The organism is Micromonospora matsumotoense (assembly GCF_050951065.1).
In the GTDB taxonomy this organism is placed as follows: domain Bacteria; phylum Actinomycetota; class Actinomycetes; order Mycobacteriales; family Micromonosporaceae; genus Micromonospora; species Micromonospora matsumotoensis.
In genome coordinates this window covers 7,034,261-7,149,603 of the sequence record NZ_CP192025.1, presented here as the reverse complement: position 1 = coordinate 7,149,603, position 115,343 = coordinate 7,034,261, and the positions used below count along the sequence as shown (strand labels likewise).

Below are 115,343 nucleotides of genomic sequence, written 5' to 3'. Positions count from 1 at the left end.
ATGCGGTCGTGCTGGAATGGCTCAGATCGCCGCAGCACGGGGGCAACCGCGCTGGCAACGGTGAGCACGGGAGCATCGCAGTGCCGGCACCGCGCCAGTTTCGGCAGCCGTGGGTGCCGCATCGCCGGGCCAGCGCCACGACGACGGGCAGGTGTCCCGCCGTACGTGTCACTGCCACGCCTTCCCGCGACAGCCGGGACCGCTGCACCTCTGACCACCGGAGGCGTTCGACGCGCCACGTCGATGCGCCCGGGATGAGGTCGGCAGCGCTCGCGCCGGCCGGGATTTCCTGCTGAGCCCTGCCTGAGCGGCGGGGCCAGCCGTCATGGAGGATGACCATGCGCAGTTTCCTCGCGGTGTTCACCGCCGCCCTGATCCTCGGCACCGCCGCCGGCAGCGTCCCGGCCGGCCCGTCGGAGGCATCTGAGCGCTCGTGCCCCCGTGGCCTGCTGTTCTGTGAGGACTTCGAGCGACTGCCCCTGGGGGGTCCCCGCACGGTGAACTGGGGCGTCGACACCCGCCACGGCACGCTCACCGTCGAGCGCGCCCGGCGTGGCAACCAGGTGCTGCGCCTCCACACGGTCGACAACGGACGGGCCTTCCTGCGGGTCGACGACTTCGCCGCGCCGGGCAACCGCTTCTATGGTCGGATGCGCCTGCGTGTCGACGCCTTCCCCACCGCCCCGGACTGGGCGCACTTCACGCTGGTCGAGGCGACCGGCTCCGGCAGCTCCGAGGTCGTCCGCCCGATCGGCGGCCAGTACGCCCCGACCGTCCCCGGCACCTTCTGGGGGGTGGGTGCCGACGGCGGCCCGACCGGCGACTGGACCAACTGGCGGGAGTCCGCCCCGGTCGCCGAGGACACCTGGCAGTGCTTCGAGTGGCAGCTCGACCAGACGGACAACCGGGTCACCGTCTGGATCGACGGGAAGGCGAATCCGGAACTGACCGCCTCCACGACCGAACACGGTGGCAACGACGTCCCCTTCGTCCTGCCCAAGGTCGACACGGTGAAGATCGGTTGGCAGCTCTACCAGGGCGGCACGACGCCGGGCGAGTTCGACCTGTGGATCGACGACATCGCCCTCTCCGCCAAGCGGCTCGGCTGCTGACACACGGGCTGGGTCGATCGCCGACGTCGGCGGCGCGGCGGCCGACGCGGTCGCTGCTGTTGGCAGCGCTGCTGCTGGCGTGTGGCCGGTCGGCCGCTGCTGCCGGCGGCGCGGCTGCTGACGTCTGGCTGGTCGGTCGCCGATGTCGGGCGACGTGGCTGCCGACGGCACGTCCGGGTGGGGCCGACCCGCTGACCTGGCCGGAAGGGCAGGACGGCGACGCATCGCCGTCCTGTCCGGACGGAGGTCGAACCGGTCCGGGACCGGCGGGTCGCCGAGACGGAGAGCAGGTGCCTGGGCAGGCGCGGGTTTCCCGACCGGGCGGTGTGGGGTAGAGACCGCACCGCCCGTCAACCAGCCTCCCGAGGGGACTGTCATGTCGATCCAGGCGTTTCTCTATATCGTCGCGGTCATCCTGCTCGTGCTCGCCGCGCTGCCCATCCCCAGCCGTGGGTTCTCCCTCGCCCTGCTCGGCGCGGCGTGCGCCCTGCTGGCCTACGCCTGGCCGGTGATCACCGGCTAGGCGCCGCCGGTCGACCCGGAGTCGGGTGGTGTGGGCCGAGGTGGCTGCGCTCACCCTCGTGGTCGAGGATGCAGAGGATCTCGGCCGGGCCGTCGTGCGCGCCGAACGCGTGCGGGACCAGGGTGGAGAACTCTGCGGCCTCGTTCGTGCCGACGAGGATCGTCCGTTCACCGAGACGTAGCGCGATGGTGCCGGCGAGCACGGTGAACCAGTCCCGTCCGGGGTGCACCCGTAGCTCGGCCGGCACCTCCCGGGTGATCCGCATCTTGGCGACGGTCTGGTTGCTGTCCCGGGAGAGCAGCCAGGTCGTGACCCCCCGGTCCTCGTCGCAGTGCGGACGGATCACGACGTCGTCGTCGTCGTCGGATTCGACCAGCCGGTCGAGCGTGATGCCCAGCACCCGGGCGATCGTGGCGACCTGGTCCAGGGCGACCCGCCGGTGCCCGGTCTCGATCCGGCTGAGCGTGGAGGGACTGATCAGGCAGCGCTGGGCCAACTCGTCCAGCGACCAGCCGCGCGCCACCCGGAGGCTGCGGATGCGCTGGCGGACCAGGGTCTCCAGATCCTTGTCTTGCTTCATGGGCAAGATGCTATGCCGCTGAGGCATGGCAGGTCTACCGTTTCCCCATGGCACACGACCACCTGATCGAGCTGCTCGACCTGGACGCGGAGGTGCTCCACGAGTACTTCCGTGACGTGATCGGCTGGGTCGGCCGCGAGGCCGCCGAGCGACCCCACGTCGTCGACCTCGGGGCCGGCAGCGGCACCGGTTCCCTCGCCCTCGCCCGGGAGTTGCCCGACTCCACGATCACCGCGGTCGACCTCTCCCCGGAGATGCTGGCCCACCTGCGGGGCCGGGCCGACGCCGCCGGGTTGGGCGACCGGATCCGCACCGTCGAGGCCGACCTCGACCAGCCCTGGCCCGACCTCGGGCCGGTCGAGGTGGTCTGGGCGGCCGCATCGATGCACCACATGGCCGATCCGGCGACCGCGGTCGCCTCGGCGTTCGGCGCGCTGCGGCCAGGCGGGCTGCTGGTGATCGCCGAGCTGGACTCGTTCCCCCACTTTCTCACCGGCACCGCCGACGAGGAGGTGGAGCGGCGTGGTCACGCCGAGGCGGCGAAGCGCCGGCGCGAGGCGGGCCTGCACATGCACGAGAACTGGGGCGAGCGGATGAGGCAGGCCGGCTTCACCTCGGTCACCGAGCGGCACTTCGACATCGACCTGCGTCCCCCGCTGCCGGCCGCCACCACCCGCTACGCGCACGCCTCGCTGAGCCGGATGCGCCACGGACTGGAGGAGCGGCTCTCCGCCCGGGACCTCGCCGCCCTGGAGCAGGTCGTGGCGGGTCTGGCGACCCGTGCCGACCTCAGCGTCCGCACCGGTCGGACGGTCTGGTTGGCCCGCCGCTGAGCGTCCGCCATCCGCCGACGGTGTTGCCGGTCGGGCCGGTGACGACCTGCCCGTAGCGGCCGGGTGCCGTGCAGCGTCGACTCGTTGGGCGCGGTGTACATGCCCGCGTAGTCCCAGACGACGGTGAAGCTGCTCGTCGTGCAGGCCGCCTGCGCCGCTGCGACCGGCGTCACGACCGTCAGCACCGTCGCCGCGAGGCAACCCGCCACCGCACGCAGTAGCAGTCGTCGAGCGGTCATCGTGTCTCCACTGATCGTCGGGGATGGATCTGTCATCGGAAGGCCAGGCCACGACAACCGTAATTGCGTCCGGAGTCGCGCCTCCCGCGATACGTGCGCGAGCGGCGGTCGCTTCGGGGTGCCGTTACCGTTTCCCGAAGCGGTGTCCGTGTCATCATGGCGTCGAGACCGACCCTTCAGGAGAACCTGTGAAATCCGCCGTAACCCAGACCGAAGACGCCGGTGCCTCAGCCGCTCCCACCGCCGAGGTGCTCGGGACGTCCGCCGCGCAGGCCCGCAGCGCCGTGCTGGAGGAGTTGATCCGGAAGGACCCGGGGCAGTTCCGGGTGCTGACCGGTGACCGTCCCACCGGTCGCCTGCACCTCGGTCACTTCTTCGGCACACTGCACAACCGGGTCCGGCTCCAGGATCTCGGGGTGGAGTTGTTCGTGGTCATCGCGGACTACCAGGTGCTGACCGACCGCGACGTGGCGGACGATCTGATCCGGCACGTCGAGGAGTTGGTCCTGGACTACCTGGCGATCGGGGTGGACCCGGCACGCAGCACGATTTTCACGCATGGGGCGGTCCCGGCGCTCAACCAGTTGATGCTGCCGTTCCTCAGCCTCGTTTCGGTATCCGAACTCAACCGCAATCCCACGGTCAAGGACGAGATCTCGCACTCCCGGCAGTCCGCCGTCAGCGGGTTGATGTTCACCTATCCCGTTCACCAGGCGGCCGACATCCTGTTCTGCAAGGCAAATCTGGTGCCGGTCGGTCAGGACCAGCTTCCGCATCTCGAACTCACCCGGACGATCGCTCGTCGGTTCCGCGACCGGTACGGGTCCGCAACGGTGGTGTTCCCCCAGCCCGAGGCCCTGTTGTCGAGCGCTCCGCTGCTTCTCGGCACGGACGGCACCAAGATGAGCAAGAGTCGGAACAACGCGATCACGCTGGCCGCCGACGTCGACGAGACCGCCCGGCTGATCAAGGGAGCCAAGACCGACTCCGAGCGGCACATCGCCTACGACCCGGCGACCCGCCCCGAGGTGTCCTCGCTGCTGCTGCTGGCGGCCCTGTGCCAGGGCCGTACCCCGGAGCAGGTGGCGGCGGACATCGGCTCGGCGGGCGCGGCCGCGCTCAAGAAGGTGGTGACCGAGTCGGTCAACGAGTACCTGGCCCCGATCAGGGCCCGCCGGGCCGAGTACGGGCAGGACCGCGCCCACCTGCGCGACGTGCTGCGCGCGGGAAACGAGCGCGCGCGGGCGGTCGCCGACGCCACCCTGGCCGAGGTACGGGCTGCCATGAACACCTGTTACTGACCCCGGACGCCCCGGCGGCTCGCGGACCCCGCCGCCGGCCACGCCGGGTCTGGGGCATCGAGGGGCACCAGCGGCGACCCGGGCCGGGCGGCAGCGCCCGGACCCGGGGCCGGCTGGCGGGAGCGCCCGCGAGGGCTCAGGCCTTGCGGGCCACCCCGCCGACGATGGTGTGGTAGGTCGCGGTCTGCCGGGTGTCCTCCTCGCCGTCCGGGTGCCACTCGGCCAGCGGGACCAACCCGGGCGGGAGCAACTCCAGGTCGCCGAAGAAGCTCAGGATCTCGTCACGGGTACGCCACCGGCCGGTGCCCAGCGTCTCGTTGAAGACCTTCTCCACCGCCCGCGCCTTCTCGGACAACTCCGGCTGGGCCGCGCCCGGGTCATAGAAGTGCGAGATGGCCAGGTAGCTGCCGGAGGGGAGGGCGTCGATCAGCCGCCGGGCGACGGCGGTGGGGTCGTCGTCGTCGTGCAGGTGGTGCAGGATCGCCAGGAGCAGCAGCCCGACCGGCTGGTCGAAGTCGATCAGCTTGCGCTCGCGCAGTTCGGCCAGCAACTCCTCCGGCTGCCGGACGTCGGCGCCGACCACGGTGGTGGTCCGGGCGTCCGCGAGCAGGGCCCGGCCGTGCGCGAGGGCCATCGGGTCGTTGTCCACGTAGACGACCCGGGCGTCCGGGTCGACCTGGTGGGCGATCTCGTGCACGTTGCCCCGGGTGGGCAGCCCGGAGCCGAGGTCGAGGAACTGGCGGATGCCGGCTTCGGCGGCCAGGTAGCGGACCGATCGGCGCAGGAAGGCCCGGCAGGCCCGCCCCGCCTCCGGACCGTCCGGGGTGACCTGCATCGCCATCTGGGCGGCGTGCCGGTCGACCGCGAAGTTGTCCTTGCCGCCGAGGTAGTAGTCGTACACCCGGGCGATGCTGGGCCGGGTGGTGTCGACGCCCGGCGGCGCCACCTTGTCGCTCGTCAACGCTTCGATCCCTCCGAACAGGGCCATGGTCGGTCACATTCGGCGGGGAGACCGCGACACTCATGGCTGCCGAACCGATACCGGCCCACGACAGTGGGACGGATGTGTCCTGAGGGTAGATGAGCGCGCTCCCAAACGTCGATTCCGTGGGTGTCGGCTACGCGGCAGGGCGGGTGCGAACCGGGACCGTCGGTGCGTTTCGTGGCCCGGCCGGCCTCCACAATCGAGTCTTTCACGGTGGCCCGGGGAGAAGCGTCGACACTGCGGCGACGACGGGTGATGCCGGAGCGGCCGGATGGACGTGCGGGTTCCATCGACCGACTCCGATCAGCATGTGGACCGTTCCGGCGGTGGGTGTCCGGGGCTGGCCGGCAATCCGACCACATTGACCAGCATCTTAGTGAGAAATCCGGATCATTGCCGGGATCGGTGGATCGCCACCCATGCGGTGCGGTGGTTCCTAAATTATGCTGCCCATGATGCATCGATACCGGTAGATCAGTGCCGGTGCCACCCCGCGACCGCCGACGACGGCGGGTCCGCTCGCCGATCGGAGTTCCCGATGGTCCTGCAACCGGCCGCCACCGTGCTGGCCAGCCTCCTGCTCGCCCTGCCCGCCGCCGTCCCGGCGGGCCCCGACACCGCACCCGCACCGTCCCTGCGGGCCGCGCAGTCGTCCCCCGGGCAGCCCATCGCCCTGGCCGGCCCGCCCGGTGCCCCGCCCGGCGTCTGCCCCACCGGCACCGGGTACGGCCCGCCGCTGCCGTCGACCTCGGTCGTGGCCACGAAGCTCCGCGGCGGGTTCTCGTTCCTGGAGGGGCCCGTCTGGGTCGCCGACCGGGGCGTCCTGCTCTTCTCCGACATGGGCGCGGCCACCGGGTCGGAGTACGTCCAGCCGTCGACGATCCGGCGGTTCACGCCGCCGGCCACCTTCGACACGTTCCTCCCCAACGCGGGCAGCAACGGGCTCGCGCTCACCCCCGACGGGCAGCAACTCGTCGCCGCGACGCACGACCAGCGCAGCGTCTCGACCTACCGGCTCGACAACCTGGCCCGGGGCGTCGTCGCCGGCAACTACCAGGGGCGGGCGTTCAACTCGCCGAACGACGTCGCGGTCCGCTCGGACGGCGTCGTCTACTTCACCGACCCCAACTTCCAGCGCGGCAACCGCCCCGACCAGATGAGCGGGCGGACCAGCGTGTTCCGGGTCTCCGGCGGCCAGGTGTCGCTGGTCGACGACGCGCTGCGCCAGCCCAACGGCATCGCGCTCTCCCCGGACGGCGGCACCCTCTACGTGGGCGCCTACGGCGAGAACAAGATCTACAAGTACGCCGTCCAGCCCGACGGCAGCACCGGCCCCCGCAGCGTGTTCGTCAACTACGTCGGCGGCCCGGACGGCGGCACGATCGACTGCGCCGGAAACGTGTACTGGACGTCGGGCGGCGACGGGCTGGTGCACGTCTATTCGCCGGCGGGCAACCAGCTCGGCACGATCCGGTCCGGCTCCAGCGGCACCACCAACGTGGCGTTCGGCGGGTCCGACCGGCGGACCCTCTTCGTCACCTCGGGCCGCACGAACGACTCCGGCCTGTACAGCGTGCGGCTCAACGTGCCCGGCTACCCGTACTGATCTCCAGGTTTCCCAGAAAGGGACGCACCGCGTGCGAATCAGTCCTCGTCATGCCACCCTCGCCCTGCTGACCAGCGCCTGCACGGTCCTGGCCGGCGCACCGGTCAGCGCCGGACCGCCGACGACGCCGGCCACCACGGTCACCACCGGCCGGGCCACGTTCGCCGCCGACACCCGGCCGCCCACCGCGCCGAGCTACCTGCGCAGCAGCAGGCTCACCTGTCAGTCCGTCACGCTGACCTGGGCCGCGTCCCGGGACGACGTCGGCGTCGCCTACTACGACATCTACCATGACGGCCAGCTGGTCACCTCGGTCGCCGGCAGCACCCTGACCGCCACGCTCACCGTCGCGCAGGGCGTCACCTGGGGGTGGTACGTCAACGCCCGGGACGCCGCCGGCAACGTGTCGCAGGCCAGTGCCACGCTCTCCGTGACGCCGCCGTTCTGCCAGTCCGACACCCAGCGGCCCACCACCCCGACCAACCTCGCCGGCACCGCCAACGGCACCGACGTCACCCTGACCTGGACGGCGTCCACCGACAACGTCGCGGTCACCCGGTACGACATCCTGCGCGGCGGGGTGACGGTCGGCTCCGTCACCGGCACGGCCGGCAACCCGCCCGCGACCTCGTTCACCGACACCGGGCTGGCCGCTACCACCGACTACCGCTACACGGTCGTCGCCCGGGACGCGCAGGGCAACGTCTCGACGGCGAGCAGCGCGGTGACCGTCCGCACCGGGTCGGCCTGCACCAGCGCCGTCTGCGGCACGACGGTGGTCACCACCGAGCGGGACCTGCCGTGGGGGTTGGTGCAACTGCCCGACGGCACCGTGCTCTACGGCCGGCGTGACCTGTTCGACGTCGTCGCCATGAACCCGGACGGCACCAACAAGCGCAGCATCGGCACGGTGCCCAACGTCGCCGGCACCAACGGCGAGGGCGGGGTGCTCGGCCTGGCCGTGTCGTCGAGCTTCGCCACCGACCGGTGGCTGTACATCTACCACACCACCACGACCGACAACCGGATCATCCGCATCCGGTACGACGGGACGTTGCAGACCGGCAGCGTGCAGGTGCTGGTGACCGGCATCCCGCGTAACAAGTACCACAACGGCGGGCGGCTGCGCTTCGGCCCGGACGGGATGCTCTACGCAGCCACCGGTGACGGGCAGAGCCCGGACCGCGCCCAAGACGTCAACGACCTGGGCGGCAAGGTGCTGCGGGTACGCCCCGACGGCACCGTGCCGTCCGACAACCCGTTCGGCAACGCGGTCTGGAGCTACGGGCACCGCAACCCGCAGGGGCTGGCGTTCGACTCCCGGGGCCGGCTCTTCGCGCAGGAGTTCGGCAACAACGTCATGGACGAAACCAACATCATCGTCCGGGGTGGCAACTACGGGTGGCCGGCCTGCGAGGGCACTGTGGGTTCCTGCACCAACCCGAGCTTCGTCGCCCCCATCCGCACCTATCCGGTGGCCGAGGCCTCGTGCAGTGGCCTGGCCATCGTCCGGGACGTGCTGTATCTCGGCTGCCTGCGGGGCAACCGGATGTACCGGGCGGTGATCAGTGGAAACACCCTCACCGACGTGCAGCAGTTCTTCGTCGGCACGTACTCCCGGCTGCGGACCGTCGAGCCGACCCTCGACGGGAACCTCTGGCTGACCACGAGCACCGGTGGCGACAAGGACAGCGTCCCGAACAACAGCAACGAGCGGATCCTCAAGGTGACCCTGGGCAGGTAGCCCGGGTCGACGTCGTACCGGCGCGGTGTCCCGGCTGCCGGGATGACACGCCACCGGGCCGCCACCGCCCACCACCTGCGGTGCGGTCGCCGACCATCCGGTCGGCGACCGCACCGCACCCGTCCCGACCGAAGACGGCCCGTGAGAGCGGCCAACTGGGCGCGGTGGCGGCCGGTACGGACCCGAATCCGACCGTGGTCGTGTCCACAATGGCGACAGCGGGCGGCGTAGCCTGAATCGGACGTGGTTTCCGTCCCACGTGACGAGATCGTCGCGTGCCGTCGATCTGTGGTGAAAGAGGCGAACCCGGCTGTGTCGACCCACCAGACCTCGCAGGACAATCCGCTCGCGGATTTCGGTCCCAACGAGTGGATCGTCGACGACATGTACCAGCGCTATCTGGCCGATCCGACGAGCGTCGACCATGCCTGGCACGACTTCTTCGCCGACTACCGACCGGGGGCGGGCCCGACCGTCCCGCCGGACGACGTCACCGCCCCGGGCGTGGTGAAGACCGCAGGCACCCGCGAGGAGGCGGCGACCGTGGCCGGCACGCCGACCCCGCCGGCCGTCCAGGCGGGGAAGCCCACCGCGACCGGCGGCACCGCACCCGCCGCGAAGTCGGCGGTCCCGGCAGCCACGACGCCCGCCCCGAAGGCGGCGTCGTCCCCGTCCGCCGGGAAGTCCTCCGCGTCCGGCGCGAAGGCTCCGGTGGCGGCCACGACGACTCCCGCGTCCGGCGTCGAGGTGTCCGGTGGGCGAGCCGGCGGGACCGGGGCGGCCGGTAGGGCGACGTCCGGCAGCGGTGCAGCGGGTGGCCCGGCCACCGCCGCGCGTACGGTCCCGCTGCGGGGCGTCGCGGCCCGCATCGTGCAGAACATGAACAGCTCGCTCGACGTGCCGACCGCCACCAGTGTCCGCGCCGTGCCGGCCAAGCTGCTGGTCGACAACCGCATCGTGATCAACAACCATCTCGCCCGGGGGCGGGGTGGCAAGGTCAGCTTCACCCACCTGATCGGCTGGGCGTTGGTCCGCGCGGTCGTCGCACACCCCGAGATGAACAACTCGTACGCCGAGGTGGACGGCCGGCCGGCACTGGTGCAGCCGGAGCACGTCAATCTCGGTATCGCCATCGACCTGGCCCGGCCGGACGGCACCCGCACCCTGGTCGTGCCGTCGGTCAAGAAGTGCGAAAGTATGGACTTCCGGCAGTTCTGGCAGGCGTACGAGGACCTGGTGCGGCGGGCCCGTCGGGGCGAGCTGACCATGGAGGACCACGCCGGCACCACCCTGTCGCTGACCAACCCGGGTGGCATCGGCACCGTGCACTCGGTGCCCCGGCTGATGCCCGGCCAGAGCGCGATCATCGGCGTCGGCGCGATGGAGTACCCGGCGCCGTACTCGGGCATGTCCGACGAGACCCTGGCCGACCACGGCATCAGCAAGGTCGCCACGTTGACCAGCACCTACGACCACCGGGTGATCCAGGGTGCGCAGTCCGGCGAGTTCCTCAAGACGGTGCACGAGCTGCTGCTCGGCGAGCACGGCCTGTACGACGACATCTTCACCTCGCTGCGGATCCCGTACGAGCCGGTGCGCTGGATGCGGGACGTGGCCCGGACCTCCGAGGGGCAGATCGACAAGGCCGCCCGGGTGGTCGAGCTGATCCACGCCTACCGGGTGCGTGGGCACCTGATGGCCGACACCGACCCGCTCGAATTCGAGATCCGTCGGCACCCCGACCTGGACGTCCTGCAACACGGCCTGACCCTGTGGGACCTGGACCGGACGTTTCCGGTCGGCGGCTTCGCCGGCCGGCAGAAGATGCGGCTGCGCGACGTGCTGGGCGTCCTGCGGGACACCTACTGCCGCCGGGTCGGCATCGAGTACATGCACATCCAGGAGCCGGAGGAGCGCCGCTGGATCCAGGAGCGCATCGAGATCAGATACACCAAACCGGACCCGGTGGAGCAGCAGCACCTGCTCAACCGGCTCAACGCCGCCGAGGCGTTCGAGACCTTCCTGCAGACCAAGTACGTCGGTCAGCGGCGCTTCTCGCTGGAGGGCGGCGAGTCGCTGATCCCGCTGCTCGACGAGGTGCTCCGGGCCTGCGCCGAGGGCGGCTTCCCCGAGCTGGTCATCGGGATGGCCCACCGGGGGCGCCTCAACGTGCTCGCCAACATCGTCGGCAAGCCGTACGAGAAGATCTTCAACGAGTTCGAGGGTCAGATGGACCCGGATTCGGCGCACGGCTCCGGCGACGTCAAGTACCACCTCGGGCAGACCGGTAAATACACCACCCCGGACGGTCAGCACTCCACCACCGTGAGCGTGGTCGCCAACCCGTCGCACCTGGAGGCCGTCGACCCGGTGCTGGAGGGGATCGTCCGGGCCAAGCAGGATCGGCTCGACCTGGGGCTGGAGGGCTACACCGTGCTGCCGGTGCTGGTCCACGGCGACGCCGCGTTCGCCGGGCAGGGGGTGGTCGCCGAGACGCTCAACCTGTCCCAGCTGCGCGGTTACCGCACCGGTGGCACCGTGCACGTGGTGGTCAACAACCAGGTCGGTTTCACCACCGCCCCGGAGTACAGCCGCTCGTCGCTCTACTCCACCGACGTGGCCCGGATGATCCAGGCGCCGATCTTCCACGTCAACGGCGACGACCCGGAGGCGGTCATCCGGGTCGCCCGGCTGGCCTTCGAGTACCGCCAGGCGTTCCACAAGGACGTGGTGATCGACCTGGTCTGCTACCGCCGCCGAGGACACAACGAGGGCGACGACCCGTCGATGACCAACCCCCGGATGTACGAGATCATCGACGCCAAGCGCAGCGTCCGGAAGCTCTACACCGAGGAGCTGATCGGCCGGGGCGACATCACCGTCGACGCCGCCCAGCAGCAGCTCCGCGAATACCAGGCGGAGCTGGAGCGGGTCTTCGCGGCCAGCCGGGACGCGGCCGTCGCGCCGCCCCGCACGCGGCGCCCCGGGGGCGCGCAGCCCGACCCGCAGGTCGAGACCGCCGTCGACGCCGCCGTGGTACGCGCGGTCGGGGAGGCTCACCTGCAGCTCCCGGCGGGCTTCACCCCGCACAAGCGGGTCCAGCAGGTGTTGCAGCGGCGGGCCCGGATGGGCGTCGAGGGCGGCATCGACTGGGGCTTCGGCGAGCTGGTCGCGTTCGGGTCGCTGCTGGCCCAGGGCGTCACCGTCCGGCTGGCCGGCCAGGACTCCCGGCGCGGCACGTTCACCTCGCGGCACGCCGCGATCGTCGACTCGAAGACCGGCCAGGACGACGTGCCGCTGTCCCGCCTGGCCACCGGCGACGCTCGGTTCTTCGTGCACGACTCACTGCTGTCCGAGTACGCCGCCATGGGCTTCGAGTACGGCTACTCGGTGGAGAACCCCGAGGCGTTGGTGCTCTGGGAAGCACAGTTCGGTGACTTCGCCAACGGCGCGCAGTCCATCATCGACGAGTTCCTGTCCTCCGGTGAACTCAAGTGGGGTCAGCGGTCGGCACTGGTGTTGCTGCTGCCACACGGTCAGGAGGGGCAGGGCCCCGACCACTCGTCCGGGCGGCCGGAGCGCTTCCTGCAACTGTGCGCGCAGGACAACATGCGGGTCGCCATCCCCAGCACCCCGGCCAACTACTTCCACCTGCTGCGCCGGCAGGCCCTGTCGACCAGGCGAAAGCCGCTGGTGGTCCTCTCGCCGAAGTCGTTGCTGCGGCACAAGCTCTGCGTCTCGGACGTGGCCGACTTCACCACGGGCGGGTTCCAGCCGGTGCTGGCCGACGGCGGGCCGGGTGCGGCGTCGCTGCCCGCCGAGGCGGTCAAGCGGGTGCTGCTCTGCTCCGGCAAGGTCTACTACGACCTGGTGCAGGCGCGCGCCGATCGCGGCATCGGGGACACCGCTGTCATCCGGGTGGAGCAGCTCTATCCACTGCCGGTCGAGGAGCTCCGGGCGGCGCTGGACCGGTATCCCCACGCGGAGGACTTCGCCTGGGTGCAGGAGGAGCCGGCCAACCAGGGCGCCTGGTCGTTCGTGGCGCTCAACCTGTTGGAGCACCTGGACGGGGTGCGGCTGCGCCGTATCTCCCGCCCGGCCGCCGCCGCCCCGGCGGTCGGCTCCGCCAAGCAGCACGAGATCGAGCAGGCCGCGATCATCGACGCGGCGCTGCCGCAGCCGTGAGAACGGACGGGACAGCCCGCCGGTGTGGCGCAGCCGCCCCGTCCGTCAGGGGTGCCGGGTGGGCCGGTCAGCTGGTGGCTTCGGTTGCGGCGTGCATCTCGCGGATGGTGCGGTAGGCCCGCTCCCGCGACTCGGCAGCCAACGGCTTGAACTGCGCGAGCTTTCGGCATCGGCTCGGCCAACGTCATCTCGGCGGGCAGCTAGGTGATGTCGGTGAGCCCGACCTGGCCCGGTGCGGCGGTGATCCGGGGCCCCTCAGCACCGCCGACCTGATCGACGGCATCCACCCCACCGCTGGCGGCTACGACAAGATCGCCGCCCACGGCACCTCCCCACCGGGGAGAAAAGTACGCTTTTGCGGCCATGATGACGTTTGAAACCTTATTGTCCGTGTGTGTCGGTCGCATGCCTGCGCCAGCACCACAGTGATCCGAGAGACGTGAGGTGGAATTCGTGCGTACTACCAGAATCTCCCTGGTCGGGGCAGCTGCTGTTGCCGCGATGGTGGGCTTCGCCGCCGCGCCCGCCGCAGCTGCCCCGACGGACACCACGACGGTCACCTTCGAGGTGCTCGCCGGCACCCTGGACATCGATGCCCCCGCCACGGCGGACCTTGGCACCGGCTCGCCGGGGGGCACGATCACCGGCCAGCTGGGTTCGGTCACCGTCACCGACGGCCGGGCCTCCGCCGACGCCTCATGGGTGGCGACGGTGGTCTCGACGGACTTCCAGACCGGCGGTGGCACCGCGTCCGAAACCGTCCTCGCCAGTGAGATCAACTACTGGTCCGGTGCGGCCACCGCCACCACGGGCACGGGCACCTTCACCCCGGAGCAGCCGACCACCGGCGACCAGGAACCGCTGGACACCACGACCCCGCTGACCGCCTTCTCCCACGTCGGTGGCACGGGTAACAACACGGCGGTCTGGAACCCGACCCTGGTGGTCAACGTTCCGCTGGACTCCCAGGCCGGCATCTACACCGGAACGGTGACGCATTCGGTGGCGTGAGCGGTGGGTCCGATCGGCCGTACGGGTCGTGCCGGTGCTGCTGTGCCTCGTTGGTCTGGGCCCGGTCGCCCAGGCCAGCGAGGCCGTGCCCGACCCGGACGAGGGCAGCATCGGGATCCAACTGTTGGAAGCGCCCGTCAGCCGGCGGGCGGACCCCCGAGCCCTCCGGTACATCGTCGACCACCTGCCCCCCGGCTCCGTGATCAAGCGGCAGATGCGGGTGAGGAACACCTCCGACGAGCAGCAGCGGATCGACCTGTATCCGTCCGCTGCGACGGTCGAGGGACAAAAATTCACCTTCGGCGAGGGCCGTACGGCCAACGAGCTGACCTCCTGGATCTCGCTCGATCGCCACCAGCTCACCCTCGATCCGGGCGATTCGGCCCGGTTCACCGGCACGATCGCGGTCCCGGCGAACGCGTCGTCCGGTGAGCGGTATGCCGTCGTCTGGGCGTCAGCGACCTCGAAGCCGACGGCTTCCGGCAACGTCACCCAGGTCCACCGGGTTGGTGTCCGGGTCTACCTGAGCGTCGGCGCGGGCGGCGAACCGCCATCCGACTTCCGCATCGGTGAGTTCGTCCCGGCCCGGGACCCGGACGGCGTGCCCTCGGTCGCCATCGGGGTCGACAACACCGGCCAGCGGGCGTTGGACCTGACCGGGAAGGTCAACCTCACCGAGGGCCCCGGCGGCATGGAGGCGGGGCCGTTCGACATCGTCGAGGGAACCACCCTGTCACCTGGCGACTCGGGTGGGGTCGTGGTCCGGCTGCCCAAGGAACTGCCGAACGGGCCGTGGAAGATCGTGGCCGACCTGGAAAGCGGGATGGTGAAGCGAAGCGTGACGAGGAGCATCGAGTTCCCGGACCGCGGGAAGGTGGGTAAGCCCGGCACGATCCTGTCCGGCTGGATGCCGCTCTGGTCGATCGCTGGTGCGCTGGTGGTCGTGCTGCTGATCCTCGCGGCACTGATCATGAAGCGTCGGTCCCGGCAACCGGCGGCTGTGGGATGAGCCCGCCGAGTCGGCGGGGATCGCCGGTCGGCGCGGCCGGTCCTTTCTTCCGGGTCCGGTCCTTCTCCCAGGTCAATGACGTCTGGCGGTCGGCCGAACTGCCGCATCATTCCGGTCGGCGGTTCCGCATCAAGAGGTAACCACCGAGCAGTAGGGCGGAACCGCCCAAGGCGAGGAAGAGGCCGATGGTGTCCGGGCTGGTCTGCGGAAGCTCCCCGCCGGGCGGCGGGGAAGCCGGTTGGTCGGGCCCACCAGCCGGTTGGCTCGGGCTCGCCGTGGGCTGGGTCGGGCCAGGCGTCGGCTGGGTCGGGCTCGCCGTGGGCTGGGCCGGTACCACTTCGAACATTACCCCGGTGCTTGCCGCCGGCTCCGCTAAGGCCGCGGCATCCGACCGCTCGGGCTGGGCCGCCACGGCCGGGACGGTGAGCAGGGCGGAGAACACGAGGACCGCGATCCGCACCGACCAGGGCGCGGACCTGCCGGGCCGAACTTCATGGCGGATCATTGCCCCACCCCCGTCTTGACGTCGTCCCGAACAGCAACGTACCGCCATTTTGAGAACATTGCTCAAAGATTGGCGCATCGCCTGATTCGCCCAGATCGGCGTAGCTGATCGGTCTGGTGTCAGCGACGGTGAGCCTGAGTTTCGGAGGAGGACCTGTGACAAGGCTCAGGCTGGCGGTCGCCCGCCGCTGGCGCACCGCCGTGGGGCGGGCGGCTCTGGCGCTGCTCCTGACCTGCGCGACCACGCTGCTGGTCGATGTGATCGCACCGGTGAGCGCGAGAGCGGAGACCGTACCGGTGCCGCTCGGCTCCGCCGCCGACTTCGCGGTCCTCGCCGGGACGACCGTGACGAACACCGGGGCCTCCGCAGTCACCGGTGACCTCGGAGTGAGCCCGGGTACTGCCGTGACCGGCTTTCCACCCGGCCAGATCAACGGTGCGATTCACTCCAACGACGGTCCCGCCGTGCAGGCGCAGGCCGACCTGGCTGTCGCGTACGACAACGCCCTGACGCGGACCACCACGGACACCATCTCGGACGGCCTCGGCGGAACCACCAGGACCACCGGCGTCTACAACTCTGCCGGCGGCACCTTCGGGATCGCCGGCACGCTGACCCTCGATGCCGAGGGCGACCCGAACGCGGTCTTCATCTTCAAGGCCACTTCCACGCTCATCACCGCCGCCGACAGCGCGGTTGAGCTGATCAACGGCGCTCAGGCGTGCAATGTCTTCTGGCAGGTCGGCAGTTCGGCCACCCTCGGCGCCAATTCCACCCTGCGGGGCGACATCCTCGCCTTTACGTCGATCACCGTCGGTGCCGGGCTGGTGGTCGACGGCCGGACGATGGCGATCAACGGCGCGGTCACCCTGGACACCAGCACGATCACCCGGTCGAGCTGCGCCGTGCCGGGTGAGCTGTCGATCACTGCGCCGGAGACGGCCGACCTGGGTGGCGGTGCTCCCGGCAGTGCCGTCTCCGCCAACCTGGGGTCGGTGACGGTGACCGACGATCGTCTGCTCTCGGTCGCTGCCTGGACGGCGACGGTCGTCGCGACGGACTTCGTCACCACCGGCAGCCCGGTGCAGACCATCGCGAACGTCAACGTGTTTTACTGGTCGGGGCCGGCCACGTCGACCACCGGTATCGGTACCTTCACCTCGGGTCAACCCACCCCGCAGGACGCGCAGACCCTCGATGTGGAACGCACCGCCTTCACCCTCACCGGCGGGCGGGGATCCAACTCCGCCACCTGGGATCCCGTCGTCTCCGTCCAGCTACCTCTCGCGGCCGTGGTCGGCAGCTACACCGGCACCGTGACCTTCTCTGTGGCCTGAGACGCCTTCCGGCAGGTGAGTGGTCGGCTCGGCTGCCACGGCCTACCGGCCGGTCGGCCATGCCACCGCGCCGACCACCCGCCGGTGAGGGTTGACGGGTGCTGAATCAGCGACAAAAATTTACAAGTATCGTTGTTATCGTTAACACTCGGGGCGTTGCCGGCATCGGTTCGACCATTCATGGGAGAAAGCTATGCGAACAAGGGCAAGATGGCTCGCGGCGATCGCCGCACTCGGCGTCATGATCGCCGGGGTGGTGACACCGACCGGCCCCGCTCAGGCCGAGTCCAACGGCGGGGTACGCGTGATGCCCCTCGGCGACTCCATCACCGAGGGCACCCAGGTGCCGGGCGGATACCGCATCGGGCTCTGGCAGCGTCTCGCCAGCGGCCGCTACACGATCGACTTCGTCGGCTCGCAGTTCAACGGGCCGGCCAGCCTGGGTGACCACGACCACCAGGGGCATCCCGGCTGGCGCATCGACCAGATCGACGCGAACATCGTCGGCTGGCTGAACACCCAACGGCCGCAGACCGTGCTGCTGCACATCGGCACCAACGACATCCTGCAGAACTACAACGTGAGCACCGCGCCGAACCGGCTCTCCACCCTGATCGACCGGATCACCGCCACCGCACCCACCGCCGAGGTGTTCGTGGCGCAGCTCATCCCGCTGTCCAACAGCAACCAGGAAGCGGCCGTCCGCACCTTCAACGCGGCGATCCCCGGCATCGTGTCGAGCAAGGTGAGCGCCGGCAAGCGGGTGCGCCTGGTCGACATGCACAGCGCCATCACCACCGCCGACCTGATCGACGGCATCCACCCCACCGCCGGCGGCTACGACAAGATGGCCGCCCGCTGGTACAGCGCGTTGCAGTCGGTGCCCGGCAGCATCGGCAACCCGGGGAACAGCGGCGGGCAGACCGCCGCGATCGTGGGCACCCCGTCGGGCCGGTGCGTCGACGTGCCTGGCTCCGCCGCCACCAACGGGCTCCAGGTGCAGCTCTGGGACTGCCACGGCGGCACCAACCAGCAGTGGACCTACACCTCCGGCCGGGCGCTGACCGTCCTGGGCACCAAGTGCCTGGACGCGGCGGGCTACGGCACCACCCCGGGCACGCAGGTCACCACCTACGACTGCCACGGCGGCACCAACCAGCAGTGGAACGTCAACGCCAACGGCACCATCACCGGCGTGCAGTCCGGCCTCTGCCTGGACGCCGCCAGCCAGGGCACCGCCAACGGCACGAAGCTCGTCCTCTGGACCTGCTCCGGGCAGGCCAACCAGCAGTGGAGCCGACGGTGACCCACGCCGGCCCGCCCGAGGCAAGGAGGAACCAGAAGTGAAGCTGCCAACAGCGCAGAACCCGCCCCGGGGGGCCGGACGCCGTACACCGTCCGTACGCCGGAGCCGGGCCGTCCGCTGGCTGACCGCCGGGCTCGCGGTGGTCCTCGGCCTGGCGGTGTCAGCCACGCCCCGGGACGCGGTGGCGGCGGACAACCCGTACCAGCGGGGTCCCGACCCGACCCCGGCGAGCGTCGCCGCCACCCGGGGACCGTTCGCCACGACGCAGGCGACCGTGCCGGCGGGCAACGGCTTCAACGGCGGGTTCGTCTACTATCCCACCGACACCAGCCTGGGCACCTGGGGCGCGGTGGCGATCGTCCCCGGTTACTCCGCGCTGTTCGCCAACGAGGAGGCCTGGATGGGCCCCTGGCTGGCGTCCTTCGGATTCGTGGTGCTCGGGATCGAGACCAACAGCCGTACCGACGGTGCCGACGCCCGCGCCACCCAGTTGCTCGCGGCGCTGGACTACCTCACCCGGACCAGCCCGGTGCGCAACCGGGTGGACGCCAACCGGCTCAGCGTGATGGGCCACTCCGCGGGCGGGGCCGGGACCCTGCTGGCGGCGCTGCGGCGGCCGTCGTTGAAGACCGCGGTCGGCCTCGCCCCCGGTACGCCCGGAAACAACCTGAACATGTCCACCACCCAGGTCCCCACCCTGCTCCTGTCGGGCCAGAACGACGGCACCGTCACGCCCTCGTACGTGCAGGGCATCTACAACACGCTGCCGGCCGGGGTGGAGCACGCCTGGGCGGAGTTGGCCGGTAACGACCACCTGTCGTTCACCCGGTCCAATCCGACCGAGATGCGGCTCCTGATTCCCTGGCTCAAGATCTTCCTGGACAACGACACCCGCTACACCCAGTTCCTCTGCCCGCTGGCGGACAGCACCGGCGTCTCCCGGTACAGCTCCACCTGCCCCCTGGTGCCGCCGGGCGGACCGACGACCCCGCCCCCCACCACTCCGCCTCCCACGACGCCGCCTCCCACGACGCCGCCGCCCACGACGCCGCCGCCCACGACGCCGCCCCCCACGACGCCGCCCCCCACGACGCCGCCACCGACCACTCCGCCGCCCACGACCACCCCGCCGCCCGCCGGCACCGCCTGCACCGCGACCTACCGCACCGTCAACTCGTGGGCCGGTGGCTTCCAGGCCGAGGTCACGGTGACCGCCGGCAGCACCGCCGTCAACGGCTGGACCGCCCGCTGGGAGCTGGGGGGCGGCCAGGGCATCAGCCAGGTCTGGAACGGCACCCTGAGCACCAGCGGCGCGACCGCGACCGTCCGCGACGCCTCCTACAACGGCGCGCTCGCACCGGGCACCTCGACGACCTTCGGCTTCCTCGGCACCGGGACGCCGACCAGCCCGTCGCCGACCTGCACCAGCCCCTGAGCGCGGAGGCCGCCTACCCACCGGCACGACGGGTGGGCGGCCTCGGCACGTCTGATGGGTGGCACCCGCCGACAAGCCGGGACCGACCGAGGTGAACAATCGATGAAATTCGACGCCATATTGATCGATGCGTGCTCTCTGTCCGTGTAGGTCCAGGTGGGCAGTTCCGCCTACCTGGACGGAGGAATCGGATGCTCAGCACGCCTCGCTCCCGGGTCCGCGCGCTCGCGGCCGTCGGCATGGCCGGCGTCGTGGCGGTGATCGGCGCGGTGACCCATCAGGCGTCCGCCGCCGAGGTGGCCGCGCCGGCCGCCGTGGGTGCCGACGCCCGCCGGGTCGACATCCCGCGCATCACTCCGGCGATCGCCCCGCCGGCCGGCTCCCGCCCCGTCGGCGCGTACGTCGTGACCCGTGGCACCCAGACCTACACCTGTGCCGGCGGCGTGTTCACCGGTGCGTCCGTGCCGGAGGCGCAGCTGGTCGGCACAGGTGGTCGGGTCCACCACTTCAAGGGCCCGAGTTGGCAGTCCGAGCGCGACGGTTCCCTGGTCACGGCGAAGAAGACCGCAGAGAGCGCCCGTCCGGGAACGATCCCCGAACTGCTGCTGACGGTGGACTCCCACTCGGGTGTCGGCAGTCTCAGCAACGTCGCGTACATCAGCCGCCTGCTGACCTCCGGCGGTGCGGCCCCGGCCGGCGCCTGCACCGACGGTACGACGAGGGCGGTGCCGTACGGCGCGGTCTACGTCCTCTGGGCTGCGAAGCGGTAGCGCCGCCGGTCCCGTGGCCGGCCCGCCCCACCGACTGCGGGGCGGCCACGGGTGACCGGCCGGTCGTCGGCGACAGGGTGTTCACAGCTGAACCACAGCTGACGGCGAGGTCACTTTCCACAATGTCCCGTACGAACGGCGCGTGACCTCACCGATGCCCAGGGTGCTCGTCGTGGACGATGATCCCCATCTCCGAGTGCTGCTCTCGGCGACGCTGGGAATGCACGACTTCGAGGTCCGGGTGGCCTGCGGTGGCCGGGAGGCGCTGGTCCTGGCGGCGGACTTCGACCCGCACCTGGTGGTGCTCGACGTGATGCTGCCGGACCTGGACGGTTTCCAGGTCGCGCGGAGCCTGCGCGCCGGTCCCGGCCCGGCCGTGCCGGTGCTGTTCCTCACCGCCCGCGACGATCTGGCGGACCGCATCGCCGGGCTCACCGCCGGGGCCGACGACTACGTCACCAAGCCGTTCAGCCTGGAGGAGCTGGTGCTCCGGGTGCGGGCGGTCCTGCGGCGCTGCCAGGTGGATCAGGGCGTGCAGGACGGCGGGCGGCTGCGCTACGCCGACCTGGAACTGGACGAGGAGGCCCACGAGGTACGCCGGGGCGGGCACCTGGTGCCGCTGTCGCCCACCGAGTTCAACCTGCTGCGGTTCCTGCTCGCCAACGCGGGCCGGGTGGTCAGCAAGGCGCAGATCCTCGACGGGGTGTGGAACTACCGGTTCGGTGGCGACGGCCGGATCGTCGAGTCGTACGTCTACTGCCTGCGGAGGAAGGTCGACCGCTGGGACCCGCCCCTGATTCACACCGTCCGGGGCGTCGGGTACGCGTTACGGCTGCCCCCGCAGCCGCCGGAGGTGACCCGGGGGTCACCTCCGGCACCGCCTCGGTGAGACGGCCCCGGTTCCGCGTCCCGGCCAGCGTGGGATGTGGGGTGGAAGTGCCGTCTCAGGGTGCGTCGCCAGCGCCCGGCGGGCAGTTCGGGGTCGAGCGCGGCCAGCCCGGTCGCGTACTTGGAGATGGCCACCGGGCGGTGACCCTGCCGCCAGAGCAGTCGGTCGACGTGTGAGGCGGTGGAACCGGTCTTCGTCTCGATGATGGCCAGTTCCGGCAGCGCCAACCGACGACCCCGGTGGTCCTCCCAGCGCAGCGCGACGTCGATGGTCGCCCGGCTCGCGGTAGCCGGTAGATAGAGCGTGCTGCGCAGGTAGCTGGTGGTGAGGGTCGGCGAGAAGGTCAGGGCGGGGCCGCTGCTGAGCGCCGCGAGCACCCCGTCGACGAACGGCCGCCCGGGGGTGAGGGTGCCGCTGTCGTCGAGGCGGTAGGGCAGCCGCTCCTTGACCGTGCCGCCACGGGTGCCCTCCGTCTTCACCTCCAGCCAGCAGAGGCCCGAGTCGAGGTAGGTCCGCGTCCTGATCTTGAACCGGCGGCGGCGTCGGCGGGCGGTGAGTCGGAAGCTGACGAGATCGGCGGTGTCGAAATAGATCGACTCGTAGCGGAAGGCCCGCCTGCCGTCGATCTCCAGCACCTGGTCGGTGCGGTCGAGCCCGGCGAGCAGGTGCGGTATCTCGGCGACCGGCAGGAGGTACTTGCGGTCGAACCGGGTCTGCAGCGCGGCGCGTTCGGTCAGCTCCGTGAGCCCGATCGGCGTGAGCGGGGCCAGCGCCGTGGTGGGCGGGTCGAGGGTGGTCATCGTGCGGCACCCGCGTCCACCGGCCGTCGTCCGCCGGTGGCGGGCACCCGGGGCCGCGAGTAGCGGACGTCGACGACCGTCGTGTCGTTGACCAGGTCGACCCGCTCGACGTTGACGTTGTGCACCCGTGCGCCGAGCAACTGTTCCAGGTGCGCGGTGAGGGCGACCGAGTCGGTGACCGCGCTGTCCAGCACGATGACGTGCCGTCGGTAGCGGCGGAGCAGCCGGGGGTGGTCCCCGACGAACATCACCGCGAGGATCAGCGCGGTCAGGGCGCCGACCATCCAGACCGAGGTGCCGGAGAGCGGGCCGAGGATGCCGAGCGCGAGCGCCGAGAAGTAGTACGCCACCTCGTGCTGGTCGAGTTCCGTGGAGCGGAGCCGAATGATCGACAGCACCCCGAAGAGCCCCAGTCCGAGCCCGGCGCCGACGGTGCTGCTGCTGAGTGAGCTGGCCACGGCGAAGACGCCGACGTTGACGCCGAGGTAGGCCACCACCAGATCCCGCCGTCGGTGGCGCGGGAAGTACAGCGCGAAGACCAGCAGGACCACGGCGACCAGGTCCATTCCGGCCAGGACCAAGCGCGACATATTTGCTCCTTGGGGTGTCCGCCAGCCGTCTTCCAGTGCACGGCGTCCGGCGGATGGGCATCAGATCTGGCAGTGGTGCACCCGCGAGCCCGGCGTCGACGGTGGACGCCGTCGAACCGGGGGTTCGCAGCGTCCGCACCGCACCTGGGCGGGCCGGCGGATCCCGGCGGACGGCGTGAGCCGCGCCCCCGGGGCCCGGTTCCGGCCCGACGGGCCGGAACCGGGGAATCCGAGGACTCAGAACCGCCCGTACCGGCCGGCGGTGACGCCGGTCAGCACCCGGGTGGCGCCGGTGATGCTGCCGCCGGTGTAGAGACCGCCGACGTTGGTGCCGGTCACGCTGCCGCCGGTGTAGATGTCGTACCGCTGGCCGTTGGTGATCCGGTTGGACGAGAAGACGACCTCCCGGACGGTGGCCGAGGTCCGGTACGAGCCCAGCACCGTGCTGCCGGAGACGACGTGCACGATGGTGTTGGTGGCCAGGTTGGCGTTGAACCGGGGGGCCACCCAGCCCTGGCCGGTGTTCGGCACCGCCTGGAACACGGCCAGCGAGGTCAGCGCGGCGCCCACCACCGTGCCGCCGGTGAAGGCGATCGTCCCGTCGGCGTCGATCGCGCCCTCGCCGCCGCCCCGGGTGCTGGAGCCCCGGGCCACCACGGTGCCACCGGCGAAGGTGAGCGACCCGTTGGAGTCGAAGCCGTCCGTGCCGCCGGTGGCCACCACCGTGCCGCCGGTGACCTTGATGAACGCGATCGCGGACGGCTCCATGTGACCGAGGCCCTCCTCGGCGGCGTTGATCGCGTCGTCGCTGGCCACGACGGTGATGTTGCCGCCGCTGATGGTGGTCCGGAGCCCCTCCAACGCCTCGTAGGACCGGGTGACGTTGATGGTGCCGCCGGAGATGTTGAGCACGTTCTCACCCTTGATGGCGTCGTCGGCGACCGAGGCCGTGATCGTGCCGTTGGTGATGGTGAGCACGCCCTTGCCGGCCTCGGTGTCGTTGGACTTGAGCCCGTCGCCGCCGGACGACGTCACGCTGATCTTGCCGCCGTTGACGGTGAGCGAGTCCTTGCCCCGGATCGCGTCGTCCACCGCGTTCACGGTGATGGTGCCGGACTGGATGACCAGATCGTCCTTGCTGACGATGCCGTCGGCGTAGTTGGCGCGCACGGTCAACGAGCCGGTGCCGCCGATGGTCAGGTCCGCGGCGCTGAACAGGGCCGAGTCCGGCTCGCCGGTGTTGGTGTACGTCGCCGCGTCGGTGAGGTTGTTGCTCGTGCCCGCGGCCAGCGTGACGGTGACCGCGCTGGCGTTGGTCACGTACAGCGGTGAGGAGGTGGAGTTGGTGATCGAGGCGCCGGCGAGGATGAGTTCCACGGTGCCGGTGACGGCGGTGTCGACCTTGACGGAGCCGTTGTTCAGCGTGCCCCTGATCTCGTAGGAGCCCGGCGCGGTGATGGTGACGGCGCTGCCGGCGACGGTGACGTTGCTGCCGGTGACGCTCGCGCTGGAGCCGTTGAGGGTGATCGTGGCGGTCGCGGCGGCGGCGACGGCGGCCACGGCGAGCGGGCCGGCCAGCAGGGTGGCGGTGAGTCCGGCCAGGACGGTGGTGCGGCGTGCGGTGGCTTTCATGGGGGTCCTGTTCCTCGGTGCGGGCAGGGTGGGGGTGCGCTGGGCCCGGGCGCGGTGCGGGTGCCTCGAAGCTTGGCCGTCGGCAAGGTGAACGGCGGATGAACGAGGCTTAGCATCGACGATGGTAAATGAGATTCACCTCTCGCCGACAGTGCTGAGGCAGGAAATCGAAGCGCTTCCACCATTGCCAGCTGATTGACAGGTGATATTGACGAAACTCTGAGCCGGGGGCGCTTGACCGAGGAATCGGGAGTCCGGCGGGATCGGCCGGGCCGTTCACGGGGATGCCGGGCCGGTCAGACGGTGATGACCACCTTCGCGCGGGCGTGTTCGCCTTCGAGATAGCCGATGGCCCGGGGCACCTCGGACAACGGATAGGTCCGGTCGATGACCGGCGTGAGGCGGCCGGCCTCGGCGTGGGCGCGGAGCGTGTCGAGGTGCTCCCGGCCTGGGGTCGCCGTCAGGCTGACGATGCGCTGCCGGACGAAGGGGGCCAGCAGCCGCCCCCGGGCGAGGAGCCGGACCGGCCCGAGGAGGCTGCCGCCCCGGTACACGCCGCCGCCGGAGAGCACCAGCGTCCCGGTCGGGGTCAGGGCCCGTCGCAGCGCGGTGAGGGAACGGTTGCCGACCAGGTCGAACAGCACGTCGTGGCGGACGCCGTGGGTGAAGTCCTCCCGGGTGTAGTCGACCACGTGATCGGCGCCGAGCGAGCGGACCAGGTCGACGTTGCGGGTGCTGCACACCCCGGTCACGGTCGCGCCGAGCGCCCTGGCGAGTTGGACGGCCAGGGTGCCGACGCCGCCGGAGGCGCCGTTGACGAGCACGCGCTGGCCCGGTCCGACCCGTCCCGCGTCGCGCAGCCCCTGGAGCGCGGTCACGCCGGCCAACGGCAGGGCTGCCGCCTGCGGTGCGGTCAGGTTCACCGGCATTGGCGCGACCAGGCCGGCGGGGACGCACACATATTCGGCGAACGCGCCGTTGGCGTCTCCGAGGTCGCCGAACACGCTGTCACCAGGACGTGGTTGCCGCACGTCGACGCCGACGGCCTCGACCCGGCCGGCGAAGTCGCGACCCCGGATGCGGGCCCGGGGCCGCGTCGGGCCCAGGGCCAACCGCGCCATCCGGGGATCGCCCCGCATCACGTGCCAGTCGTACGCGTTGAGCGCGGCGGCCTCGACCCGCACGAGCACCTCGTCGGCGGTGGGCACGTCCACGTCCGTGAGGGTCAACGTCTCCGGTGGGCCGTCCGCGCCGCAACCGTCCGCGCCGCTACCGCCGGAGGTCGCGCTCCGGTTCCCGCACGTCGCCGAGATCGCCGCGGCGGCCTCGCACGACGACGGCTCCGTGGTGGGGCAGGGCTGGGACGACCAGTTCGAGTTCGCCCTGGACCTGCTGCTGGACGGTATCGAACGACTGCGTGAGCAGGGCTGGACGGCACCGCGCTGATCGGCTGAGGCCGTCGCGCCGGTCACGGCGTATCGCGTCGCACCGCGCCCGGATCGACCCGACAGGTGACCCGACAAAGGCGTTCTCGCGGGTCGCCTTCGCTATTTCCGGCGCGCACTATTTCTTGCCTCCCTCAACATATAGCGGACGGGGGGACTTGCCGCAAGACCCGGGTCACCCCGCAGAATCGTCAGCCGAGGTCGCCACCTGCGGAAATGCATCGCGATGGTGCGCCGGCGACCGAATCACCAGCGGAAGGCGAAACGATGTCCACGTACCCGACGACATATTCGAGGCCGCTTGCCCGCCCGGTCGCCGCGATCCGACGATGCCCGCCTGCCCGGGCGGTGTCCTGATGAGCGGGCGGTACGTGCGGGGACTGCGTGAGGTGGACCCGACGCAGCGGACGGTGGTCGGCGGCAAGGGCGCACACCTCGCGGGCCTCACCCGGATCGACGGTGTCCGGGTGCCGGAGGGCTTCTGCGTGACGACGGACGCCTTCCGGCGGGTCACCGCGCTGGCGCCGGCACTCGACGGGCAACTCGACCGACTGGCCCGCCTGACGCCCACCGACCGGGAGACGATCGGCACCCTCAGCGCACAGGTCCGCCGGACCATCGAAGAGGTCACCGTCCCCGACGACGTGGCGACGGAGATCACCCGCGCCCTGGCCCTGCTCGGCGGGCACGTCGGGTACGCCGTCCGGTCCAGCGCGACGGCGGAGGACCTGCCGACCGCCTCGTTCGCGGGGCAGCAGGACAGCTACCTCAACGTGCTCGGTCCGACCGCGATCCTCCGGCAGATCAGCCGGTGCTGGGCCTCCCTGTTCACCGAGCGGGCCGTCACCTACCGCCAGCGCAACGGCATCGACCACCGCCGGGTCGCGATGGCGGTGGTCGTCCAGCGGATGGTCCCCGCCGGATCGGCGGGCGTCCTGTTCACCGCCGACCCCGTCACCGGCAACCGCCGGGTCGCCTTCGTGGAGGCCGGCTTCGGCCTCGGCGAGGCCCTGGTCTCCGGGCTGGTCGACGCGGACGTCTTCCGGATACGCGACGACCGCGTCGTCGCCCGGACCATCGCCGCCAAGCACCACGCCGTGCGGGCCTCGACGACCGGTGGGACGCGGGTGGTGGCGATCGACCCGCAGCGGCAGCGCCAACCGGCGCTGACCGACCCGCAGGTCGTCCGGCTGGTGCGGCTGGGCCGGCGGATCGAGGCGCACTTCGGCCGCCCGCAGGACATCGAGTGGTGTCTCGTCGACGACGACTTCCAGATCGTCCAGAGTCGACCGGTCACCACGCTGTTCCCCGTGCCGGTGGCCGACGACACCGACAACCGCGTCTACGTCTCCGTGGGCCACCAGCAGATGATGACCGACCCGATGAAGCCCCTCGGGTTCTCGATGTTCCAGCTGATCGCGGCCCGGCCCATGTACGAGGCCGCCGGCAGGTTGTTCGCCGACGTGACCCCCGAGCTGGCGTCGCCGGCCGGCCGCGCCGGTCTGCTGGCGGCCCTGGGCAGATCCGATCCGCTGATCGGGGACGCGTTGCGGACCGTCGTCGAGCGCGGCGACTTCGTCAGGGAGGTGCCGGACCAGGCCCCCGCCGGGCCGCCGCCCGGGCCGGCGGCACCTCCCGTCGAGACCGATCCCGCGCTGGTCGCCGAGCTGATCAGGCAGATCGACGACACCAACGCCGCCCTCCACCGCGACATCCGGACGAAGTCCGGGCCGGCACTGCTCGACTTCATCCGGACCGACTTCCCCCGGCTGACCCGGATGATGATCGATCCGAGGAGCATCCCGGTCATCATGGCCGGGATGGAGGCGGTCTGGTGGCTCAACGAGCATCTTCAGGAGTGGCTCGGCGAGCGGAACGCCGCCGACGCGCTCACCCAGTCCGTCCCGCACAACATCACCTCGGAGATGGGACTGGCGCTGCTGGACGTCGCGGACGCGATCCGGCCGTACCCGGAGGTGGTGGCCTTCCTGCACCGCGTGGCGGACGACGGCGGGACCAACGGGGCCCGTGAAGAGCGCGATGGGCCTGGCGGACCGGCCGACCTCCTGGCCGGGATGGACCCGCTCGCCGGGGGCCGGGAAGCCCGGGCGGCCATCGAGTCCTGGCTCGACAGATACGGCATGCGGGGGGTCGGCGAGATCGACATCACCCGGCCCCGGTGGCGAGAACGCCCCGCCATGCTGGTCCCGGTGATCCTGGGCAACATCAGGAACTTCGCCCCGGGGGCCGCCGAGCGGCACTTCGCGCAGGGCCTGCGGACGGCGCGGAACAGGGAGCGCGAACTGCTGGAGCGCCTGCGGGCACTGCCTGACGACGGCGCGGGGAAGGCCGAGCAGACCAAACGGATGATCGACCGGGCCCGGACGTTCGTCGGCTACCGCGAATATCCGAAGTACGGCATGGTCAACCGCACCTTCGCGTACAAGCAGGCGCTGCTGCCCGAGGCCGACCGTCTGGTGGCGAACGGCGTGCTCCGGGACCGGGAGGACATCTGGTACCTCACCTTCCCCGAACTCGACGAGGTCGTCCGCACCGGGCACGTCGATGACCGGCTCATCCGTCGACGGATGGAGGAGCACCGGTCCTACCACGCGCTCACCCCGCCCCGGGTGCTCACCTCCGAGGGCGAGATCGTCGCCGGGGCGTACCGGCGCGACGACGTGCCGGTGGGTGCGCTGATCGGCCTGGCGGTCTCCGCCGGGACCGTCGAAGGCCGGGCCCGCGTCGTGCGGGACGTGGCGCGGGCCGATCTCGAACCGGGTGACATCCTCGTCACGCCGTACACCGATCCCAGCTGGACGCCCCTGTTCGTCGCCGTCGCCGGCCTGGTGACGGAGGTCGGCGGCCTGATGACCCACGGCGCGGTGATCGCCCGGGAGTACGGTCTGCCAGCCGTCGTCGGTGTGGTGGACGCCACCCGGCTGATCCCGGACGGGCAGCAGATCCGCGTGCACGGCACCGACGGATACATCGAACTCCTGCCCTGATCGACCGCCGGCCGGGTGCCCGGGTCACGGGGCTGGGCACCCGGCCCGCGCGGTCGGATGGACGGGGCAGACGTCCATCCGCCCACCGCGTCCGCCGCACCGGATCGCGTCAGTCGCACCGGATCGCGTTCGTCGGGCAGAGCTCGACGGCCCGCTGGACGCGATCCCGCAGCGCGGCACGCGGTGCGGGATCGCGCAGCAGCACCAGGCCGTCGGCCTCGTCCTGGTCGAAGACCTCCGGTGCGGTCAGGACGCAGTTGCCCGCACCGCAGCAGCGGTCCCGGTCGACGGCCACCCGCGGCGTCGTCTCCCCGCGCAACTGCCGTGGTGCGGGCGTCACCAGGTCACCGGGAGGGTGTCGAGGCCGAACACGATCGAGTCGTCCCGGGTGGTCAGCTCCTGCGGGTCCGCCGTCACCCGCAGGTCGGGGAAGCGACGGGCCAACTCCACCAGCGTGACGCGCAGTTCGGCGCGGGCGAGGGGCTGCCCGATGCACTGGTGCACCCCGAACCCGAAGGCGAGGTGCTGCTGGGCCTCCCGGTACGGGTCGAACCCGTCGGGGTCGTCGAAGACCTCGGCGTCCCGGTTGGCCAGGGAGATCAGGGCGATCACCCCCTCGCCGGCCCGGATCGACCGGCCACCGATCTCGACGTCCTCGGTGGCCACCCGGAACAGTCCGGTCCGGACGATGCTGAGGTAGCGCAGCAACTCGTCGACCATCCCCGGCGCGAGCTCGGGCCGGTCGCGCAGGAGCGCGTACCGCCCGGGGTGGCGGGTCAGCAGCAGGACGCTCAGGCCGAGCATGTTGGCGGTGGTCTCGTGCCCGGCGATGAGCAACAGCAGGGCCATCCCGACCAACTCGTCGACGTCGAGCTCACCCGGCTCGACCCGCTCCCGGACCAGCCGGCTGAGCAGGTCCTCCCCGTCGTCGGGACGGGTCCGCTTGGCGTCGATCAGCGAGCGGAGGTATGCCCGTAGCTCCTGGGCCGCCTGCTGGAGCTGCTCCGGGGGCACCCGACGGTCGAGCAGGCGGCGGCTGCGGGACTGGAAGAAGTCGTGATCGGCGTAGGGGACGCCGAGTAGGTGGCAGATCACCTTGGACGGCACGGGCAGCGCGACCGTCGACACCAGGTCGGCCGGGGGGCCGGCGGCGGCCAGGTCGGTCAGGGCCTCGTCGATGGTCCGGTGGATCAGCGGCTCGATCCGGCGGACATTCTTGATCATGAACTCGGCGGTGAGCATCCGCCGCAGCCGGGTGTGCGCCGCACCGTCCATCTGGAGGAACGCGCCCCGGAGGTCCCTCGTCGCCTCGGGCGGCAGCGGGCGGAGCAGCGGAAAACCGGGCCGGTGGAGATCGGAGCTGAACGCCGGGTGGCGCAGCAGTTGACGTACCTCGGTGTGCCGGCTGACCAGCCAGGCGGTAATGCCGGTGGGCAGCAGCACCCGGGTCACCGGGCCGACGTACCGCTGCCGTTCGGCGTCGTCGAGGGGGGTGAGCGGGTTGCGGGTGGAGTTGACCGGCGGCCAGTGGGGCAGTTCGGTCTCCGTGGACTGAGTCATGTGGAACATCTCCTGCCATGACGCTGAGTAGTCACATCAGTGCGTGACGTTACTCATCGATCAAGGTCGACACAACCCTCCGCCAGCCGACGGTCGCCCGGTCGTGCGGGTACGGACGCCGCCGGCCCCGCGGTCCCGCGCCGATTCGTCGGCACGGGTCGCGGGGCCGGTGGGAGGTGGTCGACGCGACGGCTGACCGCTCAGGTCGCGCAGACGGCGTACGCGCGCACCTTCCAGTTCCCGCTGAAGCCGTTCTCGTCCTCGGCGGCGCGGACGGTCGCCGTGGTCGACGAGGTGGGCCGCATCTCGGTCAGCCGCACCTGGCCCTCACCGCCGACGATCTCGCCGCCGACCCCGTGCAGGCGCGTGCCGGCCGGGCAGGTGGCGGTGACCGTGCGGCTGGCCGTCGAGTTGTCGGCGCTGTCCACGGTCACCCGCTGCTCACCGGCGAGCGGGTTGACGCAGATCACCGAGGCGTCCACCGACCAGTTGCCCGCGAAGGCGTTGCCGGCCTCGACCCCCGCCACCGTCACGCTGCTCTGGTGGATCCGCAGATCCTCCAGCAGCACGTCACTCGCTCCCGAGCCGAGGGCCAGGGCAGCGCCACCGCCGCCGATCGCCCGCTTGCCCACCGGGCAGAACAACTCCAGGAACTTCGGGTTGACCGAGTTGGACGCCGAGTGGCCGGTCACCACCTCCAGCCCCAAGGGCGCCGGGGCGCAGATCGCGCTGGCGGTGACCGCCCAGTTCCCGGCGACACCGTTCGGGTCCTCCCGGCCGGTCACCGAGTAGAGGCCGGCACCGGCCAGCGGCTGCATGATGTCCATGCCCACCTGGCCGAGACCCGACCCGGTGATCGCGCCGCCACCGCCGATGACCGTGGTGCCGGTCGGGCAGACCGCGTTCTGCGACTTGGCGACGCTGTTGCTCGGCCCGACCGTCGTGCGGATCAGCAGGCCGGGCACCGCCGCCACCGGCCCGCTGAGGGCGACCTGACCGAGCACCACCGCGCTCAGCAGGGCACCACCCAGGGCGACCGTCCGCCGCGTCCACTCTTGTCTGCGCATGATGTGCTCTCCTCGTGTCGTGCGGTCCCGGAACCGGTCGGTCCCGGGCGGCGTTCGGATGGGGAAACGGACCGTCAGGGGGTGACCCGCCGGATCCGGACCGGCACGGAGTCCGTGCCGACCAGACCCGTCGCGTCGAAGACCTCCAGCCACACCGACCAGGTGGTGGTGTCGGTCCCGCTGGTCAGCTGGGCCAGCGCCGCGGTGAAGGACGCACAGTTCTTCGGCGTGCCCTTGTCGTCGACCGGCTCGCCGGTGGGCACCCCGCTGCCCTGGCACAGCACCTGCTTGACGCCGCCGTCGCCGTACGCGGTCCACCGGAACCGGGTCCCGGCGACCACGCCGTCCTCGGCGTCGAACCCGGTCCCGACGAACGCGACCGACTTCGGCCCGGACTCGATCGTGGTCAGCTCCAGGGCCGGCGCCGGCAGGGTGATCGTGGCGATCGGCCGGGACTGCCCGGCCGGTGCCGAGGTGACCGAGAAGGCACGCTGCACGCTGGCGCCACCCGCCGCGAACGTCACGGTGTACGCCCCCGGCGTGACCGCGTTCGCCGGCAGCAGCGCCTGGTGGCCGGTCTTCTCCAGGACCACCGTGTTGCCGCGCCGGACCGTCCAGGACACCTTCGCGTCCGGGAGCTGCCCGAAGAGGTCCGGATCGTTCGAGGTGCCGAGCAGCCCGACCGACTGCCCCGCCGGGAGGGTCGACCCCGCCGGTGGCGAGATGATCCCCATCGTCGTCGGGCTGTCCACCACCGTGACGGTCACCGCCGCCGAGCCGGTACGCCCGAGGCTGTCGGTGGCGCTGGCGGTGATCACGTGGCTGCCGGCGGAGAGCGACGGCACGAACGTCTGCGACCCGGTGGCCAGTGCACCGTCGACGCTGCTGGTCCAGCTGAGCGGGATCTCCTTGCCCAGGAAGTCGGTGGCCGTGCCCCACAGGTCCACCGACTGGTTCACCCCGAACTTCTGCTTGGTCTTCGGGGTGCTGATGTTCACCGTGGGCTTGCCGACGGTGACGCCCAACGCCTCGGCGACGGCGGCCAGCGCGTCGATCCGGCGCTGGCTGCCGGTCACCTTGTCGCCCAGCCCGCCGACGTGGGCGGTGTCGTTGAGGATGGTCCGGACCTGCTCGGAGGTCAGCGTCGGGTCGGCGGCCATCACCAGGGCGGCGACCCCGCCCACGAACGGCGAGGCGACACTGGTGCCGCAGGTGGTCTTCGTGGTGTTGACCGCCGGCGTGCCCGGATCGGTCAGGCCCGCCACACACATCGGACCGTAGATCTCCACCGACGTGGTGAGGTTCTTGGTGCCCCAGTTCGACCCGCCGGACACGGTCGCGTTCGTGTTCATCCCGCCGACGCACATGACGTGGGTGCTCTCGCAGGGCACCCAGAGGGTGTCGCCGTCGACGTTCGTGCCGTTGTTGCCGGCGGCGGCGACGATCAGCGCACCGGTGTCCCGGACGTGCTTCATCCGCCGGTCGGTCCAGGTACGGGCATGGCTGACGCCGAGGTTCACGTCCCGGGTGAAGCTGAGGTTGACCACGTCCGGGTGGGTCGCCTCGGCGGCCTTCTCCAGCCGGCGCAGGACCGTCCAGTAGTCGATGCCGTTGCGGACGCCCACCAGTTCCTTGACCACCGGCCCGGCGGGACCGGCGGTGCCGTAGTCGTTGTCGACCCGGCCCATCCCGGCGAGCACCACGTCGGTGGCGTGCCACGGGCAGGCCGAGCCGCCGGTGCAGTCGTTGGTGTTGGTCTCGCCCCACTCCGCGGTGTGCAGGGAGACCTTGCTCGGGAAGTCGGCGTTGGACTGGAACCCGCCGTCCTGCACCAGGTACTTCACCTGCTTGGTCAGCCGGCCCTTGCTCTCCAGCAGTTGCCAGGCCGGCGCCACCCCGATGTCCAGCGCGCCACCGGCCCGCATGAACGTCCAGTCGAAGACGTTCTTGCCGATGTCGGGGGCCTCGAACACCTGACCGTCGGCGATGCCGGACGGCTCCACCAGCCAGTCGAGGACCAGCTCGGTGCCCGTGCGCCACTCGGCGGCGGCCAGCGCGAGCAGCCGCAGCGCCCGCTCGTCGCCGACCCGGTACCCGCCGGCCTGACGCGGCTCGGCGGCGAGCAGGTCGGCGACCAGCCCTGCCGGGTCGGCCCGGTCGGCGTCCACCCGGACCAGATGGTCCTGCCCCTGGTCGTCGGGCGCGAACGAGTCGAGCACCTGGCCACCCCAACGGGCCAGGAAGGCGTCCAGTTCGGCCTGGTCGGCGACCCGCACCATGACCTCGTCGAGCACCAGGCCGGCGGGCTTTCCGTCCGGCCCGGCCACCACCCCGATCTCCCGACCGGTGCCGAGCCGGCCGACCGGGTCGAGCGACAGTCGGGGTGCGGACAGGCCCGGGTCGACCCGGAAGGCCAGCGGCTCGGCGCTGGTGGCGCCCGGCACCCCGGTCGGGCCGCCCGGGGCGGTGGCCGCGGTGGCGTCCACCGAGGTGGTCGCGACGAGTCCGGCGGCGAGTGTCGCCACCACTACGGTGGCCAGATAACGACGTCTGCCGACGCCCGGTCGGTGGGTCGCGGAACGTGTCGTGCTCATGGGTGTCTCCCGGTGTCGGCGGTGCGATGACACCGGTGGGAGCACCGGGGGGTCGGCATGCCAACAGAAAGTTCCCGGGATTTCTTTTCTTCGTTCTACTGGACGGGTGGACGAGCGGTGGGGGCACGGATGGATGTGACGGCGCAGGACGACCGGGCGCTGGTCGAGGCGCTGCGACGGGGCGACCGGGTCGGCCTGGAGGGCATCTACCGGCGGTACGCCGACCGGCTCTACACGTACGCCCGGATGATGCTGCGTGAGCCGGAGGCGGCGGCGGACGCCGTCCACGACGCGTTCCTCCTCGCCGGTCAGCGCATCGACCAGCTGCGTGACCCGGACCGGCTGCGGTCCTGGCTGTACGCGATCGTGCGGACCGAATGCCTGCGGCAGTTGCGGGAGCGGTCGCGTTCCGCGCCCCTGACGGAGGCGGCCGAGCCGGTGGCCGACACCGCCGACCCGGCCGCCGCCGTCAACGCCGACCAGGTACGCGACCTCGTGCACCTGGCGGTCGCCGCGCTCAACCCCGGTGACCGCGAGGTGGTGCACCTGGCGATCCGCCACGACCTGTCCTCCGTGGACATCGGTGCGGCGCTCGGGGTGCCCGCCAACCATGCGCACGCCCGGCTGTCCCGGGCCCGGTCACAGCTCGAACGGGCGCTCGGCGCGCTGCTCGTCGCCCGGGGCGGGGCCCGGGACTGCCCGGCCCTGGCCGACCTGCTCGACGACTGGCAGGGCCGGCTCACCCCGACCCTGCGCAAGCGGGTCGCCCGGCACATCGACGACTGCGCCCGGTGCGGGCTGCTCCGGCGCGAGCAGTGCAACCCGGCGGCGCTGCTGACCGCGTACACGGCACCGGGGTTCCTCGTGGTCGCCGACACGGTGTGGCCGCGACTCGCCGACACGGACCCCACCGCCCCCCAGGCCGCCGCCACCGATCCGGCCGCCACCGATCCGGCCGGCGACGACCAGGCCGACGCGGGCCCCGATGCCACCGCCCCGGGTGAGGGCACCGCTCCGGCCGATGCGGGCGGGGTCTCCCACGGCCGCGCCGAGGTGTCGTCGTCCGACACCGCGGCGTCCGCCGACCCGCCGCCGGCCGCCGATGCCGTCGTCGTGGGGAACGCCCCGGACGCCGCCGGCCCCGGGAGGGTCGTCCACGCGGTGTCGGCCGCCGCGCCCGCAGCGGCGGCGACCTCGGGTGACGCGGCGGCGGGCACCGCCTCCCGCCCGGTCCGGACGACCGCGACGTCCGCCGCCACGTCGGCCCGGGACCGGAAGCGGCGGCGTCAGCTCGCCGGCCTGCTGCTGTTGCTGCTCGTCGCGGCGGGCACCTGGGCGCTCTCGCCCGGCGGGCCGGCCGGCGAGCAGGCGGCGGTGACCACCGGCGACCTGTCCGGTGGGGTGGCGTCGGCGGCCGGCCCGACGACCGGGGGTTCCCCGGAGCGGACGGCGTCGACCTCGGACCCGGCCGGTGCGGGGGTGCCGGCCACGACCGTCACGCCGGCACCGACCGCTGTGCCGCCGACCGCCGTGCCGCCGACCGGCGTCGCGCCGCCGGTCCCCGCGCCGACCGGATCACCGGCCGTGCCCCGTCCACCGGCGGCGTTGCCGCTGGCCGCGCCCTTCACAGTGGCGGCGGACGCGCACGTACGCTGCGGCGCGGACACCTGGAGCCTGGTCGTCCGGGCCACCGGCAGTGCCACCCTCGGGGCTGCGCAGGTGCGGTGGACACCCGTCGGGGGGAGCTCGGCGAGCCGGGCGATGACCGTGGACGGGTCGTCCGCCCGGGTGACCGTGGGCCAGCTCCGCGCCTCCGCCGTGACCTGGACGGTGCGGGTCACCGCCACCGACGGCCGTACGGCGGACAGCCCGTCGTCCACGACCGTCGACCCGTGTGTCCGGCCCGGCTAGTCGGCCGGCCGTGCCGCCCCGGTGGGGTCCGGTGCGCGGAGGCCGGCGAGCAGCACGGTCAGGTACAGCTCGACGCGTCGGTCCGGCGCGTCGGCGAGCCGGGCGGCGAACGCGGTGCCGCAGACCAGGTGTTGCAGGTCGTCCAGCGTGAGCCCGGGGCGCAACCGGCCGGCCCGGGTCGCCCGCGCCAGCACGATCGCAGCCAGCGCGCCCAACTCCTCGCGGCCGGCGGTGGTCTGCGCGGTGGCGTCCTCCTCCGCACTGGTCGAGAGCACCTCGGCGAGGGTCGGATCGTCGAGTTGACCGCGCAGGAAGGCCCGTAGCAGCAGCTCCACGCCGTCCCAGGGGTCGTCCCCGCGGGTCGCCGCCCGCGCCTGGTCGAGCAGTGTGGCGAAGGCGTCGGCGGCGAGCGCCTCCAGCAGCGCCCGCCGGGTCGGGAAGTGCCGGTAGACCGTGCCGACGCCGACGCCGGCCCGCCGCGCGATCTCGTTGAGCGGTAACGACAGGTCACCTTCCGCCGCCACGGCGCGGGCGGTGGCCAGCACCCGTTCGCGGTTGCGGGCGGCGTCCGCGCGCAGTGTCGTCGTCACCGCGCCAGCCTAACCCGGCGGATGACCCATCCGATCGGATTGACAATCCGTTTAGCGGGAGGTTCAATCGGATACGTAATCCACTTCATTCGTCCGTCGGAAGGCACCCCATGGACAGCGCACCCGGTTGGACCGTCGCCGATCTCACCGACCAGTCCGGCCGGACGTTCGTCGTCACCGGGGCCAGCAGCGGGCTCGGGGTGGCGATCACCCGCCACCTGGCCGCCCGCCACGGCCGGGTGGTGATGGCCGTCCGGGACACCGCCAAGGGCGCCAGGGTCCGGGCCGAACTCCTGCGCGACCAGCCCCGGGCCGATCTCGTCGTGCGTCGACTGGACCTGCTCGACCTGGACTCGGTCCACGCGTTCGCCGACGACCTGGGGCGCGAGGTCGACCTCGTGGACGTGCTGGTCAACAACGCCGGCATCGGCACCGTCCCCCGGCGGCTGAGCCCGCAGGGGGTGGAGAGTCAACTCGCCACCAACCACCTGGGCCACTTCGCCCTCACCGGGCGACTGCTGCCCGCGCTGACCGTCGGCCGGGAGCCGGTCGTGGTCACCGTCGCCTCGGGTCTCTACCCGCTCGGCCGGCTCGACCTGACCGATCTGGCCGCCGAACGCCGCTACTCCGCCGCCGGTGCGTACGCCACCTCGAAGCTGGCCAACGTGCTGTTCGGGTGGGAACTCGACCGCCGGCTGCGGGCCGTGGGCTCGCCGGTGCGCAGTCTGCTCACCCACCCCGGGATGACCAGGACCGACCTCTCCCGGGACCTCTCCTCCTTCGCCCGCCGGGTCGAGACCGTCGTCATGGGGCCGCTGCGCCGTCCCCTCGACGAGGCCGCGGCACCCATGCTCTTCGCGGCCACCGTCCCGACCGCGCCTACCGGCCGGCACATCGGCCCCGGCCGGCTGTTCCGCCGTGCGGAGCCCACCTTCGCGCCGCTGCGCGGCACCGCCACCGACCGGCAGCTCGCGGCCGACCTCTGGGCCCGCTCCGAAGAACTCACCGGGGTACGCCCACTGCCGGCCCCGCTGCGCTGACGGGGCACGCCGACAAACCCGTCTCCTGGTGGCCGCCGGCCCCGACGCCCCGGTGGCCGCCGGCCCCGACGCCCCGGTGGCCGCCGGCCCCGACGCCCCGGTGGCCGCCGGCCCCGAGCCGAAGGCCGAGTTCGGGGACTACTACCCGGCGATGAAGCCGTACTTCGAGGAGCTGCGCGGTCGGCGGTGGGGGTCCGCTCACATCCGTTCGACCGTACGGATGCCGAGCAGGTGTAGCCCCTGCCGCAGGGTCCGGCCGGTCAGGTCGGTCAGCAGCAGCCGGCTGGCCCGCAGTTCCCCGTCCGCCCGCAGCACCGGGCAGCGCTCGTAGAACGCGCTGAACCGGGTGGCCAGCCGGTGCAGGTAGCCGGCGAGCTGGTGGAACTCCGCCGTCCGGGCCACCTCGTGGACGACGGTGGCGAACCCGAGCAACTCGAACGCCAAGGCCCGCTCGGCCGGCGCGGTGAGCACGATCCGGGCGTCCGGCCCGACCTGCGTGCCGGCCCGCCGCGACACCGACCTGGTCCGGGCGTACGCGTACTGCAGGTAGGGGGCGGTGTTGCCATCGAGGGCGAGCATCCGTTCCCAGTCCAGCACGTAGTCGCGGGTCCGGTCGGTGGCCAGGTCGGCGTACTTGATCGCGCCGATGCCGACGGCCCGGCCGATCTCGGCCGCGTCCGCCTCGTCCAGCGCGGGGTTCTTGGTCCGGGCCAGCGTGGTCGCCCGGGCGACCGCCTCCGTCAGCAGGTCGACCAGCTTCACCGACCCACCGGCCCGACTGCGCAGCATCCGCCCGTCCGGGCCGAGCACCGAGCCGAAACCGAGGTGCTCGGCGCGGGCCGGCGGACGCAACCAGCCGGCCTGCCCGGCCACCGCGAACACCATCGCGAAGTGCTGCCGCTGCGGCAGGCCGACCACGTAGAGCAGCCGGGTCGCGCCCAGCTCGCCGGTGCGCAGCCGCAGCGCGGCCAGGTCCGTCGCCGGATAGCCGTACCCGCCGTCGCCCTTGCGCACGATCAACGGCAGTGGTGCGCCGTCCCGTCCGGTGAACCCGGGTGGGAAGGCACAGGTCGCCCCGGCGCTGTCGGTCAGCAGCCCGAGCCGGTCGAGGTCGCCCACCACCGCGCCGAGCCGGTCGTTGTACGCGCTCTCACCCCGGAAGTCGTCCTCGGTCAGGGTCACGTCGAGCAGTCGGTACACGGTCAGGAAGTACCGCTGGGACTGCTCGACCAGCAGCCGCCACAGCCGCCGGGTCTCCGGGTCGCCGCCCTGCAACGCGACCACCCGCTGCCGCGCGCGGACCTGGAAGGCCGGGTCGGCGTCGAACTTCGACCGGGCGGCCCGGTAGAACCCGTCGAGGTCGCCGATGGACAGCTCCTGCGCCGCCTCCGCCTCACCGAGGTCCACCAGGTGCGCGATCAGCATTCCGAACGGGGTGCCCCAGTCGCCGAGGTGGTTGACCCGGACGACCCGATGCCCGAGCCAGCCCAGCAGCCGTACCGCCGCGTCGCCGATGACCGTGGAGCGCAGGTGCCCGACGTGCATCTCCTTCGCCACGTTGGGCCCCGAGTAGTCGACCACCACGGTCTCCGGGTCGGCGGTCACCGGCACCCCGAGCCGGTCGTCGGCGGCCAGCGCGGCGACCATGCCGGCCAGCGCCCCGTCGTCGATCGTCAGGTTGACGAAGCCCGGCCCGGAGACCTCCGCCGCCGCGCAGACGTCGTCGAGGACCGCGCGGTCCAGCACCGCCTGGGCGATCTCGCGCGGCGGCCGGCCGAGCCGCCGGGCCAGCGCCAACGCCGCGTCGGACTGGAAGTCCGCGCGCGGCGAGCGCCGCACCACGGGGTCGACCGGGCCACCGGCCACGGCGGTGAACGCCGGCGTCAGCCGGTCGGTGAGCAACCTTTCAAGATCCATGGGTACGCCGATCTGCTCGGATCCGTCAACGCAACGGATCTCCGGGGACGGGAGAGCCTGCGGACGGACGAGGACAGCGGCGGTGACCGGCGGCTCGATCCGCCGGTCGCAGGGAATGGGTCAGCGCGGGCGGGCGACAGATCGCCGGCGTCGCTCCGCACCGACCTGGACGTCGAACGACGTTCCGGGGTGCTGGGCGGGCGCGCTGGTCATACCCGCCACGGTAGCGGGCCGACCGACGGTGGGTACATCCGGTTCCCCGCCCGTCCCGGCTGTCCGGCTCAGGCCAGCCGGGACCTGGCTGGCGCGGACCGGTTGGCCCGGACGACGGACCTTGCGGGTGGGTCGGGTCGTCGCCGTGCTCCGCAGGATCGGGAAGGAACCCGAGCGTCCGCGTCGGTCCCGACGGCGAACCTTGCGGAAACGCGACCGCCGGGAGGCTGTCTGGGTGAGCGCATCTCCGCCCTGCCGGGCGGGGCCGGGGGCGCTGGAATACTTGACGACCATGGTGCTGTCGCGGGGCTGGTCGTTGTTCCTCATCGGGGTCGGGGTGTGGACCTGGGCGATCTGGCCGAGGTTCGGGCTCGCCATCTGGAACGACGCGCGGGCCTGGGCCGGTGGGGTGGTCGGCGAGGGCGCACCGACCGGCTTCTTCTGGATCCACCTGCTGCTGATCGCCGCCTCGCTGGTCATCGGCACCACCGTGGGAGTGCTCGGCGTCCGGGGATGGCGGGCAGCGCGCCGGGCTGTACGGCGATGACCTGCGGATTTGACGATCAAACCCGAAACCGCGTAACTTTCTCTCTGCCAGCGCGGAACGGGCAAACGGGACGAAAGCCCCGGGAGTCAGCTTCCAGGTTTGGCACCGGGTTGTGGGGGGCACTAGTCCACTACGGCACGGACCGGGTGGTGCTCACCGAAACGCCGCAGGGCGGATTTGGGCGGGCGGAACCGACCGGGTAGTGTTGTCGATCGGCGGAGCACCGGGCGAGCCTGCGGGAGACCGTAGCGGCCGGTTCTGCCAAATCCGATGATCAACCGCAGCGCTGGCCGCTGCGTGCGCTCAGCGGGCGATGCCGTACGAAGCGTGACACACCGGGACACACCGGTTGACACAGCGAAGACGGTGAGGTAACGTAGTAAAAGTGCCCGGCGCGGAAGCGCGGGGCGCAGCAGACGAGATACCCCAGGTCGGGGGTCCTGTTGGTCGGGGCTTTCGGGTGGTGTGTGGTTGTTCTTTGAGAACTCAACAGGGTGCTTGATAAGCCAGTGCCAATGATGATTTATACCCCGCACTGGGCGAACTTTCGGGTTTGTTTGGTGGGGATTCCTTTGGCAACATTTGTTTGTTGCCGGGATGGATTGTTCAACAGGTTTTTGTTGGAGAGTTTGATCCTGGCTCAGGACGAACGCTGGCGGCGTGCTTAACACATGCAAGTCGAGCGGAAAGGCCCTTCGGGGTACTCGAGCGGCGAACGGGTGAGTAACACGTGAGCAACCTGCCCTAGGCTTTGGGATAACCCTCGGAAACGGGGGCTAATACCGAATATTACTTGACCTCGCATGGGGTTGGGTGGAAAGTTTTTCGGCCTGGGATGGGCTCGCGGCCTATCAGCTTGTTGGTGGGGTGATGGCCTACCAAGGCGACGACGGGTAGCCGGCCTGAGAGGGCGACCGGCCACACTGGGACTGAGACACGGCCCAGACTCCTACGGGAGGCAGCAGTGGGGAATATTGCACAATGGGCGGAAGCCTGATGCAGCGACGCCGCGTGAGGGATGACGGCCTTCGGGTTGTAAACCTCTTTCAGCAGGGACGAAGCGTAAGTGACGGTACCTGCAGAAGAAGCACCGGCCAACTACGTGCCAGCAGCCGCGGTAAGACGTAGGGTGCGAGCGTTGTCCGGATTTATTGGGCGTAAAGAGCTCGTAGGCGGCTTGTCGCGTCGACCGTGAAAACTTGGGGCTCAACCCCAAGCCTGCGGTCGATACGGGCAGGCTAGAGTTCGGTAGGGGAGACTGGAATTCCTGGTGTAGCGGTGAAATGCGCAGATATCAGGAGGAACACCGGTGGCGAAGGCGGGTCTCTGGGCCGATACTGACGCTGAGGAGCGAAAGCGTGGGGAGCGAACAGGATTAGATACCCTGGTAGTCCACGCTGTAAACGTTGGGCGCTAGGTGTGGGGGGCCTCTCCGGTTTCCTGTGCCGCAGCTAACGCATTAAGCGCCCCGCCTGGGGAGTACGGCCGCAAGGCTAAAACTCAAAGGAATTGACGGGGGCCCGCACAAGCGGCGGAGCATGCGGATTAATTCGATGCAACGCGAAGAACCTTACCTGGGTTTGACATGGCCGCAAAACTTGCAGAGATGTAAGGTCCTTCGGGGGCGGTCACAGGTGGTGCATGGCTGTCGTCAGCTCGTGTCGTGAGATGTTGGGTTAAGTCCCGCAACGAGCGCAACCCTCGTTCGATGTTGCCAGCGCGTTATGGCGGGGACTCATCGAAGACTGCCGGGGTCAACTCGGAGGAAGGTGGGGATGACGTCAAGTCATCATGCCCCTTATGTCCAGGGCTTCACGCATGCTACAATGGCCGGTACAATGGGTTGCGATACCGTGAGGTGGAGCGAATCCCAAAAAGCCGGTCTCAGTTCGGATCGGGGTCTGCAACTCGACCCCGTGAAGTCGGAGTCGCTAGTAATCGCAGATCAGCAACGCTGCGGTGAATACGTTCCCGGGCCTTGTACACACCGCCCGTCACGTCACGAAAGTCGGCAACACCCGAAGCCGGTGGCCCAACCCTTGTGGAGGGAGCCGTCGAAGGTGGGGCTGGCGATTGGGACGAAGTCGTAACAAGGTAGCCGTACCGGAAGGTGCGGCTGGATCACCTCCTTTCTAAGGAGCACCATCCAGCGAAGGCTGGTATGGAGCCCGCGGTCCGCGTCTGTCGGGTCGGGGTGCTCAGATGGCGGAGACACTGGTTAGTCTTTTCCTGGCAACGGCCATGATGATCTAGTACAGCTGCTCTTTGGGGTGGTGGGAACGGTCGGGTTGGTGCGGCTGGGGGAAGGCGGTGAGCACCCTGTTGGGTCCTGAAGGAACAACCCTGTGGGGTTGTTGTTTCAGAGACTTGCCTGAGGCGTGTGCCTCGGTGGGTTTTCCAGGCACGGCCTGGTCTTGCATACCGGATTCTGTTCCTGCCGTGTGGTGGGGGTGGGGTTGCTGGTGTGGGGTCGAGGGTTGTGGGTTGGTCGTTTGTTGAGAATTGCACAGTGGACGCGAGCATCTTTGTGGTCAAGTTGTCAAGGGCGAACGGTGGATGCCTTGGCACCAGGAGCCGATGAAGGACGTGGGAGGCCGCGATAGGCCTGGGGGAGCTGTCAACCAAGCTGTGATCCCAGGGTGTCCGAATGGGGAAACCTGGCACCAGTCATGTGGTGTCACCTGCACCTGAACACATAGGGTGTATGGGGGGAACGCGGGGAAGTGAAACATCTCAGTACCCGTAGGAAGAGAAAACAATTTAGTGATTCCGTGAGTAGTGGCGAGCGAAAGCGGATTGAGGCTAAACCGGTTGCGTGTGATACCTGTCAGGGGTTGCGTGGTCGGGGTTGTGGGACCCTGCTGAACAAGCTGACACTTGTTCGAGAAGTTATCAAGTTAGTGGCTAGTCGAACAGTCTGGAATGGCTGACCGTAGACGGTGAGAGTCCGGTAGGTGAAAGTTGCTGACCTTCTGTGGGTGTTCCCGAGTAGCGGCGGACCCCTGAAATCTGCCGTGAATCTGCCAGGACCACCTGGTAAGCCTAAATACTTCCTGGTGACCGATAGCGGACGAGTACCGTGAGGGAATGGTGAAAAGTACCCCGGGAGGGGAGTGAAATAGTACCTGAAACCGTTCGCCTACAATCCGTCGGAGCCTTGCGGGGTGACGGCGTGCCTTTTGAAGAATGAGCCTGCGAGTTAGTGGCATGTGGCGAGGTTAACCCGTGTGGGGGAGCCGTAGCGAAAGCGAGTCTGAATAGGGCGTCGTAGTCGCATGTTCTAGACCCGAAGCGGAGTGATCTAGCCATGGGCAGGCTGAAGCGCGGGTAAGACCGCGTGGAGGGCCGAACCCACCAACGTTGAAAAGTTGGGGGATGACCTGTGGTTAGGGGTGAAAGGCCAATCAAACTCCGTGATAGCTGGTTCTCCCCGAAATGCATTTAGGTGCAGCGTCGCGTGTTTCTTGCCGGAGGTAGAGCACTGGATGGTCTAGGGGGCCCACAAGCTTACCGAAATCAGCCAAACTCCGAATGCCGGTAAGTGAGAGCGCGGCAGTGAGACTGCGGGGGATAAGCTTCGTAGTCGAGAGGGAAACAGCCCAGATCACCAGCTAAGGCCCCTAAGCGTGTGCTAAGTGGAAAAGGATGTGGGGTCGCATAGACAACCAGGAGGTTGGCTTAGAAGCAGCCACCCTTTAAAGAGTGCGTAATAGCTCACTGGTCAAGTGGTTCCGCGCCGACAATGTAGCGGGGCTCAAGCACACCGCCGAAGCTGTGGCACTCACATTTTACTTCGCATCTCCTTGATGGGGTGTGCAGGTGTGTGGGTGGGTAGGGGAGCGTCGTGCCGGGGGTGAAGCAGCGGGGTGACCCAGTTGTGGACGCGGCACGAGTGAGAATGCAGGCATGAGTAGCGAAAGAAGGGTGAGAAACCCTTCCGCCGGATGACCAAGGGTTCCAGGGCCAGGCTAATCCGCCCTGGGTGAGTCGGGACCTAAGGCGAGGCCGAGAGGCGTAGTCGATGGACAACGGGTTGATATTCCCGTACCCGCGAAAGAGCGCCCGTGATGAACCTTATTGTGCTAACTGCCCGATCTGTTGGCGGTCTTCGGACCAAGAACGGGGAGCGCAGGAACCTGGTGGGTAGTAGTCAAGCGATGGGGTGACGCAGGAAGGTAGCTGAGCCCGGCCGGTGGTTGTGCCGGGGTAAGCGTGTAGGCCGTGTTGTAGGCAAATCCGCAACACATGGGGCTGAGACGTGATGCCGAGCCGATTCAGGTGAAGTCAGTGATCCTATGCTGCCGAGAAAAGCCTCTAGCGAGTTCTTAGCGGCCCGTACCCCAAACCGACACAGGTGGTCAGGTAGAGAATACCGAGGCGATCGGGCGAACTGTGGTTAAGGAACTCGGCAAATTGCCCCCGTAACTTAGGGAGAAGGGGGGCCGGAGACGTGAAGCCCCATGCGGGTGGAGCGTTGTATGGCCGCAGAGAGCAGGGGGAAGCGACTGTTTACTAAAAACACAGGTCCATGCGAAGAAGTAATTCGATGTATATGGACTGACGCCTGCCCGGTGCTGGAACGTTAAGGGGACCTGTTAGCTCTTCGGGGCGAAGCGGAGAACTTAAGCGCCAGTAAACGGCGGTGGTAACTATAACCATCCTAAGGTAGCGAAATTCCTTGTCGGGTAAGTTCCGACCTGCACGAATGGCGTAACGACTTCCCCACTGTCTCAACCACAGGCCCGGCGAAATTGCATTACGAGTAAAGATGCTCGTTACGCGCGGCAGGACGGAAAGACCCCGGGACCTTTACTATAGCTTGACATTGGTATCTGAATGGGCTTGTGTAGGATAGGTGGGAGCCGGTGAAACCTGTACGCCAGTATAGGTGGAGGCAATCTTGAAATACCACTCTGGTTGATTTGGGTATCTAACTTCGGACCGTTATCCGGTTCAGGGACAGTGTCTGGTGGGTAGTTTAACTGGGGCGGTTGCCTCCTAAAAGGTAACGGAGGCGCCCAAAGGTTCCCTCAGCCTGGTTGGCAATCAGGTGTTGAGTGCAAGTACACAAGGGAGCTTGACTGTGAGACTGACAGGTCGAGCAGGGACGAAAGTCGGGACTAGTGATCCGGCACTTGCGAGTGGAAGCGGTGTCGCTCAACGGATAAAAGGTACCCCGGGGATAACAGGCTGATCTTCCCCAAGAGTCCATATCGACGGGATGGTTTGGCACCTCGATGTCGGCTCGTCGCATCCTGGGGCTGTAGCAGGTCCCAAGGGTTGGGCTGTTCGCCCATTAAAGCGGTACGCGAGCTGGGTTTAGAACGTCGTGAGACAGTTCGGTCCCTATCCGCCGTGCGCGTAGGATACTTGAGAAGGGCTGTCCCTAGTACGAGAGGACCGGGACGGACGAACCTCTGGTGTGCCAGTTGTCCCGCCAGGGGCACGGCTGGTTAGCTACGTTCGGAAGGGATAACCGCTGAAAGCATCTAAGCGGGAAGCCTGCTTCAAGATGAGGTATCCCACCCCACTTTGTGGGGGTAAGGCCCCCAGCTAGACGACTGGGTTGATAGGCCGGAAATGTAAGCCCGGTAACGGGTTCAGTTGACCGGTACTAATAGGCCGAGGACTTGACTACAAAGCTGCTACGCGTCCACTGTGCAACTCTGAACAACCGAACAACCCCCCACACGTGTGTGGGTGCGTGTGTTGTTTGATATGTTCATAGTGTTACGGCGGTCATGGCGGAGGGGAAACGCCCGGTCACATTCCGAACCCGGAAGCTAAGCCCTCCAGCGCCGATGGTACTGCACTCGGGAGGGTGTGGGAGAGTAGGACACCGCCGGACAACCTTTAGTTGAGGCCGACCCCTGACGGGGCCGGCCTCAACTGCATTCCCACCCCCACCGATCTCCGACCTGAACTGCCCTCCAACCCACACTGCTTTCCAGCCTCAACTGTCCTCCCGACCCCGACTGCCCTCCAGCCTTAGCTGTTCTGCGCCCTCAACCGCATTCCAGCTCTCCACCGCACGCCAGCAGCATCCAGGCGAACAGATTCGCCGGCCACCGACCACGGTGGAGAGCATGGGCTCATGTAGCGATGTTGCGCCATTCCAGCGCTGGGGACACCGCTCTATCGCGGACATTGAGTCGATCGCAGCCCAGCCCGTCCCGCTGACCGCACGACCAGCCGCACACTGACCGGCCCGTGCAACGTGCGGTCGGAAGCCCGTGCCCGGCTCCCGACCGCAGTGGGGAAGTTCGGGCACTGCCCGGCACAGCCCCGGCGGCGGGACGACCACGACGGCGAAACATGTGGCCAGCAGGCCAGCAGGCCAGCAGGCCAGCACGGCAGCAGGCCAGCACGGCAGCAGGCCAGCAGGGCAGCAGGGCAGCACGGCAGCACGGCAGCACGGCGTTCGGGGAATCGCCCCGGACGGCGGGCTTCACCTCGTACCGTCGATGCGGGACCCGGCTCCGGAGGGTCGCACCAGCGCAGCGGAAAACGTGACGTGGAGTACGCCTCGTCCGCAATCGGAGCGGACCGGTCGGGGTACCTGCTGACCGTACGACCGGAACTGACCGTCGGGACCGGCGGAGGCAGGAGTGGTCATGAAGATCGGAATCATTGGTTCGGGGCACATCGGTGGCACCCTCACCCGGCGGCTGAGTTCGCTCGGGCACGACGTGACCGTCGCGAATTCGCGGGGCCCGGAGAGTCTCACCGACCTGGCCCAGGAGACCGGGGCCAGCGCCGGCACGCTGGAGCAGGCCGTCCAGGACGCCGAACTGGTCGTGTTGGCGATCCCGCTGCTCGCGGTGCCGGGGCTCCCGGCTCAGCCGTTCGACGGCAAGATCGTCGTCGACGCCAACAACTACTACCCGCAGCGTGACGGCGACATCGCCGAGCTGCTCGACCGCAGCCTCAGCTCCAGCCGGTGGACCGCCGACCATCTGAAGGGCGCCCGGGTGGTGAAGACCTTCAACAACATCCAGGCCGCGCACCTGATGGACAACGGCAGGCCCGCCGGGGCGGGTGACCGGATCGCCCTGCCGGTGGCCGGCGACGACGCCGACGCCAAGCAGCTGGTGATGCAGCTCGTCGACGCGCTCGGCTTCGATCCGGTGGACGCGGGGACCCTCGACGAGAGCTGGCGACAGCAGCCCGACACCCCCGTCTACGGGACCGACCGCGACGCCGAGGGCGTCCGCCAGGGACTCGCCGAGGCCCGCCCCTGACCCCGGGCGTACCCGGAAAGCACCGAGCCCCGCCGGCTGATCGCCGGCGGGGCTCGTTCGTGCGTGGCCCCGGAGCGCATGGCCCCGGGGTGCGCTGCTCCGGGGTGCGTGAACCAGAAGCGCGTGAGTCGGGGTGCGTGGGCTCGGGGCTAGCTGGGGAGCGCGGGGCTCAGGGCTTGGGACCGCAGACGAAGTTCGGCTCGGGGTCGTAGGTCCAGCTGAACTTCTCCCGCTTGACGACCTTGCCGTCCTTCTTGATGACCCGGAAGGCGTCCTGGCTGAAGCCGGTGCTGCCAGCGGCGGCGATGCACGTCGGGCCGGGGGTCAGGTGGACGGTCTTCGGCGAGGTGATGTTGCGGCGCGGGCCGTACTCGGTCTTCACGCTGTCGTAGATCTTGGTGCTCCACATCGACACGGTGATCGTGTTCGAGGTGTAGGCGGTGTCGATCAGCACCCCGTGCGGGGTGTTGTTACGGAACTTGAAGTCCAGGTCCGGCCAGAAGATCGTCGACTCGATCACCGCCGGGTAGCGGCTGAAGTAGTACGAGTGCGGCTTGTGCTCGACGTCCTGGAGGCCGGCGTAGTAGCTGGCGTTGAAGAGGGTGGTGGTGAACTGGGAGACACCCCCGCCGACCCCGGGGACCAGCTTGCCGCCGAGGATCACCGGGGCGTCCTTGTAGCCCTGGGCGTAGCCACGCTCGCCGGTGTGCGCGTTCAGCGAGAACGTCTCGCCCGGCTGCACGATCGTGCCGTCGACGTCCTTGGCCGCCTGGATGATGTTCTGGCTACGTGGCGAGGAGAGCCCGCCGGGAAACTTCGTGGAGAAGGTGGAGACCCGCTCCTTGATACCCAGCTCGGCGAGCTTCGCCTCGGTCAGCTCGGGCTCGGCCTTCTTGAGCTGCCCGGTCACCGTCCGGCCGTCCGTCTTCGGCAACACCGCCAGCAGGTCCCGGCCCAGGGCCGCCGATTCGAGCTGCTGCCCGGCCCGCCCCGGCACCACCTTCGGCTTGCCGGCCGAAATGGTCAGGCCGGCGTCCTTCGGCGTCGACTCGATCGCGGTCAGCTTGCTGCCGAGCGCCGACCGCAGCCGCTTGACGTCGACCTTCGGCGTCAGCTTTCCCTCGTCGTCGGCCGAGAAACGCAGCGCGCGGGCGATCGCCGCCGGCGGGACACTGACCGACCCCTTGTCGGAGGTGATGGTGACCGGAGCGGCGACGGCCGGCTTCGCCAGCTCGGCGACCAGCCGGTCCACCTCCTCCCGGGTGGTGACCGGGTTCTTCTCCACCACCGGCACCGTCACCGGCTGCCCGGCCAGCCAACCCGTACGGACCACCCGGGCGGACTGCTCCGCGTCGAGGGTCAGGCTCGGCTTGGGGTAGACCGGCTTCGGGGTGGTGCCGGTGAAGATGATCGCCGGCATCGTCATGTCCCGGCCCTGCTTGCCGAGGATCTGGCGCAACGCCGCATCCAGCTTGGCGGCGTCCACGCTCACCACCGGCTCGACCGTACGGGAGCCGAACAGCCGGCCCACCGGGTGCGCCTGCGCGTCGGTGGCGGCGGCGACGGTGGCGTCCACGTCCACCGTCAGGCCGACGTCGGCGGGGACGATCTCCGCCCGGTTCTCGCCCACCACCACGGTCAGCGGCGCGTTGAGCGTGCCGGCGCGCTTCTCCAACTCGGCCCGCAGTTCCTTGGCCGCGTCGGCGCGGCTGCGGCCACCCAGCTCGGTGCCGAGCACGCTGGTGCCGCGCGGGACGTCCCCGGCGTACGCATAGGCGCCCGCGCCGACCACCCCGGCCAGCACCGCAGCGGTCACCCCGCCCGCGAGCAGCACCCGCCTGCGTCGCCACCACGGCCCGCCGCCGGGGCCCGAGCCCGCGGCCCCGCCGGCCGTCGGGGGCTCGTCCTCGCCCGGCCAGCTCACCGCGGTGACCTGCACCGTGGGGCGGTCGTCGGAGACCTGATTGTCGCCGTACAGGGTCACAGCCACCTCGATCGGACGTACCACGTGGGGGGTTGCGGCCCCCAGGGACACCTACGGTAGCCAACCGGACGGCCAGCCGACAGCGTGCGTCCGGCCATCCTCGCCACCGCGTGTCGTAGCCGGTCACGCGGTGTATGGCCGTTCGTGGCACGGTGTCCGGATGGGTGAGCTGATACTGCCGTACGGGGCGGACGAATCGACCGGGCGGGGGCGTCGCGCGGCGACCCGGAGCGGGCCTGCCTCGGGCCGGACTGCGCGCGGCTGCACTTTCCTCGGCGCGAACCGGCGGTCATCGTGCTGGTCGAGGCGGCACCGGACCGCTGCCTGCTGGCCCGGCACGCCGGGGCGGGCCCTGACGGGTACGCGCTGCTGGCCGGGTTCGTCGAGGTGGGCGAGAGCCTGGCTGACCGAGGGCGACTGACCGGTGCTCAGCGGATCCGGACGCCGACCGGCGGGCCCGGCGGCCCGTCGTCCCGTCCGTCGGTCACGGCGACCCGGAACTGGTAGTCGTGCCCCCGGGTCAACAGCACCGCCGTGTGCCGGCTCTCCCGCACCGGGTACGGGGCGGCCCGCCACCGCTCCCCGGCGGTGGCATCGCGCCACTGCACCCGGTAGGCGAACCCCGGACCGGCCGACCGCCAGGTCAACAGGGCCTCGCCACTGCCGGTGGCCGTCACGTCGACTCCGGTCGGGGTGGGCAACTGCGGGGTGACCCGGACCGGTGCGCTGGGTGGGCCCGCACCCGCCTGGTTCATCGCGGACACCGTGAACTCGTACTCGTGCCCGTTGCGTAGCCCCGGCACGACGGCCCGGATGCCCCGGGTGGGGATCTCCTCGGCGGTGAAGTCGCGTTCCCCGGCGCTGACGTCCCGCCGGTACACCCGGTGCCAGCCGCCGAGCACCGCCGAACGCCAGGTCAGCTCCACGCTGCCGACGCCGGCCTCGGCGCGCAGGTCCGTCGGGACCTCGGTGGGGGCGGTGAACCGGGCGCGGGCCCGCACCGGCGCGGACCGGGCCCCCGCCCCGCCGTCGTTGACGGCGTCGACCGTGAACTCGTACTCGTGGCCGTGCGCCAGGTGCCGGGCCAGGTGCCCGGCGGTGGCCTCCACCGCCGGCGGGCCGTCCTGCGGGGTGCCGGCGGTCAGGTCGCGCCGGTACACCCGGTAGGAGACACCCGGGCCGAGCGTCCGCCAGGACAACCGGACGGTGCCGTCGGGCTGCCCGACGGCGACCAGCCCCGGCGGTGGGGCGGGCGGGGTGACCAGGGCGGTCGCCCGGACCGGCGCGGACGGCGGGCTGTCCCCGCCGCCACCGACCGCGACCACGGTGAACTCGTACGCGTGGGCGTGCCGCAGGGACGCGACGGTGGCGGTGGTGCCGGTGAAGGTGCCGACCGTGCTCCGCTCCCCGGTGCCCAGGTCGTGCTGAGTCACCCGGAAGAGCTGGACGAAGGGCACCGGTTCCCAGCTCAGCGCGACGTCACCGGCCCGACCGGGCACCGCCCGCAGGCCCTGCGGTGGTGGCGGTGGTGGCACCGTGGCGGTCATCCGGCCGACCGGTGAGGGCGGGCTCTCGCCGCGCCGGCCCAGCGTGCTCACCCGGAACTCGTAGTCGTGCCCGTTGATCAGGAAGTCGGCCGAGAAACGGGGTGCGGTGGTCGGCTCGCCGATCCGGACGAAGTGGGTCTGGCCGGCGGTGACGTCCCGCCGGTGCACCTGGTAGCGCAGCTCGTCGTCGGCGCGTACCGGCGGCCAGTCCAGCTCTGCGGTGCCGGCGCCGCCCGGTCGGGCGGTGAGCGTCGACGGCGTCGGGGGCAGGTCGGCCCGGTCCGGTCGCTGGCGGGGCCAGGCCACCTCGACGAAACGCGGCCGGTAGAGGCCCGCGTCGGCGTAGGTGACCGCGTCGTCGACGTCGTTGACGTTGTAGGAGAGGAGCAGCCGGCCGGGGCGGGCCAGCTCCGGGTGCAGGTCGACGTCGTAGACCAGGTGGCCGGCGGCGGTCTCCGGGGCCCGGTGCAGGTAGTCCGGGCCGGTGAACGGGCCGGTCGGGGCATCGGCCGAGTAGGCCACCAGATCGCCGCTGAACACCAGGTTGTTCTCCTGGGTGACCAGCACGTACCGACCGCCGATCCGCTGTACGCCGTAGGCGGTGCCGACGCCGCTGAGCAGCCGGGTCGAGGCGCGGTCGTCGGTGGACCAGCCGTCGCCGGTCCAGAACTCCCACCGGCCGGTCAGGTCGTCGCCGACCACCCGGGCCAGGTGGGCGAACTTCGCCCCGCCGGCCGCCTCGGTGCCGTACACGTAGGTGTGGTCGCCGTCGCGGAGCAGCTCGGAGCCCCAGGAGACCCGGGAGTCGAGCGGTAACGGGCGGACCCCGGTGGGGGTGAGCGCGGGCAGCGCGAAGCTGGCCAGTGCGGTGCCGACCAGGGTGTGGTCCAGCGGGCTGACGCCGGTGCGCCGGTAGCGGTGGACCAGCACCTGGAGGGTCGCGCCGGAGACGGTGGCGTCGCCGACCCAGGAGAACTCGCCGGGTGCCGTCGGGGGCACCAGGTCACGCGGGTCCTCGGTGGTGCCGCCGTGCACCGTCTCGGCGAGCTGGTCGCCCCGCTGCACGATGGCCGAGTTGTGGATGAAGGGCGCGGTGCGGGGCCGGGAACCGTCGGGGTGCACCGGGCCGAGGAAGGTGTCGGAGAAGAGCCAGAGCAGCCGGCCGTCGGGCAGCCGTACCGAGGCCGTCCGGTCCGCGCCGTTCCAACGGCCGGAGGTGTCGCCGTAGTCGGCGAAGGCGGCGGTCAGCCGGGCGGCGGTCGGCCCCCTGTCCGGCAGGGCCCGGTGCGGCGGGGCGACGGGTACGGCGGCGAGCAGGCCGAGCACCCAGGCGACGAGCAGCCAGCGCGCCGGCCGGCGGACACCGGTCACCTCCTGGCGGACATCGGCCACCTGCCGGCCCGGGTCGACCAACGCCACCAGAAACCCCCGTCTACCGGTCACCGACCCGCAGGGTGTCACGACCCGGGACGGGGGCGGTAGCCGTCGGAAGGGTGGAGCGCGGCGGCGCATCCGTTCTGCGGTGGATTGTCGACACTGCGGTGCCGACGGCGGTGACCGTCGCGGTGACCAGGGCGGCCCCGGCGATCCCGGCGACGGTGTGCGGCACGACCGTGGCGGTCGCGGCCACGAAGCCGACCGTGGAGATCCACAGTGGTGCCGAGGGCCACCGGGCCGACGCCGCGACCCGGGCGTTGATCAGGACGAAGACCAGCGCGTACAGGGCCCCGGTGGCGGCGAAGAGCGGCGCGAGGCCGCCGTGCCGGGCGTACTCCGGGCCACCGGCCAGCCCGAAGGCCAGCCCGCCGGCCAGCGCCGAGGCGAGCACCAGCGCCGCCCCGGCCGCACCGACCAGGAGCAGCGCCATCCGCAGCGTCCCCCGGTCGCCCCGGGCCAGCCGGGGCAGCGCGATGACCGTCACCACCTGGGGGGCCCACAACGCGCCCTTGGTCAGCACCGTGCCGACCGCGTACGTGCCGGCGGCGCCGGGGGGCAGGAACCGGCGGGCCAGCAGCAGGTCCGCGTACGACACGACGAGCATCGCCAGGGTCGCCCCGCTGGCGGTGAGCACCGTGCGGGTGGTCAGGGTCGGGGCGACCGGGTCGAGACCGGCCCCCCGGTTGAGCCGGACCAGCAGCGCCAGCACCAGCACGGAGGTGACCGCCCCGGCCAGCAACGCCCCGGTCAACCCGCCGCCCAGTGCCAGCCCGGCGATCATCCCGCCGTAGCGGCCGGCGGCGAGCAGCGCCATCCCCCCGGCCAGCCGCAGGAACCGCTGGTCGCCCTGAAGCTCACCCAACCACCGGCCGGCGGCCACCACCGCCACGGTCAGCACCCCGAGCAGCAGCACCGCCGGGCCGGTCAGCCGCAGCCCGACGGCGGCCACCGGCAGCAGCACGGCCAGCAGCGCGGCGGTCACCGCCACGGTCAACAGGGTGGGGCGGGCGGTCGGGGCCCGACCGTGCCGGGCCCGGTGCACGGCCACCGCGATCTGCAAGCCGGTGCTGGCCACGCCGCCGATCGCACCGAGCGCCAGCAGGGTGGCCAGCGCGCTCAACTCCGCCGGGGAGAGGTGCCGGGCACCGAGGACCGGCACCACGTAGGCGAGCCCGTTGACGAAGACCCCGGCCAGGGTGACGGCCACCCCGGCGACGCCGATCCCTGGTCGCCGACCGTGCCCGTCGTCCGATGTTGTGCCCATCACCGCTCCGTGTCGCCGGCCCCGCCGGTCGTCCGCCGCCTGCCGTGACCGTCCCGTGTCGCCGGCTCCGCCCGTCACCAGCGGCGCAAGTACAGTGTCGCCACGCCGGCGCCGATCGCCGGGTCAGCCTAGTGAGGAGGTCAACCCTGCGGGAGAGGTCGATCCTCGTCGCCACCGGGCTGGCCGTCACCGCACTGGTGCTGGCCCCGCTGGCCGCGCCCGGCTATGCGCTCAGCTACGACATGGTCTTCGTGCCCCACCAGCCGTGGCGGGCCGAGCTGGTCGCCCCGGTCGACTCGCTGCCCCGGGCGGTGCCGCTGGACGCCCTGATGTCGCTGGCCAGCCAGGCGGTGCCGGGTTGGCTGCTGCAACGGGTGGTGCTGGCCGGGGTGCTGCTGCTCGCCGCGATCGGGGCCGGTCGGCTGGTGCCCGCCCGGCGGCCGGTCGTCCGGGTGGCCGCCGCGGTCGGGTACGCCTGGACGCCGTACCTGGCGGAGCGGCTGCTGATCGGGCACTGGGGGCTGCTGCTGGCGTACGGGGCGTTGCCGTGGCTGGTCGACGCCGCGATCCGGGTGCACCGGCCGGGCGGGCTGCGCCGGCTGGTGCTGGTCGCGCTGCCCGCCGTGGTCACCCCGACGGGCGGCCTGATCGCCCTGGTCACGGTCGCCGTGCTGGTCACCCGCCGGGGTGCCGCCCGGACGACCGCGCTGGCCGTCGGCGCGCTGCTGGTGCTGAACCTGCCGTGGCTGGTGGTCGCCGGGTTCAGCGCGGCGGACGCCCGGACCGACCCGGCCGGGGTGGCCGCCTTCGCGGCGCGGGCCGAGAACTGGAGCGGGGTGTTCGGCGCGTTGGCCGGCACCGGGGGGATCTGGAACGGGCAGACCACCCCGCTGAGCCGCACCTCGCCGTTGACGCCGGTGGCGACGGGGCTGCTGCTGGCGCTGGCGGTGTACGGCTTCCGGACGTTGCGCGGGCGCTGGCCGACCGGGGCGGCGGACCGGCTCGCCGGGTTGGCCGCCGCCGGGTTCCTGACCGCCCTGCTGGGGGCGCTGCCGGGCGGTGCCACCGTGCTGGGGTGGGCGGTGGCGTCGGTGCCGGGGGCCGGGGTGCTCCGCGACGGGCAGAAGTTCCTCGTCCCGTACGCGCTGCTGCTGGTGGTGGCCGGGGCGCTCGGTGCGGAGCGGCTGGCCGACCGGGTCGCCGCCCGGGGGGCGGCCGGTGGTGCCACCGCGTTGCTCGTCGCCGCGCTGCTGCTGCCCGTGGTGGTGCTGCCCGATCTGGCGTTCGGCGCGGCGGGCCGGCTGCGCCCGGTGACGTACCCGGCGGACTGGGACACGGTGGCCCGCCGGCTCGACGGCCGACCCGGGGAGGTGCTGTCGCTGCCGTTCGGGGCCTACCGGGCGTACCCCTGGAACGACGGTCGGACGGTGCTGGACCCGCTGCCCCGCTATGTCGACGCCGACGTGCTGGTGGACGACACCCTCTGGGTGGGCTCGACCGGGGTGCGGGGGGAGAACCCGCGCGCCGCCGCGGTCGGCCGGGTGCTGGCCGCCGGGGGCCCGGTCACCGCGACCGGGGTGCGCTGGGTGGTGGTGCAGCGGACGGCCGACGGTCAGCGGGTCGACCCGGCGGCGCTGGCCGGGTTGCGCGAGGTGTACGCCGGTGTGGACCTCACCCTGTACGAGAACCCGGAAGGGCGCTGACCGGCGCGGTCTCCGCCCGGGGCGAGCGCCCGGCCCCCGCCTTCCGGGCCGCCCGCCGGGCCGGTGGTGGTCGCCCGCGCGGCTCTCCCGGTGTTGGCTACTTGGTGGTAACGTGCCGCGCACGCAGCTCACGAGGAGGAAAACAGCACCATGCGCAGTGCTCTCTCGTTGGTTCTGGTCGCGGTAGCCGCGATCGCTCTGGGTGCCTTCGGCACGGTGGCGTTGGCCACCACGCTGACCGGTACGTCGGCGGCCGAGGCGGCGAAGGCCGAGCAGGCCGCCCGCACCGAGTCCGGCGGCAGCGGTGGTGCCAACCAGCCGCTGGTCTACGGCACCAAGTAGGACTGTTCCACCTGCGCGGCCGGTGACCCTGCCGGACCCGCCTGCCCGACCGGCGGCACCGCCGGACCCGACCGCCCGACCGGTGATCCTGCCGGACCTGACTGCCCTGCCGGCGATCCTGCCGGACCCTTCTGCTCGACCGGCGATCCTGCCGGAGTCGGTGCGACCGGTGATCCTGCCGGACCGTTCGCGGCCCTCGTCACGAGGGCCGCGAATTTTTCGCCCGAGACCGGCCAGGTGAACCGGGCGGCGTGGGCGCGGGCCGCCGCGCCCATGGTGGTCCGGTAGCCGTCGTCGGTCAGCAGTAGCCGCACCTTGGCCACGAAGTCGTCGACGTCCTCGGCGAGCAGGCCGGTCTCCCCGTCGACCAGGGACTCCTCGACCCCACCCGCGCCCCGGAACGCCACCGTCGGGGTGCCGACCGCGCCGGCCTCGACGATGGTGAGCCCCCAGCCCTCCTTGAGCGACGGGGTGAGCGCCACCCAGGCCGAGGCGAGCAACCGCCGCTTGTCGGCGTCGGCGACGAAGCCGGTGAACCGGACCCGGTCGGTGAGGCCCAGCTCGGCGGCGGTGTGCCGGAGCTGCGCCTCCCACCAGCCCTGACCGGCCACGGTCAGGGTCAGGCCGGGCAGCTCGTCGGCGAGCGCGGCGAGGGACCAGAGCGCCACCTCGACCTGCTTGTGCGGGACCAGCCGACCCAGCACCACCAGCGACGGCTGCGGTGAGCGGGGCACCGGGCCGACGGTCATGTCCGGGGTGCCGTTGTGCACGATGTCGACCCGGGCCGGGTCGATGCCGAGGGTGGCCAGCTCGTCGCGGGTGGCGGCGGAGACGGTGACGTACCGGCAGCGGCGGTAGACCCGGGGCGCCAGCCAGGACTCCACCCACCAGCCGAACCGGGCCAGTCCGGGGCCGAGCACCACCGGCCACTGCTCGCGGTGCACGTGGTGCACCAGCGCGATGACCGGCCGGCGGGCGTAGAGCGCGGAGAGGAACGGCAGGCCGTTGCCGACGTCGACGATCAGGTCGGGTCGGCCGCCGTGGCGGCGGCTCAGCGGGCCGAAGCCGAGAGCGCCGGCCAGGTACGCCAGGGCGGCCCGGAGGTAGACGGTGTGCCGCCCGCCGCGCCGCAGCACCCGTACGCCGTCGGGGGTGGTCTCCTCGGCGGTGCCGGCCGGGTGGGTGGCGCAGAACAGGGTGGCCCGGTGGCCGCGCCGGACCAGTTCGCCGGCGATCCGTTCGACGTAGACCTCGGATCCGCCGCCCTCCGGATTCCGGGTGTCCCGCCAGTTGAGGAACAGTATGTGCCTGGTGGTGGCGGCAGCCGGTGCGTCCAACACTCAACTCCTACTGCCGAGTAGTCTTCGCGGTCGCGTCACACTATGGGCTGCGTCACGCAAGTCGCAATGCCCGATCGGAGGCGAGATGCAGCAGTCGCCGGGCCGTCCGGGACCGGCCGAAGGGCCGGACGACACATCGAGAACGGTGTGGCGTGTGCGCTTGGTCGCGGTCTGTCTCGCTTTGTCGGCACTGGCGTTCCTCCAGGACCCCGGGCTGATCGTCATCGACACCAAGGTCGACCTGGCGATCGATCCGGCCGGATGGCTGACCCGGGCCCTGCACGTCTGGGACCCGGACGGCACCTTCGGGCAGTTGCAGAATCAGGCGTACGGTTACCTGTGGCCGATGGGGCCGTTCTTCCTCCTCGGCAAGCTGCTCGCCGTACCGGCCTGGGTGGTGCAGCGGCTGTGGTGGGCGTTGCTGCTGACGGTGGCCTGCGTCGGCGTCGTCCGGCTCGCCGAGCGGCTGCACATCGGCACCCCGTGGGCCCGGTTGCTCGCCGGGGCAGCCTTCGCGCTCTCCCCCCGGCTGCTCACCGAACTCGGCCCGATCTCGGTGGAGGCGTGGCCCAGCGCGCTCGCGCCGTGGGTGCTCGTGCCGCTGGTCGGGTTGGCCGACGGGGTGCCGGTGCGGCGGGCGGTCACCCGGTCGGCCCTGGTGGTGGCCTGTGCCGGCGGGGTCAACGCCACCGCCGTGCTGGCCGTCGTGCCGCTGGCCGCGCTCTGGCTGCTCGGCCTGCACCCGTTCCGGCACCGCATCAAGGCGCTCGTCGGCTGGGGGCTGGCGGTGGGCGCGGCGACCGCCTGGTGGCTGGTGCCGCTGCTGCTGCTCGGCCGGTACAGCCCACCCTTCCTCGACTACATCGAGACCGCGCCGGTGACCACCACCCCCACCGACAGCACCACCGTGCTGCGCGGCGCCTCGCACTGGCACGCCTACCTCAACGGCGCGTACGGGCCGCCGTGGACGGCGGGTTGGCGGCTCGCCACCGAGCAACCCCTGGTGATCGCCACTCTGGTGGTCGCCGGGCTGGGCATCGCCGGGCTGGCCCGTCGGGGCATGCCGTACCGGCGGTTCCTGGTCACCGGGCTGCTGGTCGGGCTGGCCCTGGTCGGGCTCGGGCACCTCGGCCAGCTCGACGGGTTCGGCGCGCAGACCCAGCGCACCTTCCTCGACGCGGCCGGCGCACCACTGCGCAACGTGCACAAGTTCGACGTGGTGCTCCGGCTGCCGCTGATCCTCGGCCTGGCCCACCTGGTCGGGCTGGTGCTGCGGGCCGCCCGCACCGGCCACCGGCCGGAACTGGCCGCTCTGCTGCCCCGGCCGCTCCAGCCGGTCCGGCTGCGCGCCGGCCTGGTCACCGGCACCGCCCTGGTCGCGGTCGCCGCGGTCGCCGCGCCCGCGCTGGGCGGCGGGCTGGCCGCTCCGGGCAGCTTCCAGGGCGTACCCGGTTACTGGCAGCAGGCGTCGAACTGGCTGGACCGGGCGGTCGGCGACGACCGGGTGCTGGTGGTGCCGGCCGCCCGGTTCCCCCGCTACCTCTGGGGCAGCCCCAGCGACGAGATCACCCAACCGCTGTCGCACCGGCCGTGGGCGGTCCGCAGCTCGGTGCCGCTCACCCCGCCCGGCACCATCCGGCTGCTGGACACCGTCGAATCGGCGCTGGCCGACGGGCAGGGCTCCGCCGGTCTCGCCGACCTGCTCGCCCGCTCCGGAGTGAAGTACCTGCTGCTGCGCTCCGACCTCGACTACGGCCACAGCGGCGCCACCCAGCCGGTGGTGGTCCGGCAGGCGTTGCTGCGTTCACCCGGCATCCACCCGGTGCGCGGATTCGGCCCCGAGGTCGGCGGGGGCCAACTCCCCGGCAACTTCGTCGACCGGGGCCTGGACGTCAAGGTCCGGGCGCTGGAGGTGTACGAGGTCCGCCGCGCCGTCGACCAGGTCGTCGCGTACGACGCCGCCGACCTGACCACGGTGGTCGGCGGTCCCGAGTCGCTGCTGCCGCTGGCCGCCGCCGGCCGGCTGTCCGCCGCGCCCACCGTGCTCGCCGGGGACCGCCCGGCCGGGCTGGGTGAGCCGTCGGTGACGCTCACCGACGGGCTGCGCCGCCGGGAGGTCGCCTTCGGCCAGCAGCACGACAACGCCTCGGCGACCCTGACCGCCCGGGACCGACCCCGGCTCGACGCCCCGGCCCGCGACTACCTGCCGGAGTGGGCCGACGGGGAGTCCACAGTGGTGCGCTACCTCGGCATCGGCGGGGTGTCCGCGTCCAGCTCCTGGTCGCAGGCGCAGCCGCTGGGCGGTGGACGCCCCGAACACCAGCCGTACGCGGCGGTCGACGGCGACCTGAGCACCTCCTGGCGGTCCGCGCCGGGGACCCTCACGCCGGGGCAGTGGTTCGAGGTGGAGCTGGCCCGGCCGCAGGTCGTCCGGCAACTGCGGATCACCTTCGACACCGGGGCCGACTCGCTGCCCACGAAGATCACCGTGACCGCCGGCCGGCAGCAGACCACCGTGCAGACCGGCGGGCAGACCGTCGACGTGGCCCTGCCCGACGGCTACCCCACCCGGTTCGTCCGGGTCACCGTCGAACAGGTCTTCGACGTCCGGGCCGGTTTCGGCGGGGTGGGCATCGCCGAACTCGTCATCCCCGGTGTCGAGGCCGCCCGGACCCTGGTGGTGCCGACCCCACCGGCCACCGACCGGCCCGCCGCGATGGTGTTCGGTGCGGCCCCGGCCACCCCGTCGTGCGTCTTCGACGAGGGCCGGCCGATCTGCGCCGGAGCGATGGCCCGCGCCTCCGAGGACAGCGACAAGATCGACCGCACCGTGCAGCTGCCGGTCGGCGCCGACTACCAGGTCGGACTCTGGGCCCGGCCCCGGCCCGGCGCGGCGCTCAACGCCCTGCTCGACGCCGGTGGGGCGGCGGCGGTCACCACCGGGGTCACCCCGACCGTGACCGCCTCGACCGTCGGTGTGTTCCACCCGACCGCCCGGCCCGGGGCGGTGGTGGACGGGGACGCCGCGACCACCTGGTACGCCGCCGACGCCGACCGGCAACCGTGGCTGCGGCTGACCTGGCCGAAGGCGCGCACCATCAGCGGCCTGCGGATCACCCTGCCGCCCACCGCGGCGGCGGCCCGCCCCTGGCGGGTCACCGTGATCGGCGACGAGGGGATGCGCGGCGGGGTGCTGGACGAGGGCGGCACGCTGCTGTTCGACCGGCCGATGCGCAGCGACGACATCACCGTGCTGATCTCCGACCTGGTGCCGGCGGCGTCGTACGACCCGTACCGGCGGGTGACGCAGAGCCTGCCGGTGGGGGTGGGCGAGCTGGCCGTGCTGCCGACCACGCCGGTCACCCGAGCCGACACCGCGAAACGGGTCACCCTGCCCTGCGGCACCGGCCCCACCGTCACCGTGGCCGGCGGGCAACGCCGGACCGCGCTGGTCGCCAGCCGGCGGGACCTGCTCGAACTGCGCGAGGTGCCGGTCGTGCTGTGCGGCCCGGCCGCGAAGGTGCCGGTGCGGCTGGCCGGCGGGGAGAACCGGGTGGTGGCGGCGGGGACGGGGCTGACCGTACCGACCCGGCTCGCCCTCACCCCGACCAGCGCCGCGCCCGGCGGGACCACCGCTGGCCCGACCGCGCCCGGCGGCACCACGGCCGGCACCGGTGCGGCGGCACCCGGGGCCGGCGGCGCGACGACCGACGCCACGGCACCCGGGGCGACCCGGACGGCGCTGCGGGTCGACGAGTGGTCGGCCACCCGTCGGGTGCTGCGCCTGGGGAACCACCCCGGCGAGCGGGTGCTGGCGTTGCGGGAGAACGCCAACGCCGGGTGGGTGGCCACCGCCGCCGGCCGGACCCTCACCCCGTTCGTGGTGGACGGCTGGCAGCAGGGCTGGCTGGTGCCGGCCGACGTCGCCGGCGAGGTGACGCTCCGCTTCGCCCCCGACCGCGGGTACGTGCTGGCGCTCGGGGCCGGGGCGGTGCTGCTGGCCGGGGTCGTGCTGCTGGCGGTGTTGCCGTGGCGGCGTACCCCGGCACCGGTGGTGGTGATGCGGCGGCGGCGCGGGCGGTTCCTGGCCGCGCTCGTCGGCGGTGGGGCGTTGCTGCTGTTCGGCGGCCCGGCGGCGGTCGGGGTGGCGTTGGCGGTGGTGGTCGTGGTGCTGGCCGGGCGGGCGCTGGAGCCGCACCTGCACCCGCCGGACCGGCGCGGCATGCACCGGCTGCGCCGGGCCACCGTGCGCTGGCTGCCGGTGGCGTGCTTCGCGCTGGCCGGCTGGTGGGCGGCGACCCGGGGCGGGCACACCGCCTGGCTGCCTCAGTTGGCCGCGGTCGCCACCGCCACCCTGCTCTGGCTCTCGCTGGTGCTGCGCCGACGCGGCCACCGACCACCCCAGCGTTGGAAGGGACGTTCGACCGCGTAGTAGCTGACCGCCGCGAGGACCAGCCCACCGACCACGGTGAGCGCGAAGGTGCCGAGCGGGTCGCCGGTGAACTCCGGCCGACCGTCCACCAGGTAGATCCCCTCCAGCACGAACGGGTGCCAGAGGAACAGCCCGTAGGACACCCGGCCCAGCCACCGGCCGACGACGCTGTCGAAGACGCCCTTGGTGCGGGTCTGCGGGCCGAACGCCACCGGCACCAGCAGCAGCACCGCGACGACCAGGTAGAGCACCAGCTTGGTGGCGAACTGGCCGGCGGTCGGCTCGGCCAGGTCGCGGGGGCCGGTGACCGGGGTGGTGGCGACGGCCAGCGTGCCCAGGGCGATCGTCCAGCAGGCCAGCGGGGCCCGGCCCAGGTCGTCCAGCCAGCGCCAGCGCTCACCCCGGCCGGTGCGCAGCGCGACGTGCGCGCCGGCCAGGGCCATTCCCGCGCCGAACCACCCGGCGTACGAGGGCAGCCACATGGTGTGCAGGCCGAGGCTGAGCACGCCCGAGCCCATCAACGCCACCCAGCCACCGGTCACCACCGTCGCGGCCAGCGCGATCCGCAGCACCCCGTCCGGGTGGGCCGACGTCGGCGTGGTCGGTGCCGGCCGTCGCCGGCCGAGCAGGAGGATCGCCAGCACCGGCAGCAGCAGATAGAACGTGACCTCGGTGGCCAGGCTCCAGGTCTGGCTGAGCCCGTGCCGGAGTTGACCGTGCTGGTAGATCTGGGTCAGCGTGAGGTGCCGCAGCCAGTCACCGGTCGACGCCGGCCGGTTCTGCGGCAGTACCAGCAGGCAGACCACCACGGCGACCCAGTAGGCGGGCAGGATCCGGGCGGCCCGCCGCCACAGGTACCGACCGGTGGCGGGGGGCCGCTGGCCCGTCGCCCGTGCGTGCGCGTACGGCCGGAACAGCAGGAACCCGGAGAGGACGAAGAACACGGCGACACCCACGTCGAGCCGGGACAGCCACGCGCCGACGGCCGCGTCGCCGGTGTTGCGCCCGGTGGCGAAACCGACGTGGTGCCCCACCACGGCGAGCGCCCCGATCACCCGGACGGCGTCGAGCGCGGGCAGCCGCCGCAGGACCTGATCGGGAATCGGGGCAGACATCAACCGTCCAGAGGGTCGCGGGGCTATGTGACTCGGGAGTAACGTGCGGCCAAGTTTTACATCCTCGATCTTCTGCCGGTAACCGGCTGACTGTCTTTGTTAGGGAGGACCAGTGAAGGCTCGCCTGGGTGCCGCGCTGTTCGGCATCGGCGTTCTGTCCCTCGCGGTCGCTGCGGGAACGGCGTACTACGTGGCGCCGTCGGTGACGAAGCTGCCGTACGACCTGACGTTCTGCAACGCGGACGGCAAGCCGGACGGTTGCCTGCGGGCGAGCGTCGCGGTCGCCGAGAACGCCACCTACATGCAGGTGCTCAACGGTAAGCCGACGATCCAGACCGGTCAGCTCAAGGCCACCACCGAGGTGGTGCCGCAGGCGTCGACGACCGAGAAGGAGATGACCGGCGACCTCAAGGGCGAGGCGGTCGTCTGGGACGTCTACGGCACCGTCGTGCGGACCGACAACGGCTCGGACGTCAGCAAGTACGCGGCCGAGTTCGCCCTGGACCGGGTGAGCGCCGCCGCCCGGGACTGGGACAAGCAGTACCTGGACACCGACGGCCCGGGCGGCACCGACGACTCGGTGACCTTTGCCGGGCAGACCTACAAGTTCCCGTTCCGCGCGGAGCGGCGGGACCACACCTTCTTCGACCGGGACCTGCGCAAGGGGCTGCCGATCGCGTTCGACGGCACCGAGCAGATCAACGGCACCGAGGCGTACCGGTACGTGCAGCAGATCCCGGAGACCGACCTGGTCACCCCGGCGGGCTCGCTGACCGCGCTGGCCGGTGCGCTGGCACCGGGCGCGACCACCGGCAAGGTCACCTACAGCAACACCCGGACGATCTGGATCGAGCCGGTCAGCGGCAACTTCGTCAAGGTGCGTGAGCAGCAGCGGAAGACCTTCGTGCCGAACCAGGGCGCGACGGTGGCCCTGCTGGACGCGGACTTCGTCTATGACGAGGCCACCATCGCCAACAGCGTGAAGTCGGCCGGCGTGACCCGGGACAAGCTCCAGCTGATCGGTCGTACCCTGCCGATCGGGTTGGCCGTCCTCGGTGCCGTACTGCTGCTGCTGGGGATCTGGCTGATCGCCTCCGGGCGACGTGCGTCGACGGCCGGGGCGCGCCCTCGACCGGACGGGGCCCCGACCGGCGGGCCGGCGCGGGACGCGTCGACCCGGGTCGAGCAGCCGGCCGCGGCGCGGCAGGGCGGCCCGCTCAGTGACGAGATCCCGCCCGCGTCGACGAACTGGCGGGCCGGGGACGGGGCCGGAAAGCGCTGACGTTCTTCACCGGTACGGAGGGCGGGTCGGGTTTCCGGCCCGCCCTCCGTGTCGCTCCGATAGCGGCCAGTGCACGTTATGAAATCGTAACTCGTCAATGGTTTGCCACCCTGGGTCACGGGTGGTGCCGGATTCGGTGGCATTCGCCGCATTGACGTCGGTCGCTCGGGGTGGGCTGGCGGCACTCAGCGTGAAGGGTGGACGCCTTCCCTGGTCGCCGGGGGTTACCGGCCGGTAGGCGAGGTCTTGTGAGCCACGCCTCAGTGGGTGCACCATCAGGCGCACCCTCGTTACCCGTCGGTAACAGATCTTCCGGCCCGCGCTGCGGCGCGGGCCGGCTCCCGCGACCGGGCACCAGCCTGAGGAGGAAGCCGTGCAGAATCGGATCGACGACCCGGGGCGTACCCGGTGGCGGCGCTTCGCCGCGATGATCGTGCCCGCGTCGGCCGCCGTGGGCGCCATCCTGTTCGGGATGCAGAGCGGAGCCATCGCCTCCGACATCACCGTCTCCGGCCAGACCTTCAAGATCGGTGCCGAGCGCCTGGAGGGCGACGGCTTCACGCAGTACGGCGGCATCGTCAAGGAGAAGAACGGGAAGGTCCACCCGGTCGCCCTCTCCGAGATCGGCAGCGCCCAGCTCTACAAGCTCTGCCAGTCCGTCCGCGCCGACCTGCCCGGCCTGCCGGTGGTGTTGACCATCAACGCCGGTGACGACAAGCCGGCCACCGCCAAGAACATGATGATCGCGATGGACAGCCTGGCCGGCGAAGCGACCTTCACCAACATCCGGATCGGCCGGGACGCCACCGACCTGAACCCGTCGGCGCAGGCCGGCTCGTTCGGCCAGGACGCCCAGCACGTCACCATCACCAACCTCCAGCAGGTGTCCCGCTACACCACGGCCGCCACCTTCAACCTGACCGGCCTGCGGCTCAAGGTGAACGTCGGCGACGCCGCCAAGGGCAAGGAGTGCTTCGCGGACAACTGAGCCGCGCCCGACGACGGGAAGGGCCCCTTCCACCACCAGCGCCGGACAGCACGGGCCCGGCCCATCCCTCCCACCGCCACCTGCCCGCTCACCAGGAGGAGTACGTGACAAGCGCGCAACCGCAACACGTGCGGGCCGGTGGCGGCCCCGGTCGTGGGTGGCGGAGCTTCCGCCGGTGGCGACGCAGCCGACCGTTCTGGGGTGGGCTGCTCACCGTGCTCGCCGGGGTGGAGATGTTCGCCTCCACCCGGATGACCCTCAACGGGCTGAGCTTCTCCTCCGGGGCGACCGGGCTCTACTCGCTGCTCATTCCGAGCATCCTGGTCACCTGCGGTCTGCTGCTCTGGTGGAGCCCCGGCCAGCGGCTGTTCTACTCGATCGTCGCGGCGGTCACCACGATCTACTCCCTGATCGGCCTCAACCTCGGCGGGTTCTTCGTCGGTCTGCTGCTCGGCCTCGTCGGCAGCGCCCTCGGTTTCGCCTGGACACCCGTCCGACCCGGCGCCCGGCCCGGTGCCGACGCCGGGCCGGGCGTCGGTGCCCCTGCCGGCTCCGGTCCGGACCCTCGTGCCGCGTCGGACGACGATGCCGGCCGGGACAGCGGCGTCGACATTCTCGACAGTCCCGAGGCGGACGGTGGTTCCGGTGCGGACCGTGGTTCCGGTGTCGGGGTTGGTCCCGGCGCGGACGGCGGTTCCGGTGCGGACCGTGGTTCGCGTGAGGGTGCGGACCGTGGTTCGCGTGAGGGTGCGGACGGGGAGTTCGGCCCGGTCGGGCGGCGGTCGCGCGACGTGGCGTACCCGGAAGATCCGACCGGTGGTCGCGACCCGCGCTACTTCGCGGTCGCGCTGCTGGCGCTCGGCCTCACCGCCGGAGGGCTGGTCGCCGCCGCGCCGCAGCCGGTACGGGCCGCCGCGCCGAGGCCCACCCCCACCGCCTGCCCGACGGCGGCACCCACGAAGACCGCCGCCCCCCGGCCCTCGGCCAGCCGGACGGCACCCCCGACGGTCACCCCCGACGCCAGCCCGGCACCCTCGTCGACGCCGGACGGCAATCTCCTCACCGACCTCCTGCACGGACTCGGTGACCTGTTCACCGGCGGTGGCGGGACGGCCCCGCCGAGCGCCGGCCCGTCGTCGGGCACCGGTGTCACCCCGAAGGCCACCCCCACCACCCGGCCGAAACCCACCACCACCCGGCCCGGCACCCGCTGCGCCCCCGGGAAACCCGGCCGACCCGGTGCCGTGCAGCCGGGCCGGCCGTTGCCGAGGATCGCCCCGGAGGCAGGACAGCCGAGGGTGGCCCGGCAGCCGTCCACCCTGACCGGTACCAAGGTCACCATGACCGGGCTGCGGTTCGAGGGGATCGTCGACCTGCCCACCACGGACGGCACGCTGACGGTGCTGAAGTTCAGCATGAGCAAGGCGGTCACCGCCGACTTCATGCTGGTCGCGGACGGTCCGGCGGGCCGCCACCAGCGGTACGTCACCGACGAGCTGACGGTACGGGGTGACGTCGCGTTCTATGCCACCCGGTTCGTCGGCCGGCTGCTCGGCATCAAGATCACGCTGACCCCGGACCTGCCGTTCCCCGACGGCATCCCGATCACCTCACCGATCCCGATCACCTTCACCGACCCGGTGATCAACCTGGCATTCGTGGACTCCGACACGCTGACCGCCCGGCCCGCGCTGGCGCTCAGCCTCTCCTGAGCTTTCCTCCACCCCCAGGTGCGTCGGGGGCGGGCACCCGCCCGCCCCCGACCACTGACCTGGGCCTGCGGCCTACCCGTCCCGCCGCCTATCCCCGTCTGCGGCCGGACCGCGTGCCCTGTGCCGGACCACCCGGCACCCGGCCCGACCGCACTCCTGCATCAGGCCGACCAGGCCGGCCCGCTGCACCTGGCCGGACCGCCCGGCCCGTTGCGTGCGCTTCGGCCGGTGCGGCGGGCGGGTGGCCGGTGAGGGCTCAGAGGCGGGCCAGCGCCCGGCGCAGCGGATCGAGCCCGAGCGCGCCCAGGTCGAGCGCCTGCCGGTGGAACTCCTTCAGGTCGAAGTCGGCACCCTTGCGGGCCTTCGCGTCCTCCCGGGCCTGGAGCCAGATCCGCTCGCCCACCTTGTACGACGGCGCCTGCCCCGGCCACCCCAGGTAACGGTTCAGCTCGAAACGGAGGTTCTCCTCCGGCACCCGGCAGTGCGAACGCATGAACTCCCAGCCCAGCTCCGGCGTCCACCGTTCGCCCGGGCGGAAACCGAACGGGTTGTCCCTCGGGATCTCCAGTTCCAGATGCATGCCGATGTCGACGATCACCCGGGCCGCCCGGAACGCCTGCCCGTCCAGCATGCCGAGCTTGTCGCCCGGGTCCTCCAGGTAACCCAGCTCGTCCATCAGCCGCTCCGAGTAGAGCGCCCACCCCTCGCCGTGGCCCGAGACCCAGCACAGCAGCCGCTGCCAGCGGTTGAGCAACTCCGCCCGGACGGCGGTCTGCGCGACCTGGAGGTGGTGCCCGGGGACGCCCTCGTGGTAGACCGTGGTCACCTCGCGCCAGGTGGAGAAGTCGGTGATGCCCGGCGGCACCGCCCACCACATCCGCCCCGGGCGGGAGAAGTCCTCGCTCGGCCCGGTGTAGTAGATCGCCCCGTCGCTGGTCGGGGCGAGGCAGCACTCGATCCGGCGGACCTGCTCGGGGATGTCGAAGTGGGTGCCGTGCAGCTCACCGATCGCCTTGTCGGCCAGCGCCTGCATCCAGTCCCGGAACGCCTCCTTGCCCTGGATGGTCCGGGCCGGGTCGGCGTCCAGCACGGCCACCGCCTCGTCGATGGTGGCGCCGGACCCGGCGATCCGGCCCGCCACCGTCCGCATCTCGGCCTCCAACCGGGCCAGCTCCGCGAAACCCCAGGCGTACGTCTCGTCCAGGTCGATCTTCGCGCCGAGGAAGTACTGCGAGGCCAACTCGTAGCGCTCCCGGCCGGCGGCCTGCTTGTCCCGCCCGTGCGGGACCAACTCGGTGCGCAGGAAGTGGCCGAACTCGACGGTCGCCGCGGTCGCCGCCGCCGCACCCCGGCGCAGCTCGGCACCGAGCGTGCCGTCGGTGTCCAGCCGCTGCACCAGACCGTGGAAGAAGTTGTCACCGTGCGGGTCGGTCCAGGTGTCGCACTGCTTGGCCACCTCGCTGAGCTGCACCTTGGAGCTGACCCGACCGGCGGCGGCGGCCTCGCGCAGGGTGGTCTTGTAACCCTCCAACGTGCCGGCGAAGCGGTTGAGCCGCGCGGCGACCGCCGCCCGGCCCTGCTCGCCCTCGGTGGGCATCAGGTCGAACACCATCCGGATCTCGTGCAGCCCGCTGGCGATGACGTTCACCTCGCTGGTGATCTCGCCCGCGTCGTGGCGGGCCAACTCCAGCCCGAGGCGTTCCTGCATCGCCTCCTTGGCGGTCCGCTCCGCCTCGGACTCCGGCTCGGTCACGTCCAGGTCGGCGAGAGTGCGCCGGGTCAACTCGGCCCGGGCCTCGTAGCCTGCGGGCGAGAGGTCGTCGAGTTGGTCGTCGTAGCCGGCGATGCCGACATAGGTGGCGCCGGTCGGGCTCAGTGGCGCCCAGTCAGCCACGTACCGGTTCGCGAGGTCATCGATTCGTCCCACGCTGCGACCCTACGTGACCAGCGGGTCCGGTTGTCGAGCGCGTTTGTCGGGTTCGAGGCAGCGTCCGGAACCTGCGGGCCCAGGGGGAGGGGCGGGGCCATCGGCTGCCGGCCTGGTTCCGAGGATCTGGTGGCGACCGGGACCATCGGTGCGGCGGAGCCGGCCGGTCAGGTCGGGGGCAGCAGGCGGGCCGGGGCGAAGTCGATCGGGAACGGCAACCGGGAACGCAGTCGCTGGTGACCGACCGCCCGACCCACGACCGGGTAGCCGCCGTCGTCCCGGCCGAGCAGGGTCGCGGTCATCCGCTGGGGCCGCCGGTCCAACTCCACCCGGAGGAACCACGGCACCCCCGCCGCCGCGCAGCGGCGCAGCCGGTCGACCGGGTTGCGCCGGGCACCGTGCCGGACGAACTCCACCGCCATCGTGCACAGGGTCGCCGGCACCCAGCGCTCCTGCTCGTCGCCGGCTGGCAGGGTGTGCAGGACGGTGACGTCCGGCTGGATCCAGCAGGACGCGGTGAAGGTCAGGTTGACCCGGCCGAGCACGTGTCGTCCCGCCGCCTCGGCCGCCGGGACGAATGCGCTGGCCAGGGTTGCCGTCGCGACACTCTCCACCGCCGGTGGGAACGGGGTCACCACCAGCCGGCCGTCGACGCACTCGTGCCGGGTGCCGGCCAGCGCGCCGACCGGCAGGTGCCGCTCCGCCCGGCGTACGGTCCAACCACCGGCCAGCTCGGGCACCGGTCCCGTACCGCTCGTCGACGACCTCAACCACCACACCTCCGGTCGCTCAACGAGGCGGAGCCGTCCGGGTTCCTGGCACGGAGCCCAGGGCGGCAGGTCGCCCGGATCGACGTCGACCGGGAAGGACGGGTGGAGCCGAAGCCGCTGCCCGCTCAACGGCTGCACGGCGGCCCGGAGTCACCGCCCGCCGACCGGCCGCGTGGCGAGGCGGTAACGCACCTGCTCGCCGAGGGCGGACAGGATCGGGTCCGCGAGCTGTGGCCGACGACACGGCGACCGAAATACGCGGGACATCGTCCTGCCGCTCGGGCAGAGTGCAAGGGGTGACAGGCCATACCACTCCTGACCGTGCCGCACTGCGCGGCTGGTTGCCGGGCTTCCTCGCCCTCGCCGCGATCTGGGGCTCCAGCTTCCTGTTCATCAAGGTCGGCATCGCCGAGCTGCACCCGCTGCACCTCACCCTCTACCGGGTGGCGACCGGCGCGGCGACGCTGCTGGTGGTGTTGCTCCTGCTCCGTGACCGGCTGCCCCGGGAGCCCCGGATCTGGGCGCACCTGGTGGTGGTCGCCGCGTTCGGGGTGGCGATCCCGTTCACCCTGTTCGGCTACGGCGAACAGCGGGTCGAGTCGATGCTCGCCGGCATCTGGAACGCCACCACACCGCTGTTCGTGCTGCCGCTGGCGGTGCTGGTCTTCCGTACCGAGCGGTTGACCGTGCGGGCCGCCGTCGGGCTCGGGCTGGGCTTTCTCGGCGTGCTGGTGGTGCTCGGCGTCTGGGAGGGGGTGGGCGGGGCGCACTTCACCGGGCAGTTGATGTGCTTCGGCGCGGCGGCCTGTTACGGGGTGGCCATCCCGTACCAGAAGCGGTTCATCGCCGGCAGCGCCCACTCCGGGCTGTCGCTCTCGGCGGCGCAACTGCTGGTGGCCACCGCCCAGCTGGCGGTCGTCGGGCTGCTGGTGGCCGGGTCGCCACCGGCACCGACCGGCCTGTCGTTGCCGGTGGTCGGGAGTGTGCTGGCGCTCGGCGCGCTCGGCACCGGGCTGGCCTTCGTGATCAACCTGCGCAACATCCGGCTGGCCGGGGCGAGTACCGCCGCCACGGTCACCTACCTGGTGCCGATCTTCGCGGTGCTGATCGGCGCGTTGGTGCTCGGCGAGCGGCTGAACTGGCACCAGCCGGTCGGTGCGCTGGTCGTGCTGCTCGGCGTCGCCGTGGCCCAAGGCCTGCTCGGCCCCCGCCGACCCCGCCGAACGTCCGTCGCCGCCGACGGGTCGGTTGCCGAACTGCCCGTCGTCGCCGACGCGTCCGTTGCCGCACCGCCTGCCGACGGGTCGGTTGCCGCACCGCCTGCCGACGGTGACACGCCCGTGGCGACAACCCCCGTCGGTGTCGGCGCGTCCGTTACTGCCCGGCCTGCCGGCGCCGACGCGGCGGCGGTGCCGGAGCCGGAGGCCACGGTCTGCTGACCCCCGCCGGCCCGGCTCATCAGCATGATCGACTCATCGGAGCCGTAGTTGCGGTATCCGAGGCGGTGGGACACCACAATTACGGCCCACAGGAGTGGATCATCGCGTGGCCGGCCCACCCCGGCCGCCGGCCCACCCCGGCCGCCGGCCCACCCCGGCCCGGCCGTCGGGCTTGTCGGCCTGCGGCGGCGGGTAACGGGGGCGGGGCGGCGGATCAGGCGTGGGTGCGGGTCCAGTCGATGAGGCGGTCCGCCGGCCAGGTGTTGACCACCCGGTCGGCGGGGACGCCGCACAGGGCCGCCCGGACGCAGCCGAACTGCTGCCAGTCGAGCTGCCCGGGGGCGTGCGCGTCGGTGTCGATGGCGAACCGGCAGCCGGCCTCCAGCGCACGGCGGATCAGCCGCTTCGGCGGGTCCTGCCGCTCCGGCCGGGAATTGATCTCCACGGCCACGTCGTGTTCGGCGCAGGCGGCGAAGACCGCGTCCGCGTCGAACTCGCTCTCGGCGCGGGTCCGCGCCCGGTGCCCCTTGTCACCCGGGCCGGTCACCCCCGCGGGCCGGGACGACACCATCCGTCCGGTGCAGTGGCCGAGGATGTCCAGGTGCGGGTTGGCGATCGCGGTGAGCATCCGGCGGGTCATCCTGGCCCGCTCGTCGCGTAGGCCGCTGTGCACCGAGCCGACCACCACGTCGAGCCGGGCCAGTAGCTCCTCGTCCTGGTCGAGGGTCCCGTCGGCGAGGATGTCCACCTCGATCCCGGTGAGGATGCGGAACCCCTCGGGCAGGGCCGCGTTGACCGCCGCCACGTGGTCGAGTTGCCGGCGCAGCCGGTCGGCGGTGAGGCCCCGGGCCACCGTCAGCCGGGGCGAGTGGTCGGTCAGCACCACGTACTCGTGGCCGAGTTCGACCGCGGCGAGCGCCATCTCCTCGATCGGTGATCCGCCGTCGGACCAGTCCGAGTGGGTGTGGCAGTCGCCGCGCAGCGCGGCCCGTAGCGCGCCGGCCGCCTCGTCCAGGTCGGTGCCCTCGGTGGCGGCCAGCCGACGCAGGTAGACCGGCTCCTCGCCGGCCAGCGACTCGGCGACGCAGCGGGCGGTGACGTCGCCGACCCCGGACAGTTCGGTGAGCGTCCCGGTCCGGGCCCGCTCGGTCAGCTCCGCCGCCGGCAACGCGGCAAGGGTGGTCGCCGCCGAGCGGAACGCGCGTACCCGGTAGGTGGCCTCGTTGGCCCGCTCCAGCAGGAACGCGATCCGACGCAGGTCGGCGACGGGGTCTCTGGCGCTCATGGATGGCAACCTACGCGCCCGCGCCGCCGGTCGGGGGACGACCGGCGGCGCGGGGTGTGGACAGCGGGGACCGGATCAGGAGTACGGCAGCTTCACCACCGACTGGTTGCCGATGCCGAGGGTGGACGAGCTGACGCCGATCGCCGACCAGACCTCCACCTTGACCGTGCCGCCGGAGAGGTTGCCCAGCGTGCCGGTGGCGGAGTGCAGGCCGGCGTTCTGCGTGTAGTGCTCGTAGCCGGGGACCGGATCGGTGGCGAAGTAGCGGTAGGTCTCCACCCGGTCGAAGGAGCCGTCACCGGTCAGGTCGTAGGAGACCCGGGCCTGCACCCCGTTGCCGACCGACTGGCCGGCGTCGAGGAACAGGTCGAACCCGGTCTGCCCCCCGGCGTAGGTCAGGTTGAGCCGGGTCGCGGTGAAGACCACCGGGTTGCTCGGGGTGCCGTCGTGGTTGGCGCCCCCGGTGCCGGCCACCGTGGTCGTCGTCGCGCTGCCGGCCGCCCCGAGCCCGCCCCCGGGCAGCAGGAACCTGGTCGGCGAGCCGGCCGGCGGGGTGGTCGGCGGCGGGGTCGGGCTGGTCGGGGTCGGGGTCGGCGACGGCCCGGTCGGGGACGGGGTGGGCGACGTGGTCGGGGACGTGGTCGGCGTGGGGCTCGGGTTGGTGCCGCCGGCCGCGTTGCCGCCACTCCAGGTGTACGCCCCGGTGGTGGCGGTCTTCCCGGCGGCCACCGTGAGGTTGGTCCCGTCGGAGAAACGCACCGTCAACGGCGCGGCGGTGATGTTGCTGGCCACGTAGGTGCGGGCACCGTTGCGACTGAACACGGCGGCCAGCGGATGGCTGGCGGTGACCGTGGTGTCGACCTGGCCGAGCGCGGCGAGGTTGCGGATCCAGTGGAAGGTGTGCGCTCGGCTCTCGCCCTCCTCCGGGGTGTAGCCGGGATTGGCCCGCAGCTTGGCCAGCGCCGCGTCCGGATCACCGAGGGCCAGGAACTGCCAGTGGATGTCCTGCCACACGGTGGGTTCACCGCCGTTGTTGCGGACCAGTTCGGCGTAGTTGGCCTTGTTGTAGGCCGGCCGGTAGCCGAGGTAGAGGTGACCGCCGGTGACGGGGAGCATGTTGATGCCCTGGATCATCTCCGGTTCGGCGCTGAACCAGGTCGCGTACGCGCCACCGTCGCCCCAGACCATGCCGACGGTGGAGTGCCCGAACGTCTCCGGGTAGTTCTCGTTGTCGACGTCGAACCAGTACTCCTGGATGGCGGCGGCCTGGGTGGTGTAGATGAACACGCCGGCGTCGCGGACGGCGGTGTTGCCGGTGGCCTGCCCCCACTGGATCAGGGCGTTGGCGAAGTTCATCCCCTCGGACGAGGACTCCTGGTTGTTGCCGGCGTTGAACGACCCGTGCCCGGCGGCCCAGTCGTGCCCGGCGTAGATGTCGAAGTCCCGCAGGTAGGGGAAGCGGGTGTCGGCCCGCTGGTAGTTGTTGGCGTCCCGGATGAGCAGGTCGACCATGCCGCCGTACTGGCTCTGCGTGGCCCACGTCGGGTCGAACTTGGCAAGCGTCGCCGCCGCCGCGACGAAGTACCCGTAGTGGAAGTGGTGGTCGTTGAGTTCCTGGTCGGACCCGTACGACGCCGGGTAGCCGATCAGGGTGCCCCAGTTGCGGTCGTAGTAGAAGACCTTGGCGGTCTTGCCGGGGGTGGCGGTGAACCAGTCGGTCAGGGTGCTGCGGATGGCGTTGAGCGCCGCGTTGCGGGTCTCGGTGTCACCGACCTGGTCGGCGATCTCGGCGATCCGGGAGGCCCGACCGAGGCCCTTGCCGGTCCAGTAGGTGTCCCCGCCGCGCTGGTCCATCGGGTTGCCCCGGACGGCGGCGAGCTGCTCCTTGAGCTGGGCCAGGTCGGTGCCGGACCCGGTGGCCACGGCGGGCACCTCGGGCAGGACGCCGTGGAACTTCATCGTGGTGCGGTAGGAGGCGACCCCGGTCAGCACCTTCATCCGGCCGCGCGCCGACGGATAGGTCTGGGTGAGCGGGGTGCTGCCGGCGAGCGACTTCCACTGGTGCGGGTAGAGGCTGACCACGGTCTGGGTGGCGGTGCCCTCCCGGGCGGTGGTGGTGAACGAGTACGTGGTGTTCACCGCGCTGGTCGCCGGGTCGTAGGTGTAGTCGACCCGGGTGCCGGTGACGTGCGCGTGGGCGTACCGGCCGTAGCTGCTGGCCAGGGTGGCGCGGGCGGTGGCGTCGGCGGTGGGCGGCAGCAGGGCGATCGAGAAGTAGCCCTTGCCGGCCAGGGTGGAGGTGATCCGTCCGTTGACGACGGTCCAGCTCGCCCCGGTCGGGGCGTACCCGACGTAGTCGTGGCCCCGGACGGTGAAGCCGATGGTGCCGCCGCTGTGGGACCAGACGGTGGCCGCGCCACCGGTCGGGTTGATCTGGGCGTCCCCGCCGCTGGCCTGGAAGTAGGCGAACGGCAGTCCGTGGCCGATGGTGGCGCGCAGGGTCCGCGCCCCGTCACTCCAGTACGGGGTGACCGTCCAGTCGGTCCAGTCGTCGACCTTGACCACCGGTGCGCCGAGCGCGGCCACCCCGACCCGGATGTCCTCGGTGTAGGTGTACTTGAACTCGCCCACCCCGGTCGAGGTGCCGGTGACGGTGGCGGTGGACGGCGCCGAGAAGCCGAGCCCGTCGCTGAACGGCTGGTAGGACACCGGGTGGGCGTGCAGCGGTTCGCTGTAGGAGCAGTTCGTCTTCTTCCACAGCAGCGACGACCACCAGTCGTTGGTGGGCACCGGCCCGGCGGGGGCGTTGGCGGTGGCGAACTGGCGGGGGTTGGTGGACAGCGCGCCGCAGCCGCTGGGCAGCGGGCCGACCGGGTCGGTGGTGTAGCTGCCGGCGCCGACGGTGGCCGCCTCGGCGGGGGTGCCGGCGGTGGTGAGGGTGAGGCCGCCGACGAGGACGGCCAGCGCGGTGGTGGCGGCGAGCACCCAGGGGGCGCGGCGCCGGGGGACGGGAGGTGTCATCGTGCCTCCTCCGCGCGGGACCGTCGGGACGGCCAACTGCACGCGGTACGTCGGAATTCGGGAGGTTAGTTATTCCAGAGAGCGCTCTCTCATTCGGGACGTTAACCGACGGGTAATACCTACGTCAATGCGTACGACCGATGACGCGGCCGTCGTGCGGTCGGTCAGCCCGTGCCCGAGGAGCCACGCGGGGCGCGGGGGCAGCCGTGCTCGCGTTCCCACGCGGTCACCGCCGCGACCGGGGACCGGTTGCCCTTGCCCCGCCACGAGTCCAGATACTTCGCCGGCCACACCACGCCCCGCCGGATCCACCAGTCGTCGTGCCCGGTGCACTTCGGCGAGAGCCCGAAGTGCAGGTGGCAGACGTTGTTCGCGTTGCCCGTGCGGCCCACCTCGCCGAGCTTCCGGCCGGCGGACACCCGGACCCCCGCGTCGATCCCCGCGCTGATCGCGCTCAGGTGCGACCCGTAGTACCGCACCCCGTCGTCGCCCAGCAACGACACCGACAGACCACCGTTGTACGGCCCCAGCGGCCCCTTCTTGTCGAACCGGTCCACCCGGCTCACCTCCAGGACCGTCCCGTCGGTGACCGCCACCACCGGCTCCCCGCAGTCGGCGAAGATGTCCGTGCCCGGGTAACCCGAGTGCGTCGGGTGGTAGGCGACGTTGCCCGCGCGTACCGGAAAGACCCGGCGCAGGGCGGCCGGGTCCGGCGTGGTCGACGGCGTCCCGGCCCCCGGGGTGGCCGACGGCGTGCCCGTCGGGGTCGTCGGCACCGCCGGCTGGTCGCCGGTCGCGACCGCCGTCGGAGCGTCCCAGACCGGGGGCGCGGCCGGCTGGTCCGCCCCGCAGCCGCCGAGCAACGCCGCCACGACCAGCAGCGCGGGGTACGCCGGACGGGTGCGACGTCGGTCGGGTCGCAGCAGGGACATTCGGACATCCTGACAGACGGCTACGGTGGAGGTCGCACCGACAGCAGCACCCGGCCGACAGGTGGCCACCCGACGGCTCCGTGGCGCGGGTCGGCCGGTCCGTTTCGACCAGTCGCCCCCGGTGGGGTGCCGCGGGGTCCGTCCCGGCCGGAGGGGGAGCAGTGACGACGAACTACCAGCCCGGACCCGTTGCGGGCCACGTCCCGTACGCCGCCTCGGGTCTCTTTCCCTCCGGGCCGCCCCGGCGGCCGACCTGGCGGGAACCGCATCCGGTCACCGGCGCCGCCGTGGCCTCGGGCGGCGCGCTCGCCGCCGCCTGGCTGGTGCTCTTCGGCCTGCTCGGCCGGGACGTCGCCGGCTACGCCTGGTGGACGGTGATCGCCGGTGCGCTCGCCTGGCTCGCCGCGCTGGCCCTGGTCCGTTACGGCGACCGGGGGGTCGGCACCGGCGTCGCGATCGTCACCGCCGGCGGCTGGAGCATCGCGTTCGGGATCGTCGTGGTGCGGTGGGCGGTCAGCGCGGACTGGCCGATGTGGTGACTCTGCGTCGTTGCGTGGCTTCGTTTGCCGCACCATCTTGACGTACCCGCTGTGACTGGGGACGCTCTTCGGTATGGCCTGGAACACCCCGCGGCTCGACTCCGAGCGGAGCCGTCGCCGCCTCCAGATTCTCGCCGAGCTGGCGGGAGCCCGTGCGGTACACCAGCGGGTACGGCCGCAGCGGGAACGTACCGAGCGGCTGCGCCAACTGATCGCCACCCGTCGTCGCGTCGCCGGCTGACGAACTTTTCCCGGATCGGCCCGCCCTTCGGGGCGTTGACCGGTCTGCTGCCGATCCGACCGGTTAACGTGCACGCGTAACGGTCGGCTGTGCCGAGTTCTTTTTGGGGGGAACCATGTCGTACTTCGCTGCTGCCGTGGTGCGCGACGAGGGGGGCTGGAACGCCGCCGAGGTGAACCTGCGAGGTGCCACCGACATCGACGAGGTCGCCGACCGGCTGCGCGATGTCGAACCGGACGCCGAGGTGTCGCTGCTCTTCGTCGAGGCCGACGATGCGTACCTGGTGCTGCTGCGCCTCGACGAGGGGGAGGACCTGCGGGTCTTCGGCTCCGACTCGGCGTTCGCGGAGGAGTCCCGGCTGGGCGCGCTGCTCGTCGGTGACCTCAAGACCTCCGTCACCGGCCTCGACGACGTCGACGAACCGCCGTCGGCCACCGCCGGCGGTGGCGACGAGGAGAGCGAACAACCGGTCGTGGACCCGGAGGCGGACCCGGTGGGCGACGCCGACATCCTCGCCGACCTGGGCATCTCCGCCCAACGTCTGCTCACGCTCTGCGCCCACGAGGGCATGCTCCCCGCCGACGTGACCGCCGGGGTGTGCCAGGTGCTCGGCTGCGCCGACGAGGTCGAGGAGCTGCGTGAGGTCTGACCGACCTTCGGCCCCACCCGACGCCGGCGATCCGGCGCCGCTGATCGACCCCGGTCCCACCGGCCGCCGGCAACGGCACGAGCGGTGGATGCGCCGCGCGCTGGAGATCGCCGCCACCGGCCCGGCACCGCTCTCCGCCAGCGGCTCCGGCGAGCCCGGTTCTGGCCAGCCTGGTTCTGTTGGGCCTGGTTCCGGCGGGCCCGGTTCCGGGGAGCCCGGTTCCGCCGGGCCTGGTCTTGGTGGGCCTGGCTCCGGGGAGTCGACCGGGGTGGGCCGGGGCGGCGGGGCGGTGGAGGACGTGCCGGTGGGGGCGGTGGTCTACGGCCCGGACGGCACCGAACTGGCCGTCGGCCGCAACGAACGTGAGCTGACCGGGGACCCGACCGCGCACGCCGAGGTGCTGGCGTTGCGCCGGGCCGCCGCGCGGCTGGGTCGGTGGCGGCTGGACGACTGCACACTGGTGGTGACCCTGGAGCCGTGCACGATGTGCGCGGGCGCACTGGTGCTGGCCCGGATCTCGACCGTCGTCTTCGGTGCCTGGGAGCCCAAGACCGGTGCCGCCGGCTCCCTCTGGGACGTTCTGCGCGACCGCCGCCTCAACCACCGCCCCGAGGTCTATGCCGGCGTCCTGGCCGCCGAGAACGCCACCCTCCTGCGCGCCTTCTTCCGCTGACCCCGCTCCCCGAATCGCCCCTCATCGAGTCGCTATCCCGTTGATCGACTCAAGGGGGCCGATATTGCGCTTTCCGCCCCAGGCGATAGCGCAACATCGGCCCCCTTGCGAGCCGTCTCCCGGTCAGGAGGTGACGGCGGTGTCCAGGGCGATCTCCACCATCTGGCCGAAGGTCTGCTCGCGCTCCTGCGCGGTGGTCTTCTCGCCGGTCTTGATGTGGTCGCTGACCGTCAGCAGGGTCAGGGCGCGGGCCTTGAACCGGGCGGCGATCGTGTAGAGGGCGGCCGACTCCATCTCCACCGCCAGCACCCCGTAGTCGGCGAGGGTGTCGTACAGGTCCGGCCGGTCGGTGTAGAAGGCGTCGGCGGCGAGGATCGGCCCGACGTGCACGGTGATGCCGCGCCGCTCGGCCACCTCGACCGAGGTACGCAGCAGCCCGAAGTCGGCGACCGGGGCGTAGTCGATCAGCCCGTCGAAGCGCATCCGGTTCATGTTCGAGTCGGTCGACGACCCGATCGCCGCGACCACGTCCCGCAGCTGGAGGTCCTCGGTGAGCGCGCCGCAGGAGCCGACCCGGATCAGGGTCTTCGCGCCGTACTCGTTGATCAGCTCGTGGGCGTAGATGGAGGCGGACGGCATCCCCATGCCGGAACCCTGGACGGAGACCTCGACGCCGTTCCAGCGCCCGGTGAAGCCCAGCATGCCCCGCACCGTCGAGTAGCACGTGGCGTCCTCGAGGTAGGTCTCCGCGATCCACTTGGCCCGCAGCGGGTCGCCCGGCATCAGGACCCGCTCGGCGATCTCGCCCGGCTTCGCGCCGATGTGCGTACTCATGGCAAAGATCCTGCCAGGCCGACCGGAGCGATACCGGTGCGGCATCCGAACCCGGGTTCCTGTACCCTCGTCGGCGGTGGCGTGTCCGAGTGGCCTAAGGAGCACGCCTCGAAAGCGTGTGAGGGTTTACGCCCTCCGCGGGTTCAAATCCCGCCGCCACCGCTCGTGAACAGCGAGAACGCCCGGTCGATCCGCGAGGATCGCACCGGGCGTTCCGTTTCTGCGCGGTGCGGTGGGCCGACCGGAGTGGGCCGACCGGAGTGGGCCGGCCCACCGCAGGTCACGGCGCAGGCGCGTGGGTCAGCCGATAGGTCGCGGCGACCGCGTCCGACTCCAACAGCACGGTGACCGGGCCGGCCGGCAGCGTGCAGGTGATCGTCCGCCCCACCGAGTAACCGCTCGGGCCGCAGTAGCGGATGCCCTGACTGTCGAAGATCGACAGCCGTGCGTCACCGGTACCGGCGGTCCGGGTCCAGGTGAAGCTCTCCCGGGCGGTGTGCCGACCGGCCGGCACGGAGAGGCACACCGCGAAGCGGTCCGCGCCCGTGGTCACCGTGGACCCCGCCGCGTCGTCGGCCAGCACCGGGCAGGCCGGCGGGCCGTCCACCCGGGCGATCCCGAGGGCGTACGAGGTGGTGGGGTAGCCGTCCTCGGCGTTCAGCAGCACCGAGTGCGGTCCCGGACCGGTCAGCTCGCAGGCGTACTGGCGCAGCGAGTAGGAGTCGCACACCTCGTCACCGGTCGCGTCGACCACGCTCATCTCCGGCGTGGTCGCCTCCGTCGCGTCCCCCGGCAGCAGCCCGACGACCCGGGCCCCGGCCGGGCTGGGCAGCCGCAGGCAGTGGTACTCGGCGGCGTACTGGAAGGTTCCCCGGTGCGGCGCCTCCCGCCAGCCGGTGTCAGAGACGGTCGGGCAGCCGGTGACCTGCCAGGGCAGCAGCGCGAAGGCATGCTGGGCGTCGTTGTCGATCACCGTGCGGGTCATGCTGCCGTCGAGGACCAGGGTGTACCTCCCCGCCGCCGGCACCTCGCAGGAGATGCCGGTGCAGAGCTTGTGCCCGGTGCTGTCATAGACGTTGCCGTACCGCCGGTAGTTGTCGGAGGTCATCGCCTTGACCCGGTAGGTGCCGGCGGCGGGCAGGTCGAGGATCCGGCAGCGGATGCCGCCCAGGGCCCCGGCGGGCGCGGCCTGGTAGCTGCCGGGCGTGATCGTCGGGCAGCCGGCCGGGTCGGAGAGCCGGCGCACCTGCAACCGGTACGTCAGGTCGGTGCTGTCGGCCTGCCACCAGCTCAGGTACGTGATCACCCGGTAGGTGCCGGCGGCGGGCAGCACACAGCCGTCCTCATCCGACGACTCGGTGCAGATCGCCGTGCCGGCGGCGTCGACCAGCCAGGACCAGGCGTCGTTGTAGCTGTCGGGCGCGGTGTAGGTGACCATGCGCTGGCCGGCCGTGCCGGTGAAGGGCTGGCAGTTGGTCTGCACCTGGGAGGTCTGGTGCAGTGGGAGGGCGGCCTGGTCCCAGGACGTGCCGGTGGCCGGGGCGCAGCCGTCGGTGCGGTCGAGGCGGGTCACCGCCACCTGATAGTTGATCTCGGTGCCGAAGTCGTTCCGGTTGAGCATCAGCAGGGTGTACGACCCGGCGGCCGGGACGGGGCAACCACGGTCCGGGTCGTACTCGGAGCAGACCTGGTCGCCGGCCGCGTCGTACATCGTCCAGGAGAGGTACTGGTCGTGGTACTGGTTGAGCCGGATCAGCAGCGGACCGGCGGCGGGGGTGGTGACCGCGTGGCAGCCCACCTCCTCGCGCTGGCTCACCGTCCCGCTGCCGACGGCCGCGCCGGGATCACCGAACGGGGCCAGCGGCACGGCCGGGCAGCCGACCGGGTGCGACAGCCGGGGCATCCGGAGGGTGTACGCGCTCGCGGTGCCGTACTGCTCCCGCAGGAACAGCCGGTAGGGGCCGGGCTGGTCCAGGGCGCACCGGTCGACGTACCGCACCTCGCACAACGGCTGGTAGTTGGCGTCGAGGACCTGGCCCAGCACGTCGGGCGCCCCACCCGGGTCGTACGTCCGCAGCACCGAGTGCACCGGCTGGTCGAAGCGGAAGCAGTGCGCCGCCGTGCCCGCCGCCAGGGTGCCGGTGACCCCGGGGGAGGCGAAGGAGAAGAACGACTCGGGCAGGTCCTGACACATCGACGGCGTCCGGGTGGACTCGACGGCCAGGGTGTAGTTGCCGCTGCCCGTCGGGTGCGGCAACTTCACGGTGATCGCGTAGGTGCCGGCCGGCCCGAGCTGGCAACTGCCCGAGTCGATGCCGAACCAGCAGACATGCGCGCCGCCTGCGTCGGTGACCCAGCCCTGGGTGTGGTCGCCGCTGCCCCGGGTGAGCTGGGTGACCAGGACGTCCTGGTCGGCGGAGGTGGTGACCGTCCACCGGTGCTGTTGCGCGTCGACGATCGACGCGCACGTCACCACCGCGCCCAGCGGCAGGACCCCACCGCAGGTGCGCCCGGGTCGGGGCGCCTTCGGTGGCGCGGTGCGGGAGAAGGCCCGTACCGGTGGCTCGGTCGCCCGGACCGCCTCGGTGGCCGGTCGCCCGTTGGTCACCGGAGGCCCGGCCGGCCCGCCCAGGGTGGTCGACACCGTCCCGGGGTGCCCCGACACCGGTCCCGGTCCGACCGGTGCGGTTCCCCGCGCGGCAGGGGCTGACACGGCGGGCACGGAAGCTGACGCAGCGGGCACGGAAGCTGGTGCGGCCGGCGCGGGGGCAGGTGTCAGCGCTGGTTGCCGTACACCGGTGGCGGTGTTGCCGGTCGTCGGGCCGGCCGCCAGGGTGGCCGCCGGTCCGATCAGGACGGTGGCGACGATGGTGGCGCTGATCGCCATCCACCTCGCGACCGGGCCCGGTCGGCGGTGCGGTCGTGTGGACAGGAACGTTTTCACCATGACTCCCCCGTGAGCTGCCGCGCCGCTGCGCGGGCGAGCAGATGATTCCACGGTGGTCGATCATGAGCCATCGGATACTCGGCTGGTCGGCAGCGTGGGCTCAGCAGGGGCTGTGCCCCTCGTCGAAGAGGCGGCGGGCCCAGTCGGCGTATCCGGCGATGATCTCCCGGACGGCCGTGCCGTCGTGCAGGAAGAGGTACCCCCGGTCGCCGTCGCGGGCGAGCAGCCCGTCGAACCGGTACGTCCGTGGTGGCGCACGCAGCCGGACGGCCGACGGGTAGCGGGTCAGCACCTCCGCGACGGGGGTGCCGACGGTGATCCCCTCCGGGGTGCTCATCGGATCGTCGAGCCAGAGCAGCACGAGCCGGTCGTCGACGAAGATCGGGCTGGCCGTCCCGTGACCGGCCAGCGTCATGCCGCAGGTGTCGGCATCGGCGCGGAGCACCCCGCGTCGGGTCAGCTCCGTCTCGCTGGCACCGAACTCCGCGCCGGCCAGCCCGTGCAGCCCGACCACCTGACTGGCGCCGATCGGCTGTGCCGGGACATCGGGCCCCGATGGATGGGTGCCGCTGCCCGACGCCGAGGCAGCCACCAGTAACGCCGCAAGTACGGCAAATTGTCGCAATTTCATAGAATCCCCCAGTCCCCAACGGGACCGGGGCGTTCAGGTTGCTGGTCAGCCGGGAATTGCTGCCCTTCCCATTCCTCGGCCAGCTCGTCCCAGTAGTCGGCGGTCAGCCCGCGCCGGCCGTGGGCCAGCCAACCGGCGGTGTTCCGCTCCAGGTGCAGACCCAGCTCGGCGAACGGGTCGAGCCACCGCCCCGGCTCCGCGCCGAGCCGGACCAGCGCCGCGTTGATCGGCCACTCCTCGCGCGGCAGCGTGAAGGCGCGGTCGAAGCGCGGACCCCAGCTCAACCGGCCGCCCAGCCAGACCGCCGACGCCTGTCGGCCGAGGCCCCCGGCGAACTCCGCCTCCAGATATGCCACCGGGCCCCGCCGCGACCACCGGTCCAGCAGCCCATTCAGGGCCGGCGAGAGGATCAGCTCGAACGGCTGCCCGGCGGTCGGCTCCTCGGGGTGGAAGTCCGGCAGCGCGCCGGTCAGCTCCTCGACCAGTTGCGGGGTCACCGGCAACAGCGCGAAATCCTGTCGGAGCGCGGCCAACACCGCGTGATCCAGGTCGGCGGTCTGCTCACGCAGTAGCTCGACATCCGCGACGACCGCGCTGAGCTGGTAACTCATCCGATCCCCCCGCCATCCACACCCTGTGGATAGCACATGTGTACGACGGATCCGGAGCCGCCGTAAGTGCCCGTACGGTACTGGTTCTAGTCGATGCCCACGGTCACTCGCGGGATGCCGATTCCTGACCCGTGCCGTTGGTCAGGTAACGCGGGCGGCCGTCCCCGGCCGCGTCGAGGGCGTGGCGGAGTCGACTCCAGACGTAGGGACGCAGGAGTGTCCGGGCCTGGTCGACGGGGAAGAAACCGCATCCGCGCAGTTCCTCGTCCGCCGGAGTCGGTCCGTCATCGAGCACCCCACCGTCGAAGACGAACATCAAGCTGTCGTCCCAGGGGCCGTGTGGCGCGACCCAATCGACGACCAGCAGGCGGCCGGCGGGCCGCCGTAGACCCAGTTCTTCGTGCAGTTCCCGCTCGGCTGCCACCTGGGGTGCCTCGTTGGCCTCGGCCATTCCACCCGGGAGGTCCCAGTCCGGCTTGTAGGCGGGATCGACCAACAGGATGTCACCCCGCTCGTTGCGGAGCAGCACATCAGCACCGACCCGCTTCCGGGCCTGCTTCGCGTTGCCTTCCGCCAGGTGCGCCTGCCAGGCTTCCGGATCGCGTTCGTAGAGGGGGCGCTGATCGGCCATGACAGCCATTGTGGCCGGGTGTCAGGCGTTCGGCAGCGGGGCGGCCACCCAGTTCCTCTCCCGGAATGTGTGCTGAAGTCGGTCCAGTAGCGGCGGCACCTCCGCGCAATGACGGACGTGCGAGCGCAACAGCAGAGCGACCTGCCGAAGGTGACCGACGACCACGGCCGAGCCGAGTCCGGTGGTCTGCTCCATCGCCTGGTCCACCACCGGGCAGGCTTCGTCGGCCCGCCCCTGGCCGATCATCGCGGGAAGCCGGAACCAAGCTGGGCAGCGGGCACCTGGAGGAGACGCGCCCAGCGGACGAGCCGATCCAGGTGCACGACCGGTTCGCCGGTCTCCACCCGGCTGAGCTGCGCCTGGGCCAGTCCGAGCCAGCCGGCGCCGGTGTGCTGCCTCCGGTGAAGGCCCTGTCCGACGGGTCGGGCGGCTACTCGTCCTCTTCCGCAGGCGGGCGGGGAGGGCGGTGGTGGCGTGCCCACTCGTCCACCTCGTCCGCGTCCCAGACCGTGGTGCCGATCAGGCGGGCGAGTGGTTCAGGGAAGCCGGGCCTGCGGGTGATCTGTAGGACCCGTTGCCGCGACACGTTGAACAGGGCAGCCAGTTCGCCCGGTCCGTACAAGCGCGGTCGCTTCACCGTTCGACCGTAAGCACGGCGTTAGCTTGACTATCGCTACTTGCTGATTGACAAGTGTATGCCAGGTGGGGTGAGGTAGAGATGGCCTCCGGCCCGGTGGAGGAGCTTCCCAGCGGGCCGGGGTGCCGTGAAAGTCCGGCCCCCATCTCGGAGGCGACATGCAGAGACACGCGCCGCTCAGACCCCTCTGGATCTGCACCGCCGATGCGCTGCCCTGGCCCTGCGGGAGGGCTCGGCTCGACCTGGTCGCCGACTACGCGGGGGAGCGGGTCAGTCTCGCGGTCGACCTTGCCGAGTTGTTCCGGGAGGCGATGGCCGACCTCACCCGGATCTGCCCCGAGCCGCCCGACCCGATCACCACGTACCAGCGCTTCCTGGGCTGGGTGAAGACGACGCCCAGGGCCTGAACCCTCCTGCCCGCCCTGTTCGGCATGTCCTGGCACAGCTTCGGGGAACGACGAAAGGTCGGCTCCCGATCAGCGTCGACCCTCGCGTCGGTGCTGCTCAGACGAGCCGAGGACACGAGATTCGAAAGGCGCTGGATCGGACCGTTCCACCTTCCCGGCCGATGAACGGTATGCGTCCCGCGCATACGTCGTCAGTCGTGTGCGGCGGCGATCTTTTGCAGCAGCGCGGCGAGCAGGTCCGGGTGGGAGAGCATCGGATGGTGCCCGGTGGCCAGCTCCACGGTCCGCCCCGCCCGAGCCGCCTGGGCGCGCTGCACCTCCGGCGGGGTGGCCCGGTCCCCGGCACAGACCACCGCCGTCGACGGGGTCGAGCGCCAGCCCGCGTAGCGGACCGGGGTGGTGAGCACGGCGGCGTCCTGCCGGACCAGCCGGGCCAGCGCACCGTCCACCGCCGCTGGGTCACAGTCGTGCAGGAACAGCGGGGCGGCCAGCTCGGACCGGGCCGCGAACGTGCCGTCGGGGGAGAACTCCAGGTGGGGCGCGGGTCCGGCGGGCCCGAGATCGGCCAGGGACTCACCCACGTCGGGCAGGAACGAGCTGACGTAGACGAGGTGCCGGACGTCCCCGGCGTCGGCCGCCGCAGTGGCGACCACCCCGCCGTAGGAGTGGCCGACGAGGATCGCCGACCCGGCGTCGCGCAACACCCGACGGGTCTCCTCGACGTCGTCGTCCAGCCCCGCCGGCCGGCGCGCGTCCGACAGCTCGCCGCAGCTCGGTAGCCGTACCGCGACGCTCGCCGTCCCGCCGGCCGCGAGCAGCGAGTCGACCCGGGACCACCACCACGCCCCATCGCGTACGCACGCCCCGTGCACGAAGACGACCCGCATCGCTGCCTCCCCACCCGACCGGCCGCTGTTGCGGAAACCCTAGGGGGCGGTGCGGGGGCCGGGGTGACCGTTCTGCCGTGGGCATAGCGCGGTGCGACCTCGGCCGGGGTGTCCGCAGAGACGACGGAGGGCCGGCTCCCGACCGGGGCCGACCCTCGACGTTGTTGCTGATCAAGAGCACGGAGGATACGAGATTCGAACTCGTGAGAGTTTCATCCAGGTTGCACATGATCTTGCGCCGTTCGACTGATCCTGCGCGTCGTCGCCGGCCATCGGGGCTTCGGCGGCGAAGAATGTCAAGCTGCCAGTGCCTTCAGTTCTTCCAGCACCTCACGCTCGACCTCGGCTAGTGACCTCTGTTCGTCCTCGGCGATCCACTCGGAGAAGGCCACGTTGAAAACCGTCACGCCGGTTTCCGCCGCGAGGACGGCCGCTCGCTCGGCGACGCCGCGCGCACGCAACGCGCCGGCTATCGCCGCCGCGAGCGATGCCCTCTTCAGTAGCTCGCGTTCCAGTAGGCCGGGGTTCGCCATGATGACCGCGTGGCGCTGACGTGACCAGGGCCGTCGTTCGTCGGTGAAGGACTCCGCCGAGACGGCCAGGGCTGCGGTGACCATCTCCAGTGGCGACGCGGACGGCGGGGCCGCGCGCACGCCGTCCAGGAATGCCTGTTGCAGCATGTCCTGTCCGTCGAACAGCACCTCGCGCTTGTCGGCGAAGTGACGGAAGAACGTGCGCTCGGTCAGGCCGACGCTCTGGGCGATCTCTTCGACGGTCGTCTTCTCGAAGCCTTGTCGGACATAGAGCTCCAGTGCCGCCATCTGTAGGCGCTGCCTCGCACCTGGATCCCATCGCGCCATGGCGAGATCATACTGATGACAGCGGCTGACATCATGCGTTACGCTGATGACAGCGGCTGACATCAGCGGGGTGTTGGTTGCCGGCATCAAGAAGGAGATCCACTCATGCGCGTTTTCGTCACCGGGGCATCCGGCTGGATCGGCTCCGCCACCGTCGACGAGCTGCTCGCGGCCGGTCACGACGTCGTCGGCCTCGCCCGCTCCGACACCTCCGCCGCCGCTCTGGAGGCCATGGGCGTCACGGTCCGGCGCGGCGACCTCGACGACCTCGACGGCATCCGCGCGGGCGCCGCGGACGCGGAGGCCGTGATTCATCTCGCCAACAAGCACGACTTCGACAACCCCGCCGTCTCGAACAAGGCCGAACGAGCCGCGATCGAGGCAATCGGGGACACCCTCGAAGGTTCGGGTCGGCCGTTCCTGTTCGCCTCGGGCATCATCCCGGTCGGCGGTGGTCGTCCCGCCACCGAAGACGATGCCTCCCCGTTCCGCGGCCCCGACACCCCTCGCGGCGGCGGCGAGAACCTCGCACTGGACTACCTCGCCCGAGGCGTGCACGTGGTCGGGGTGCGGTTCGCCCCCACCACGCACGGCGCGGGCGACAACGGCCTCATGACCACTCTCGTCGGTATCGCGCGGGAGAAGGGCGTTGCCTGCTACATCGGCGACGGTACGAACCGGTGGCCCGCAGTGCATCGCTCCGATGCCGCCCGCCTCGTCCACCTCGGACTGGAGAAAGCACCCGCGGGCTCGCTCCTGCACGCGATCGCCGAGGAAGGAGTCCCGACACGCCAGATCGCCGAGGCGATCGGCCACGCGCTCGACCTGCCCGTCGACTCCATCTCGGCCGAGAACGCACCAGCTCACTTCGGCTGGATCGGCGGATTCTTCGGCATGGACATCCCCGCCTCCAGTACTCGCACCCAGGAAATCCTCGGCTGGACACCCACCGGCCCCACCCTCCTGGACGACCTCAACACAGGCGCCTACTCCCACGCCTGACAACCCGACGACGAGACGTAGGCCGTCGTGCGCACCCAGGAGGCAGGGACCGCCCCTGTACTTCTCCTCGTACCGTGGAGACTGAACCCAGAGAGATGATCAGGTCGCCGGCCGGAACAACGGCGGCGGCGAGTCATGCGCCAACGCGCGGGCCAACAGGAACTCGTCCAGCTTCGAACGGCCGACCTACAACAAGATCCACCGAAGGTGCAAGGTAATCCCGAACAGATCGCGTGTGCCGCGCTCCGGCCACCTTGCAGCCTCGCAGTTCAGCGCGGGACGGCCGGCTGCACGACGCCCGGCACACCGCCGCCACCGCGCTCCTGGTCCTGGGCGTCTCCGGCCGCGCCGTGATGGGCATCATGGGCTGGTCGAACTCGGCGATGGCCGTCCGCTACCAGCACATGACCGACCAGGTATGCCGGGACATCGCGCAGCAGCTCGGCGGACTGCTCTGGGGCGACCCGCCGACCGGGCCGGGGGAGAGGGTCACCAAGCCGCCGCCCGAGCAGCCGGAACAGGGCAAGTGAGACGACAACTGAGACGAGAGTGACGGTAGAGACGATTCAGGGCCGGTCCCCGTGGGGGCCGGCCCTGTCGTTTTTCCTGCTCAGACGAGCGGAGGATACGAGATTCGAACTCGTGAGGGTTTTATCCCAACACGCTTTCCAAGCGTGCGCCCTAGGCCTCTAGGCGAATCCTCCGCGAGCCAGGATACAGGTCCCCGCCCGCCGGGCCACCCCACCACCCCCTGAAGATCCACCGGGGGTCGGGTAGGGTGGGCGTTACCTCCCGTGCGGCGGTATCTCGTGAACCTCCCCAGGGCCGGAAGGCAGCAAGGATAAGCGAGCTCTGCCGGGTGCACGGGAGGCCTTTTTGTCTCCGCCCACCGGTACCGTACCTGCGGGTCGGGTCACGGGGTGGTGGGTGGTCACCCGCGCCCGACCGGCGCAGAATGGCTCGGTCGAGAGGAGGCGGGGCGAGTGACGCTGGCGCTCTACCGCAAGTACCGGCCGCGCACCTTCGCCGAGATCATCGGCCAGGAGCACGTCACCGAGCCGTTGTCGCAGGCGCTGCGCAGCGGGCGGCTCAACCACGCCTACCTGTTCTCCGGTCCACGGGGCTGCGGCAAGACCTCCAGCGCCCGGATCCTGGCCCGCTCGCTCAACTGCGAGCAAGGCCCCACCCCGGAGCCGTGCGGGCAGTGCGCCTCCTGCCGGTCGCTGGCCGTCGACGGCTCCGGCTCGATCGACGTCATCGAGATCGACGCGGCCAGCCACGGTGGTGTCGACGATGCCCGAGAGCTGCGCGAGAAGGCGTTCTTCGCGCCGGCCCAGAGCCGCTTCAAGATCTATGTCATCGACGAGGCGCACATGGTCTCGTCGGCCGGCTTCAATGCCCTGCTCAAGCTGGTCGAGGAGCCCCCGGAGTACGTCAAGTTCATCTTCGCCACGACCGAGCCGGAGAAGGTCCTCGGCACGATCAAGTCGCGGACCCACCACTACCCGTTCCGGCTGATTCCGCCGAAGCTGCTCCGGCCGTACCTGGAGCAGCTCACCCAGGCCGAGGGCGTCAAGGTCGATCCGGCGGTCTTCCCGCTCGTGGTGCGCGCCGGTGGCGGCAGCGCCCGGGACAGCCTCTCCGTGCTCGACCAGCTCATCGCGGGCGCCGGCCCGGAGGGGGTCACCTATCCCCGGGCCGCCGCGCTGCTCGGCGTCACCGACGCCGCACTGATCGACGAGATGTGCGACGCGCTGGCCGCCGGGGACGGCGCGGCGGCGTACGCCACCGTCGACCGGGTGGCCGAGGCCGGGCACGATTCGCGCCGGTTCGCCTCCGACCTGCTCGAACGGCTGCGCGACCTGATCGTGCTCCAACAGGTGCCGGATGCCGCCGGCAAGGGCCTGATCGACGGCCCGGCCGACCAGATCGAGCGGATGGCCGCCCAGGCCCAGCGGCTCGGCCCGGCCACCCTGTCCCGCTGCGCCGACATCGTGCACAACGGCCTGGTCGACATGCGCGGCACCACCGCGCCCCGACTGCTGCTGGAGCTGATCTGCGCCCGGATGCTGCTCCCCGGGGTCGACGACTCCACCGGCGCCCTGCTCCAGCGCCTGGAACGGATGGAGCGCCGGCTCACCCTGGGCGGCGGCGAGCTGCCGCCGGCCGCCGCCGGCTCCGCACCCCCCACCCACACTCCTGCGGTACGCCAGGAGCCTCCCGCCCCGTCCGCGGCTGCCGCCGCGCCCGACCCGCAGACCGCCGGCCCGCCGGCGGCTGTCGATGCCCTGTCCGGGGCGGCTGCCGCCCGCGCTGCTGCCGCGGCGGCCATTTCCCGGCCCACCGGTTTCACCCCACCCGCCCCTGCCGGCCCGCCCCGGGACGACTCCGCCCCGACGGCCGGTGGTTCTGCCCGGAACGACTCCGCCCCGACGGCCGGTGGCCCAGGCGTGGACGGCCCGGACCCGGTGGCCCGGCGGGTGCCGCCCGCGGCGGTGATGCCCGACCCGGCCACCCCCGAGCCGCCCCGACCCGGTGCCGCGGCACCCGGTGCCCTGGACGCGGTCGCGGTGCGCCGGGTGTGGCCGGACGTCGTCGGCAAGGTCGGCCGGAAGAGCAAGAAGGTGGCAGCCTGGGCGAGGGAGGCCACCGTCCGGGAGGTGGACGGACAGTCCCTCCTGCTCACGTTCCGCTACCCGTTCCATGCCCAGGCCCTCTCCGCCGAGCCGGATCTGCTCCTGGAGGCGCTGTACGAGGAGTTCGGCGGTCGTTGGCAGATCCGCTGCGAGGTGGCCGGCGAGCGGGGTGGCGCGTCACCCGTCGCTCCTTCCCGCCCGGCCCGACCGGCTCCCGCCCCACCCACTGCGCCGGCCGAGCCCGCCACCGGCGGTCCGGCCGGTCCGAGCGGTGGTCCGGCCGGTCTGGGCGCGAGCGGTGGTCCGGGCGCGAGCGGCCCGGGAATGAGCGGCCCCGGCCCGAGCGGTCCGGTGGGTCCGCGCAGTCATGCAGCGGGCCCGAACGGTGGTGGGGGCCCGAACGGTGGTGCGACCACCGTCAACGCACCAACTCCGGCCGGCTCCGGCCCGGCTCGTCCAGCCGGCTCGCCCGGCGGTACCCCGACCGCCTCCACCGCCCCGACGGGCTCCGCAGACTCCACCGTCCCGACCGGTTCTGCGGGCTCCACCGTCCCGACGGGCTCCGCGGGCTCCATCGCCGGCTTCGCCGGTTCGGCCGGTGCGACCGCCCAGGGTGGTCCGGCTGGCGGCGGTGCGGTGCGCCCATCGGGAGGACCCGTAGCCCAGGTGGGCAGGGCGCCGGATGACGCCCCGGCCACCTCCACCAGTGCGGTCGGTGGGGACGACGACGAGGGCTGGCCCGAACCGGCCCGCCCCGGTGGAGCCGCCAACGTCGCTACCGCTTCCGACGAGTGGCCCGAACCCGCCCGCCCGGGTGGTGCGACGGCGACCGTGACGGCAGCCGCCCCGGCGGTGCCTGCTGCGCCCGCCGTACCCAGGCCGGCTGGTCCGGCGACGACGTCGCCGCCGCCGACGGCCGGGACCGGTGGCGCGCCGGTGAGCAGCGCCATCGCGGCGGCGCGGGCAGCTGCGGCGGGTAAGGGGCCCCGGCCCGCGCCGGCGGGGCGCAAGACCGCGGACGCGGAGTGGGCCGGCGAGCCGCCCTACGACCCGGACTACGACGGCCCGACCCGTGCTGGTGGGACGTCGGGCGCGACCCGGACCACTCCCGCCTACGAGGGGTTCGACCCGGGTGACGAACCGCTGGACGAGGTGATCGACGAGCGGACCGCCCGGCAGTCGAGCGAGGAGCAGGCGGTGCAGTTGCTCCGCGAGGCGTTCGGCGCCGAGAAGATCGACGAGGTGGACGCGCGCTGACGCGCCGTTCCCCGGACCGGACCACCGGTCGCCCCCGACTAGGCTGGGCGCGGCCGAGCAGACGAGTGCGAGAAGGAGCCATCCGTGCGCCCAGGTGGACAGCCGAACATGCAGCAGATGCTGAAGCAGGCGCAGAAGATGCAGCAGCAGATCGCCAAGGCGCAGGCCGAGTTGGCCGAGGCCGAGCTGACCGGCACCGCCGGCGGTGGACTGGTCACCGCGACCGTCTCCGGCTCCGGTGAGATCAAGGGCATCAGGATCGACCCGAAGGCGGTCGACCCGGAGGACGTCGAGACCCTGGAAGACCTGGTCGTCGCGGCCCTGCACAACGCTGCCGAGGCGGCCAAGGAGCTGACCGACAAGAAGATGGGCCCGGTGGCCGGCGGCATGGGCGGCCTCGGCCTGCCCGGATTCTGACCCGCAGATGTACGAGGGTGCCATCCAGGACCTGATCGACGAGTTGGGGCGGCTGCCGGGCGTCGGCCCGAAGAGCGCCCAGCGGATCGCGTTCCACGTCCTGTCGGCGGACCCGGCCGACGTCAACCGGCTGGCCGGCGCGCTGCGCAAGGTCAAGGACCTGGTCCGGTTCTGCACCACCTGCTTCAACGTCGCCGAGTCGGAGCAGTGCCGGATCTGCCGCGACCCGCGCCGCACCGACGAGGTGATCTGCGTGGTCGAGGAGCCCAAGGACGTGGTGGCGGTCGAGCGGACCGGTGAGTTCCGGGGCCGCTACCACGTGCTCGGCGGGGCGATCAACCCGTTGGAGGGGATCGGCCCGGACAACCTGCGTATCCGCGAGCTGATGACCCGGCTCAGCGCGGGGACGATCCGTGAGCTGATCCTCGCCACCGACCCGAACACCGAGGGCGAGGCGACCGCGACGTACCTGGCGTTGATGGTCAAGCCGATGGGGATCGCGGTCACCCGCCTCGCCAGCGGCCTGCCGGTCGGCGGTGACCTGGAGTACGCCGACGAGATCACCCTGGGCCGGGCCTTCGAGGGCCGCCGGGCGGTCTGAAAACCCCTGTGCCCGGGTGGTCCGGCGCTGACTCTCCACGATCCACTGCGACATGTCGCTGGCCGGCACCCCGGGTGGGGTGCCGGCCAGCGTTGTCTTACGAGGGCGCGGGTGCGGTCAGCTGTTCCAGTGCTCGGCGACGAGGTCGGCGGCCTGCTTCTCCCACTGGGCGTAGGCGTCGGGGTAGGCGGAGACCTGCACGGTCTGCGCGGCCTCGGTCAGCGGCATGTCCTGCCAGCCGTCGACCTGCTTGAGGCCCTTCTGGAAGGCCATCGTGGCGTAGATCGGGTCGGTGATCTGCTCGGGGGTGCCCCAGCCGGAGGACGGACGCTGCTGGAACAGGCCGAGGGAGTCGTGGTCGTTGCGGTCGCCGAGGTGGCCGAGGTTCTCCAGCTTGGACTCCTGCAGGGCGGTGCCGATGGAGATGACGGCGGCGCGCTCGTCGAGGCCGGACTTCTTGGTGGCGGCGATGATCGCCTTGACGTTGGCGGTCTGCTCGTCGGTGAGGTCGATGCGGGACTGGTCGCCCTGGGTGCCGTGCGGGATCAGCTTGCCGGTGTCGGGCTTGTCGGCCTGCACGGCCACCGCGACCGGCTTCGCGTCCAGGGCGGCGGTGCCGGGGGCACCGTGGTTCATGGGGCCGGCGGCGAGGCCACCGGCGAAGGCCAGACCAGCGATACCGAGGGCGCTCTTACGCAGCATGGTGGTGTTCATGGGAAAGCTCCATTCGGGGGTTGGCGACGCACCCCGGGGGAGGGGCGCGACGCAAGCACCACGACGGGGCGCTCAGAAGGGGGAGGCCGGCGGCGGCACGAGCGGGGGACTCGCGGCACCGGACCAGGTGTAACGACCGCCGGCCCACCGTCATTCCGCCGGGGGCGGAGGCATCGGGCCTGGCAGCGGGGGTTGCTGCTGCGGTCGTACGGAGGGTGTAACGCCGCCGGGCCGGCCCGGATTCCGTCGTGGGGGTGCCGCCGGTCACGGGACGCCGACCCCAGAACGCCCAGGCCACACCGAACCGACTCACGGATCCCCGGGAACCGGACGTTCGGCGGTCGAACCAGCCTCTGTCGTACCCCGTGAAGGGCGGTGAGCGGGCCGATGTGACGGCGGGTGACCGGCGGCGGGCATGGTTTCGGATGTTCGGGCGATTTCCGGGCATTGCCCGGCGGCGTCGCTGTGACAGTCCTGTTTGTCGGTAGATCCGGCGGTGTCAGACCTTGCGCTTGGTGTCGGGTTGATAGCGATTGACTAACGGCCGTTCCGCTTCGGTGTGTCGTGTCATAGCCTCCCGCTCACGGACCGAGCCATGGACCGGCGTTGTTCAGGCGGATGACAGAGGTGAGAGATGCAGGCGAGAAGGCTAAGGACGGCCGTGAGCCTCGTGGCCGTTGCAGCCCTGGCGGTCGGCGCGGCCGGCTGTGCGGAGAGTGACCGCGGCGATGACAGCAGTGGCGAGGCCAAGACGGGCGGCACCTTCATCTTCGCCGGTGCTGGTGACCCGAAGAACTTCGACCCGATCTTCAACGACGACGGTGAGTCGTTCCGGCCGGTCCGGCAGATGTACGACACGCTGATCCAGCACAAGCCGGGCACGGCTGACCTGGTGGGTGGCCTGGCCGAGAGCTGGGAGCACGACCCCGACGGCAAGGTCTGGACCTTCAAGCTGCGTCAGGGCGTGAAGTTCCACGACGGTACCCCCTTCAACTCCGCCGCGGTCTGCTACAACTTCGACCGCTGGTACAACATGAAGGGCGCCGCCGCCCAGTCGCAGATGATCTACTACCAGGACGTCTTCGGCGGGTTCGCCAAGAACGAGGCCGAGGGTGCCGGCCAGGCGCTCTACAACAAGTGTGAGGCGAAGGACGACGGCACCGCAGTCGTCACGCTGAACCAGTACAAGGGTGCGTTCCCCGGCGCGTTCGCGCTGACCGCGCTCTCGATCGCCAGCCCGGACGCCCTCAAGAAGGGCGACGCCGACACGGTCAAGCAGAACGGCGACTCCTTCGAGTACAGCTCGTTCGCCACCACCACCCCGGTCGGCACCGGCCCGTTCACGTTCGGCGGCTGGGACAAGGCCAAGAACGAGATCACCCTGAACCGCAACCCCGACTACTGGGGTGACAAGGCCAAGGTCGACAAGGTCATCATCAAGGTGATCAAGGACGAGAACACCCGTAAGCAGGAGCTGCGGGCGGGCACCGTCCAGGGCATCGACTTCCCGGCCCCGGCCGACCGCAAGGCGCTCTCCGGTGAGGGCTTCCAGGTCCTCGACCGCCCGGCGTTCAACGTCCTCTACCTGGGCATCAACCAGAAGAACCCGAAGCTGAAGGACCTGCGGGTACGCCAGGCCATCGCCTACGCCCTCAACCGTCAGCAGCTCGTGCAGACCAAGGGCCCGGGTGGCACCAAGGTCGCCGACGAGTTCATGCCGGACACCGTGCTCGGCTACGCCCCGGACGTGCAGAAGTACGAGTACAACCCGGACAAGGCCAAGCAGCTGCTCAAGGACGCCGGCGCCGAGGGGCTGACCCTCAACTTCTACTACCCGCCGGACGTCTCCCGGCCGTACATGCCCAACCCGCAGGAGATCTTCACCGTCCTCGCCAACGACCTGCAGGCCGTCGGCATCAAGGTCAACGGTGTGCCGCGTCCGTGGAACGGTGGGTTCAAGGACGACGTGCAGCAGTTCGGCAAGCAGGACCTGCACATCCTCGGCTGGACCGGTGACTACAACGACCCGGGCAACTTCGTCGGCACCTTCTTCGGCCGGGGCAAGGTCGAGTTCGGCGACCAGGCCATGACCGAGATGTTCGAGGCCATCACCAAGGCCGACGGCACCGTCGACGAGGCGGGCAAGAAGGCGGCCTGGGAGCAGGTCAACCGCGACATCGCCGCCAAGTGGCTGCCGGCCGTGCCGGTCTGGCACGCCCCGCCGGCCATCGTCGTCACCAAGGACGTGCAGGGGCTGACCGCCAGCCCGTTGACCGACGAGCGGTTCAACACGGTCAGCGTCAGCAAGTGACGTCCGTCGGCTGACGCCGTAGGCGTGCATCGGCCCGGGTCGGGAGCAAGTGCCGGCCCGGGCCGATGCCGCGAACATCGAGAGTCTGGTGTGTGAGAGATGTTGCGAGTCATAGTCCGCCGCCTGCTGCAGCTGGTGGTGACGCTGATAGCGCTGTCCGCGCTGATCTTCGTCTGGTTGCGCAACCTGCCCGGCGGGCCGGTCGAGGCGCTGCTCGGCGAGCGGGCCACCCCGGAGCGGCGGGCGCTGCTGATCAAGGCCCTCGGTTACGACCAGCCGATCCTCGTGCAGTACGGCAAGTTCATGCAGCGGGTCCTCACCGGGGACCTGGGCAACTCGATCCGCTCCGGTGACCCGGTGACCGACGTCATCGCCCGCGCCTTCCCGGCCACCATCGAACTGGCCGCCGCCGCCATGATCATCGCGGTCGGTCTGGGCGTGCCGCTGGGCTACCTCGCCGCCCGCTACCGGGGCCGACTCCTCGACAACCTGACGATCGCCGGCACCCTGCTCGGCATCTCGATCCCCATCTTCTTCCTGGGCTACCTGCTCAAGGACGTACTCACCCAGGACATTCACTGGTTCCCGCCGTCCGGTCGGATCAGCACCGGGGTGGACAACACCACAGTGACCGGGTTCTACGTCCTGGACGGCCTGCTCACCCGGGAGTTCGACGCCAGCGCCGACGCGCTCTGGCACCTGATCCTGCCGGCGATCACGCTGGCCACCATCCCGCTGGCGGTGATCGTCCGGATCACCCGGGCCAGCGTGCTCGACGTGCTCAACGAGGACTACGTACGGACCGCCGAGGCGAAGGGTCTGCGGCACCGCACCATCCGGGGTCGGCACATTCTGCGCAACGCCCTGCTGCCGGTGGTCACCACCATCGGTCTGCAGACCGGCGCGCTGCTCTCCGGCGCGGTGCTCACCGAGAAGGTCTACAACTGGGGCGGCCTCGGCACCCTGATCACCGACTCGATCAGCGGCGGCCGGGACTACCCGGTGCTCCAGGCGATCATCCTGCTCGCCGCGTTGGTCTTCGTGCTGGTCAACCTGCTGGTCGACCTCTCCTACGCCTTCATCGACCCGAGGGTGCGTGTGCGATGACCGACCCGACCACCCGCCCCGGCGTGGGCAAGCCCCGCGCCGGCGACAGCCCGGCCGGCACCTCCGGTGAGAACCCGACCGGGACGCCCGCCGAAGGCTCGGCCCACACGCCCGCCGAGAACCCGACCGGGACGCCCGCCGAAGGCCCGGTCGGCCGGAGGGAGCGCAGCATCGGCCGGCTGGGCGACCGGAAGCGGGCCCGGCTGGACGAGCTGGCGCGGGCCACCGCGGACCCGGGTGGGGTCAGCCTCTACCGGGACGCGCTGCGCCGGCTGCGCCGCAACCCGGTGGCCATCGTCGGCGCCGTCATCGTCGGGCTCTTCGTGCTGGTGGCGATCTTCGCCCCGCTGATCGCTCCGCACGACCCGGTGCAGCGCTTCGACGAGCTGACCCGCGACCTGACCGTGGACAGCATCCCGGGCGCCACCGCCGGGCACCCGTTCGGCTCGGACCCGCTCGGCCGGGACTTCTTCTCCCGGATGATCCACGGCAGCCGGCAGACCCTCTTCGTCGGCGTGCTCGCCACCCTGATCGGCCTCACCCTCGGCGTGCTGCTCGGTGCGGTCGCCGGTGCCTTCGGCGGCTGGGTCGACGTGGTGCTGATGCGGCTCACCGACGTGATGCTGGCGCTGCCCAGCCTGCTGCTGGCGATCACCCTGGTCGCGATGGCCAGCCGGTCGAGCCAGTGGACGGTCATCTTCGCGGTGGCGATCGTCAGCGTGCCGATCTTCGCCCGGCTGCTGCGCGGCTCGATGCTGGCCCAGCGGGAGAGCGACCACGTCCTCGCCGCGCGGGCGTTGGGCGTCAAGGAACGCAACATCGTCCTGCGGCACATGCTGCCCAACTCGTTGACCGCGGTGATCGTGCAGGCCACCCTGACCTTCGCGGTGGCGATCCTGGACGCGGCGGCGCTGTCCTTCCTCGGCCTCGGCGACCCGGACATCAACCGGGCCGAGTGGGGGCTGATGCTCGGTGTGGACGGCCAGCGCTACTTCGAGGTCCGCCCCGAGCTGGCCTACTATCCGGCGCTCGCGATCATCGTGGTCGCGCTCGGCTTCACCCTGCTCGGTGAGGCCATGCGTGAGGCGATCGACCCGAAGAACCGACGGTGACGGCGGTGCGGTGGGTCGGTGCGCGGTCCGGCCAGGCGACGGTACGGCGGGCCGGTGTGGCCCGCGGCACCGGACCGCTCGGGCACCCGGTGGTCCGGCGACCGCAGTCGGGAGCGAACGACCAGCACAGTGAGGAAGTGACCCGATGAGCCTGCTCGACGTACGCGATCTGAGCGTGGTGTTCCAGCGCCGGGGCGAGCGGCCGTTCACGGCGGTCGACCAGGTCAGTTTCACGGTGGAGCCGGGGCAGACCGTCGGCCTGGTCGGCGAGTCCGGCTGCGGCAAGAGCGTGACCAGTCTGGCGATCATGGGGCTGCTCCCGAAGCGGGGCAACCGGGTCACCGGCGAGGTGCTCTTCGAGGGCACCGACCTGCTCGGGCTCCGCCCGGACGACCTGCGGGACCGGCGGGGCCGGGACATCGGCATGATCTTCCAGGACCCGCTCTCCTCGCTGAACCCGGTCATCCCGATCGGGGTGCAGGTCGCCGAGGTGCTGGAGCGGCACCGGGGAATGACCCGGCGCAAGGCGCTGCGGGAGGCCCGGGAACTGCTCGACGCGGTCGGCATCCCGGACCCGGACCGCCGGCTGACGGAGTTCCCGCACCAGATCTCCGGCGGCATGCGGCAGCGGGCCCTGATCGCGATCGCGCTGGCCTGCAAGCCCCGGCTGCTGATCGCGGACGAGCCGACGACCGCGCTGGACGTCACCATCCAGGCGCAGATCCTCACCCTGCTCAAGCAACTGGTCGACGAGACCGGCACCGCGCTCATCATGATCACGCACGATCTCGGGGTGGTGGCCGGTCTCTGCGACACGGTCAACGTGCTCTACGGCGGCAGGGTGGTGGAACGGGCCGCCCGGCACGAGCTGTTCGCCCGACCCCGGCACCCGTACACGCACGGGTTGCTCAGCTCGGTGCCCCGGCTCGACTCGCCGCGGGGCGAGCGGCTGCACGCGATCCGTGGCTCGGTGGCCGACAACATCCCGTGGGTCGAGGGCTGCGCCTTCGCGCCGCGCTGCGACAACGTGGTGGACGCCTGCCTGGACGGCCCGCCGCCGTTGGAGCCCACCGCCTCCGGCGGCGACCTGCGGTGCAACAACCCCGTTTCGGAGGAGGTGGCGGTGCCGTGACCGAGCGGACCGGACCGGAGAACGACGCCGCGACCCCGCGGCCGGGCATGGACGAGGCCGCGACCCTGCGGCCGGGCACGGACGACGCCGCGACCCCGCGGCTGGGCACGGATGACGCCGTGACCGGGCCGCCGAGAACGGAGACCGGGCAGGGCGAGGCGGAGGCCGGGGCGGTGGCCGGGCAGGCCGGGGCGGTCGATGCGGCGGGGCGGGAGCGCCCGCTGATCGAGCTGCGCGACGTCAAGGTGCACTTCCCGATCAAGAGCGGCCTGCTCTTCGACCGTACCGTCGGATATGTCTACGCGGTCGACGGCGTCTCGCTGTCGATCAACGCGGGTGAGACGTACGGGCTGGTCGGCGAGTCGGGTTGTGGCAAGTCGACGCTCGGCCGGGGTCTGCTGCGGCTGGTCGAGCCGACCGACGGTGAGATCGTCTTCGACGGCACCGACGTGCGCGCGCTCAAGGGCGAGTCGATGCGCACGGCCCGCCGCCGGATGCAGATGATCTTCCAGGACCCGCTGTCCAGCCTCGACCCCCGGCAGTCGGTGGAGTCGCTGCTGGTGGAGGGGCTCAAGGCGCACGGGCTGGCCGACGACCGGGAGGCGACGAACCGGCGGCTGCGGGAGACCCTGGAGGCCGTCGGCCTGTCCGCGTCGGCGTTGAGCAAGTACCCGCACGAGTTCTCCGGCGGGCAGCGGCAGCGCATCGGGATCGCCCGTGCGCTGGTCCTCGACCCGGATCTGATCGTCGCCGACGAGCCGGTCTCCGCCCTGGACGTGTCGATCCAGGCCCAGGTGCTCAACCTGCTGGAAGACCTCCAGAACGAGCGCGGGCTGACGTACCTGATCATCGCGCACGACCTGGCGGTGGTCCGGCACATCGCCGACACGGTCGGGGTGATGTATCTGGGTGGGCTGGTGGAGGAGGCGTCCAGCGACGACCTCTACCGGGAGCCGATGCACCCGTACACCAGGGCGTTGATGTCGGCGGTGCCGGTGCCGGACCCGCTGGTGGAGGACCGGCGGGAGCGGATCCTGCTCGCCGGGGACCTGCCCTCGCCCACCAACCCGCCGCCCGGTTGCCGGTTCCACACCCGGTGCCCGTGGGCGCAGCCGACCCGCTGCGTCGACGAGCGTCCGGCGCTGCGCGACGTCGTCGGCGGACACCGGGTGGCCTGCCACTTCGCCGAGGACATCGCCGCCGGGCGGGTCCGCCCGCACGAGGTGGAGCCGGAGCTGGTCCGGCCGGACGACGGCGGGGCACCGGGCGACACCGGTGAGCTGATCCCCACCCTGTGAGCAGCTGACGAGGGGCCCCTTTCCCGGGTGCGGGAAGGGGGCCCCTCGTCACGCGCCAAGCCGAGCGAGCGGTCGGCGGGACGGTTACGGCCGCCGCAGGTGTGGCCGCAGTGGCGGTGATCGCCCGGGCGACGCCGACCGGACCGCTGCGGGGAGGGGTCAGCCCTCGGGGCGGTGCAGCAGGGCGACCGCAACGGTGTGCACGGCGTCCAGGCCGGCCGGGTCGGCCAGCTTGGCGGCCGCGCCGGTCACCGCGTACCACTCGTCGGCGTCCTTGTACTGGACGGCGAGGGTGACCTGGCCGTCGGCGTACCGGGTCTTCAGGGTCAACTCGCCGGTCACCACGCCGACCTCGTCGGTCATCACCCCGCCGGGACCGGCGACCAGGTCGGCGGTCAGCTCGCGGGGCGTACCCGTGCCACCTGCGTCGGCGGTCATCCCCGCGCCGGGCACCTCGGCCGACCCGGCGGGTCGGCCGTCGGCGGTCATCCCGGCGGTGGCCGCCCCCTCCGCCGGTGCGGCCGGGTCGGCCCCGCTCCCGTCGGCTGGCGGCCCGCCCCCGGGAACTGCCCTGCCCTCCGCAGCTGCCGGTCCGGCCGCGGACGTCGCCGGTGTGGCCGGGTCGGTTCCGGCGTCGGTACCGTCCGGGTCGGCCGGTGTCAGCGCTTGCCCGCCCATGTGCACCCCCCCAACATGTCGCTGATGGCGGTCTTCTCGGCGCTGGTCACCGTCAACCGCCAGTGGTGCTTGACCGCTACCCAGTGTTCCGCGTAGGTGCACCAGTAGGCGCGGTTCGGCGGTTTCCACTGCGACGGGTCCTGGTCACCCTTGGACCGGTTGGAGCTGGCGGAGACCGCGAAGAGCTGCGGCCGGGTCACGTCGTTGGCGAAGTCGCCGCGCTTGGCGTCGTCCCACTCGTCCGCGCCGGAGCGCCACGCGTTGGCCAGCGGCACCATGTGGTCGATGTCCACGTCGGAGGGGTCGGTGAAGGTCCGCCCGTCATAGACGCTCTCCCACCGCCCGCCGACCACGTTGCAGCCGGAGAGGCGGATGTCCTTCCCGTCCCGCTGGAGCACGGTGTCCCGGACGTCACAGTTCTTGCCGGTGTCCCGCCAGTGCGGGAAGCGGTTCCGGCTGTAGCCCTTCATCGAACCGGCCTCGGCGACGGTCAGCTCCGAGAGCTGCTCACCCACGTTGCCGGCGTTGCCTGGTGGCGCCTCCGGCTCGGCCACCGAGACGTCACAACCACCCGCGCCGAAGGCGAGCAGCGCGGCAAGGGCCGCCGCCACCGCCGCGCGGCCTCCTGATCTGGTACGCACAGACGACACCTCTCCAGCTTGCGGCTTCCGGCGATCCCGCACAGTACCCAAGCACGGTTTCTGCGTTTCGTGGCGTCTCCGGATGCGGGCGTGCAGATTGGTACCCATGACGGCACCCGCTCACGCGCTCCGCATCCGTACCACGGCCGGACGGGGGACGCTGCTCGCGGCGATCCTCGCCTCCGGCATGGTGTTCCTGGACAGCACCGTGGTCAACGTGGCACTACCCCGCCTGGGTGCGGACCTCGACGCCACCGTGGCCGGTCTCCAGTGGACGGTCAACGGGTACGCGCTGATGCTGGCGGCCTTCGTGCTGCTCGGTGGGTCGCTCGGGGACCGGTTCGGCCGGCGGCGGATCTTCCTGATCGGAGTGGTCTGGTTCGCGGTCGCCTCCGTCCTGTGCGGTCTCGCCCAGGACACCAACCAGTTGATCGCCGCCCGGTTCCTCCAGGGCGCGGGCGGGGCGCTGCTCACCCCGGGTTCGCTGTCGGTGCTCCAGGCGAGCTTCCACCCGGACGACCGGGGTCGGGCGATCGGCACCTGGTCCGGGCTGTCCGGCGTGTCCACCGCGCTCGGGCCGTTCGTCGGGGGTTGGCTGGTCGACGCGCTCTCCTGGCGGTGGATCTTCTTCATCAACCTGCCGCTGGCGGTCGGCGTGCTGCTGGCGGCGATGCGCTGGGTGCCGGAGAGCCGCGACGAGAACGTCTCCCGCAGTGCCGGCCGGCGGTTCGACATCGCCGGTGCGCTGCTCGGCGCGGTGGCCCTGGGCGGGCTCACCTACGCCCTCATCGACGCCCCGGTACGCGGGGTCGGCTCCTGGTCGGTGCTGCTCGCCGCCGGCGTCGGCGTCCTCGCCGCAGTCTCGTTCGTGCTGCTGGAGCGGCATCGGGACGAGGGGGCGATGCTGCCCACCACGCTCTTCGGCAGCCGGCTCTTCTCGGTGCTGAACGTCTTCACCGTGCTGGTCTACGCCGCGCTGAGCGGGTTCACCTTCTTCCTCTCCGTCTACCTCCAGAACGTCGTCGGTTGGTCGGCGCTGCGGACCGGGCTGGCCACCGTGCCGATGACGGTGCTGCTGCTGCTCGGTTCGGCGCGGGCCGGGGCGCTGTCGGCGCGGATCGGCCCCCGGCTGCTGCTGACCGTCGGCCCGGTCGCCGCCGCCGGTGGTCTGTTGCTGCTGCGCCGGGTCGGGCCGGGGGCGTCGTACTGGTGGGACGTGCTGCCCGGGGTGCTGCTGTTCGGGATCGGGCTGACCCTGGTGGTGGCGCCGTTGACCGCGTCGGTGCTGGCCGCCGTGGCGGACCGGTTCGCCGGGGTGGCCAGCGGCTTCAACAACGCCGCGTCCCGCACCGGTGGCCTGCTGGCGGTGGCCGCGCTGCCGCTGCTGGTGGGTCTGTCCGGCACCGGCTACGAGCAGGCGACCGCCCTCACCGACGCGTTCCGGGGCGCGATGGCCTGGTGCGCCGGGCTGTTGCTCGGTGGCGCGCTGCTGGCCGCCCTGCTGGTCCACCGTCCGCCGTCCCCGGACCGCGCGCCGGGTCGGGCCGCGCCGTCGACCAGGGGCGCGTAGCGGGCGAGAGCGTCGGGTGGCCGGCCGGTGGCGGGATGGGCGCGGCGGGGTGGCCGGCCGGTGGCGGGGGTGGGCGCGGTCGGCCGTGCCGCCAAGGACCGGCAGCCGGCCCGGGGCTCGTGGTGATCCGGGATCGTCCGGCGACGACCACGAGCCCCGGGTCGCGCGATCAGTGCCGGGTGCGGTTGGTGGCGCTGGTGACGGCCTTGATGGAGGCGGTGACGATGTTGGGGTCGGTGCCGACGCCCCACACGGTCTGGCCGTTGATGTCGCACTCCACGTAGGCGGCGGCCTGGGCGTCGCCGCCCGAGGAGAGGGCGTGCTCGTGGTAGTCCAGCACGCGGACCGCCACGCCCACCGACTGGAGCGCGTTGACGTACGCGTCGATGGGGCCGTTGCCGACGGCGGTGAGGGTGCGCGCCGCGCCGTCGACGACCACCTGGGCCTCGATCTCGACCTTGCCGTCGACGGTGCCGATCGTGTAGCCGGCCAGCGTGACGGCCGGGTCGACCTGGTGGTCGAGCAGGTAGTTGCGGGCGAAGATCTGCCACATGGTGCCCGGCTCGACCTCGCCACCGTCGTGGTCGGTGACCTGCTGGACGACGCCGGAGAACTCGATCTGGAGCCGGCGCGGCAGGTCCAGCTGGTGCTCGGTCTTCATGATGTACGCGACGCCGCCCTTGCCGGACTGCGAGTTGACCCGGATGACCGCCTCGTAGGTGCGGCCCAGGTCCTTGGGGTCGATCGGCAGGTAGGGCACCGCCCAGGTGAACTCGTCGATCGGCACCCCGGCCGCCTCGGCGTCCCTGGTCAGGGCGTCGAAGCCCTTCTTGATGGCGTCCTGGTGGGAGCCGGAGAAGGCGGTGTAGACCAGGTCGCCGGCGTACGGGTGGCGCTCGTGCACGGGCAGCTGGTTGCAGTACTCGACGGCCCGCTTGACCTCGTCGATGTGCGAGAAGTCGATCATCGGGTCGATGCCCTGGGAGAAGAGGTTGAGGCCCAGCGTGACCAGGTCGACGTTGCCGGTGCGCTCACCGTTGCCGAACAGGCAGCCCTCGATCCGGTCCGCGCCGGCCAGCAGGCCCAGCTCGGCGGCGGCGACCCCGGTGCCCCGGTCGTTGTGCGGGTGCAGGCTCAGCACCAGGCTGTCCCGGCGGGGCAGGTGCCGGTGCATCCACTCGATCGAGTCGGCGTACACGTTGGGGGTGGCCATCTCGACGGTGGCCGGCAGGTTGACGATCAGCTTGCGGTCCGGGGTGGGGTCGATCACCTCGATGACCTTGGCGCACACCTCCACCGCGTACTCCAGCTCCGTGCCGGTGTACGACTCGGGCGAGTACTCGTAGTAGATGTCGGTGTCCGGGGTGTGGATCTCGGCGTACTTGCGGCAGAGCCGGGCGCCCTGGGTGGCGATGTCGGTGATGCCGTCGCGGTCCAGGCCGAAGACCACCCGACGCTGGAGCGTGGAGGTGGAGTTGTAGAAGTGCACGATGGCCCGGTGCGCGCCGCGCAGCGACTCGAAGGTCCGCTCGATCAGGTGCTCCCGGCACTGGGTGAGCACCTGGATGGTGACGTCCTCGGGGATCAGATCCTGCTCGATGAGCTGCCGGACGAAGTCGAAGTCGGTCTGGCTGGCCGAGGGGAAGCCGACCTCGATCTCCTTGTAGCCCATCTGCACCAGCAGCTGGAACATCCGGCGCTTGCGCTCCGGTGACATCGGGTCGATCAGGGCCTGGTTGCCGTCGCGCAGGTCGACCGCGCACCAGCGGGGCGCGACCTCGACGTGCCGGGTCGGCCAGGTGCGGTCCGGCAGGTCGATCCGGAACTGCTGGTGGTAGGGCTGGTAGCGCTGGTACGGCATCCGGCTGGGACGCTGCCGGGCGAACTGGTCGGTCTCGGCGTCGGTGACAGGTTGAGCCATGACGGAGTGCTCCCGTGGGTCAGGTGGCGTCAGCATTCGAAGGTGTCGGCGGGTGTCGGGCGGCGATGCCGGACGGGTGCCGAGAGGAGGTTCGGATCTGCTGGACGGCGCGGTTCGACTCCGCGACGGGGTGCCGGCCGGTCAGGCCCCGTCGCGGCGACCAAGGAGAAGGTACGCCTGCCACATGACAGAGTGACCCTACGTGATGAGACTGGGGGTGGGAAGGTGGGTCCGGACTCTGAGATCCGGATCGCACCCGCCGGGATCACCACCGGCTCGGCGGGGACCCGACGCCGGTGGTCAGTGCAGCAGCAGGGCGTGGACCGGGTGCCGGTGCCGCAGGGCGGTCTCCCGGCGCAGCAGCTCCCCCGGCAGGGCCGACGGGTCGCCGAGCCGCCCCACGGCGGTCACCACCAGGGGGCGGATTCCCGACGCGAGGTCCAGGTCGGCGGCGAGCGCGGCCCGGTCGAAGCCACGGATCTGGTGTGCGTACAGGCCGAGGGCGGTGGCCTGGACGGTGAGGTGGGCGATCGACTGACCCAGGTCGTACGCGTACCGCTCCGGGTCGCCTCCGGTGTGGGCGCCCACCACCAGCGCGGCGGCGTGCCGGGCCCAGCCCTGGTCGGCCTCGGCGAGGCTGACCAGGATGCGTTTCCACGTCTCGTCGTCGCGGTGGCCGAGGGCGAACCGCCACGGCTGCACGTTCCCGGCCGACGGGGCCCAGCGGGCCGCCTCCAGCAGGGAGGCGGCCTCGTCGCCGGTCAGTGCGGCGGTCGGGTGGAACGCCCGAGGGCTCCAGCGGAAGGCGAGCAACGGGGTGAGATCAGCCATCCGAAGAGAATCCCGTATGGGGGATTTGGTCGATTGCCCCGCCCCGGCAAATGTGGTCAAGGCCACCCGTAACGCCCAGAAGGGTCAGGACGTTCCGGGGCTCGGTGAGACCTGCTCCGCCTGCTGCCCCAGCGGCTCGCCGGCCACCACCGGCCCTGCCAGCGGCACCGTGTCCGGCGCCGGGCCGGGCGGACCGGCCAGGGTCAACGTGCCCAGCGCCGCCCGTACGAAGGTGGGGGTGCCGTCGGGCTGGTAGCAGTAGATCCCCACGTCCAGCGGCGGGGTCAGCGAGGCGGCGGTGCTCTCCACCGCGTAACAGCTCCCGGGGACCCCGGGCGGTGCCGTCGCCACCGAGACCGACAGCGCGGTACGCCGGTCGGTGAGCACCTCCAGCCAGTCGGTGAACGGGTGCTGCACCCGGGGGTCCAGCCGGTGTGGCACCGCGTCGTCCCGGTCGCCGAGCCGGACACAGCTCGCCGGCCCGGAGTGGCCGGCCGAGGGTAGGGCGCACTGGAAGAGCCCGTCCGGGGTGGCGACGAGCGCGACGTCGGCCGTCCCACCGAGTGCGCCCCCGGGCACGTCCACCCGCCAACTGCCGTCGTTGGCGCTGGTCACCGTGATGTCGCGGGTCGGGCCGCCGGTGCCGGACAGGGTGTACCGGGCGGTCAGGTGCCGGTCCCGGGCGGCGGCGGCCAACGCGGCCAGCTCGTCCCGGGCGGTGTCCGCCGGGGCGGGTGCCGGATCGGAGGGCGGTCCGGTCGGCGGCGCGGTCGGGCCGTCGGCGGCGCAGCCGGCCAGCAACGCCAGCGCCGACGACACCGGCAGGAGCAGGGTCAGGACGCCGGTCGGCCGGCGGACCGGGCGGGGGTGGTCATGCACCGGGTCATTCTGCGCCGGGTTGCCGACGGCGACAGCCCCGCGCGAATCCCGCCTCCGATCGGCGTGTCGGGGCATCAACCCGGTCCCGGCCACCTCCCCGGCTGGTCGCGCAGACCGTGACCCGGCACTGCGCCGCGGCGTCGGCGCAGGTCGCGGCGGCCCTGCCCCACCGGCCGGGAACCCCGCGTCGGCCAGCGGGTTCGGCCGGATGGTGGGATCACCCGACCCGCTCTCGCGTACCGCCCGATACCCTGGGGTGGTCTGACACGCGCCGCCGGACTTCAGCCGGCGGCGTCGGCACGCTCAGGGTCGTCGCTGGGAGGGAGTGCGCCGTCGTGGCACTCGTGGTGCAGAAGTACGGCGGGTCCTCCGTCGCCAACGCCGAGCGGATCAAGCGGGTGGCCGAGCGGATCGTCGCCGCCCGCAAGGCCGGTGACGACGTCGTGGTGGTGGTCTCCGCGATGGGCGACACCACCGACGAGCTGCTCGACCTGGCCAACCAGGTCAGCCCCCTGCCGCCGGGCCGTGAGCTGGACATGCTGCTCACCGCCGGGGAGCGGATCTCGATGGCGCTGCTCGCCATGGCCATCCACAACCTGGGGTACGAGGCCCGCTCGTTCACCGGTTCGCAGGCGGGGGTGATCACCACCTCGGCACACGGCCGGGCGCGGATCATCGACGTCACCCCGGGGCGGCTCAAGGGCGCGCTCGACGAGGGCGCGGTGGTGATCGTGGCCGGCTTCCAGGGCGTCTCGCAGGACACCAAGGACGTCACCACCCTGGGTCGGGGTGGTTCGGACACCACCGCCGTGGCGCTCGCCGCCGCGCTGCACGCCGACGTCTGCGAGATCTACACCGACGTGGACGGCATCTTCACCGCCGACCCGCGGATCGTGCCCAACGCCCGGCACATCCGGCACATCACCTACGAGGAGATGCTGGAGCTGGCCGCCTGCGGCGCCAAGGTGCTGCACCTGCGCAGCGTGGAGTACGCCCGCCGGGCGGGGTTGCCGATCCACGTCCGTTCGTCATACTCGACCAACACCGGCACGATGGTCACCGGATCGATGGAGGACCTTTCCGTGGAACAGGCACTGATCACCGGGGTCGCCCACGACCGCAGCGAGGCGAAGATCACGATCGTCGGGGTGCCCGACGAGCCGGGCGCCGCCGCCAGCATCTTCGACACCGTGGCCGGTGCCGAGATCAACATCGACATGATCGTGCAGAACGTCTCCACCGAGGGAACCGGGCGCACCGACATCTCGTTCACCCTGCCCAAGGCCGACGGCCCGACCGCGATGGCCGCCCTCAGCAAGATCCAGGAGCCGGTCAAGTTCAAGGGCCTGCTCTATGACGACCACGTCGGCAAGGTGTCGCTCATCGGTGCGGGCATGCGCTCGCACCCAGGCGTCGCGGCCGGGTTCTTCGCCGCCCTCGGCGCGGCCGGCGTCAACATCGAGATGATCTCCACCTCGGAGATCCGGGTCTCCGTGGTCTGCCGGGACACCGACCTCGACCGGGCGGTCCGGGCGATCCACGACCAGTTCGAGTTGGGCGGCGACTCCGAAGCCGTGGTGTACGCGGGAACAGGACGGTAGCCCCGGTGGCACCGCAGCCCACCCTGGCCGTGGTCGGGGCGACGGGGGCTGTCGGCACCGTGCTGTGTGACCTGCTCTCCGCCCGGCGCAACGTCTGGGGCGAGATCCGGCTGCTGGCCTCGGCCCGTTCGGTCGGGCGCAAGGTGCGCTGCCGGGGCGAGGAGCTGACCGTCGGCGCGCTCACCCCGGAGGCGTTCGACGGCGTCGACGTGGCGGTCTTCGACGTGCCCGACGAGGTGGCGGCGCGCTGGGCGCCGATCGCGGTCGACCGGGGTGCGGTGGTCGTCGACAACTCCGCCGCGTTCCGGATGGACCCGGCCGTCCCGCTGGTGGTCCCCGAGATCAACCCGGACCAGGTGGACCACCGCCCCAAGGGGATCATCGCCAACGCCAACTGCACCACGCTGACCATGATCGTGGCGATCGCCCCGCTGCACCGCGAGTACGGCCTGCGGGAGCTGGTGCTCGCGTCGTACCAGGCGGTGTCGGGGGCGGGTCAGGCCGGGGTGGACGCGTTGCACCGGCAACTCGGCAAGATCGCCGGGGACCGGATGCTCGGCTCCCGCCCCGGCGACGTCCGGCAGGCGGTCGGCGACGACCTGGGCCCCTTCCCGGCGCCGCTGGCGTTGAACGTGGTGCCGTGGGCGGGGTCGCTGGCCGACCACGGGTGGTCCTCCGAGGAGATGAAGGTCCGCAACGAGTCCCGCAAGATTCTCGGCCTGCCCGACCTGAAGGTCTCCGCCACCTGCGTACGGGTGCCGGTGGTGACCGGCCACTCGGTCGCGGTGCACGCGGTCTTCGCCACCGAGGTGGACGCCGAGGGGGCCCGGGAGGCGCTGCGCAACGCCCCCGGCGTGATCCTGGTCGACGATCCGGCCGCCGGCGAGTTCCCGATGCCCATCGACGCGGTCGGCACCGACCCCTCCTGGGTCGGCCGGATCCGCCGGGCCGTCGACGATCCGCGCGCGCTCGACCTCTTCGTCACCGGTGACAACCTGCGCAAGGGTGCCGCCCTGAACACCGCCCAGATCGCCGAACTCGTGGTCAGGCCCCGTACCCGCTCCTGACCGGCCGCCTCACCGGCCCCGGCCGGGCGGGCGCGGGCCTGCCCCGGTGTCAGGGGGTGGAGAGCTGGACCCGGTCCCGACCCCGGTTCTTGGCGGCGTAGAGGGCCTGGTCGGCGCGGTGCAGGGTGCGGTCGGCCAGCTCGCCGGGCCGGGGTAGGGCCACCCCGACGCTGATCGTGCGGCCGGTGCGGCGGGCCGCCTCGGTGAGCCGCTCGGCGATCCGGACCGCCTCGTCGGGGTGGGCCACCTCGATCACCGCGACGAACTCGTCCCCGCCGGTGCGGTACAGCTCGTCGCCGTGCCGCAGCGCCGCCTCCAGGGCGCGGGCCAGCCCCACCAGCAGCCGGTCCCCGGCCTGGTGACCGTAGGTGTCGTTGACGGTCTTGAAGCCGTCCACGTCGATGGCGAGCAGCGCGGTACGCCCGGGGGTGGCCGCCGCGATCCGCCGCCCGAACGTGCCGGTGTGGCGCAGCCCGGTGAGCGGGTCCAGGCTGGCCTGCTCCCGGAGCTGGGCCAGGGTGCGCAGCCGCTCCAACGCGGCCCACGCCTGCCCGGCGAGCAGCTCCATCAGGTTGACCGTGGTCGGGTCGGGGCGCAGCAGCCGCTCGTCGGCGACCAGCAGCACCCCGCCGCCCTCCGGTGGGCCGACCGGCACCGACACCAGGGTGCGCACCCCGGCACGGGCCAGCGCGAGATGTTCCTCGGTGGGCGGGCACCCCGCCTCACCCAGCGTGTACGCCGCGCCGTAGCGGTGGGCCCGCGCGACGAGCCGATCGAGTTGCGCGGTCGAGGCGTCGGCCAGGGCGGCCCGGACCCGCGACTCCCACTCGGTGGGGACCCCGGTGGGTGCGCCGAGCCGGGGGCCGTGCCGACCGGCGAGCACCAGCACGGCGGTGGAGAGGGTGGAGACCTCCCGGGCGGCGGTGAGCGCGGCGGTCATCAGGTCCCAGTCGGTGGGGGCCGAGGTCATCGCGGTGGCGTGCCGGAGCAGTTGCTCGCTGCGGCTCTCGGCGGGCGGCCCGCCCAGCTCCGCGATCCGGGCCCCGAGTCGTTCGGCGAGCCGCTCGGCGGTCTCCCGCCACGGGCCAAGCTCCACCGGCCCGCTCCACTGGAGGTCGAGCACGCCGATCGGCCGGCCCGCCGGGTCCCGCACCGGTACGCAGATCTCGGCCGTGACGTCGGGGCGCAACGGCAGGTAGTCGGGGTCGGCGGTGACGTCACCGACGGTGGCGCCCTCGCCGGAGGCGTACACCCGGCCGACGATGCCCGACTTGGGCCCGACGGCGGAGAAGACCTGCCAGGCGCCGGTCGCGGCGACACAGCGGAGCCGGTCGTGGACCTGGAGCAGGACGGAGATCGTGGCGGGGACGTACCGGGCGAGTGCGGTCACCGTCCACCGGCACGCCTCGGCGGCGGTCGACGCCATCGGCAGGCGGACCGTGACGTCCCGGACGACTCGCTCGTGATCCACGTTCTTCCAGGTGAGAGGGGCCCGGCGGGTGCCGGGGGCTGCGATCAAGCGTACTCAGCGGGGAACGGTGGGCCACTCAAGATCACTTCGTTCGTACACATGTTTCATCCACAGGATGTGGACAGGGCCTGTGGGCGATAGCGTGGGAGGCCCGGATGCGGCGGAGGGGGCGGGGTGGAACTGCTCTGGTACGTCGCCTACGGGTCGAACCTGCACGCCGCCCGGCTCGGCTGGTACCTCTCCGGCGGTCGGCCGCCCGGCGGGCTGCGGTCGTACCCCGGCTGTCGGGACTGCCGACCACCGCGCCGGACCCTGCCGGCGCTGATCCCCGGCGGCATCTACTTCGCCGGGGAGTCCCGGGCCTGGACCGGCGGGATGGCCTTCTACGACCCGGAGCTGCCCGGCGTCGCGGCGGCCCGAGGCTACCTGCTGACCCGGGCCCAGTTCGCCGACCTCGCCGCGCAGGAGATGTACCGGCCACCCGGCGACGACCTGCCCGCGCTCGACGAGGCGGTGGCCGGTGGCCGGGCCACCCTCGGCCCGGGGCGGTACGAGACCCTGCTGCGGGTCGGCACCTCCGACGGGCTGCCGATGCTCACCTTCACCGCGCCGGGGCGGGCGTCCGACGTGGCGTGGACCCCGCCCGCCCCGGTCTACCTGCGGATGATCGCCGACGGGCTGCGGGAGGCGCACGGCTGGTCGTCGTCCGAGACGATCGACTACCTGGCCGGCCGACCGGGGGTCGTCGGGCACTGGACCCGACCCCGACTGGTCGCCCTGCTCCACCCGGCGGGGGAGTGCGGGTCGGTGGAAGGGACGCCTCCGCCGGACGATCGCGTCATCCATGATCGCCATTAGGGTCCCACTGCCGGACTGGCGGACGTGTTTGCCGCCGCCACGCTTTTCGAGTCCACAGTTGCCGGTCGGTACGGATAGCCTCGGCCCACTTTCCGTGGCGACGTCCGCTCGACGTCGGCCCGTGAACCTGTGGGGGAACGTGTGAAGAACACCAGGCTCGTCGGATTCGCCGTGGCGCTCGCCGTCGCCGTCGGCGGCTCGCTGACCATCGCCGCGCCGGCCCAGGCCGCGACGCCGGCCGTGGAGATCACGAAGGTCTACTACAACTCCCCGGGCACCGACAACCGCTCCAACACCAGCCTCAACGCCGAGTACGTCAAGCTGACCAACCGGCGTAGCTCGACGCTGAACCTGAAGTCCTGGACGCTGCGCGACAAGTCCCGCCACGTCTACACGTTCTCCGGCGACTTCCGGCTCGCCAAGGGCGCCAGCGTTTACCTCCACACCGGCAAGGGCACCAACACCTCCACCCACCGGTACTGGGGCTCCGGGAACTACATCTGGAACAACACCGGCGACACCGCCTACCTGCGCAACTCCGCCGGTACCGGGATCGACTCCTGCACGTGGGGGAGCAAGGGCAGCTACACGTACTGCTGACCGTCGGGGCCGGAAACGGCCCGTACGGACCCGCGGTGACCGGAGCGTTGAGGGGCGTACTCCGGTCATCGTCCGACCGTCCCGGGACGGCCGGCGACTCCTCGCACCGGGAGCCGCCGCCCCGCCCGGGGCGGTCGCCCCGTTTTCGCCCCCTGCTGTTTCGCCCGGCCTCGGGCGGTCGGTTCCGTGCCGCCTCGGGTGTGTCTGTCCCGGCCGGCGCTGTCCGGCATCGACGTCCGCCGGGCGGGGGCCGGTGCGGGCGGGGGTGGTGTCGGTCGGCTCTGCCATGCTGGGCCGGTGACGGTGACCTGGCGACACCTGCCCGCCCCGGCCCGCGAGATCGCGGTGGCCGTCACCGAGGCGGTGGACGCCGCGCAGGCCCGCGACGACGCGGCGTACGACCGGGCGGTGCTCCGGCTCGCCGGTGCCGACCGTGCCGGGCTGGTCGTCGGTGGGGTGGTCCGGCTCCTGCTGGAACAGGCCCACCCCGACGGGCTCGACAGCGACGACGTCCGGCAGGTGCTGGAGCGCTGCGTCCGGGCCGCCGCGACCTGGCAACCCGACGTCGACCCGCAGGTGGTGCTGGTGCTGCTGGCCGGGGCGCTCGGTGTCTACGACCCGGGTGACGACGACACCCCGCCCGACCCGACCGCCGTCGCCCGGCACGCCCCGCTGCTGGTGTGCGACCTGCTCACGGTGACCGGGGTACCGTTCGCCGGCTGCCTGGAGGCGGCGTTCGCCGAGGTCGCCCGCACCGAACGCCACGACGACTGACCAGGGTCGCCGGCGGTACGGCGGTCCTGCCGGTCACCGTCGTCCGGCCGCTACGGGGTCGACGTCGGGTCAGGGGCTGGCGGCGAGGAAGACGAACGCCGCGAGCAGCACCAGGTGCACCCCGCCCTGCAGGACGGTGGCCCGGCCCGGCACCACGGTCAGCACCCCGGTGACGACGGTCAACGCCAACAGGGTCAGCTGGGTGCCGCCGAGGCCGAGCAGCAGCGGCCCGTCCAGCCAGATCGAGGCGACCGCGATCGCCGGGATGGTCAGGCCGATGCTCGCCATCGCGGAGCCGAGCGCGAGGTTGAGGCTGATCTGCACCCGGTCCCGGCGGGCCGCACGGGCCGCCGCGAGGGTCTCCGGCAGGAGGACGAGCAGCGCGATGACCACCCCGACGAAGGACTGCGGCAGGTTCGCCGCGGCGACCCCGGCCTCGATGGTGGGTGAGACCGTCTTCGCGTCCCCGACCACGGCCACCAGGGCGACGACGAGCAGCACCAGACTGATCACGGCGGTGCGCGTGGACGGCGGATCGGCGTGCCCGTCGCCGTCGCCGTAGGCCACGCTGCCGTCGCTGGTGATGGAGAGGAAGTAGTCCCGGTGCCGGCCGGTCTGCACCATCACGAACAGCCCGTAGAGCGCGAGTGACGCCACGGCGGCGAAGGCGAGCTGGGCCGGGGAGAACTCCGGGCCGGTCTTGCTGGTGGTGAAGGTCGGCACCACCAGGCTCAGGGTGGCGAGGGTCGCCACGGTGGCCAGCGCCCCACCGGTGCCCTCCGGGTTGAACACCGCCACCCGCCGCCGGAGCGCGCCGAGCAGCAGGGAGAGCCCGAGGATGCCGTTGCAGGTGATCATCACGGCGGCGAAGACGGTGTCCCGGGCCAGCGCCTGGGTCTTGTCCCCGCCACTGATCATCAGGGTGACGATCAGGGCGACCTCGATGACGGTGACCGCCACCGCGAGCACCAGCGAGCCGTACGGCTCACCGACCTTGTGGGCGACCACCTCGGCGTGGTGGACGGCCGCCAGCACCGCGCCGGCCAGGAACGCGGCGACCACCGCCACCAGCAGGCCCGGCAGCTCGCGGTTCCAGGTGACGAGCAGCAGCACCACCGCGAGGACGGGCACCACGACCGTCCAGTCGGACATCCGGGGGCGGAGCAGCGCAGACATGGCGTACACCTTGCCAGGAAAGCCGGCCCGACGCGGCCGCACCGGCCCCGCCTCGCTGGCCCGGTCGTCCGGCTCGCTGCCCGGGTTGGCGCGGTCGTCCCCGGGGTACCGGTCGTTGCACCCCCAGGACCAGGTCCCTCCCGGCGAGCCGACTCGACCGGAGTGAGGAGGAACGCCATGACCACCAGGGTCGAGAGGTCGATCGACGTCGGCGTCCCGGTCAGTGCCGCCTACAACCAGTGGACCCAGTTCGAGGAGTTCCCCCACTTCATGGCCGGCGTCGAGGAGGTCCGCCAGCTCGGCGACCGTCGGCTGCACTGGGTCGCCCGGATCGCCGGGGTGCGGCGCGAGTGGGACGCCACGGTGCTCGAACAGGTGCCGGACGAGAAGGTCGCCTGGGCGGCGACCGACGGCGTCACGAACGCCGGGGCGGTCTACTTCCAGCGGATCGACGCCGACCGCACCCGGGTGCTGCTGTGCCTGGAGTACGAGCCGGACGGGCTGGCCGAGAAGGCCGCGGACCGGCTGCACGTGGTGGCCCGGCAGGCCGAGGCGGACCTGGAACGGTTCAAGTCCTACCTGGAGGCACGGGGCACGGAGACCGGCGCGTGGCGCGGTTCGATCGGCGCGGGGCGCGGCGTGGGCACCCCGGGTGTGGCCCTGGCCGGTGCCGATGGTGACGCCGATGCCGTCGGGTGAGGTGTCACTGCGGTTCGACCACCTCCGCCTCGCCCGGGATTCCCCCGGCGACGTCGACCGGCGGGCCGCCGGACCGCTGCCACACCCGGTAGTGCCGGAAGGACATCGGCACGCCCCGCGCGGCGTACGGGTCGGCGGCGTCCATCACCTGTAGGTGCAGGTGCGGCTGGGTGGAGTTGCCCGAGTTGCCGCAGTCGCCCAGGTCCTGCCCGACACCGACCGCCTCGCCCACGGCCACCCGGATCGACCCGGCGCGCAGGTGAGCCAGGAGGACGTACCCTCGGCGGTCCGCCAGCTCGACGATCACGTGGTTGCCGGCGACGGCGCCCGCGCCCCGGCGGACCCGGGCCGCCTGGGTCAGGGCGTAGGACAGCAGCGTGAACGGCGAGCGCCGGGAC

General features: G+C 71.7%; 88 protein-coding genes, 2 tRNA genes, 3 rRNA genes, 1 other RNA gene and 4 pseudogenes (1 of these 98 cut by a window edge). 55 read left to right on the top strand and 43 right to left on the bottom strand.

What is annotated here, in order from left to right:
• Nucleotides 1–338: 338 nt before the first annotated feature.
• Nucleotides 339–1,112, top strand: a complete 774-nt coding sequence (locus ACQP1S_RS30655; protein WP_432901446.1) for a hypothetical protein — start codon at nt 339–341, stop codon at nt 1,110–1,112.
• A gap of 376 nt (nt 1,113–1,488) precedes the next feature.
• Nucleotides 1,489–1,635 (top strand): hypothetical protein, encoded by a 147-nt coding sequence (locus ACQP1S_RS30650; RefSeq protein WP_176739178.1) that lies wholly within the window; start codon nt 1,489–1,491, stop codon nt 1,633–1,635.
• Here ACQP1S_RS30650 and ACQP1S_RS30645 read toward each other — a convergent pair.
• On the bottom strand, nt 1,625–2,215 hold the full coding sequence (locus ACQP1S_RS30645; RefSeq protein WP_432901444.1) for a helix-turn-helix domain-containing protein: 591 nt from the start codon (nt 2,213–2,215) through the stop codon (nt 1,625–1,627). The two genes, ACQP1S_RS30650 and ACQP1S_RS30645, sit on opposite strands and share 11 nt — an antisense overlap.
• A gap of 47 nt (nt 2,216–2,262) precedes the next feature.
• On the opposite strand from ACQP1S_RS30645, the gene ACQP1S_RS30640 reads away from it, so the two are divergent.
• Together ACQP1S_RS30640 and trpS are read left to right on the top strand one after the other, a co-directional pair.
• A complete protein-coding gene (locus ACQP1S_RS30640) occupies nt 2,263–3,048 on the top strand; it encodes a class I SAM-dependent methyltransferase (protein WP_432901442.1) in 786 nt (261 codons plus the stop codon).
• Nucleotides 3,049–3,475: 427 nt separating this feature from the next.
• Nucleotides 3,476–4,588, top strand: coding sequence for a tryptophan--tRNA ligase (trpS, locus tag ACQP1S_RS30635; protein ID WP_432901440.1), 1,113 nt, complete (start codon nt 3,476–3,478; stop codon nt 4,586–4,588).
• Between the two features lie 136 nt (nt 4,589–4,724).
• Here trpS and ACQP1S_RS30630 read toward each other — a convergent pair whose 3' ends face one another.
• Nucleotides 4,725–5,576, bottom strand: coding sequence for an SAM-dependent methyltransferase (locus ACQP1S_RS30630; RefSeq protein ID WP_245722777.1), 852 nt, complete (start codon nt 5,574–5,576; stop codon nt 4,725–4,727).
• A gap of 535 nt (nt 5,577–6,111) precedes the next feature.
• On the opposite strand from ACQP1S_RS30630, the gene ACQP1S_RS30625 reads away from it, so the two are divergent.
• The 3 genes from ACQP1S_RS30625 to ACQP1S_RS30615 all read left to right on the top strand — a co-directional run bounded on the left by ACQP1S_RS30625 (nt 6,112) and on the right by ACQP1S_RS30615 (nt 13,108).
• On the top strand, nt 6,112–7,179 hold the full coding sequence (locus ACQP1S_RS30625) for an SMP-30/gluconolactonase/LRE family protein (RefSeq protein ID WP_432901438.1): 1,068 nt from the start codon (nt 6,112–6,114) through the stop codon (nt 7,177–7,179).
• A gap of 31 nt (nt 7,180–7,210) precedes the next feature.
• Complete coding sequence (locus ACQP1S_RS30620) at nt 7,211–8,923, top strand: PQQ-dependent sugar dehydrogenase (RefSeq protein WP_432901436.1); 1,713 nt, start codon at nt 7,211–7,213, stop codon at nt 8,921–8,923.
• A 312-nt stretch (nt 8,924–9,235) separates the two neighbouring features.
• Nucleotides 9,236–13,108 carry a multifunctional oxoglutarate decarboxylase/oxoglutarate dehydrogenase thiamine pyrophosphate-binding subunit/dihydrolipoyllysine-residue succinyltransferase subunit gene (locus ACQP1S_RS30615; protein ID WP_432901434.1) on the top strand — a complete coding sequence of 1,291 codons (3,873 nt, stop codon included), beginning with the start codon at nt 9,236–9,238 and terminating at the stop codon, nt 13,106–13,108.
• Between the two features lie 200 nt (nt 13,109–13,308).
• Here the strand turns inward: ACQP1S_RS30615 and ACQP1S_RS30610 are convergent, their stop codons facing one another.
• On the bottom strand, nt 13,309–13,431 hold the full coding sequence (locus ACQP1S_RS30610) for a hypothetical protein (RefSeq protein WP_432901432.1): 123 nt from the start codon (nt 13,429–13,431) through the stop codon (nt 13,309–13,311).
• A gap of 130 nt (nt 13,432–13,561) precedes the next feature.
• Between ACQP1S_RS30610 and ACQP1S_RS30605 the strand changes: the two genes are divergently transcribed.
• Both ACQP1S_RS30605 and ACQP1S_RS30600 read left to right on the top strand, forming a co-directional pair.
• Entirely contained in the window at nt 13,562–14,119 is a 558-nt protein-coding gene (locus tag ACQP1S_RS30605; RefSeq protein WP_432901430.1) for a hypothetical protein, read from the top strand.
• Nucleotides 14,120–14,147: 28 nt separating this feature from the next.
• Nucleotides 14,148–15,128 (top strand): hypothetical protein, encoded by a 981-nt coding sequence (locus ACQP1S_RS30600; RefSeq protein ID WP_432901428.1) that lies wholly within the window; start codon nt 14,148–14,150, stop codon nt 15,126–15,128.
• A gap of 106 nt (nt 15,129–15,234) precedes the next feature.
• Here the strand turns inward: ACQP1S_RS30600 and ACQP1S_RS30595 are convergent, their stop codons facing one another.
• On the bottom strand, nt 15,235–15,474 hold the full coding sequence (locus tag ACQP1S_RS30595; RefSeq protein WP_176739180.1) for an LPXTG cell wall anchor domain-containing protein: 240 nt from the start codon (nt 15,472–15,474) through the stop codon (nt 15,235–15,237).
• 314 nt (nt 15,475–15,788) lie between these two features.
• Here ACQP1S_RS30595 and ACQP1S_RS30590 point away from each other — a divergent pair, with 314 nt between their 5' ends.
• From ACQP1S_RS30590 to ACQP1S_RS30570, 5 genes are all read left to right on the top strand, one after another.
• A complete protein-coding gene (locus tag ACQP1S_RS30590; protein WP_432901426.1) occupies nt 15,789–16,970 on the top strand; it encodes an ice-binding family protein in 1,182 nt (393 codons plus the stop codon).
• A gap of 193 nt (nt 16,971–17,163) precedes the next feature.
• Nucleotides 17,164–18,276 (top strand): ricin-type beta-trefoil lectin domain protein, encoded by a 1,113-nt coding sequence (locus tag ACQP1S_RS30585; RefSeq protein ID WP_432901424.1) that lies wholly within the window; start codon nt 17,164–17,166, stop codon nt 18,274–18,276.
• A gap of 37 nt (nt 18,277–18,313) precedes the next feature.
• Nucleotides 18,314–19,711, top strand: coding sequence for a cellulose binding domain-containing protein (locus tag ACQP1S_RS30580; RefSeq protein ID WP_432901422.1), 1,398 nt, complete (start codon nt 18,314–18,316; stop codon nt 19,709–19,711).
• A gap of 191 nt (nt 19,712–19,902) precedes the next feature.
• Entirely contained in the window at nt 19,903–20,481 is a 579-nt protein-coding gene (locus ACQP1S_RS30575) for a DUF3455 domain-containing protein (protein ID WP_432901420.1), read from the top strand.
• Nucleotides 20,482–20,635: 154 nt separating this feature from the next.
• Nucleotides 20,636–21,370, top strand: a complete 735-nt coding sequence (locus ACQP1S_RS30570; RefSeq protein ID WP_432908447.1) for a response regulator transcription factor — start codon at nt 20,636–20,638, stop codon at nt 21,368–21,370.
• On the opposite strand, the gene ACQP1S_RS30565 is transcribed toward ACQP1S_RS30570, so the two are convergent.
• From ACQP1S_RS30565 to ACQP1S_RS30550, 4 genes are all read right to left on the bottom strand, one after another.
• Complete coding sequence (locus tag ACQP1S_RS30565; RefSeq protein ID WP_432901418.1) at nt 21,280–22,170, bottom strand: polyphosphate polymerase domain-containing protein; 891 nt, start codon at nt 22,168–22,170, stop codon at nt 21,280–21,282. The genes ACQP1S_RS30570 and ACQP1S_RS30565 overlap by 91 nt on opposite strands.
• Nucleotides 22,167–22,760 carry a DUF4956 domain-containing protein gene (locus tag ACQP1S_RS30560; RefSeq protein WP_091252401.1) on the bottom strand — a complete coding sequence of 198 codons (594 nt, stop codon included), beginning with the start codon at nt 22,758–22,760 and terminating at the stop codon, nt 22,167–22,169. The genes ACQP1S_RS30565 and ACQP1S_RS30560 overlap by 4 nt, the downstream gene beginning before the upstream one ends.
• Nucleotides 22,761–22,997: 237 nt before the next feature.
• Entirely contained in the window at nt 22,998–24,392 is a 1,395-nt protein-coding gene (locus ACQP1S_RS30555; protein ID WP_432901416.1) for a carbohydrate-binding domain-containing protein, read from the bottom strand.
• A gap of 296 nt (nt 24,393–24,688) precedes the next feature.
• Complete coding sequence (locus ACQP1S_RS30550) at nt 24,689–25,606, bottom strand: NAD(P)-dependent alcohol dehydrogenase (protein WP_432901414.1); 918 nt, start codon at nt 25,604–25,606, stop codon at nt 24,689–24,691.
• A 25-nt stretch (nt 25,607–25,631) separates the two neighbouring features.
• On the opposite strand from ACQP1S_RS30550, the pseudogene ACQP1S_RS30545 reads away from it, so the two are divergent.
• Both ACQP1S_RS30545 and rph read left to right on the top strand, forming a co-directional pair.
• Nucleotides 25,632–25,838 (top strand): annotated as a pseudogene (locus tag ACQP1S_RS30545) (TetR/AcrR family transcriptional regulator C-terminal domain-containing protein); the annotation flags it as partial.
• Nucleotides 25,839–26,193: 355 nt separating this feature from the next.
• Nucleotides 26,194–28,845, top strand: coding sequence for a rifamycin-inactivating phosphotransferase (rph, locus tag ACQP1S_RS30540; protein WP_432901412.1), 2,652 nt, complete (start codon nt 26,194–26,196; stop codon nt 28,843–28,845).
• A gap of 109 nt (nt 28,846–28,954) precedes the next feature.
• Here rph and ACQP1S_RS30535 read toward each other — a convergent pair whose 3' ends face one another.
• The 4 genes from ACQP1S_RS30535 to ACQP1S_RS30520 all read right to left on the bottom strand — a co-directional run bounded on the left by ACQP1S_RS30535 (nt 28,955) and on the right by ACQP1S_RS30520 (nt 34,066).
• The gene (locus ACQP1S_RS30535) at nt 28,955–29,185 is read right to left on the bottom strand and encodes a ferredoxin (RefSeq protein ID WP_432901410.1); all 231 of its coding nucleotides are present in this window, start codon (nt 29,183–29,185) and stop codon (nt 28,955–28,957) included.
• Complete coding sequence (locus ACQP1S_RS30530; protein WP_432901408.1) at nt 29,182–30,405, bottom strand: cytochrome P450; 1,224 nt, start codon at nt 30,403–30,405, stop codon at nt 29,182–29,184. The genes ACQP1S_RS30535 and ACQP1S_RS30530 overlap by 4 nt, the downstream gene beginning before the upstream one ends.
• A 200-nt stretch (nt 30,406–30,605) precedes the next feature.
• Nucleotides 30,606–31,472 (bottom strand): hypothetical protein, encoded by an 867-nt coding sequence (locus ACQP1S_RS30525; protein ID WP_432901406.1) that lies wholly within the window; start codon nt 31,470–31,472, stop codon nt 30,606–30,608.
• A 74-nt stretch (nt 31,473–31,546) separates the two neighbouring features.
• The gene (locus ACQP1S_RS30520; RefSeq protein WP_432901404.1) at nt 31,547–34,066 is read right to left on the bottom strand and encodes a S8 family peptidase; all 2,520 of its coding nucleotides are present in this window, start codon (nt 34,064–34,066) and stop codon (nt 31,547–31,549) included.
• A gap of 129 nt (nt 34,067–34,195) precedes the next feature.
• On the opposite strand from ACQP1S_RS30520, the gene ACQP1S_RS30515 reads away from it, so the two are divergent.
• Entirely contained in the window at nt 34,196–35,977 is a 1,782-nt protein-coding gene (locus ACQP1S_RS30515) for a sigma-70 family RNA polymerase sigma factor (protein WP_432901402.1), read from the top strand.
• Here the strand turns inward: ACQP1S_RS30515 and ACQP1S_RS30510 are convergent.
• Entirely contained in the window at nt 35,974–36,567 is a 594-nt protein-coding gene (locus tag ACQP1S_RS30510; RefSeq protein WP_432901400.1) for a TetR/AcrR family transcriptional regulator, read from the bottom strand. The two genes, ACQP1S_RS30515 and ACQP1S_RS30510, sit on opposite strands and share 4 nt — an antisense overlap.
• 110 nt (nt 36,568–36,677) lie before the next feature.
• Here ACQP1S_RS30510 and ACQP1S_RS30505 point away from each other — a divergent pair, with 110 nt between their 5' ends.
• Nucleotides 36,678–37,607, top strand: a complete 930-nt coding sequence (locus tag ACQP1S_RS30505) for an SDR family NAD(P)-dependent oxidoreductase (protein WP_432901398.1) — start codon at nt 36,678–36,680, stop codon at nt 37,605–37,607.
• A 198-nt stretch (nt 37,608–37,805) separates the two neighbouring features.
• Here ACQP1S_RS30505 and argS read toward each other — a convergent pair whose 3' ends face one another.
• On the bottom strand, nt 37,806–39,524 hold the full coding sequence (argS, locus tag ACQP1S_RS30500; RefSeq protein ID WP_432901396.1) for an arginine--tRNA ligase: 1,719 nt from the start codon (nt 39,522–39,524) through the stop codon (nt 37,806–37,808).
• Between the two features lie 448 nt (nt 39,525–39,972).
• On the opposite strand from argS, the gene ACQP1S_RS30495 reads away from it, so the two are divergent.
• The 5 genes from ACQP1S_RS30495 (at nt 39,973) to ACQP1S_RS30475 (ending at nt 47,525) form a co-directional block, all read left to right on the top strand.
• Entirely contained in the window at nt 39,973–40,284 is a 312-nt protein-coding gene (locus tag ACQP1S_RS30495; protein ID WP_432901394.1) for an SCO4848 family membrane protein, read from the top strand.
• A gap of 617 nt (nt 40,285–40,901) precedes the next feature.
• Nucleotides 40,902–42,416, top strand: a 16S ribosomal RNA gene (locus ACQP1S_RS30490).
• Between the two features lie 397 nt (nt 42,417–42,813).
• Nucleotides 42,814–45,922 (top strand): 23S ribosomal RNA (locus ACQP1S_RS30485).
• A 93-nt stretch (nt 45,923–46,015) separates the two neighbouring features.
• Nucleotides 46,016–46,132: ribosomal RNA gene (rrf, locus tag ACQP1S_RS30480) — 5S ribosomal RNA — on the top strand.
• Together the 16S, 23S and 5S rRNA genes form the textbook arrangement of a ribosomal RNA operon.
• 766 nt (nt 46,133–46,898) lie before the next feature.
• Nucleotides 46,899–47,525 carry an NADPH-dependent F420 reductase gene (locus ACQP1S_RS30475; RefSeq protein WP_432901392.1) on the top strand — a complete coding sequence of 209 codons (627 nt, stop codon included), beginning with the start codon at nt 46,899–46,901 and terminating at the stop codon, nt 47,523–47,525.
• 169 nt (nt 47,526–47,694) lie between these two features.
• Here the strand turns inward: ACQP1S_RS30475 and ACQP1S_RS30470 are convergent, their stop codons facing one another.
• On the bottom strand, nt 47,695–49,515 hold the full coding sequence (locus ACQP1S_RS30470; protein ID WP_432901390.1) for a VanW family protein: 1,821 nt from the start codon (nt 49,513–49,515) through the stop codon (nt 47,695–47,697).
• A 225-nt stretch (nt 49,516–49,740) separates the two neighbouring features.
• On the opposite strand from ACQP1S_RS30470, the pseudogene ACQP1S_RS30465 reads away from it, so the two are divergent.
• A pseudogene (locus ACQP1S_RS30465) lies at nt 49,741–49,926 on the top strand (NUDIX domain-containing protein); the annotation flags it as partial.
• A gap of 11 nt (nt 49,927–49,937) precedes the next feature.
• On the opposite strand, the gene ACQP1S_RS30460 reads toward ACQP1S_RS30465, so the two are convergent.
• Both ACQP1S_RS30460 and ACQP1S_RS30455 read right to left on the bottom strand, forming a co-directional pair.
• A complete protein-coding gene (locus ACQP1S_RS30460; RefSeq protein ID WP_432901388.1) occupies nt 49,938–52,499 on the bottom strand; it encodes a DUF5005 domain-containing protein in 2,562 nt (853 codons plus the stop codon).
• Complete coding sequence (locus ACQP1S_RS30455) at nt 52,489–53,757, bottom strand: polysaccharide biosynthesis protein (RefSeq protein WP_432901386.1); 1,269 nt, start codon at nt 53,755–53,757, stop codon at nt 52,489–52,491. The genes ACQP1S_RS30460 and ACQP1S_RS30455 overlap by 11 nt, the downstream gene beginning before the upstream one ends.
• A gap of 131 nt (nt 53,758–53,888) precedes the next feature.
• Here ACQP1S_RS30455 and ACQP1S_RS30450 point away from each other — a divergent pair, with 131 nt between their 5' ends.
• Nucleotides 53,889–55,460 carry a hypothetical protein gene (locus ACQP1S_RS30450; protein WP_432901384.1) on the top strand — a complete coding sequence of 524 codons (1,572 nt, stop codon included), beginning with the start codon at nt 53,889–53,891 and terminating at the stop codon, nt 55,458–55,460.
• A gap of 150 nt (nt 55,461–55,610) precedes the next feature.
• The gene (locus ACQP1S_RS30445; RefSeq protein ID WP_091247883.1) at nt 55,611–55,802 is read left to right on the top strand and encodes a hypothetical protein; all 192 of its coding nucleotides are present in this window, start codon (nt 55,611–55,613) and stop codon (nt 55,800–55,802) included.
• Between the two features lie 140 nt (nt 55,803–55,942).
• Here the strand turns inward: ACQP1S_RS30445 and ACQP1S_RS30440 are convergent.
• A pseudogene (locus tag ACQP1S_RS30440) lies at nt 55,943–57,139 on the bottom strand (glycosyltransferase family 4 protein); the annotation flags it as partial.
• Nucleotides 57,140–57,296: 157 nt separating this feature from the next.
• Here ACQP1S_RS30440 and ACQP1S_RS30435 point away from each other — a divergent pair.
• Nucleotides 57,297–61,574 (top strand): alpha-(1->3)-arabinofuranosyltransferase domain-containing protein, encoded by a 4,278-nt coding sequence (locus tag ACQP1S_RS30435; protein WP_432901382.1) that lies wholly within the window; start codon nt 57,297–57,299, stop codon nt 61,572–61,574.
• Here ACQP1S_RS30435 and ACQP1S_RS30430 read toward each other — a convergent pair.
• Entirely contained in the window at nt 61,469–62,689 is a 1,221-nt protein-coding gene (locus ACQP1S_RS30430; protein ID WP_091247872.1) for an acyltransferase family protein, read from the bottom strand. The two genes, ACQP1S_RS30435 and ACQP1S_RS30430, sit on opposite strands and share 106 nt — an antisense overlap.
• A 112-nt stretch (nt 62,690–62,801) precedes the next feature.
• Here ACQP1S_RS30430 and ACQP1S_RS30425 point away from each other — a divergent pair, with 112 nt between their 5' ends.
• The 3 genes from ACQP1S_RS30425 (at nt 62,802) to ACQP1S_RS30415 (ending at nt 66,671) form a co-directional block, all read left to right on the top strand.
• On the top strand, nt 62,802–63,971 hold the full coding sequence (locus ACQP1S_RS30425) for a DUF3068 domain-containing protein (RefSeq protein ID WP_432901380.1): 1,170 nt from the start codon (nt 62,802–62,804) through the stop codon (nt 63,969–63,971).
• A 373-nt stretch (nt 63,972–64,344) separates the two neighbouring features.
• Entirely contained in the window at nt 64,345–64,959 is a 615-nt protein-coding gene (locus ACQP1S_RS30420; protein ID WP_432901378.1) for a DUF6230 family protein, read from the top strand.
• Between the two features lie 104 nt (nt 64,960–65,063).
• Nucleotides 65,064–66,671, top strand: a complete 1,608-nt coding sequence (locus ACQP1S_RS30415; RefSeq protein WP_432901376.1) for a DUF6114 domain-containing protein — start codon at nt 65,064–65,066, stop codon at nt 66,669–66,671.
• A 256-nt stretch (nt 66,672–66,927) separates the two neighbouring features.
• On the opposite strand, the gene ACQP1S_RS30410 is transcribed toward ACQP1S_RS30415, so the two are convergent.
• Both ACQP1S_RS30410 and ACQP1S_RS30405 read right to left on the bottom strand, forming a co-directional pair.
• On the bottom strand, nt 66,928–68,598 hold the full coding sequence (locus ACQP1S_RS30410) for a DUF885 domain-containing protein (RefSeq protein WP_432901374.1): 1,671 nt from the start codon (nt 68,596–68,598) through the stop codon (nt 66,928–66,930).
• 167 nt (nt 68,599–68,765) lie between these two features.
• A complete protein-coding gene (locus ACQP1S_RS30405; RefSeq protein WP_432901372.1) occupies nt 68,766–69,368 on the bottom strand; it encodes a Uma2 family endonuclease in 603 nt (200 codons plus the stop codon).
• Nucleotides 69,369–69,664: 296 nt separating this feature from the next.
• Here ACQP1S_RS30405 and ACQP1S_RS30400 point away from each other — a divergent pair, with 296 nt between their 5' ends.
• A complete protein-coding gene (locus ACQP1S_RS30400) occupies nt 69,665–70,807 on the top strand; it encodes a DMT family transporter (RefSeq protein ID WP_432901370.1) in 1,143 nt (380 codons plus the stop codon).
• A 214-nt stretch (nt 70,808–71,021) separates the two neighbouring features.
• Here ACQP1S_RS30400 and ACQP1S_RS30395 read toward each other — a convergent pair whose 3' ends face one another.
• The 3 genes from ACQP1S_RS30395 to ACQP1S_RS30385 form a co-directional block, all read right to left on the bottom strand.
• Nucleotides 71,022–72,092, bottom strand: a complete 1,071-nt coding sequence (locus ACQP1S_RS30395; protein WP_432901368.1) for a PHP domain-containing protein — start codon at nt 72,090–72,092, stop codon at nt 71,022–71,024.
• Nucleotides 72,093–72,167: 75 nt separating this feature from the next.
• Nucleotides 72,168–75,113 (bottom strand): glycosyl hydrolase, encoded by a 2,946-nt coding sequence (locus ACQP1S_RS30390; RefSeq protein ID WP_432901366.1) that lies wholly within the window; start codon nt 75,111–75,113, stop codon nt 72,168–72,170.
• Nucleotides 75,114–75,277: 164 nt separating this feature from the next.
• Nucleotides 75,278–76,045, bottom strand: coding sequence for a M23 family metallopeptidase (locus ACQP1S_RS30385; protein ID WP_432901364.1), 768 nt, complete (start codon nt 76,043–76,045; stop codon nt 75,278–75,280).
• 161 nt (nt 76,046–76,206) lie between these two features.
• Here ACQP1S_RS30385 and ACQP1S_RS30380 point away from each other — a divergent pair, with 161 nt between their 5' ends.
• The 4 genes from ACQP1S_RS30380 to ACQP1S_RS30365 all read left to right on the top strand — a co-directional run bounded on the left by ACQP1S_RS30380 (nt 76,207) and on the right by ACQP1S_RS30365 (nt 78,147).
• On the top strand, nt 76,207–76,584 hold the full coding sequence (locus ACQP1S_RS30380; RefSeq protein WP_432901363.1) for a hypothetical protein: 378 nt from the start codon (nt 76,207–76,209) through the stop codon (nt 76,582–76,584).
• Nucleotides 76,585–76,657: 73 nt separating this feature from the next.
• Nucleotides 76,658–76,825: a hypothetical protein gene (locus tag ACQP1S_RS30375; RefSeq protein WP_176739050.1), complete on the top strand. Its 168-nt coding sequence runs from the start codon at nt 76,658–76,660 to the stop codon at nt 76,823–76,825.
• Between the two features lie 115 nt (nt 76,826–76,940).
• Nucleotides 76,941–77,474 carry a tRNA adenosine deaminase-associated protein gene (locus tag ACQP1S_RS30370; RefSeq protein ID WP_363666369.1) on the top strand — a complete coding sequence of 178 codons (534 nt, stop codon included), beginning with the start codon at nt 76,941–76,943 and terminating at the stop codon, nt 77,472–77,474.
• An 88-nt stretch (nt 77,475–77,562) separates the two neighbouring features.
• Nucleotides 77,563–78,147, top strand: a complete 585-nt coding sequence (locus ACQP1S_RS30365) for a nucleoside deaminase (RefSeq protein ID WP_432908444.1) — start codon at nt 77,563–77,565, stop codon at nt 78,145–78,147.
• Between the two features lie 123 nt (nt 78,148–78,270).
• On the opposite strand, the gene deoD is transcribed toward ACQP1S_RS30365, so the two are convergent.
• Nucleotides 78,271–78,981 carry a purine-nucleoside phosphorylase gene (gene deoD, locus ACQP1S_RS30360; protein WP_363666367.1) on the bottom strand — a complete coding sequence of 237 codons (711 nt, stop codon included), beginning with the start codon at nt 78,979–78,981 and terminating at the stop codon, nt 78,271–78,273.
• Nucleotides 78,982–79,056: 75 nt separating this feature from the next.
• Between deoD and ACQP1S_RS30355 the strand changes: the two genes are divergently transcribed.
• Nucleotides 79,057–79,143 (top strand) — tRNA-Ser (locus tag ACQP1S_RS30355).
• Between the two features lie 118 nt (nt 79,144–79,261).
• Here ACQP1S_RS30355 and ACQP1S_RS30350 read toward each other — a convergent pair.
• The 6 genes from ACQP1S_RS30350 to ACQP1S_RS30325 all read right to left on the bottom strand — a co-directional run bounded on the left by ACQP1S_RS30350 (nt 79,262) and on the right by ACQP1S_RS30325 (nt 84,438).
• A complete protein-coding gene (locus ACQP1S_RS30350; protein WP_432901360.1) occupies nt 79,262–81,625 on the bottom strand; it encodes a hypothetical protein in 2,364 nt (787 codons plus the stop codon).
• 403 nt (nt 81,626–82,028) lie between these two features.
• The gene (locus ACQP1S_RS30345; protein WP_425413172.1) at nt 82,029–82,523 is read right to left on the bottom strand and encodes a hypothetical protein; all 495 of its coding nucleotides are present in this window, start codon (nt 82,521–82,523) and stop codon (nt 82,029–82,031) included.
• 32 nt (nt 82,524–82,555) lie between these two features.
• Nucleotides 82,556–83,170: a hypothetical protein gene (locus ACQP1S_RS30340; RefSeq protein WP_432901358.1), complete on the bottom strand. Its 615-nt coding sequence runs from the start codon at nt 83,168–83,170 to the stop codon at nt 82,556–82,558.
• Between the two features lie 103 nt (nt 83,171–83,273).
• Nucleotides 83,274–83,801 carry an NUDIX domain-containing protein gene (locus tag ACQP1S_RS30335; RefSeq protein ID WP_432901356.1) on the bottom strand — a complete coding sequence of 176 codons (528 nt, stop codon included), beginning with the start codon at nt 83,799–83,801 and terminating at the stop codon, nt 83,274–83,276.
• Between the two features lie 21 nt (nt 83,802–83,822).
• Entirely contained in the window at nt 83,823–84,047 is a 225-nt protein-coding gene (locus ACQP1S_RS30330) for a hypothetical protein (protein WP_432901354.1), read from the bottom strand.
• 184 nt (nt 84,048–84,231) lie between these two features.
• Nucleotides 84,232–84,438: a helix-turn-helix transcriptional regulator gene (locus ACQP1S_RS30325; protein WP_432901352.1), complete on the bottom strand. Its 207-nt coding sequence runs from the start codon at nt 84,436–84,438 to the stop codon at nt 84,232–84,234.
• A 158-nt stretch (nt 84,439–84,596) separates the two neighbouring features.
• Between ACQP1S_RS30325 and ACQP1S_RS30320 the strand changes: the two genes are divergently transcribed.
• A complete protein-coding gene (locus tag ACQP1S_RS30320; protein ID WP_432901350.1) occupies nt 84,597–84,845 on the top strand; it encodes a flavin reductase in 249 nt (82 codons plus the stop codon).
• A gap of 191 nt (nt 84,846–85,036) precedes the next feature.
• Here ACQP1S_RS30320 and ACQP1S_RS30315 read toward each other — a convergent pair whose 3' ends face one another.
• Complete coding sequence (locus ACQP1S_RS30315) at nt 85,037–85,732, bottom strand: alpha/beta fold hydrolase (RefSeq protein ID WP_432901348.1); 696 nt, start codon at nt 85,730–85,732, stop codon at nt 85,037–85,039.
• 296 nt (nt 85,733–86,028) lie between these two features.
• Entirely contained in the window at nt 86,029–86,553 is a 525-nt protein-coding gene (locus tag ACQP1S_RS30310) for a TetR/AcrR family transcriptional regulator (RefSeq protein WP_432901346.1), read from the bottom strand.
• Nucleotides 86,554–86,697: 144 nt separating this feature from the next.
• On the opposite strand from ACQP1S_RS30310, the gene ACQP1S_RS30305 reads away from it, so the two are divergent.
• Both ACQP1S_RS30305 and ACQP1S_RS30300 read left to right on the top strand, forming a co-directional pair.
• Complete coding sequence (locus ACQP1S_RS30305) at nt 86,698–87,594, top strand: SDR family oxidoreductase (RefSeq protein WP_432901344.1); 897 nt, start codon at nt 86,698–86,700, stop codon at nt 87,592–87,594.
• 272 nt (nt 87,595–87,866) lie between these two features.
• Nucleotides 87,867–88,124 (top strand): annotated as a pseudogene (locus ACQP1S_RS30300) (tyrosine-type recombinase/integrase); the annotation flags it as partial.
• 89 nt (nt 88,125–88,213) lie between these two features.
• On the opposite strand, the gene ACQP1S_RS30295 reads toward ACQP1S_RS30300, so the two are convergent.
• A tRNA-Ser gene (locus ACQP1S_RS30295) sits at nt 88,214–88,298 on the bottom strand.
• A gap of 82 nt (nt 88,299–88,380) precedes the next feature.
• Here ACQP1S_RS30295 and ffs point away from each other — a divergent pair.
• The 4 genes from ffs (at nt 88,381) to recR (ending at nt 92,505) form a co-directional block, all read left to right on the top strand.
• An RNA gene (ffs, locus tag ACQP1S_RS30290) (signal recognition particle sRNA small type) lies at nt 88,381–88,470 on the top strand.
• A 107-nt stretch (nt 88,471–88,577) separates the two neighbouring features.
• Nucleotides 88,578–91,487, top strand: coding sequence for a DNA polymerase III subunit gamma and tau (locus ACQP1S_RS30285; RefSeq protein WP_432901342.1), 2,910 nt, complete (start codon nt 88,578–88,580; stop codon nt 91,485–91,487).
• 108 nt (nt 91,488–91,595) lie between these two features.
• A complete protein-coding gene (locus ACQP1S_RS30280) occupies nt 91,596–91,904 on the top strand; it encodes a YbaB/EbfC family nucleoid-associated protein (protein ID WP_218108246.1) in 309 nt (102 codons plus the stop codon).
• Nucleotides 91,905–91,911: 7 nt separating this feature from the next.
• The gene (gene recR, locus ACQP1S_RS30275) at nt 91,912–92,505 is read left to right on the top strand and encodes a recombination mediator RecR (protein WP_091247817.1); all 594 of its coding nucleotides are present in this window, start codon (nt 91,912–91,914) and stop codon (nt 92,503–92,505) included.
• 117 nt (nt 92,506–92,622) lie between these two features.
• Here recR and ACQP1S_RS30270 read toward each other — a convergent pair whose 3' ends face one another.
• Nucleotides 92,623–93,219, bottom strand: coding sequence for a hypothetical protein (locus ACQP1S_RS30270; protein WP_432901339.1), 597 nt, complete (start codon nt 93,217–93,219; stop codon nt 92,623–92,625).
• A gap of 634 nt (nt 93,220–93,853) precedes the next feature.
• Here ACQP1S_RS30270 and ACQP1S_RS30265 point away from each other — a divergent pair.
• The 5 genes from ACQP1S_RS30265 to ACQP1S_RS30245 all read left to right on the top strand — a co-directional run bounded on the left by ACQP1S_RS30265 (nt 93,854) and on the right by ACQP1S_RS30245 (nt 100,179).
• Entirely contained in the window at nt 93,854–95,530 is a 1,677-nt protein-coding gene (locus tag ACQP1S_RS30265; protein WP_432901337.1) for an ABC transporter substrate-binding protein, read from the top strand.
• Between the two features lie 99 nt (nt 95,531–95,629).
• On the top strand, nt 95,630–96,637 hold the full coding sequence (locus ACQP1S_RS30260) for an ABC transporter permease (protein ID WP_432901334.1): 1,008 nt from the start codon (nt 95,630–95,632) through the stop codon (nt 96,635–96,637).
• A complete protein-coding gene (locus ACQP1S_RS30255) occupies nt 96,634–97,749 on the top strand; it encodes an ABC transporter permease (RefSeq protein ID WP_432901332.1) in 1,116 nt (371 codons plus the stop codon). Before ACQP1S_RS30260 ends, ACQP1S_RS30255 begins: the two co-directional genes overlap by 4 nt.
• Nucleotides 97,750–97,894: 145 nt before the next feature.
• Nucleotides 97,895–98,881, top strand: a complete 987-nt coding sequence (locus ACQP1S_RS30250) for an ABC transporter ATP-binding protein (protein ID WP_432901330.1) — start codon at nt 97,895–97,897, stop codon at nt 98,879–98,881.
• Nucleotides 98,878–100,179, top strand: coding sequence for an ABC transporter ATP-binding protein (locus tag ACQP1S_RS30245; RefSeq protein ID WP_432901328.1), 1,302 nt, complete (start codon nt 98,878–98,880; stop codon nt 100,177–100,179). Before ACQP1S_RS30250 ends, ACQP1S_RS30245 begins: the two co-directional genes overlap by 4 nt.
• A 159-nt stretch (nt 100,180–100,338) precedes the next feature.
• On the opposite strand, the gene ACQP1S_RS30240 is transcribed toward ACQP1S_RS30245, so the two are convergent.
• Entirely contained in the window at nt 100,339–100,857 is a 519-nt protein-coding gene (locus ACQP1S_RS30240) for a hypothetical protein (protein ID WP_432901326.1), read from the bottom strand.
• Nucleotides 100,839–101,498, bottom strand: a complete 660-nt coding sequence (locus ACQP1S_RS30235) for an HNH endonuclease family protein (protein ID WP_432901324.1) — start codon at nt 101,496–101,498, stop codon at nt 100,839–100,841. The genes ACQP1S_RS30240 and ACQP1S_RS30235 overlap by 19 nt, the downstream gene beginning before the upstream one ends.
• A 106-nt stretch (nt 101,499–101,604) precedes the next feature.
• On the opposite strand from ACQP1S_RS30235, the gene ACQP1S_RS30230 reads away from it, so the two are divergent.
• Nucleotides 101,605–103,068 (top strand): MFS transporter, encoded by a 1,464-nt coding sequence (locus ACQP1S_RS30230; protein WP_432901322.1) that lies wholly within the window; start codon nt 101,605–101,607, stop codon nt 103,066–103,068.
• Nucleotides 103,069–103,237: 169 nt separating this feature from the next.
• On the opposite strand, the gene leuA is transcribed toward ACQP1S_RS30230, so the two are convergent.
• The 3 genes from leuA to ACQP1S_RS30215 form a co-directional block, all read right to left on the bottom strand.
• Nucleotides 103,238–104,989: a 2-isopropylmalate synthase gene (leuA, locus tag ACQP1S_RS30225; RefSeq protein ID WP_432901320.1), complete on the bottom strand. Its 1,752-nt coding sequence runs from the start codon at nt 104,987–104,989 to the stop codon at nt 103,238–103,240.
• Nucleotides 104,990–105,289: 300 nt separating this feature from the next.
• The gene (locus ACQP1S_RS30220; protein ID WP_432901318.1) at nt 105,290–105,820 is read right to left on the bottom strand and encodes a nitroreductase family protein; all 531 of its coding nucleotides are present in this window, start codon (nt 105,818–105,820) and stop codon (nt 105,290–105,292) included.
• An 84-nt stretch (nt 105,821–105,904) separates the two neighbouring features.
• A complete protein-coding gene (locus tag ACQP1S_RS30215) occupies nt 105,905–106,699 on the bottom strand; it encodes a hypothetical protein (RefSeq protein ID WP_432901316.1) in 795 nt (264 codons plus the stop codon).
• A gap of 335 nt (nt 106,700–107,034) precedes the next feature.
• On the opposite strand from ACQP1S_RS30215, the gene ACQP1S_RS30210 reads away from it, so the two are divergent.
• Both ACQP1S_RS30210 and ACQP1S_RS30205 read left to right on the top strand, forming a co-directional pair.
• Nucleotides 107,035–108,300, top strand: a complete 1,266-nt coding sequence (locus ACQP1S_RS30210) for an aspartate kinase (RefSeq protein ID WP_091247793.1) — start codon at nt 107,035–107,037, stop codon at nt 108,298–108,300.
• Between the two features lie 5 nt (nt 108,301–108,305).
• On the top strand, nt 108,306–109,367 hold the full coding sequence (locus ACQP1S_RS30205; RefSeq protein WP_432901314.1) for an aspartate-semialdehyde dehydrogenase: 1,062 nt from the start codon (nt 108,306–108,308) through the stop codon (nt 109,365–109,367).
• Between the two features lie 49 nt (nt 109,368–109,416).
• Here ACQP1S_RS30205 and ACQP1S_RS30200 read toward each other — a convergent pair whose 3' ends face one another.
• Nucleotides 109,417–110,838 (bottom strand): GGDEF domain-containing protein, encoded by a 1,422-nt coding sequence (locus ACQP1S_RS30200; RefSeq protein ID WP_091247989.1) that lies wholly within the window; start codon nt 110,836–110,838, stop codon nt 109,417–109,419.
• Nucleotides 110,839–111,012: 174 nt separating this feature from the next.
• On the opposite strand from ACQP1S_RS30200, the gene ACQP1S_RS30195 reads away from it, so the two are divergent.
• From ACQP1S_RS30195 to ACQP1S_RS30185, 3 genes are all read left to right on the top strand, one after another.
• The gene (locus ACQP1S_RS30195; protein WP_432901312.1) at nt 111,013–111,696 is read left to right on the top strand and encodes a histone deacetylase; all 684 of its coding nucleotides are present in this window, start codon (nt 111,013–111,015) and stop codon (nt 111,694–111,696) included.
• 141 nt (nt 111,697–111,837) lie between these two features.
• Nucleotides 111,838–112,296 carry a lamin tail domain-containing protein gene (locus ACQP1S_RS30190; RefSeq protein WP_245722592.1) on the top strand — a complete coding sequence of 153 codons (459 nt, stop codon included), beginning with the start codon at nt 111,838–111,840 and terminating at the stop codon, nt 112,294–112,296.
• A gap of 297 nt (nt 112,297–112,593) precedes the next feature.
• Entirely contained in the window at nt 112,594–113,070 is a 477-nt protein-coding gene (locus ACQP1S_RS30185; protein ID WP_432901310.1) for a hypothetical protein, read from the top strand.
• 69 nt (nt 113,071–113,139) lie between these two features.
• Here ACQP1S_RS30185 and ACQP1S_RS30180 read toward each other — a convergent pair whose 3' ends face one another.
• On the bottom strand, nt 113,140–114,246 hold the full coding sequence (locus tag ACQP1S_RS30180; RefSeq protein ID WP_432901308.1) for a calcium:proton antiporter: 1,107 nt from the start codon (nt 114,244–114,246) through the stop codon (nt 113,140–113,142).
• Between the two features lie 177 nt (nt 114,247–114,423).
• On the opposite strand from ACQP1S_RS30180, the gene ACQP1S_RS30175 reads away from it, so the two are divergent.
• Nucleotides 114,424–114,945 carry an SRPBCC family protein gene (locus ACQP1S_RS30175; RefSeq protein WP_432901306.1) on the top strand — a complete coding sequence of 174 codons (522 nt, stop codon included), beginning with the start codon at nt 114,424–114,426 and terminating at the stop codon, nt 114,943–114,945.
• A 4-nt stretch (nt 114,946–114,949) separates the two neighbouring features.
• On the opposite strand, the gene ACQP1S_RS30170 is transcribed toward ACQP1S_RS30175, so the two are convergent.
• Nucleotides 114,950–115,343, bottom strand: partial view of a M23 family metallopeptidase gene (locus ACQP1S_RS30170; RefSeq protein ID WP_432901304.1) — the 3' portion only. It continues 284 nt past the right edge of the window; 394 of the gene's 678 nt are visible here — the last part of the coding sequence; its start codon lies beyond the right edge, outside the window; it ends in the stop codon at nt 114,950–114,952.

Coding starts and splice junctions, on each gene's coding strand:
- ACQP1S_RS30655 (WP_432901446.1), top strand. CDS start 339: ATGCGCAGTTTCCTCGCGGTGTTCACCGCCGCCCTGATCCTCGGCACC.
- ACQP1S_RS30650 (WP_176739178.1), top strand. CDS start 1,489: ATGTCGATCCAGGCGTTTCTCTATATCGTCGCGGTCATCCTGCTCGTG.
- ACQP1S_RS30645 (WP_432901444.1), bottom strand. CDS start 2,215: ATGAAGCAAGACAAGGATCTGGAGACCCTGGTCCGCCAGCGCATCCGC.
- ACQP1S_RS30640 (WP_432901442.1), top strand. CDS start 2,263: ATGGCACACGACCACCTGATCGAGCTGCTCGACCTGGACGCGGAGGTG.
- ACQP1S_RS30630 (WP_245722777.1), bottom strand. CDS start 5,576: ATGGCCCTGTTCGGAGGGATCGAAGCGTTGACGAGCGACAAGGTGGCG.
- ACQP1S_RS30625 (WP_432901438.1), top strand. CDS start 6,112: ATGGTCCTGCAACCGGCCGCCACCGTGCTGGCCAGCCTCCTGCTCGCC.
- ACQP1S_RS30595 (WP_176739180.1), bottom strand. CDS start 15,474: ATGTTCGAAGTGGTACCGGCCCAGCCCACGGCGAGCCCGACCCAGCCG.
- ACQP1S_RS30585 (WP_432901424.1), top strand. CDS start 17,164: ATGCGAACAAGGGCAAGATGGCTCGCGGCGATCGCCGCACTCGGCGTC.
- ACQP1S_RS30575 (WP_432901420.1), top strand. CDS start 19,903: ATGCTCAGCACGCCTCGCTCCCGGGTCCGCGCGCTCGCGGCCGTCGGC.
- ACQP1S_RS30570 (WP_432908447.1), top strand. CDS start 20,636: ATGCCCAGGGTGCTCGTCGTGGACGATGATCCCCATCTCCGAGTGCTG.
- ACQP1S_RS30565 (WP_432901418.1), bottom strand. CDS start 22,170: ATGACCACCCTCGACCCGCCCACCACGGCGCTGGCCCCGCTCACGCCG.
- ACQP1S_RS30560 (WP_091252401.1), bottom strand. CDS start 22,760: ATGTCGCGCTTGGTCCTGGCCGGAATGGACCTGGTCGCCGTGGTCCTG.
- ACQP1S_RS30555 (WP_432901416.1), bottom strand. CDS start 24,392: ATGAAAGCCACCGCACGCCGCACCACCGTCCTGGCCGGACTCACCGCC.
- rph (WP_432901412.1), top strand. CDS start 26,194: ATGAGCGGGCGGTACGTGCGGGGACTGCGTGAGGTGGACCCGACGCAG.
- ACQP1S_RS30530 (WP_432901408.1), bottom strand. CDS start 30,405: ATGACTCAGTCCACGGAGACCGAACTGCCCCACTGGCCGCCGGTCAAC.
- ACQP1S_RS30525 (WP_432901406.1), bottom strand. CDS start 31,472: ATGCGCAGACAAGAGTGGACGCGGCGGACGGTCGCCCTGGGTGGTGCC.
- ACQP1S_RS30520 (WP_432901404.1), bottom strand. CDS start 34,066: ATGAGCACGACACGTTCCGCGACCCACCGACCGGGCGTCGGCAGACGT.
- ACQP1S_RS30515 (WP_432901402.1), top strand. CDS start 34,196: ATGGATGTGACGGCGCAGGACGACCGGGCGCTGGTCGAGGCGCTGCGA.
- ACQP1S_RS30505 (WP_432901398.1), top strand. CDS start 36,678: ATGGACAGCGCACCCGGTTGGACCGTCGCCGATCTCACCGACCAGTCC.
- argS (WP_432901396.1), bottom strand. CDS start 39,524: ATGGATCTTGAAAGGTTGCTCACCGACCGGCTGACGCCGGCGTTCACC.
- ACQP1S_RS30475 (WP_432901392.1), top strand. CDS start 46,899: ATGAAGATCGGAATCATTGGTTCGGGGCACATCGGTGGCACCCTCACC.
- ACQP1S_RS30455 (WP_432901386.1), bottom strand. CDS start 53,757: ATGGGCACAACATCGGACGACGGGCACGGTCGGCGACCAGGGATCGGC.
- ACQP1S_RS30445 (WP_091247883.1), top strand. CDS start 55,611: ATGCGCAGTGCTCTCTCGTTGGTTCTGGTCGCGGTAGCCGCGATCGCT.
- ACQP1S_RS30430 (WP_091247872.1), bottom strand. CDS start 62,689: ATGTCTGCCCCGATTCCCGATCAGGTCCTGCGGCGGCTGCCCGCGCTC.
- ACQP1S_RS30395 (WP_432901368.1), bottom strand. CDS start 72,092: ATGAGCGCCAGAGACCCCGTCGCCGACCTGCGTCGGATCGCGTTCCTG.
- ACQP1S_RS30390 (WP_432901366.1), bottom strand. CDS start 75,113: ATGACACCTCCCGTCCCCCGGCGCCGCGCCCCCTGGGTGCTCGCCGCC.
- ACQP1S_RS30385 (WP_432901364.1), bottom strand. CDS start 76,045: ATGTCCCTGCTGCGACCCGACCGACGTCGCACCCGTCCGGCGTACCCC.
- ACQP1S_RS30375 (WP_176739050.1), top strand. CDS start 76,658: ATGGCCTGGAACACCCCGCGGCTCGACTCCGAGCGGAGCCGTCGCCGC.
- ACQP1S_RS30370 (WP_363666369.1), top strand. CDS start 76,941: ATGTCGTACTTCGCTGCTGCCGTGGTGCGCGACGAGGGGGGCTGGAAC.
- ACQP1S_RS30365 (WP_432908444.1), top strand. CDS start 77,563: ATGCGCCGCGCGCTGGAGATCGCCGCCACCGGCCCGGCACCGCTCTCC.
- deoD (WP_363666367.1), bottom strand. CDS start 78,981: ATGAGTACGCACATCGGCGCGAAGCCGGGCGAGATCGCCGAGCGGGTC.
- ACQP1S_RS30340 (WP_432901358.1), bottom strand. CDS start 83,170: ATGAGTTACCAGCTCAGCGCGGTCGTCGCGGATGTCGAGCTACTGCGT.
- ACQP1S_RS30335 (WP_432901356.1), bottom strand. CDS start 83,801: ATGGCCGATCAGCGCCCCCTCTACGAACGCGATCCGGAAGCCTGGCAG.
- ACQP1S_RS30330 (WP_432901354.1), bottom strand. CDS start 84,047: ATGATCGGCCAGGGGCGGGCCGACGAAGCCTGCCCGGTGGTGGACCAG.
- ACQP1S_RS30320 (WP_432901350.1), top strand. CDS start 84,597: ATGCAGAGACACGCGCCGCTCAGACCCCTCTGGATCTGCACCGCCGAT.
- ACQP1S_RS30315 (WP_432901348.1), bottom strand. CDS start 85,732: ATGCGGGTCGTCTTCGTGCACGGGGCGTGCGTACGCGATGGGGCGTGG.
- ACQP1S_RS30310 (WP_432901346.1), bottom strand. CDS start 86,553: ATGGCGGCACTGGAGCTCTATGTCCGACAAGGCTTCGAGAAGACGACC.
- ACQP1S_RS30305 (WP_432901344.1), top strand. CDS start 86,698: ATGCGCGTTTTCGTCACCGGGGCATCCGGCTGGATCGGCTCCGCCACC.
- ACQP1S_RS30280 (WP_218108246.1), top strand. CDS start 91,596: ATGCAGCAGATGCTGAAGCAGGCGCAGAAGATGCAGCAGCAGATCGCC.
- recR (WP_091247817.1), top strand. CDS start 91,912: ATGTACGAGGGTGCCATCCAGGACCTGATCGACGAGTTGGGGCGGCTG.
- ACQP1S_RS30270 (WP_432901339.1), bottom strand. CDS start 93,219: ATGAACACCACCATGCTGCGTAAGAGCGCCCTCGGTATCGCTGGTCTG.
- ACQP1S_RS30265 (WP_432901337.1), top strand. CDS start 93,854: ATGCAGGCGAGAAGGCTAAGGACGGCCGTGAGCCTCGTGGCCGTTGCA.
- ACQP1S_RS30260 (WP_432901334.1), top strand. CDS start 95,630: ATGTTGCGAGTCATAGTCCGCCGCCTGCTGCAGCTGGTGGTGACGCTG.
- ACQP1S_RS30255 (WP_432901332.1), top strand. CDS start 96,634: ATGACCGACCCGACCACCCGCCCCGGCGTGGGCAAGCCCCGCGCCGGC.
- ACQP1S_RS30250 (WP_432901330.1), top strand. CDS start 97,895: ATGAGCCTGCTCGACGTACGCGATCTGAGCGTGGTGTTCCAGCGCCGG.
- ACQP1S_RS30240 (WP_432901326.1), bottom strand. CDS start 100,857: ATGGGCGGGCAAGCGCTGACACCGGCCGACCCGGACGGTACCGACGCC.
- ACQP1S_RS30230 (WP_432901322.1), top strand. CDS start 101,605: ATGACGGCACCCGCTCACGCGCTCCGCATCCGTACCACGGCCGGACGG.
- leuA (WP_432901320.1), bottom strand. CDS start 104,989: ATGGCTCAACCTGTCACCGACGCCGAGACCGACCAGTTCGCCCGGCAG.
- ACQP1S_RS30220 (WP_432901318.1), bottom strand. CDS start 105,820: ATGGCTGATCTCACCCCGTTGCTCGCCTTCCGCTGGAGCCCTCGGGCG.
- ACQP1S_RS30180 (WP_432901308.1), bottom strand. CDS start 114,246: ATGTCTGCGCTGCTCCGCCCCCGGATGTCCGACTGGACGGTCGTGGTG.
- ACQP1S_RS30175 (WP_432901306.1), top strand. CDS start 114,424: ATGACCACCAGGGTCGAGAGGTCGATCGACGTCGGCGTCCCGGTCAGT.